Origin of the sequence: Arthrobacter sp. zg-Y20 (assembly GCF_030142075.1) — a bacterium.
Classification (GTDB): domain Bacteria; phylum Actinomycetota; class Actinomycetes; order Actinomycetales; family Micrococcaceae; genus Arthrobacter_B.
In genome coordinates this window covers 1,075,068-1,190,410 of the sequence record NZ_CP126241.1, presented here as the reverse complement: position 1 = coordinate 1,190,410, position 115,343 = coordinate 1,075,068, and the positions used below count along the sequence as shown (strand labels likewise).

Sequence of the window (115,343 nt, the reverse complement as noted above, 5' to 3'; positions counted from 1 at the left end):
CCACCGCGGCCTCACCCTGGGCACCGTCCTCACCGCCTTGTCCATTGCCCTGGGCCTGTGGGTCCTTGGAACCGATACGGCGCACCAGAAATGGACGCTGCCGCTGCTGCTGGCCCTGACACTGGCCGTGTTCCTGCGGGCCCGCTCCTTCCCGCTGGCCGCGGAACGAATCTCGCTCTACGCGGCCTCCGGCGTTGGCGTAGTTGCACTTGCCGCCGCGTCACTGCACTTCTTCGCGGACCGGCCCTGGCTGACCGGCCTGGCCGTGCTGATCCTGGCCGCAGGGATCGCCGTGAGCCTCACCCTGAACCTGCCGGACCACACCGAGGCCAGGCTGCGGCTGCTGGCGAAGCGCCTGGAGACCCTGGCCATCCTGGCCTCGGTGCCCCTGGTCATCGGCCTGTTCGGCATCTTCAGCCAGCTGCTGGGCAGTTTCTGATGCTGCCCGCACCGCAGGCACCCATTACCTTCCGCACCGCTGATCCGGCAGCTGCTGCCGGTGGAGGACACCTGTCATGACCCAACCGCCAAACGCCGCTCCCGCCGCCTACGGAGCCCCGGGCATCGCCACCGCTGACGGCTTCGAGTCCACGCCGCAGCGCCTGCGCCGCACTTTGAAGACCCGGCCTGCCGAAGGGCCGGTCCGCCGCGCCCTGGGCACCGCCGGAAACCTCTTCCGCGGGGACGACTATCCCCGCCGGCTGGCGGAGGCAGCCGCCGGCGCCCAGGTGCCGGTGTCCACGGGCCGCCGGATAGCCGTCATCGGTTCGCGCGGCGGCGCCGGGAAAACCACGGTGGCCGCCCTACTGGGCGCCGTGTACGCCTCCATGCGCACCGACGCCGTCACGGTCCTGGACAACGCTCCGGCCGGCGGAACGCTGGCGCTGCGCACCGGGGCGCCCGACGCGCCGTCGCTGGATGCCGCAGCGGAGCAGCTCGCCCGCCGCCAGCCCTCCTCACTGTCCGATCTGGCCGCCCTGCTGACCCAGGCCGGCCCCGGCAACCTCCTGGTGACCGGCCGGCGGGGCACCCTTCCCCGTCCTGCCGGCGACGGCGCCGCCAGCGCACTCCTGCTGGCCGTCTCCCGGTACTGCCCCATCACCGTGCTGGACTGCGGCACCGGGCCGGACCTGCCAGCCACGCGCTGGGCCCTCGGCCAGTCACACCTGGCCGTTTTCGCCACCCCCGCCTCGGTGGCCGGGCTCGAAGACGCTGCATCCTATGCCGCCGCTTGGCGCCGCGACCCGGCGCTGGCCGCCAAGCCGCTGCTGGTGGTGGTGGTGCAGACGCTGCCCGACGGGCCGTTCCGGGCAGACGTCGAAGCGCGCCGGCTCGCCCGGGCCGGGATCGACGCCGTCGGCCTGGGGTATGACCGGCACCTGGCGGCAGGAGTGGAGATCAGTCTGGGGCTGCTGGCCCGCCGCACCCGGCTGGAGGCCGCCGGCCTCGCCGCCGGAGTCCTGGCAAGGGCATCGGCATGAGCACCCGGGTAATCCACCGGCCGGCACGCACCACCGCGCCGGCCCGCGGGCTGGAACCGTTCACCATGGACGCCCCGCCGCAGATGGAACAGGGCAAGGGCGGCATGAACATGATGTCGCTGGTGCCGCTGCTCGGCGCCGGCGTGTCCATGACCGTGATGATGCTCTTCCGCGGCTCGCCCCTGGCCGCCGTCGGCGCCCTGATGATGATCGTGACCATTCTGGCGTCCGTGATCATGATGGTCAGCCAGCGGGGCAAGCAGGGCCGCCAGCGCAAGGACCAGCGGGAAAACTACCTCGAATACCTGGAGCGCTGCCGCGCCACCCTGCGGACCGAGGAACACGCCGCCGCGAAGGTGGCCCGGGTGGCCAGCCCGCCACCGGAAGCCCTGTTCGACATTGTCCGCAACACGAGGCGGCTGTGGGAACGGCGCCGCCACAACGAAGACTTCCTCGATGTACGCATCGGCACCGGACCCCGCCAGAACCGTGAAGTGCAGATCACGAACTCCGGTTCCGCGGTGGCCCAGGGTGACACCTTCATGACCACCGAGGTGGAAATCCTCAAGCGGCGGTATGAATCCAGCCCCGATCTTCCCCTGACCGTGCCGCTGGACTGCGCCGGGAACGTCAGCATTGTGGGCTCGCGGGAATTCGTGCTGCGCGTAGCCCGGCTGCTGCTGGTGCAGGGTGCGGCGTTCCACTCCCCGGAAGACCTGCACGTGGCGCTGGCCGTGCCCGACGCCGAACGGGACAACTGGGAATGGGCCACCTGGCTGCCGCACCTGGCGGACCAAAAAGCCGCGCACCGCACGGGTCCGGTGCGCCGCCTCGCGCCGTCCATGGACACGCTCTCCGACCTGCTCGCAGCGGACCTGCACGGACGGTCCACGCTGGCCGCCGAATCGCGGAAGAACTTCCTGCGCGGCGGCGTCGGCACCGCCCTGCCCCGCCTGCTGGTGGTGGCCGACTCCTACGGCGAGCTGCCGGTGGAACTGGCCGTCCCGGACAAGCAGGCCGCTCCCGGCGCGCTGGGCATCACCACGCTGTTCCTGGTCCGGGAACGCCGGGAAGAGCCCGGCGAGGTAGCCATCCGCATCAGCGAAGAGGGCGAGGGGTTCCGGGTGGAAAACTTCCGCGCCGATCCCGTGGAGCCCGTGATCGAGACCGGCACCCTGGACCTGCTTCCGGTCCCGCTGGCCGACGCACTGGCCCGCACCCTCGCCCCGCTGCGGCTCTCGCCCGACTCCCTGGAACACGATTCCTCCGAAAGCTCCGAAGGCTTCCTGGAAATGCTCGGCCTGTCCCCGCGGCTGGACGAAGCCGACATCCGCCGGCTGTGGAAGCCGCGCGGCGAGGTGGACTTCCTGCGGGTTCCGCTCGGTCCCGATGACCGCGGCCGCCCGGCCCTGCTGGACCTGAAGGAATCCGCACAGTTCGGCCACGGCCCGCACGGCCTGTGCGTGGGCGCCACCGGTTCCGGAAAATCGGAAATGCTGCGCAGCCTGGTGGTTGGCCTGCTGGCCACCCATTCCCCCGAAGTGCTGGCCATGGTGCTGGTGGACTACAAGGGCGGCGCCACCTTCGCCCCCTTCGCCAACGCCCCCCAGGTCACCGGTGTCATCACCAACCTCTCGGACGACGTCAGCCTGATCGAGCGGGTCTACGCCAGCCTGTCCGGTGAAATCCAGCGCCGCCAGGAAGTCCTCAAGGACGCCGGCAACCTGGCCAACATCACCGACTACCAGCTGCACCGGCAGGAACTGCTGGCCCAGGGCAAGGACCTCGCCCCGCTGCCCCACCTGGTGGTGATCATCGATGAGTTCGGTGAACTGCTCACCGCCCGCCCTGACTTCATCGAGCTGTTCCTGTCCATCGGCCGGATCGGCCGGTCCATCGGCGTCCACCTGCTGCTCTCCAGCCAGCGGATCGAAGGCGGCAAGCTGCGCGGCCTGGACACCTACCTGTCCTACCGCATCGGCCTGCGCACGCTGTCCGAGGCGGAATCCCGGACGGTCTTGGACACCCCCGACGCGTTCCACCTGCCGCCGGTGCCCGGTTTCGGCTACCTGAAGGTGGACACCACCACTTACACCCGGTTCAAGGCCGGTTACGTTTCCGGGCCCCTGGAAATGGAAGACGAAGAAGACGAGCCGCAGACCAACGACGCCGGGCAGCCGGCCGTTCTGCAGGTGCCGCGCTACGCGGCCACGCTCCAGGACGCGGCCGCCGCCCGGACCGACGCGGGCAAACCGGCGTCCACCTCCGGGTCCAAGCGGACCACCGGCCCCACCGTGCTCTCCACCCTGATGGACACGCTGGCCAAGTTCCCGCGCGCCGTCGCTCCCATCTGGCTTCCCCCGCTGCCCGGCGGCATTGCCCTGGATACAGCCGCCGGCGGCCTGGACGTCACGAGCCAGGGCATCCGGCTGGCCACCGGCGGCGGGCTGAAAATCCCCGTAGGCCTGCTGGATGACCCCGCCAAGCAGTGGCAGGGCATCTGGGAACTGGACCTCACGGCCAACGGCGGGAACGCCGCCATTGTCGGCGGGCCGCAGACCGGTAAAAGCACCGCGCTGCGCACCATCGTGGCGAGCCTGTCCCTGACCCACAGCCCCGCCGAGGTGGGCATCTACGCCGTGGACCTGCTCGGCAGCGGACTGGTTCCGCTGGAAGGCCTGCCCCACGTGGGCGGCGTGGCCGTGCGCACCAACCGGGAGGTGGTCCGCCGCACGGTCGATGAAATCCTGGCCATGCTCTCGCAGCGCGAACGGATTTTCGAGAAGTACCAAATCGATTCGCTGCCCACCCTGCGCCGGCTCTGCGCCCAGGGCAGCATCCCCGAACTGCCCAGCGCCGACATAGTGATGGTGCTGGACGGCTACGGGCAGCTCTCCGACGAGTTCGAGGAAATCGAGAAGTCCGTGCACGCCCTGATCGGCCGCGGCGGCGGATACGGCATCCACGTGGTGGTGACCTGCTCCCGGATGAATGAAATCCGGATTGCCCAGCAGAGCTTCTTCGGCAACCGGGTGGAACTTCGTCTGTCCGATCCCGGGGAATCCGCCCACGGCCGAAAGCTGGCGGAGTCGGTGAGCCCGGGCACCCCCGGGCGGTCCATGACCGACCGCAAGCTGCAGGGCCACTTCGCCCTGCCCCGTATCGATTCCAACCCTGACCAGGACACCGCCGTAGGCGGTATGCGCGATCTGGTGGAAGCGGTCTCCGCGTCCACCGACGAGCGCGCCATGCAGGTACGCGTGCTCCCAGCCGTGGTGGACGCCGACGTCGCGCCCACCCCCGCAGCGCCTGCCACGGTGCCGCTGGGGCAACGCGAAACCGACCTCGGCACCGAACTGCTGGACCTGCACAGCAAGGAACGTCACCTCGTGGTGATGGGCGACGACGGCGCCGGCAAGACCAACGTGATGCGCTCGGTGATCCGGCGCATGGTGGCCCAGCACGACGCCGACGACATTGTCTTTGCCGTCTTCGACCCGCGCCGCACCCTGGCCGACGAGGTCCCCGACGCCTACCTGGGCGGCTATGCGACCAGCGCCGCCCTGGCCGAGCAGTTGGCCTCTGCCGTGGCCGGCGAACTGCAGAAGCGCGTCAACGCCACCCCGGAGGAAGTGGCAGCCCTCCCCCGGGTGGTCCTGGTGATCGATGACTATGACGTGCTTACTGCCGGCGGCTCCTCCCCGCTTGCCAGGCTGACGCCCTTCCTCCCGCTGGCGCCGGAGATCGGACTGCACGGGATACTGTCCCGGCGCGTGCGCGGCGCCAGCCGGGGCATGTACGAGTCCTTCTTCACCGCACTGCGGGATTCCGGTGCCGCGGCCCTCATCCTGTCCGGTGACCGTGGTGAAGGGACGTTGATCAACGGTGTCCGTGCCCGGGCACTGCCGCCGGGACGGGCCCAGTTGGTCCAGCCCGGACGGCCGGTGCAAACCCTGCAGCTGTTCTGGAACGAAACCGCCGACGAGGCCCTGGCCGCGGGAGCACCGTCGGCAGGAGTGCCCCGGTGAGCCGGGACTGGACGGTTCTGGGGGTGGAGGAACCCACGCAGCAGCGGGTGGTGGATTCGCTCGTGGCGACCATGCCCCACCTCACCCTCCGGCAGGGGGCGGACAGCAATGTGCTTGCGGTACTCGACGACGACGGAACGGTCCTGCTTGCCCTGGAGCTGCCCCGCCTGGTCCGGGTACCTGAGGAAGCCCTGCGGCTGCTGACCGGTGCACCCGTCAGCGCCCCGGCCGGAGCGGCAGTGCCTGCCCTCTTCGCACCGGGGGGCAACGGGCACCCGGATGACCCCCTGTGGTGGCAGGAGATCCATGCCATGGGCGGGGAGCCCGCCACGGATGAACTCGCCGACCGGTTCAGCCATGTCCTGGCCGGCCTGTGCTGCGGCGTCGTCATAGCCCCCTTTACGGACGCCGACAATGTCTGAGGCCAGCTTCGACCTGGTGCTTGGTTCCAGCGCCGTCCTGTTCCAGGACAAGCCCGTGGCCGCCCTGACCCCCTGGGTGCTGCGCGCCCACACTGCCGCCGCTGCGGCAGGCCTGGACTTTGTGCTGCTTACCCCCGGCAGTACCCGGATCACCCTGCCGCTCGCCGAGCTGCTGGGCACCGGAGGCGGCCAGTGGCTGGTAACCGGCTCCGGGGGTTCCCTCTATAACGGGATGACCGGACGCGAATATGACTGGTCCGATGTTTCCCTCACTCCGAAGGATTCCCTGGCGGAGGAATTCCTGGCCGTGGAGCCGAACCAGACAGGCTACGTACACGTTCGTGCCGCCACCCTGCATCCGGCGTCCTACCGGACCCGGGCCGGCAGCTTCACCGAGCAGATTTTCGCCGCCGTAACCGGCCTGCCGCCGCGCGGCTGGGGCGTCTGCGAACCGGTCAGCGAGCCGTGGAACGTGGACGCGGCCTCGGCGTTCTGTTATGACCGCTCCCCCAACGCCACCCGGCTCGAGGTGGTGGGCTCCGCCGTGAGGCAGGAGGCCAACGGCCGTGCTTCGGCCGGCTCCATCGGCGTGATGACCGTGGAGCGGACTTCACGGGGGGTCCTGGAAAGCATTGAGCTCCTGGCCGCCAGCCCGGATCCGCTCAGCCCGGAGCAGGTGCAACGTTTCGCGGACGGCGCCCACCGGGCCCGCGCCCGCACCGCGGTCCTGGGCCAGGGCATCGGCTATCACAACCTGAACCGGCCGGCGCGCTTCACCGGCCTGGTGGTGCCGCGCTGCGCACTTTTCGGCCCGGAGGCGCTGGCCGGCGTCGGGCCCGAGCGGGCACTGGCTGCTGCCGGAGAGGGGTCGCGGCTCACCGGCGGAGCGCCCCTGCAGTCCCTGGTGGTGGAATACCCCGCCGAACCGCTTGCCGGGCGTGTCCATCCCGTGGAGGCCTACGCCGTGCTCGCCGCTGCACTGGGCGCCGGTGAGCCCGGCGCTGTGCCGGGCCGGTAACACCCCACCGGTAAAGCCCGTGCCGGTAACTAGACCGGAGCGACCGTGAAGCTGCGGTCGCCGAAAAAGACCGTGCTGCCGGGCGGGGCCAGGACCGGACGGCCCGGTTCGAGTTCCTCGCGCAGCCCCTGGACGGTTACGACGGCGCTTCCGTTAGTTGAGTTGCGGTCAGTCACCCAGATGCCGTTCGGGTCGGCCTGCAGATGCAGATGCGTCTTGGATACTGAACGGCCCATATCGGCAAAGTCAAGCAGTTGATCCGCTGTCTCCTGCGGCTTGGGGCCCGGATTGCGGCCCAGCAGGGCGGTGCCCGTGATGACCGAGGAGTTGCCGTCATCAAAGCGGATCCTGATGCCGGCGGAACGGCGGCGACGGGCCACCCGGGTCATTTCCAGTTCCTCGTCCGGGTGCACTCCCGGCGGGGCGGGTACCGGCGCGGGTGTCGGTGCTGACGCCGGCACGGGTACCGACTGGAACGGCATGCTCTGTGCGGCCGGGGGTGCCTGGACGGCCTGGGCCGCGGGCGCCTGGTACTGCGGCGCCGCGACAGGGGCAGCCTGGAACTGGGGTGCGGGACCCTGGTGCCGGCCTTGGGCCGGCTGTGCGGCGGCGGGGAAACCGGGAACGGACGTCAACGGGCCCAGCCCCGGGACAGCGGTGGGTGCAAGCGGACCGGCCGGCACAAGGGAACCGGCCGGACTGGTCCGCCCCGCCCCGGCGGCTGTATGGAGCCCGCCGGTCAGCAGCGGATCCCGGCCTGCCCGGACGTCCACCACCAGGGTCCGGGCCACTTTGTCGTGCCATCCCTGCCGCTGGCTGTTCCGGTCCCAGAGGTTGGAGAGGAGCAGCACCACGGGGCCGGCCACGGTGATACCTGACAGGGCCAGGAGCACGTTGCGCAAGAGGACGGGTATCAGGCCGGGGGCCCGCCCGTCTTCACTGGTGGTCCGGATGCCCATTGCCAGGTTTCCGGGGGTCTTCCCGGTTCCTGCTTCCCAGATCCACAGCCAGAGGGCAAAGCCGCCCGCGAGTGCTCCTCCGGCGGCGAAACCTACGGGCAGGGCGTCACGGCCGGGCATGGCCAGTGACAACAGCAGCGGAGCTGCCGCCAGCAAAGCGGCAACCGGCAGTGCGTCGAGGATTTTCGCTCCCAGCCGTTGTGCTGCTGTGGCGTTGACGAGATTCGGGCTTGGAGACATCTAGCTGTTCCTTGTCATTCCGCGGGCCGCTGTTCGGCTCACCGGGGAAACCGCCCCGGGGACTGGACCTGCTGCAGCGCGCACCGGGGACTGCCGCCCCGTCGCCGGTTCCGGCCGCTCGGCGAGCTGGTCCAGCAACGGCAGGTCTGCCGAGGTCACCAGCTGTGAAGTCACTGCGTGTTCCACGAGGCGGGCACGGCGGTTCGACGCCGGTTTGCCTTCCTCTCCGCGCAGTCCCGCCACGCCTACGCGGGCCAGTTTGTCGCACACATTGTCCAGTTTCCGGTTGAACCGGGTTTGCGACCAGCCAAGACGGCGGGCCGCTTCGGCAGAGGTGGGCAGGGCACTGTAGCCGGTGCCGTCGCGCCGCAGCAACGGCTCTGCCAGGGCGACCATCACCGCTTTCTGGGTCTCGGTGAACAGCACCGGGCCAATGGTGGTTTCCCCGCCGTCGCCGACGCTGAGCGGATCCTGCCGGAACGTGGGTGTCTTGAGGTGTACGTCAAACTCGTAGGTGGTGGAGCCGGCACTGAAAATGACCCGTGTCTGTTCGAAGACCACCGGCATCCTGGCGCCGGGAGCCAGCCACGCCTGCATGCCTCCGCCGGAATCAGCGATGGTGGCAGAAATCCGGCTTCCGATGTTGGTGAGCCACCAGATCCCATTGTCCTTGGCAACGCTGAGGAACTTGCGGTGCAGGTAGGGGTTGTCGTCAATGGCGAGGTCGCCCTCCCGGCCAATGCTGAACGTTCCGCCTTCGTCCGGCTCGTACCATTCGCCGCAGTACTCTATGCCAAGCTCCCCCATGCTTTTCCCCCTCATCCGGTTGCCCGGCTGCCCGGACGGTTCCCCCATGGTTCCGTTCCGCCCCTCATTGTCCATGCCTGCACACCCCATACTCACTGCGGCGCGCAGAAGGCCACCGGAGCGGAAGACTTCCCGTTGCTCCGTGCCACCTGCACCTCGATGCAGGTTTGCGGCCCCGCCGCTGGCACCTTGGCCTGCGCCTCGGAGGTGCGCACCAGGTCTCCCTTAGCCGTGGCGCTGACCGTCCGCCAGAGGTAAATATCGCCGTCCTGCGGTGCCGGGTTCTCCCATCCGAACACGACCGCGTCCCCGGTGACCGACGCCGTCAGCGATTCCGGCGGCAATACCGTGCCCTCGCTTCCGGCCAGCGCGTCCCGGGCCGACTCCGACGGTGTAGGCAGCGCGCTTTTCGGTTCCGCACCCGGCAGGAGCAGGGCAGCAGCCACAATGCCGACGGCTGCAGCCGCTGCTGCCACCGCTGTGATGCGCAGGACCTTGCTCCTGCGCCGCGGAGGAGCCTCGGGCCATTGCAGGGCAACCGGGTGTGCTGCCTCACCGTTGGCTCCAGCCAAGTCTGAACGCAGCACGGTTCCCTCAGTGACTGAAGGATGGTGGGCCGCCGGCTGCCGCGGTGCCGGCCCGCCCGAATTTGTCCCCGGGACCGGTACCGAAGGCGGCTGCGGTGCCTGCCGCTCGCGCACGGACGGGCGCTGCAGCGGGGCACGCCGGGGCGGGGCGGTAGTGCCGGGGTCAATCGAGACCACACGGCGGATGCGTGTGCGGTCCTCTTCTTCCCCGCTCTCTTCTGCCTGATCGGGCTCGGCCAGCACTTCGAACGGCGTGTTGGCGAGGTTCAGTTCGCTTTGGATCCGCTGCAGCGCCAACCCGAAGGCATAGGCCGAGGAAAACCGGGACTCCGGAGCCTTGGCCATGGCCGTGGCCAGGGCAAGTTCCAGCGATTCCGGGACGTCGGCCCTGCCGGTGGGGCGCAGCGGCTGGCTGTTGATCCGGTCGATCAACTCCCGCTGGGTATTGCCAAGGCCCGGCACCACAAACGGGGACCGGGCCGCCAGCAGGGTGTAGAGGGTTGCTCCCAGCGCCCACACGTCCACCCGGATGCCGTCCGCCCGCCCGCCGGCCAACGCTTCGGGCGGCGACCAGGGAATGGACAGGCCCAGGTCCTCGTCCTCTGCCCCTTCGGTGGTCCCGGAAATACCGAAATCCGTCAGCGCGGGGCGGTTGTAGTCCGTGGTGAGGATATTGGCCGGTTTAATGTCGCGGTGGGCAATGCCGGCGCGGTGGGCGGTTTCCACGGCGGAAGCCACCTGGATCCCCAGCGTCAGTACCTCCGCCACCGGCAGTCCGCCCTGGCGGTAGCGGATATCCAGGCTCGGCCGGGAGCAGTACTCCATGGCCAGGTAGGAATGGCCGTCGTCGGTGATGTCCGCTTCGTAGATGGTGACGATGTAGGGGTGGGAGGACAGCTGTGCCATGAGGTTCGCTTCGGCTTCGAAGCTGCGTCTGGCACTGTCCGTCCGCAGGTCCGAAAGCAGTACCTTCACGGCAACCCGGCGCCGGGGATGGTCCTGCTCATAAAGGTATACATCGGCAAAGCCGCCCGAACCGAGATGCCGGAGGTAGCGGTAGCCGGAAATTTCCGGAGGTGGTGCGGGAGCCCGCTTTTTGTTCACGCCAGGCCCTCGAACCGCACCCAGACGCCGTCGCCGAGCTCCGCCACGTCACCGTCGAGCACAATCACGGCCTCGCTCTGGCCTAGCCGGTGCGGCAGCTGGCCCTCACGGACCATGACGGTCCCGTTGGTGGAGTTCAGGTCACGCAGCATAACGTGCCAGCCTTCCAGGCGGATCTCGGCATGGGAGCGTGAAATGTCGCCGCCGCTGCTGGGCACCTGCACCATGCGCGGCATCACCGATCCCGGAGTACGGGCCACTGAAGGCTGCCGGCCAATCACCATGTTCTTGTCCAGCGGTTCCACCTGCCCGGTGGAAAACACTGCCGTGCCCAGGGACGGACGGGGCAGCGGCTGCGGGTCCTCGCCAAGCGGCTGGCCGCAAAGGACGCATACAGACCGGGTGGGAGGGTTGGCGTGCCCGGAGGGGCAGGTGCGGGCCAGCACCGTGGGAGCCGTGTTCGGGCGGCTGTCCGGCGCCGGCGGAGGCAAAACCTTGGCGAGGTCGCTGCTCATGATCGTGTCGCCGTCGTGGTCCAGGTCGGCGTCGTCCAGGTCCAGTACGTCCAGGCCGGTGGCGGCCGGGGGTGCAGGGACGGGGGCAGGGGCCGGCGGTGTAGGGACGGGGGCAGGGGCCGGCGGTGCAGGGACGGGGGCAGGGGCCGGCGGTGCAGGAGCGGGGGCCGGTTTGGGCGCTGCCGGCGCGGCTGCGGCAGCGCCGTTGCGGAGCCAGGGCACGGAATCGATGAGCTGCCCGGCCGGCGACGCCGAGGCGGCCGTCTGCAGGGAGGCGGTCGACTGCAGGGAGGCGGTCGGCTGCAGGGTGTCCCGGGGGTCCACCGTTTCCGCCGGCGCCTCGGTCTCCTCGGGCGGGCGGACGGTCAGTCCGAGGTCAGGGTTCTCCGCCTCTGCAGCTTCCGGGGTCCGCGGAGCTTCCCGGTGACGGCCGGGCTCACGGACGTCCGCGTCGGGGGCATGCCCCGCCGAAACCGCCGGGTCCGGCGGAACGGGCGCAGCCGCCACAGCGACAGGCTCAGTTGCAGCAGGCGGAGCCGCCACAACGACAGGCGCTGCCTCAACAGGCGCCGTTTCGCCGGGTTCCCCTGCTCCGGGCAGGCTCCGGGCGGGAGCACCGGCCCGGGGGCCGGCATCCTGCGTTGAATCGAACTCAAGCACCGAGACCAGTGCTATCCCGCTTTCCAAGGGCAGCAGCATACCTGCCCCCGGCGCTCCAGCGACGGCGGGAGCAGTGACGCGCATGGTGAATCGACCGGGCCCGCTGAGGACACGTTCACTCCACGTGGTGACGAATTCACCGGACGCTGCCGGTTCGCTGTGACCGGCCTGCTGCAGTTCCAGCGGACCGCGCAGCAACACGTGCCGGCGCTCCCCCAGGGAAAGGACACCGAAGGCAGGCATGTCCGCCAGGTTGGTGCCCAGTCCACCCGAGACCGCGGAAAACACACGGTCCAAAGCGGGCTTCGTGCCGAGCAGGGACCAGATCTCCTGCACACGGTCCTCGCCGGTATCCGGGGGCAGCAGGCACAGGAGGGAGTCCTGCACCAAGCAGATCCAGGTGCCGGATCGGTAGCGGAGCCCCTCCATCAGGTTGCGGCCCTTCCCTGTTCGGCGTCGCCTTCGGCTGCGCGGGCCGCGCCGTCGGGGCTGACGGCCGTTGCGCCGGCTGCGTGCCGCGGCGACGTGACCTGTTCTTCCATCGCCATTCCCGGCAGCGTGATGGCGGCTGATTCGTGGACGTCAGGACCGCCTTCGGCATCCACGACCAAAACGCTGATGTTGTCCCGTCCGCCTGAACGCAGGGCTGCCTGCACCAGGGCGGCGCAGGCGTCCTGCGGGCTGCTCACGGATGTCAGGATCTGCAGGATGTGCCCGTCGGCAACCTCGCCGGTCAGGCCGTCGGAGCAGACCATGAGCCGGTCTCCCGGTTCCACCGGAATCAACCAGAAATCGGCCTCTGAGTCGTTGCCCGTGCCCAGGGCGCGGGTCACCACATGCCGGCGGGGATGGACCAGTGCCTCGTCGGCGGTGATCTGGCCCAGGTCCACCAGTTCCTGGACTTCGCTGTGGTCCACGGTGATCTGTTCCAGCACGCCGTGGCTGAGCCGGTACGTACGGGAATCCCCCACGTTGAATACCAGCCAGTATGGATTGCCCGCCTCCCGGACGAGGACGGCGCCGGTCAGCGTAGTGCCGGCCCGTCCGCCGGTGGCTTCGCGGATGCGGCGGTCGGCCTCCTGCAACAGTGCCTCGAGTTGCTCGGCGGAAACCTCCGGCAGGTGCCTGCCCACTATCTCGGAGTCGCCCAGGGTGCGGACACAGATACTGCTCGCCACCTCCCCGGCCTCGTGCCCGCCCATGCCGTCGGCTATGGCGAAGATGGGATCTGCGGCAATCAGCGAGTCCTCATTGAGTTCCCGCCGGAGTCCGCGGTCGGAGGCGTAGCCGAACACGGCATGCAGATCGGTATCCGGGGATGTCGTTTCGTCGGAGTTCATTCACGCCCTATCCGGAAGTATCACTAAAGTGATCTGGCTTACTAGTTCTCCTCCATACCCTAACCGACGGCAGCGCCCATCGGCCCGGGCTCAAGCGGCGGGTCCGCATCCGGGCATCCAGCAGCAGGGACCGCGGGGAATATCTTGCCCGCTGCCGCCGCCAGAACCCTACCGAACCGGTCATGGCACCCAGCTGTTCCTCCACCTGCTTCCAGTACTCCTCGACCTCTTCCTCGGAAGGCTCTCCGGGGCCGAAAATGCCGGCGTCGGCACGGCGTGCCAACAGCACCGTGGAGTCGGCTGCCGCCGGGAACGAGTCCTGCAGCAGGGCAGCGTGTTCGCGCCGGGTGGCACGGCTGGGCGGCTTGGCACCGAGGTCCGTTGCCATGCTCACCACCTCGTTCCAGCCGCCTCCGACCCGCCGCGAAGGCGGGCCGGTACGGCGCCGCTTCCGGCGCCGTCGGAGCTTGACCAGCAGGATCAGCAGCAGCGGACCGAAAAGGATGACGAGCGGCAGCGAAGCCAGCCCAACCAAACGCAGCCAGTAGCGGAAGGTGGCCCAGAAGTCCTCCTGCTGCTCCTCGGGTTCCTGCGCGTCCGCGTTGGTGTCCGGCGGCAGCTCGGCAGGCTCCTGCGGCGGAGGCGGCGGCTGCAGGACCTGGGGCTTGGGCGTGGACTTGGGCTGCTGCTGCGGGGGGACGGGCTCGTTGTCCTCGTCGGGGGTCGGGAAGAACGGCACCCAGCCCACGTGCTCAAACTCCACTTCCACCCATGCGTGCACGTCATCGCCGGTAATCTCCAAGGGTGCGGACGGATCGTCCACCTCGTCCCAGTCCGGATAAAAGCCCATCACCACACGCGCCGGAATGCCCAGCTTGCGTGCCATCAGGGCCATGGTCACGGCGTACTGCTCGTCGTCACCCACCATCTGGTCCGCGTCCATCAGGGTCTGCAGACGGGCAGCTCCGTGCCCGGGCAGGGACGGTGTTTCCCCTTCCTTGCCGTTGCTGAAGTAACCCTCCGACGCCAGGATCTGCTGGAGCCGGCGCACCCGCTGGACCGGGCGGGCTTCGTCGCCCACATAATCGGCGGCTTTGGACCCCAGTATGGGCGGGTCGTTGAAGACCCGGGGAAGCTGTGTGCCGGAGAAGCGGTACTGCGCCAGCTGCGCGTCGTCGGGCTCGTCCGGCAGCAGCACGTTGGCTTCGTAGGAATCCCCGGGCTGCAGCTGGGCCACCGTCAACGCCGTGCCGGAGGTTTCGCTGTAGTACAGGCCGGAGGCCAACTCCGCCGCCCGCTCCCCGTTCACTTTGAAACCGGTTGCCAGGCCCGCGGCCGGCACCCAGACCCCGCGGTACTCGCCCACCGTAATCTTGAGGTGCGCTTCCGTGCCCTCGCCGCCGGCCTGGACCAGGTCGGATCGGGCGTCACCGACCCGGGTGAAGTTTCCGTCCGTGCCCGGATCAACGCTGTACACCACGCCGTCGTAGGCGTCCAGGGCGGCCAGGCGGATCCGCTGGCCTTCGGGCAGGCCTTCCACGGTAAAGAGGGTGGTATCCGGTTCATCCTTGACGTACCGCCGGAAGTCCGTGAGCGGGCTGGGATAGTCAAAGAGGTCAACGGGAGGCTCGACGACGTCGCGGAGCACCTTCCGGTCGGTCCCCTGGTCCAGCAGCGGGGCCACGCCTACGGAAGCACCCAGGGCCACCGCAAGCACCGCGGCACCGAAGCCCAGGCGCCGGGCCCGGGCAGCCCTTGCTGCTCCCGACACCTGCTCCGGCCCGTCGCGCAGGCTGCGCCGGGAGGCGTCCATGGGAGCTGCCGCACCGGTCCGCGCCGGGCTCTGCAGGGTAACGGTCTCCACGGTCCCGCGGCGCAGCTCTCGCCGGTAGGCCAGCCAGGGCATCAGCAGGCCGATCAGCAGCGCGCCGCGGATTCCCGGCAGCGGGGCCTGATCCGTCCCCAGGGCAATCGCAGCCGTGAACAGCAGCACCACAGGAAGCAGCACCCAGTACTGACGCTTGGCACGCCAGGCCAGCAGCCCGGAGACCAGGGCGCAGGCAAACGCCAGCAGGAAGGGAACCACCAGCATCCCGGCGGCTGAGCCAACCGGCGGAGCAATGGTCAGCAGGTCCTTCCAGGCGAACACCACGCCCAGCACGATCACCCGGACGGAGGCGAAGGAAGGGAGAATTCCGGCCAGTGCTTCCCGGGGAGCCGCAAAGGCACTCCCCAGCAGTACGTACGCTGCGGCGGCAGCGCCGGTGGTTGCCCAGAAGCCCCAGCGGAGCCGGGCAGAAGTTTCCGCGAGTCCAAGCCCGAGCAGGATGCCGCCCAAACCGGCAACCAGGAACCGGGGATCCCATCCGAAGGTTGGGCCGAAGCCGAGTACCCCGAGGGACAGCATGGCGGTGAGCAGCGCCCAGTCCGCCAGCCGCGGCATCAGGGCGTTCGGCCTGGGGCCGGTTAGCCCGGCACTCATGCCACAGCCTTCCGCAGTACGGCCGGAAGGCCGTCGAGGTTCCCTACGTCCAGCACGGCCAGGTCACCAATGGCAGCCAGGGCCGGTTCCAGGCCGGCGCCGCACCGCAGCGCAATGCAGCGGATGCCCGGTGGAACCTTGGTGGACGCGGACCGCAGTGCCGCACCGTTGGGTTCGGTGCCGGTCACCAGGAAAACCACGGAAGCGTTGGGAACTGCGTCCGCCGTCGTCCTGGCCAAATCAACAATCCCCGGGGTCCGTTCCTGCCCCTGCGCTTCGGTCAGACCGTCGAGCATGGTTCCCGGCGCTGTGCACCGGATCGGCCCGTCCTGGGAAAGCACCGATAGTGCCAGCTGTTCGCGGAATGCCTGCAGCCCCAGTGAACCGGCAACGGACACAGCCAGTTCCAGGTCATCTTCGGAGGAGTATTCGGCGGTGTTCAGGGACAGCGCCACCGCGACGTGGGAGCGCCGGGTCTCCTCGAACTGGCGCACCATCAGGGCGCCTGTCCTGGCCGTTGTTTTCCAGTGGATATGCCGGCGGTCGTCACCGGGGACGTAAGCCCGCAGGGCATGGAAGGCGACGTCGGAGCTGGACAGGTCCGTGGTCGGTTCCCCTTCGAGATCGCGGATGAACCCCGTTGTGGATCCGCTGAGGGACACGGTGCGGGGATGCACATACAGGTCCACGGGGTCCGCCCAGGTGACGCGGCGTCCGATCAGCCGCAGCGGGTCCTGGCGGACGGATTCCACCGGGCCCACCACAATGACCGCGCGGCGGCGGGTGGGGATGCTGAACAGTTCTTCATGGGTCTGGCCCGGGCGCATGCGCGGCAGTTCGAAGGCGGCCGTGGCGCTGCCCACCGGCAGTTCAAAGGTCACCGGCAGCAAGGTTCGAGCCGCAGTGCTGGTGATGCTCAGGCTGCCAACCGCAGCGTCGCCCACGGCAACCCGGGTGCGGGCCAGGTCCAGCTCGACGTTGTAGGACAGCCGTCCCACCACAAAGGCGGTTCCCAGTACCAGCAGGACGGCGGAACCGACGGCGGCAACCAGGGCCTCCTGCCAGTCAAAGACCGCTCCCAGCAGCCAGAACATGGCAGTGAGCCCCAGAGCCAGCCAGCCGAGCGGGCTGACGGCGGCGGCGCCTGCGCGCAATCCTGCCGAAGCGGTTGCTGCGAGGCTTCCGGTCCGGGCCAGGACCGGGCGGAGGCGGCGGGCTGCCGGGGCAAGCCTTGGCGCTGCGGCCCGCCAATAAGCCGAGCGCTGCATGGTCCGGCGCAGGCGCTGGAAACGACGGCGCAACTGGACTGCGGCGCGCCGGCCCCGGCGGGCGCCGCGCTTGGTGATGTTGGGCATGGATCAGGCCTGCGCCTCTGCACGCTGCTGGGGTGCGGGTACATCGGCCAGCACGGACAGCAGGACTGCCTCGGGGCTGGCTCCGGCAAATTCCGCTTCGGGATCCATGACCAGACGGTGCGTCCAGACCGCCGGCGCCAGTGCCTTTACGTCGTCGGGCAGGACATAGTTCCGCCCTTCGGATGCAGCCCGGATTTTCGCCACCCGGACCATGGCGAGGGCGCCGCGGACGCTGACGCCGAGCCGGGTTTCGGTAGCCGTACGGGTGGCCGAGACCAGGTGGGAAATGTATTCCAGCACTGCGGGTTCCACATGCACGGTGGTGCCCAGCTCCGCCATGTCGCGCACGGCCGTTGTGGTGATGACCGGGGTCAGGGCAAGTGACCGGTCCCGGGTGGAGGAGCCGGAAAGCAGTTCCAGCGTGGCCTCGTGGTCCGGGTAGCCAATGGAGGTCTTGATCAGGAAACGGTCCAGCTGGGCTTCGGGCAGCCGGTAGGTGCCGGCCTGTTCAATCGGGTTCTGGGTGGCGATGACCATGAACGGCCGATCCTGGGTGTAGGTTTCACCGTCCACCGTGACCCGCGATTCCTCCATGACTTCCAGCAGCGCGGACTGGGTCTTGGGCGAGGCGCGGTTGATCTCGTCGGCCAGCACGATGTTGGCGAAGATCGGCCCGCGGTGGAACTCGAACAGCTGGGTTTTCTGGTCGTAGATGGTGATGCCGGTGACGTCCGAAGGCAGCAGGTCCGGGGTGAACTGGATGCGGGAGTTCGAGCCCTGCACGGTCGCTGCCAGGGACCGGGCCAGCATGGTTTTGCCGGTACCCGGTGCGTCCTCGAGCAGCACATGCCCCTCGGCCAGCATGGCAGTAAGGACCAGCCGCACGACGTCGGTCTTGCCCAGCACCGCTTGCCCCACGTTGGCCGTGAGGCGTTCAAAGGTCTCGGCAAACCATGCTGCCTGTTCTTGGGTCATTGCCATGTTGTTCTTATCTCCAGTTGCTTGATTCGTAGTTAGTCGTGGTGCTACCAGGTGGCCGGACAGTTCCCAATCTGGCTGAGAGCGTTGCCCTCGGCAGGTGCCACGTCCCGGTTCAGTACGTATGCGGGGCGCCCTCCGCGTCCGGGCACACGCAACCACGTCTCGCCCTTCCACATGCCGGTGCACTCCGCCTGGACCTCTGAACCTGCGTCCACGCCTCCCCAACCGCTGCAATCGCCGCTGACGGAGTCGTCCGGGTTGCGCCAGCAGGTGTGGGCAGTCGCAGTGCCCGCGTAATAACGGCCGCTGTTCACCGTTACTTTGACCGGCGCGCCGGCCTCACCCCTGGAGTTCACGGCGCGTACCTCGAACGAGTGCGCCTCGTTCAGCTTGTCTTTGCCCAGGACCGTGTTGTCTGAGTAGACCGGGATAAACGGCTCATCGTCCTTTCGTGCCTCCAGATGATGGACGTCGAAACTTCCGGAATCCGGTGGGGTCCATGTGACCGTGCCTCCGAGTTTCAGCGGTTTCCCGTCGGTGCCTGTCACCGTGGGCAGGCCCGGCGCCCCGTAAGGCATGACGTCGCCCGATGGCGGTCCTGGCTGACCGTCATATGTAGAGCCCGGGACGGTCACCACTGCCATGATTTGGGCACTGACCGTACCTCCGTTGGTGAACCCGCGCACCACGTCTCCGCTTCGGACTTGCTGCCGGTTTCCGTTGGAAAAGACCGCCACGTAGGCGATTTCGTCCGCTTTGGCGCCGTTGCGCTGGGATGCGTTCAGCTCTTGGAAGGTGACCTTGACTGCCCGGCCGGCACCAGCGGTCTCCGCCGGCTCCAAGACGGGAGCGGGCGGCCCGTCAGGAATACCGCGGGCCCGCCGCGGCGCTGACTGCGGCCCGGTTTCGCCCCATCCTGAGCGGTTTTGTGCCTGTACGGCGTAGGAGTAGTCCTGCTCCGAGTTGGGGACGGTGATGGTCACCCGGGTTTCCCTGCCGGCCGGAATGGTGCGAATGAGGTTGCTGCCTTGGTATTCGTACACCTGATAGGCCAGGATTTCGGCCCCGTTTCCGGGAGCGGCACCCCATTCCACGGTCAGCTGGGATTCTTTCCCGACGCTTGGTGCCGAGGACGTGCTCGGTGCGCCGGGCGCGCCCGGCAGTCCATTGGGATGCTCGGGGGCTGAATAATCACTCCATTCGGAGGGATCCGGAGCGGAGTTCCGGGCCTGGATCCGCACCCGGTAGCTGGTGCCGTTATCCAACCCGGACCACACCAGGGTGCCGCCCGCTGCGGGTGCGGATTTCTGTACCGCTCCGTTCGGCGGGGCAGGGGAAATCTGCAGGTCGTAGCCGGTGATGGGCGAGCCGTCGTTCGGCGGCGCAGTCCAGGCAACCTTCAGCTCCCGGTCACCGTAAACCAAGGTGGGCGGTGCCGGGCGCCCCGGCTGGGTGTCCGGGCGCGCCACGGCGGAGGTGGGCGACGGCGCGGACGTGCCGTGGGCGTTGGACGCCGTGACCCTGAAAACGTACTCCACGTTGTTGGTCAGCCCGGTAAGCGTGCACGTGGTTGCCGGGCAGGCCTGGCTGAATCCGTTGGCTGCCGTGACTGTGTAACCGGTAATCGGCGAACCGTTGGCTGCTGGCGGATTCCAGGCGAGCACAACGGTGCGGCTGCGGGTTGATTCAACCATGGGCGTGGAGGGAGCATTCGGCTTGCCTTGTACGGTGAGCCGGATCTGGCCGGCGGCCCGGCGGCTCACCTCACCCGTCCGGTCCCGGACGATGTACTGGACGTTCATGCTGCCCACGAATTCCGATCCCGGTGTCACCACCACATTCGAGCCCTGCAGGACCGCGGTGCCGTTGGCGTCGGACCGCACTTCGACAATCTCAAGCGGGCGGTCCTGGAACGGGTTGAAGTCATTGTCCAGTACCGGCACCGTCACGGGACGTCCCTGGACTGCGTCCGGGACGACGTCGTCGGCCGCTACGGGCAGTGCACGCATGGAGGCGATAACCGTGAGGTCCACCCGTCCCCGCACCGGTTCGCCGCGGCCGTCCGATACGGAGACCCACAGTTCCCCGGTGGTTCCTACCGCCGCATCATCGGCCGCGCGGATCTTCAGGACACTGCCGTCGATTTCGCCGTCAAAACCGTTCGGCACGTCGGCGGCCAGCTTGAAGCGCAGCCGGCTGGCATCCTCAGGGTTCGGATCAGATGCCAGGCCGGCCAGGTCCAGGGTCACCTCCGGCTCGCCCTTGGCCGTTTCGAGTGATCCCGAACTGATCGTGGGCGGGTAGTTCTGCTCCGGCAGCGGAATCACGTTGACGAGGACCGTCAGGGTCGCCTTCAACCCCTCGGGATCCTCCGGGCCGGCGCCGTCGGTGACCTCGAAGGTCACCGATCCCAGACCGGAATAGTCAGGGTCCGGGGCGTATCGGAGCGAGGAGGCACCCATGATCCGGGCTCCCCCGTCCTTCGTGCCAATGGCGCGGACGTGCTCTGCGGTGGTGATCCTTGGAGTGCGGCCGTTGCGCACCACCACGAGCGACTTAAGGTTCAGGTCCAAGGTGCTTCCGGCCTGCACCTCCAAGGGTTCCCCTTCACGCAGCATGGGGTACTGCGTGCTCAGGCCCGGCACCCAGATGATGGCGCTTGAGGTGCCGCCGTCCTGGTCTTCCGCCGTATAGGGAATGATCTGCGCCTCGTTGGTCAGGTCCACCCGGACCTTCCCCCCGGAAACCGAAGCGGAGGGATAGTCGCCCATGATCCGTACGGACATATCGTCCGCCAGCCCGTCCGGATCCTCATCATTTTCAAGCACGGGAACTTCCACGAAACTCTTGTCCCGGGTCTCGGATGCGTCCACCAGGTCATCCCGGGACGTGGGCGGCAGCAGGGGTGCGTCCTCGTCGACAACCACCATCACGTTGCCTGTTGCCACCCCTCCCCTGTTGTCCTTAACGCCGTAGGTGACGCCGTACGCGCCAGGTGTCTTGGGCGACTTCAGCAGGACCCGGGACAGGTCGGTGCGCGTCTCCAGCGCCGGGTCGCTGCCGGTGACCGCTGCGGTGTTTAGGGAGATGGGGTCCCCGTCCGGATCGGAGTCGTTGCGCAGCACCGAGGCCGCGTGGGACCGCCCGGGACGGAGCGTCACGGTATCCTCCACTGCCACAGGCTTCTGGTTGGCCTGTGCAGCGGGTGCAATTCCCACTTGGACCGTTCCGGTGTTTTCCACGCCCAAGCGGTCCCGGACGGTGTAGGTGAAGGAATCGGTCCCTGCGGCCTGGGCCAGGGCGGTGTAGTCGATGTAATTCGGGCCGGCGAGGGCAGCACCGCGGGTCGGAGCGCTGCCGATTCCGTTGAGCACCACGGAATCACCGTCCGCATCCAGCCCGTCCAGCGGAATGGGGATACGCACGGTGGTTCCGGCAACAACGCGCCCCTCCACGTTCACCGGCACCGGGGGTGTGTTCTTCTCATCGTCGCGGGGCCGGATATTGATGCGTACCTGCGCAGAGTTCTTTTGGCCCGTCTCGTCGGAGACCTCGTAAATGGCATACACCGTCTTGGCACTTTGCCCGGCCACGAACCGCAGCTTGTTGTCGGAGACGAACATTTGCCCGTCCTGCGGGTCAACAGGCTGCGGCAGGACCGGATTCAGTGTCAGCTCACCGCCGGTGGGAGAGGAGTCGTTATCAAGCACGGGAATGGTGACGACGTCGCCCACCCGCACCACTGCTTCATCCGGGCCGGCGGTCGGGGGCAGGAGGGTGGCCGGCTGCTCCACCGGAATGATGTTCACCTCGCCCGTCTTGGCGGCAGTGCCGTTGGAGACGGAGTACTCAATGGTCATTTGCTGGCGCAGGCTGCGGGTGTCATGGATCTGCAGGAGATGCCGGTCCAGCACTGCCACGTTCACCGGCGCGTCATCGGGAGTGCGGACAGACTGCACCACCAGGATCCCGCCGGTGGGGTCCGTGTCATTGCCCAGGACGTCAACCAGGACACTTTCGCCGCGGGGCAGCAGGGCGACGTCGCGCACCGCCACCGGGACTCCTCCCCGGCCGGACGGGTTGGCATCAACGCGGATCAGCCCGCTGGCGCTCTGCGGCCCGTTGGTCACCAGATATTCGATGTAGTAGGTGCCCGCCTCGGTTGGCATGAACCCAATGGACCCGGTCTGGTAGTCCGGGGTGACCACCACGCCTTTTTCGCCCTCGGCCTTGGCCAGGGTCAACTGGCCTCCTGCCGGATCCAGGTCATTCTTCAGCGGGAACATCTGAACGGGCTGGTCCACGGTGGTAGTGACGTGGTCAAAGTTGGCCACCGGCGGAAGGACGCCTGAGGGCCGCACGTCGTAGGTGACGGTCCCCTTGACTTCGTCAGTACCGTCGGAAACCGTGATGGCCACTTCCTTGACACCCTGGGTTTTCCCGACGTCCCGGAAGTCCAGCAGGCCGTCGGAGGCAGGGCGGACCTGGTCTCCATCTTCCGTGGGCTCCGCGCTGATGAGGACCAGGTCATCCCCGTCGGCGTCTTTCCAGTCGTTGAGGACGTTTTGGCTAACCGATTTTCCCTGTTCCAACAGGATTTTCGTGTTCCGGCGGGGTTCAGGCGGGGTATTTTCCCCGGCTCCCACTACCCGTACGCTCACGCTGGCGGTGTCCGTGCCGCCGCGGCCGTCACTGACCTGGTACGTGAAGGTTCCTGTTCCCGCGGGGGTATTAAGCGGGACCACGATCTGCAGGGCTGCGCCGTTGTAAATGGGTTCCACGCCGCCCACCATGGGCATATCCCCCACCACGGAAGCAGTCAGGAGGTCGCCGTCGGGGTCGCTGTCATTTTCAAGGACCTGCAGGATGGTGGTCCGCCCGGCACGGGCTCCCACAGTATCGTCCGAGGCCACCGGCGCACGGTTGTCCGTGGTCCGGTCCGGCAGGGCATTGACCGGGTTCTCGCTGGCAGCCTCCTCTTCATCGTCGTCATTGCTCTGCTCGGGCGGAATGACGTCCCCCCAGTTGTCCACCAACTGCATGTTCTCCAGGACAAGCCATACGCCGCCGCCGTTGACGTCGTTGAGGACCACCACGTCGCGGTTCACGCGGAAAACCAGTTCGGAAGACGGGCTCAGGCCGGGGATGTCCTCGCGGGTGTCCTCGGCGTCGTTGCCGCAGTCCCGCACATGGGTCCCTGAGCCTGCCCATGCCGCGTACACGCAGTCGCCCAGCCGTACCGGAGCCGCTGCGCCGCCGCCGCCGGAGTCGAGCTCAGTGATTTCCGGTTTCCCGCCGTCCAGGGGCTGCAGGATCAGGGCATCCTCCGTGGCGACGGCGACAAACTCGCTCTCCGGTCCGCTCTGCTGCAGCTTCGCGTTCTTCCCCTCCGGAATGCTGACGGTTTCACCGTTGGGCAGCAGCAGTGTTTCGGTTTCCGTGTTCAGCACCACGGGACGGGCCCCGACTGCAGCAATCTGCGCGTCCTTGAAGTCCTTCAGGGCGGCGGCTTCCCGGGTTTCGGGCTCGCCGAACTCACCGTCCTCGTCCTTCTCGAACGTGTAAAGAATCCCGTCCGACGGCGCCGCGACCACAACGTGGTCCTCTGAAGAGACGGCAGCCAGCACGCCGGGTTTCCCGTCAAGCACCGGTTTCGCGTCGTCCTCGCTGAAAAATCCGACGTCGCTGGCAGGCGTGATCCATACCCTGCCCTGGGCCGGGTCGGTAATGGCAACCGTGTCCCCGCCGAAGGAAAACTCGGCGGCACCGGGAAGCTGCACTTCGGCCCCGCGAGCCACGTTGGCCACGTCCACCGGGCTGGCCTTGGACTGGTCCGTGTTGAGGTTGAAGACGGTGCCGGCGTTCTGCAGCACATCGAAGTTGTCACTGTTCGCGGTGTAACCGCCGTCGAGCAGCCGGGAAGGGTAGTTCAGGTGGCCCACCATGCCCTGGGTGCGGTTGGTGACCCAGACCCCGCCGTCGTTCAAGTCCACATCGGCGCTGGCGAACCCCGGATACAGCAGTGCTCCGGTCACCAGCCCTGCGGTGACCGCAACGGCCGAGCCAACCGACACTGCCCTGCGCCGCTTGCGGCTGAGCAGACGTGCATTTCCCCCATGCGCTGCCACGATGTTTCCCCCTGGTTTTGACCTGCAGCGGAAAGGGGTCCGGCAACCCCCGAGACAGGGAGCGGACACCACAGTTCCACCGCATAGTGTTACACAGATCTCATCTGGAGGTAACTTGCGTCACTGCCCAAGGGAACGGGCCGCGGGGCGGGCCGCGGAGGGACCCGGAATCAGTCCAGGACCAGTCCCGATCCGGTGCCGCGGGCCAAAGTCACCGGGTGGATTTCACCAAACCCGCGCACGTTGCGCGGCTGATGCGGGATGAGGACAAACTTCGGGTTGTCCTTCAGCGCGGCCGCGGTGGAGGCATCGGTCAGCACAGTGCCGGGCTCGGCCAGGGACGTCAGCCGGGAGGCAAGGTTCACGGTGGGGCCGTAGATGTCTCCCAGCCGGGACAGGACGCGTCCCCAGACCAGGGATACGCGGGCCGAGGGCAGCAGCTCATCTTCGGTGAAGGCCTTCGCCAGTGCCAGTGAAATTTCGGCACCGGCCTCAGGTGTCTCGGCATTGAAGAGCACTTCGTCGCCGATGGTCTTGACCAGCCGCCCGCCGCCCACCGAAATGATCTCGGCACACTTGTGCTCAAAACGCTGCACCATCTGCGCCAGGGTCTTCTCGTTCATCTGCCGGGAAAGGCTGGTGTAGGAGACAAGATCAGCGAAACCCACCGCCCGTGCCAGCGGCAGCGGGGCATCATCCGAGGCGCTGCCGTCGTGGCTGGCCAGGCCCGCTTCGGCGCGCAGGGCCAGCCGCTGGATAGCCGCATTAAGCTGCCGCTTCCAGGCGTAGACCAGCGTCTTTTCCAACGGTTCAATCAAATCGGGCAGGGCCGCCACCAGGTTCTTGCGGGCCTCGGCGTCGGTGATTCCGCGCCTAGCCACCATTTCTTCGACCAGTGCTTCAACCTGCCACACCACCATGCGGTCCGTCATCTGGCCGATGGAACGCATGATGGAAATGGCCGCTTCCTCGGTGAGCTGCTCGTCTCGCACCAGTTCAATCACGGTGCTGAGCGCCTCCCGGTCCTGCTCGGTGAAAAAGACCGCGTCGTCGTCGAGGTTCGGGAAACCCATGGCGCGCCAGAGCTTGCGGGCCGAGAGGAGCGAGACGCCCGCTTCGGCGGCAGCTTCACGGCGCCTCAAGGTCCGCGGACCGCCGATCAGCTGCGCCTCGAGCCTGCGCACGTCCTCCCGGTCAATTTCCGTACCCGTGTCCGCCGCCGAATAGTCCGGGCGGGGCGCCGTTGCGGCCTGCAGCGGGTCCGCCGGCACGGAATCGGCAGGCACTGACAGGGGTTCGGGGTGGCTGGCGGCGCCGGCCTCGCCGTGGCCTGCGTCAGTCATTGTCCCTCCGTTCGTAGTCGTATCCCCCGTCTGAATCAATATCTACACCATCAAACATGGCGGTCAGCGGCAGCTGGCCTATGGCCGAGACCACTAGCGACCGGAAGCGGTGCACTTCGGGCACCGCCGGGTACTGCATCACCCGCCCGTGTCCGAGGTCCAGCACCAGCGTGCCGCTTCCCTGCATCCGGTCCGGCACGGACTGCCGTATTTCCAGCTGGTAGATGGCAGCCAGGGCAATCTCATGCTCACGCCGCAGCAGCACCCCCTGGCGCTGGATCAGCCGGCGGTCGGTGAGGATGATGCGGCCGGCCAACCAGCGCAGCACGGGCGGGACGCAGTAGCGCAGCAGGAGCAGCACGGCCACGGCAGCGACGGCGGGCTGCAGATACGGACTCCACTCGCCGAGCTGCCCGGGCAGGCTGTCCCGGCCGAGCCAGCCGTATGCGTATCCGGCGGCGGCACCGGTGACTCCGGCCAGTACCAGCGGTTTCCACAGAGAACGGGCGTGCGGGCGTCCGGCGGTTATGAGGTGTTCGCCGGGATACAGTCTCAGGCGCACCGCCCACCGCCTGCCGAAAAGGGACAGTCCGGTCCTCATATGCTCAGGCCTGCCCGGCGCGCAGGTGCACCACATCGGCGGCGCTGACCGTGTGCGGGTGCCCCTGCTCATCGACAATAACGAGGGCTCCCGTGGGCGCCAGCGCCGCAGCACGGCCCAGGAGGGCTCCGCCCCCGGGCAGCTCGGCACGCACGTCCCGGCCCAGGGTGGTCAACCGTGCGGTAACCCGGCCCCGCAGCGAGTCCTGCCCGCCTGCGGGCACGGCGTTGGCGTCTCCGTCTACGGAGCAGAACAAGCGGTAGCCGTCCGCCAGGGCCAGCAGGTAGTCCTGGAGCAGGATGTTGCGGTCCGTGGTGGAGGCATACTCCATCAGCAGGCTGGTGGCCGTGGGAACCGGCAGGTCCTCATCGGTGAGGCTCACGTTCAGGCCGGCACCAACCACTACGGCCGGCGGTGCGCCGTCGCTGGAGGGAACCAGCTGCGCCAGCACCCCGGCGAGCTTGCGTCCGTCCACCATCACGTCATTCGGCCATTTCAGCCGGGCTTCCACGCCGGTGCGGGCGGCTATGCTCTCTGCCATCGCCAGCGCAGCCAGCAGCGACAGCCAGCCGTAGGAGTCCGTGGGCAGCGGGCGCCCGTCCCGGTTCACCGGCCGCATCAGGACGCTGACAAACAGGGAGGACCGTTCCGGTGCCACCCAGCTGCGGTCCATCCGGCCCCGGCCGGCGTTCTGCAGTTCGGCGGTCAGCACCGTAAGGTCCGGAACCTCCCAGGGGCGCAGGCGGGCGGCGTCGGCCAGGTCCGTGTTGGTGGAACCTGTTTCCTGTACTACTTCCAGCTCCGCATACGGGCCGGCGGGGGCCACCAGGGCCGCCCGCAGGCGGTCCGGATCCAGGGCCGGTCTTTCCATGCTGGAGTAGTGCAGTTGCATGCATCCGATCTTACGCGGGCGCCCTGACATTGACGGGCACCCGGTTCCGTGCAGGCCCGGCTAGAGGAAGAAGTCCAGCATCAGCGACTCTGCGGGCACGCCCGGCGCGTACCGGCTGAAATCGGTGATGCCTTCCTCCCGGAGGACGGCTTCATCGGTGTAGAAGTTGCCGGTCGACTGGCTGCTGGGCCGGGTCAGGATGGCATGTGCAGCATCGGCCATGATGTCGGCGCTGCGCGACGCCGCCGCCAGCTTGTCGCCGCCGGGCATGTTGCGGATTGCCGCGGTGTCGATGCCGGTGACCGGCCACAGCGAGTTCACCGCCACGCCGTCGTTCTTCAGTTCCTCCGCCAGGCCGAGCGTAGTGAGCGACATTCCGTACTTGGCCAGGGTGTAGGCGAGGTAGTTGCCGGCCCACTTGGGGTCCATGTTCAGGGGCGGGGAGAGCGTCAGGATGTGGGCGTTATCGGACCGGCGCAGGGCGTCCAGGGAGAACTTGGACAGCATAAAGGTGCCGCGGGTATTGATGTCCGCCATCAGGTCATAGCTCTTCATCGTCACGGCGTCCGTGCCGGACAGATCAATGGCCGAGGCGTTGTTCAGGACAATGTCGATCCCGCCGAACTGTTCCACGGTGGCTTGGACCGCGCGGGCAACGTCTTCGTCGCGGCGCACGTCGCCGATGATCGGGAGGGCCTTGCCGCCGGCAGCCTCCAACTGTTCGGCGGCGGTGTAGACCGTGCCTTCCAGCTTGGGGTGCGGCTGCGCCGTTTTGGCGAGCATTGCAATGTTGGCGCCGTCCGCTGCGGCACGCAGGGCAATGGCAAGTCCGATGCCGCGGCTGCCGCCGGACATCAGGATGGTGCGTCCGGCCAGGGACCGCGACGCCGTTTCCGGGGTGCTGTTGGGTGTGCTCATGCCTCGACAGTAATACACACCACAGCTAAGTTACCCGTCAGTAACATCGTGTCCGCATGTCGGCCCACATCTGCGCCGGACCAAGCACCGGGACGCGAAATTGTAGGATTTCTACACTCAGTCCCGGTGCAGGCGCTCACTAGACTGGGTAAACCACACCCCGTAAACCGCACGCATTTTGTGCGGAACCTACTTAACGCCCAGCACGGCCCTTCCCGCCGGAAGGTTCCCGCGCTACTCGACCGGCACCCGGAGGCCTTCTTGAGCATCGACCAGGACACGAACCTGCACACGACCGCAGGCAAGATCGCCGAGTTCCGGCGGCGCCAGGCCGAGGCTGAGCTGCCCTCCGGACAGGCCGCCGTCGAGAAGCAGCACGCCCGCGGCAAGCACACTGCCCGGGAGCGCATCGGTTTGCTGGTCGACGCCGGGTCCTTCGTGGAGTTCGATGCACTGGCTGTCCACCGCTCCACCGCGTTCGGGATGGAAAAGAAGAAGCCCCTGGGCGACGGCCTGGTTTCCGGCTACGCCACTGTGGACGGCCGTCCCGTGGCCGTCTACAGCCAGGACTTCACTGTGTACGGCGGTTCCCTGAGCCAGGTCAACGGCGAGAAGATCGTCAAGGTGCAGGAATTCGCGCTGCGCACCGGCTGTCCCGTGGTGGGCATCCTCGACGGCGGCGGCGCCCGCATCCAGGAAGGCGTCGCGTCGCTGGCCATGTTCGCTGACATCTTCCGCAACAACGTGCATGCGTCCGGGGTGGTGCCGCAGATTTCCCTGATCATGGGCCCCTCCGCCGGCGGTGCCGCGTACTCCCCCGCCCTGACCGACTACGTCGTTATGGTGGACAAGACCTCCCACATGTTCATCACCGGACCCGACGTCATCAAGACGGTCACGGGCGAAGACGTGGACATGGAAACCCTGGGCGGTGCCCGCCAGCACAACGCCACCACGGGCACGTCCACGTACCTCGCCTCGGACGAGGAGGACGCCATCGAGTTCGTCCGCGAACTGCTGGACTTCCTGCCGTCCAACAACCTTGCCGAAGCACCGCTGACCGCTTTCGACTCCGATCCGGAACCCACCGAGGCGGACCTGGCCCTGGACACCCTCATCCCGGACTCCGCCAACCAGCCCTATGACATCCGGGCCGTCATCGAGAACGTGCTGGATGACGGCCACTTTCTGGAAATGCAGGCCCTCTACGCACCGAATGTGATCATCGGGTACGGGCGGGTCGAAGGCCACACCGTGGGCATCGTGGCGAACCAGCCCATGCAGTTTGCCGGCACCCTGGACATCGCCGCTTCTGAGAAGGCCGCACGCTTCGTCCGGAACTGCGACGCCTTCAACATTCCCATCCTCACCTTCGTGGACGTGCCGGGCTTCCTGCCGGGCAAGGACCAGGAGTTCAACGGCATCATCCGCCGCGGCGCGAAGCTGCTCTACGCCTACGCCGAGGCCACCGTCCCCAAGCTCACCGTCATCACCCGCAAGGCCTACGGCGGGGCCTACATTGTGATGGGCTCCAAGAAGCTGGGCGCCGACCTCAACCTCGCCTGGCCCACCGCGCAGATCGGCGTGATGGGTGCCCAGGGCGCCGTCAACATCCTCTACCGGGCGCCGCTGAAGGCAGCCGCCGACGCCGGGGGCGACGTCGAAGACGTCCGCCGCCAGTACATCGAGCAGTATGAGGACGAGCTGCTCAACCCGTACCAGGCCGCCCAGCTCGGATACGTGGACGCCGTGATTGCCCCCTCCGAAACCCGGCTGCAGCTGATCCGCGGGCTGCGGGCCCTGCGCGAGAAGCGCGCCGCCCTGCCGGCCAAGAAGCACGGGAACATGCCGCTGTGAGCACCGCGGACCTATCCCCCGAGTCGCCGGCCCCCGATGCACCCCTGCTCTCCGTGGTGGCCGGCAACCCCACGGACGAGGAGCTCGCGGCGCTGGCCGCCGTCGTCGCCGGGCTGGCGGCTGAAGAAGCAGTGCTGCCGGCACCGCGCCCGGCACACCGGATTTGGGCCCGGCGCCGGATGCTCCGGCTCGAGCCGACCCCCGGGCCGGGCTCCTGGCGGCGCAGCTTCCGTTAGCCCCCTTGCGGAACGGCGATTAGGCCCGCCGGGCGCCTCTGCGGTTAGGCTACCTTTGTGAGCCAACAGACATCATCTTCCGAGCCCATGTCCACCGCGGCCAGCGCGCCGGCGCGCCAGCCCACTGCCATCGACGCCGTGGCCAATGCATACACCGCCACCCTCCTCGACCTGGATCCGTCCCTTGCCACCTCCCTGGGCATCCCGGGGCGGGAAACCGAATACGGCGACTATTCCCCCGCAGGCCTGGAGTCCTTCGCCGAAGCCATCCGGGAAACGCTCAGCCGCCTGGACGGCCTGGAACCCGCGGACGACGTCGACCGTGTGACCCTGGACGCCATGCACGAGCGCCTCGGCCTGGACCTGGAGATCCACGAATCCGGCTGGGACCTGTCGGACCTGAACAACATCGCTTCCCCCGCCCAAGGCATCCGCAGCATCTTCGATTTGATGCCCACGGATACCGAGGAGCAGTGGCACCACATTGCCGGCCGGCTGAACAACGTCGACGACGCCGTCGCGGGCTACATCACCAGCCTCCGCAGCGGACTGGAACAGTCGCTGGTGCCGGCCCGCCGGCAGGTCAAGATTGTCATCGAGCAGGCTTCCGCCTATGCCGAGGACGGCGGGTTCTTCGACGCCCTGTCCGCCAACGCATCCCTGCCCGGCGGCGAAAACCTCCCCGAGTCACTGCTGGCCGAGCTGCGCACCGGCGCCGAGTCCGCCCGCCGCGCGTACCTGTCCCTGGCCACTTTCCTGGAATCCGAGATGCTGCCCGCAGCGCCGGAGAAGGACGCCGTCGGCGCCGAACGCTACGCACTAATGTCCCGCCGGTTCCTGGGCTCCTCCGTCAATCTGGAGGAGACCTACCAATGGGGCGTGGAAGAGCTGGACCGCATCATCGCCGAACAGGAAGCCGTAGCGGAGCAGATCCGCCCCGGCGCCACTGTGCAGGAGGCAATGGACATCCTGAACGAGGATCCGGCCCGGCAGTTGCACGGCACCGATGAGCTGCAGTCCTGGATGCAGGACCTGGCGGACCGCGCCGTGGAAGACCTGGCCGGCTCGCACTTTGACATCACCGGACCCATGCGCCGGATCGAGTGCATGATCGCCCCCACCCAGGAGGGCGGCATCTACTACACCGGCCCCAGCGATGACTTCTCCCGGCCCGGGCGCATGTGGTGGTCCGTTCCTGCGGGCGAGGACACCTTCACCACATGGCAGGAGACCACCACGGTCTACCACGAGGGCGTACCCGGGCATCACCTCCAGATTGCCACGGCGACGGCGGCGCGCGGGCTGCTCAACGACTGGCGGCGGAACATCTGCTGGGTTTCCGGCCACGGCGAAGGTTGGGCGCTGTACGCCGAGCGGCTGATGGATCAGCTGGGCTACCTCAGCGATCCGGGCGACAAGATGGGCATGCTTGATGCCCAGCGGATGCGCGCGGCCCGCGTGGTCTTCGACATCGGCGTCCACTTGGAACTGGATATTCCCGAGCGCTGGGGTGAAGGCACCTGGACAGCCGAGAAGGGCTACGACTTCCTTAGGCAAAACCTGACCATCAGCGAAGGCCAGCTGAACTTCGAGTTCACCCGCTACCTCGGCTGGCCGGGCCAGGCGCCGTCCTACAAGCTGGGCCAGCGGCTCTGGGAGCAGATCCGCGACGAGGTCCGCAGCCGCGAAGGGGACGCCTTCGATGAGAAGGCCTTCCACACCCGGGCCCTGCAGCTGGGCTCGGTGGGCCTGGACACCCTGCGGCGGGCCCTGCTGGGGAACTAACCCGGTTCCGGCGCCTTCCTCCAGTGCGAGGTTCGTCACAGTGCCCCGGGGAATACCCCGGGGCACTGCCCTTTCTCCGCAGGACGCCGCGGGCCTGCAGCGCGCTACCTGCAAAGCACCCGTTTTGGCCGGCGTAATATTTCGCAACTTCAAGGCAGGTCTGGTAGTGGTCCGCCGTTAGAGTCTTCTCCGTGACCACACAGACCTCCTCCCCTGATTCCCCCGCCCGGCGTTTGCCCAAGTGGGCAACGTCCTTCGGGCCGCAGATCATCGCTGCGCTCATCGCCGGCCTGGCCCTTGGCCTGCTGGCCAAGTCGATGGGCTCCAACGGTGACGAGCCGAACTGGCTGACCACCACCCTGAGCACCATCGGCACCAGCTACGTTTCGTTGCTGAAGACCGCCGTTGTGCCGTTGATCTTCACGGCCGTCGTCAGCTCGATCGCGAATCTGCGTGCCGTCTCCAACGCGGCACGGCTGGCCTGGCAGACCCTGCTGTGGTTCGCCCTTACCGCACTGATCAGCGTGGTCATCGGCATGGTGCTGGGCACCGTGCTGCAGCCGGGTAACAATGCCGACGTCGCCCAGGAGGACTTCCACGGCAGCCAGGGCAGCTGGCTGGGCTTCCTCACCGGCCTGATCCCGGGCAACTTCCTTGGCCTGGGTGCCAGCTCCAAGGTCGCCGAGAGCGGCGACGTGAGCACCAGCGTCAGCTTCAACGTGCTGCAGATCCTCGTGATCGCCATCGCCGTCGGCATCGCCGCCCTCAAGGTCGGCAAGGCCGCCGAGCCGTTCCTGGCCTTGAACGCGTCGGCGCTGGCCGTGATCCAGAAGGTGCTGTGGTGGATCATCCGCCTGGCCCCGGTGGGCACCGTCGGCCTGATCGGCACCGCCGTGGCCACCTACGGCTGGGACACCATCGGTTCCCTGGGCATGTTCGCACTGACCATCTACATCGGCCTGTTCCTGGTCCTGTTCGGCGTCTACCCGGCACTGATCAAGAGCCACGGCCTGTCCGTACGCCAGTGGTTCTCCGGCGCCTGGCCGGCCATCCAGCTGGCCTTCGTGTCCCGCTCCTCCGTGGGAACACTGCCGCTGACCCAGCGCGTCACCGAACGCAACCTCGGTGTATCCCGGGCCTATGCGTCCTTCGCCGTACCCCTGGGCGCCACCACAAAGATGGACGGCTGCGCCTCGATCTACCCGGCCGTATCCGCGATCTTCGTGGCACAGTTCTTCGGCATTGACCTCGGCTTTACGGACTACCTGCTGATTGCCCTGGTCTCCGTGCTGGGTTCAGCCGCCACCGCCGGCACCACCGGCGCCGTCGTGATGCTGACCCTGACGCTGTCCACGCTGGGCCTGCCGCTGGCCGGCGTCGGGCTGCTGCTGGCCATCGATCCGATCCTGGACATGGGCCGCACGGCCGTCAATGTGGCCGGCCAGACCGTGGTTCCCACCCTGGTGGCCAAGCGCAACGGCCTGCTGGATGCCGAGCTTTACAACGCCAAGCGCGAGGGCGACCCGTTTGCGGACGACTCGGAGCAGATCGACCCGGTGCGGACCGCTGCGGAGCAAACCGCCATCCAGGTGCCCGGAGCGGGTGTCAGGAGCTAGGTTCACCGCTTTGGCAGGGCCGTCCCCTTGGGGGGCGGCCCTGCTGCGTTAACGGCCGGCCGGGCTGGCTGAACCGGCTCCGGCGGCGTTTTCCCGGCGGCTTCCGCCGGCACTAGGCTGGATGCCGTGACCAACCCGAACCTGAGCCTCATCCTGGCCTCCGCCTCCCCCGCCCGCACCAAACTGCTGACCGACGCCGGCATTGCCCACACGGTCCTTGTATCCGACGTGGATGAAGATGCCGTCACCGCCCGCTACGGGCTGACCGACCCGCACGACACCGCCCTGCTGCTGGCCCGCGCCAAGGCCGAAGCCGTGGCCGCACGGCCGGAGGCGGACGGCGCCCTGGTGATCGGCTGCGACTCGGTGTTCGAGTTCGACGGCGAGGCGCACGGCAAGCCGTGGGAGGCCGACGTCGCCCGTTCCAGGATCCGGCGCATGAGCGGTTCCTCCGGGGTGCTGCACACCGGGCACTGGCTGGTGGACTGCCGCGACAACGACGAGGACGGGTCCGGCGCAACCCTCGGCGCGGTCAGCTCCGCCGAGGTGCACTTCGCCAAGCTGTCCGATGAGGAAATCGAGGCGTACATCGCCACGGGCGAGCCGCTGCAGGTGGCCGGATCCTTCACCATCGATTCCCTGGGCGGCGCCTTCATCGAGCGGGTCGTCGGTGACCCGCACGCCGTCGTCGGGCTGTCCGTGTCCACGCTGCGCCAGCTGCTGTCCAGTGCAGGGGTGCGGATCATCGATCTCTGGAAGTAGGTCCTCGGCTCCCGACGGCGGTTTGCAGCACCCCACCCCGCGCACCTTTCGTACAGCTGATGCTGTCTGCACTCTTTTCAGGGTGCATTAGCTGCACACCAGGTGGCAGGCGCGGGCCGCATCAGCCCAATGGCCTCCATCCGCCCAGCACCAGTCCCCGCCGCACCTTGGCGCGACCCGGAACGATCCCTGGGCCAGATCGGTCCGGCTGATTTTCACCTGGTGCCATCCGAGTTCGGCAGTCCTCAGGTCGCGGTAGTGATCCCGTGCCTGCTGGTCCGGAGTGAGGTGGTGCGCACCGTCGTACTCAAGGCAGGTGCGGAATTCCCGGCAGCCCAAGTCCGTCCAGACCTGCGGCCGCCCGTAGTCATCGAGCAGGGCAACGTTTGGCAGGAACTCCGGCAGATCGGCATGTTTGGCCAGCATCAACCGAAGCCGGGTCTCGGGCGGGGAGTCCACCCCCACCCGGACAAGCCCCAACGCCTGCCGGCTGCGGCGCACGCCGGGTGTACCCGACCGCCGCTCGACCAGGTCCCGCAGCTCTGCCAGCGGAACCATGGGCCGGCGGGGTGGCCCGAAATTGCGGTGGTGTTCGCTCACTATCTGGTCCCCCACCATGACGAGCTCCTCGATGGACAGAACACCGGCCAAGTCCAGCCAGGTACGGCCAACCGATGTGACAGGAAGGCCCGCAATATACGTAACCTCGTTGGATGCCAGTACCAGCCGATGCCCGCGGATATGGCGCCGTCGCGGGGGCGCGGATTTCGGGCTCCGGCTGAGGTGGAGCAGGGGTTCCTCGGTAATCCTGCGCGGCACGGCCAGCCTGTGCAGCCTGGCAGCTGTTCCGTGGCTGATGACGGCGTCCGGAAGCATCTGCAGGTACGGGCGGCACCCGGCCGCCAGGTCAAACACCGCCGTCTGGGGAACCCGTACTGCCCTGCTGGGAGTACGCAGGTCCGATGCGCGGAGCCGGGCAACACTCAGCCCGGCGGCCCTGGCCTCTGAGTATGCAAAGGGGGCGGCAAATTGCTCCGGCAAGGGCTGCGGCTTCGGCATGGCTCTATTACAGATTGCCCTTAGCCCGCAAAGCCGTTTTCCACAGCCTCGCCGGGCTCGGACGCGGCCTGTGTGCAGCTGATGCTGGTTCGGGCCGGCGCAGACAGCATCATCTGCACGGAAGGTGCACCACGGCCGCGCGCAGACAGCATCAGCTGCGCAGAAGGTGGGCCGAAGCGGCGCAGGCGGCACCAGCTGCACGGAAGGAGCACCGCGGCCGAAGCGGCGGGCAAGCCGTCTGTCTTTGTAGAATCCCCACAACGAACAGCCGCGTCCCACGCAGAAACAGCACGCATTATGGCCCGAGACCACAAAACCGCGCTAGGCTCCGAACAGATCAAAAGGAGCCAGTGCACCAATGAGCCAGAACATCCCCGAGCCTGCCGCGACCTCCGCCAAGGCACTCACCAAGATCCTCATTGCCAACCGCGGCGAAATTGCCGTCCGGGTAATCCGCGCAGCGCGTGATGAAGGCCTTGCCGCCGTTGCCGTCTATGCCGACCCCGACAGGGACGCGCTGCACGTACGCCTCGCCGATGAGGCCTACGCGTTGGGCGGCAGCACCGCCGCGGAGTCCTACCTGGACATGGACAAAATCCTCGACGCCGCGGCGCGCTCCGGCGCAGATGCCATCCATCCCGGCTACGGCTTCCTTTCCGAAAACGCCGAGTTTGCCCAGCGCGTCATCGACGCCGGCCTGACTTGGATCGGCCCCTCCCCCAGCGCCATCTCCTCACTCGGCGATAAGGTCCAGGCCCGGCACATTGCCGCCAAGGTCGGCGCCCCGCTGGTACCCGGCACCCCGGATCCGGTCGAGTCCGCCCAGGACGTGCTGGACTTCGCTGACCGGCACGGCCTGCCCCTGGCCATCAAGGCTGCCTTCGGCGGCGGCGGACGCGGCATCAAGGTGGCCCGCACCCGCGCGGAAATCCCCGAGATGTTCGACTCCGCGGTCCGCGAGGCCACTGCGGCGTTCGGCCGCGGCGAGTGCTTCATCGAGCGCTTCCTGGACGCACCGCGGCACGTGGAAACCCAGTGCCTGGCCGATGCCTACGGCAACGTCGTTGTGGTTTCCACCCGCGACTGCTCCCTGCAGCGCCGCAACCAGAAGCTGGTCGAGGAAGCCCCCGCCCCGTTCCTCACCGAGGAACAGACGGCCAGCCTGTACACGGCGTCCAAGGCCATCCTGAAAGAGGCCGGCTACCAGGGTGCAGGCACGTGTGAGTTCCTGGTCGGCACGGACGGCACCATCTCCTTCCTGGAAGTAAACACCCGCCTGCAGGTGGAGCACCCGGTGTCCGAGGAAGTCACCGGCCTGGACCTGGTCCGCGAACAGTTCCGCATTGCCCGCGGCGAAGGCCTGGGCTACGGGGACCCGGAAATCCGCGGGCACGCCTTTGAATTCCGCATCAACGGCGAGGACCCGGGCCGCAACTTCATGCCGGCGCCGGGCACAGTCTCCGCGTTCAAGCTGCCCACCGGCCCCGGCGTCCGGGTCGATTCCGGTATTGAGGCCGGCGAAACGGTGGGCGGAAACTTCGATTCCATGCTCGCCAAGCTGATTGTTACCGGCGCCACCCGCAGCCAGGCGCTCCAGCGTGCCCGCCGCGCCCTGGCGGAGATCGACGTCGTTGGCATGCCGACCGTCCTGCCCTTCCACCGCGCCGTGGTGGCCGACCCGGCCTTCACCTCCGAAACCGGCTTCGGTGTCCACACCCGCTGGATCGAGACCGAGTTCGTCAACTCCCTGCCGGCTTGGAGCGGCGAGGCGGGCGAAGCGAACGACGACGACGAACGCCGCCGAGTGACCGTGGAAGTGGGCGGCAAACGGCTTGAGGTTGTGCTGCCCGCCGGGCTGGGCGGTGCCGGAAACGGCGCGTCCAACGGTGCCCGCAACGGCGGCAGCGGCAAGGGCCGCAAGCGTTCCCGCGGCGGTGCTTCCGCGGCAGCAGCCGGCAATGACCTGACCTCGCCCATGCAGGGCACCATCGTCAAGGTGGCGGTGGAGGACGGGACGGCCGTCCGCGAGGGCGACCTGGTGGTCGTCCTGGAGGCCATGAAGATGGAACAGCCGCTGACCGCGCACAAGTCCGGCACCGTCACCGGGCTCACGGCGGTGCCCGGTGCAACCGTGTCCGCCGGCGCCGTCATCGCCACCATCGCCGACTAGGCCCGGGCCCGCAGGCCCACAGGCCCGCGCCAGGGCAACACAGGCCCGCGCGCGAGACAACACAGCACAACGGAAAGGCCCGGCTCCCTGGGGGAACCGGGCCTTTGCCCTGCCGCTGAACAGCTGTCGGCCGGAGCCTGCCTAGCGGACCTTCACGGCCTCACTGGTGTTGTTCTCGTAGTCGACGTCGCGGGTTTCCTTCGTGACAAACAGTGCCACCAGGGTCAGCACCGCCATGGAACTGAGGTAGATACCCACCAGCCACGGGCTGCCGTCTGCGGCCTGCCACAGGGCGACGGCGATGAACGGTGCCACGGCCGCACCCAGGATCGAGGAGACGTTGTAGGCAATGGCGGAGCCGGTGTAGCGGACGTTGGTCGGGAACAGTTCCGGCAGCATGGCGCCCATCGGACCGAAGGTGAGTCCCATCAGGGTGAAGCCGATGATCAGCAGGGTCATGACCCCCACGGTGCCGCCGGAGAACAGCGGCGCGAAGGTGAAGCCGAAAAGGAAGATCCCCGCGGTCACGGTTAGCAGGGTCTTGCGGCGGCCGAACTTCTCCGCCAGCGGCCCGGCCACCAGGGTGAAGATTCCGAAGAACACGACGCCAACAATCAGCATGATCAGGAAGTCGTTGCGGGCATAGCCCAGGCCCGCCGAGAAGGTCTCGGGGTCGAAGGCTTTGTTGGCTTTCTCGGCGGCGGCACGTGCCGCCTCTTCCGTCTTCGCCGCAGTGCCGTAGGTGAGGGTGAAGGTAGTCATCAGGTAGAAGAGGACATAGGTGGCCAGCATGATGAAGGTGCCGGCAATCATCTGCCGCCAGCTGAAGCGGAACGCCCGTCCCAGCGGCAGCTTGCTCACTTCGCCGGAGTCCACGGCCTTCTGGAACGCCGGGGTTTCCACCAGCTTCAACCGCACGTACAGGCCGATGATGACCATGACGGCGCTGGCCAGGAACGGCACGCGCCAGCCCCACTGGTCAAACTGTTCGGGGGTGAGCTGGAAGCTCAGCAGCAGGAACAACCCGTTGGCGAGGATGAAGCCGATGGGAGCGCCCAGCTGCGGGAATGTTCCCCAGACGGCGCGCTTGTTGGCCGGTGCGTTCTCGGTCGCCAGCAGGGCAGCGCCGCTCCACTCCCCGCCAAGGGCCAGGCCCTGGGCGAAGCGCATCACTACCAGCAGCGCCGGCGCCAGGATGACCCACCCGTCCTTGGCCTCGGGCAGGCACCCGATCAGGAAGGTGGCAATGCCCATGGTCAGCAGCGAGACCACCAGGGTCCCCTTGCGGCCGACTTTGTCTCCGAAATGCCCGAAGATGATCGACCCCAGCGGGCGGGCAATAAAGGCCACCCCGAAGACGGCAAACGAGCTCAGCAGGGCTGTGGCACCTTCCGCGTTCGGGAAGAACAGCCGGGGAAAGACCAGGACGGCAGCCGTGGCGTAAACGTAAAAGTCGTAGAACTCAATGGACGTGCCGATCAGGCTGGCAACGATCACGCGGCTCTTCGAATTGGCCTTGGCCGGCACCGCTTCCGCAGAACGATTCGTAGTAGGCATTGGGAGTCTTTCGCAAGAGGAATTGAAGTATCCACATCGTAGGCAACGGCGTCCGTTATCTGAGATTCGATTCCAGATAGTGGACAATGTTTCGGCGTTTGTCATATTCCGGGCACAAAAAACCCGCGCCCGCGGTCGGAATACTCCGCCGCGGACGCGGGATGGGGAAGCGTAAAACGCTACATATGTACGTGCAGGCGCCGAGCCGCCTCGGAAATGGAGCCGGTGAGCGAGGGGTAAACCGTGAAGGTGTTCGCCAGGTCATCCACGTGGAGCTTCTGCGTCACGGCAAGCGCGATGGGGAAGATCAGCTCGGAAGCACGCGGACCCACAACCACACCGCCGATCACGGTGCCGGAGCCCTTGCGGGAAATGATCTTTACGAAGCCTTCCTTGACGTCCATCATCTTGGCCCGCGCATTGGTGTGCAGCGAGAGCTTGATGACGTCGCCCTGGTAGCGGCCTTCGGCAACGTCCGCTTCGGAAACGCCCACGGACGCGATTTCCGGTGACGTGAAGATATTTGAGGCAACCTGCTTGAGCTTCAGCGGCTTCACGCCGTCGCCCATCAGGTGCGCCACGGCGATGCGGCCCTGCATGGCGGCCACGGACGCCAGGTTGAAGACGCCGGTGCAGTCGCCCGCGGCATACACGTTCGGCGCCGTGGTGCGGGAGACGCCGTCGACCTTGATCTGGCCGCGGTCATCCAGCTGCACCCCGGCCTCTTCCAGGCCGATGCCGGCGGTGTTGGGAATGGCGCCCACGGCCACCAGGCAGTGGCTGCCTTCCACGGTGCGGCCGTCGGAAAGGGTGACCAGCACGCCGTCGCCGGTATTCTTCACCGAATCGGCGCGGGAACGGCTGAGCACCGTCATGCCGCGGGCCTGGAACACGTCTTCGAGTACGACGGCGGCATCCGCGTCCTCGCCCGGCAGCACCCGGTCGCGGCTGGAGATGAGCGTGACCTTGGTGCCCAGGCCGTTGTAGGCGCTGGCAAACTCGGCTCCGGTCACGCCGGAACCAATGACAATCAGGTGTTCGGGCACCTCGGTGAGGTTGTAGATCTGCTTCCAGGTAAAGATGCGCTCACCGTCGGGCAGGGAGGTGTCCAGCTCGCGGGGGTTGGCGCCGGTCGCGATCAGCAGGGCCTCGGCCTCGACGGTTTCGACCGTGCCGTCGTCGGCCGTGACCTCAATGGTGGTGTTGTTCAGCAGCCGGCCGGCACCGATCTTTACCTTTACGCCCACGCGTTCGAGCGTGCGGCGGATGTCATTGGACTGTTCCTTGGCCAGCGCCAGCAGGCGGTGGTTGACCACTTTCAGGTCAGCGAAGACCGGGCTGGCAATATCGCCGAATTCAACGCCCAGGTTCCGGGCGGCAGTCATGCGGGTCATCACATCGGCGGTGGCGATGAGGGTCTTGGAGGGAACGACGTCGGTGAGCACCGCAGAGCCACCCAGTCCCTGCCGCTCGACAATGGTTACGTCCGCCCCGAGGGATGCGGCCACCAGGGCGGCCTCGTAGCCGCCGGGGCCACCTCCGAGGATGGCAATTTTCCGGGCAGTGAAATCTAGTTGGCTCGTCACAAGGCTCTATTGTGTCCCATCCCGTGACGGCGCTCAAACGGCGCCGCCGGCCCCGCACCCGGCCAGCGTGTGAAGACGGTAGGTTGTAGGTGTGACTAACGACCCATTTGAACTTGCCCAGCAGGCCGCCGACTACATTGCCGAGCACACCGGTGTGCCCTCCCATGACATTGCCCTGGTTCTCGGCAGCGGCTGGGGGGAAGCAGCGGAGCTCATCGGCGAGACCACTGCCACCCTCTCCGCCTCCGACATCCCCGGCTTCTCCGCCCCTGCCGTTCAGGGCCACGTCGGCACCATCCGTTCGGTGCTCACTCCCGACGGCAAGCGTGCCCTGGTCCTGGGCGCACGCACCCATTACTACGAGGGCAAGGGAGTACGCGCCGTCGTGCACGGTGTGCGTACCGCAGCCGCCGCCGGCGCCAAGGTCATGGTCCTGACCAACGGCTGCGGCGGCCTGAACCCGGCCTGGCAACCCGGCACCCCGGTGCTCATCAGCGACCACATCAACCTCACGGCCACCTCCCCGCTGGAGGGGGCAACGTTCGTGGACCTCACCAATCTGTACTCCCCGCGCCTGCGGGAGGTGGCCCGCAGCGTGGATCCCACCCTGGACGAGGGCGTGTACGCGCAGTTCACCGGCCCGCACTACGAAACCCCGGCCGAGGTCCGATACGCCAAGACCATCGGCGCAGACCTGGTGGGCATGTCCACCGCACTGGAAGCCATTGCTGCCCGGCACGCCGGCATGGAGGTCTTCGGCATCTCCCTGGTCACCAACCTCGCCGCGGGCATCAGCCCGGTGGCCCTGAGCCACCAGGAGGTGCTGGAAGCCGGGCAGGCCGCCGGCCCCCGCATCTCCAAGCTGCTCGCCGAAATCATCAACCGGATCTAGCGGCGCTCCGCCGTTGCCCAGCAAGGTACACATCATGACTATGAATTCCGTTGAACTGGATGAACTCGTTGCCGCAGCAAAAGCATGGGCAGCGAGTGACCCCGACACCGATACCGCGGCGGAACTGCGCGCCGTGCTCCGCGCTTTGGAAACCAACGACGCCGAAGCGGCCGACGACCTGGCCGACCGGTTTGCCGGCACGCTGGAATTCGGCACCGCGGGGCTGCGGGCGGAACTGGGCGCCGGTCCCATGCGGATGAACCGGGTGGTGGTACGCCGCACGGCTGCGGGCATCGCGTCCTTCCTGCAGGACACCGCCGGGGACAACTGGACCCCCAGCGCCGTGATTGGCTACGATGCGCGGCACAAGTCCCGGGACTTCGCGCTGGAAACCGCTGCGGTGTTCGGCGCTGCCGGCATCGAGACGTTCCTGCTTCCCTGCACCCTGCCCACGCCGCTGCTGGCCTATGCCGTACGCGCCCTGGACACCGACGCCGGAGTGATGGTTACCGCCAGCCACAATCCGGCCCGGGACAATGGCTACAAGGTGTACCTGGGCGGCCGCACGGTCAAGGGGCCGGGACGCGGCGCCCAGATTGTCACGCCGTACGACGCCGAGATCGCGGCGCGGATCGATTACACGGCGCCGCTGGACTCAATCGAGCTGGCACCGGACGGCTACACCGAGGTCTCCGAATCCCTCGTGGCTGACTACATCGGCGCCGTGGACGGGCTGATGCACCCCGAAGGCTACCCCGAGCGGGACCTGGACATTGTGCTGACACCCATGCACGGCGTCGGCGGCGAAACCATGACGTCGGTGCTGCGCGGAGCCGGGTTCACCTCGGTGGCGCTGGTGGCCGCGCAGGCACTGCCGGACCCGGATTTCCCCACCGTAGCCTTCCCCAACCCCGAGGAACCCGGCGCGCTGGACCTGGCCCTGGAACTGGCCGTCGAACGGAATGCGGATCTGGTCCTGGCCAATGACCCCGACGCCGACCGCGCCGCCGTCGCCGCCAAGGACCCGGCCACGGATGAATGGCGGATGTTGCGCGGCGACGAAGTGGGGGCCCTGCTCGGCCGCCATATCTCCCGCCGGATCGCTGCGGGACGGTGGAAGGTCCGCGGCGAAAAGAGCCGTAAAGGCGTGGTCTTCGCCAACTCCATCGTGTCCTCCCGCCTGCTGGCCCGGGTCGCCGAAGCGGCCGGGTTTGAGCACCAGGAGACCCTCACCGGTTTCAAGTGGATCTCGCGGGTGCCGAAGCTGACCTACGGCTACGAAGAGGCCCTGGGTTACTGCGTGGCTCCCGGACTGGTGCGGGACAAGGACGGCATCTCCGCCGGTGTGCTGATTGCCGAGCTGGCCGCGACGCTGAAGGCCGCCGGCCGCACCCTCTTCGATGAGCTCGACGACCTGGCCCTGGCCCACGGCCTGCACCAGAGCGACCAGCTCTCCGTCCGGGTGGACAACCTCGGCCTCCTGACCGAGATGATGCAGCGCCTGCGCGAACACCCTCCCGTGTCTTTTGCCGGCTCCGAGGTGGAATCCGCCGTCGACCTTTCCCTGGGCGACGCGGGCCTGCCGCCCACCGACGGACTGCGGTACATTACCCGGGACAACACTAGGGTCATCATCCGCCCCAGTGGAACCGAGCCAAAGCTCAAGTGCTACCTCGAGGTAATTGAGCCGGTGGCTTCGGCCGAGGAGCTGCCGGCCGCCCGTGCCAAGGCACGCGCTGCGCTGGACGCCGTGCTGGCGGATGTACGGACGGCCCTGGGACTCTAACCTAAACGGGAGACCGGCATGGGACGGCTGATCTACACAGGCATTACCTCGTTGGATGGCTACATTGCGGACGAGTCCGGGTCCTTTGACTGGAGCATGCCCGACGAAGAGGTGCACCGCTTCGTCAACGGACTGGACCGCAACATGCGGACGTTTCTGCTGGGGCGTCAACTGTACGAGGTGATGGCGTACTGGGATTCCGTGCCGCCGGACGAGCCCGAAGCCATCCAGGAGTATGCCCGGATCTGGCAGGCAGCGGACAAAGTGGTGTATTCCCGCTCCCTCACGGAACTGGATGCACCGCGCACACGGCTGGAGCACAACTTCGACCCCGACGCCGTACGGACCCTCGTTGAGGCGTCCGACGGCGACGTCTCGGTGGGCGGAGCGGCCCTCGCCGCGCAGGCGCTGCAGGCCGGCTTGGTGGACGAGGTGCAGCAGCTGCTCTCCCCCGTGATCATCGGCGGCGGCAAGCGTTTCCTGCCGGCCGGGCTCCGCCTGGACCTGGAGCTGGTGGAGGAACAGCGCTTCGGCAATGGTGTGGTGTTCCTCCACTACCGGGTACAGAAGTAAGCTCGGGCGGCGGAGGGCGCTTGGCCGGCGGCGTGCAGTCAGGCGAGTAGTTCGGTGGCCAGGGGCAGACGACTGCCGCTGGCCAGCAGGGTTCCCACCTGCTCAGCCGACAGCGGGCGGCTGAAGAAGTAGCCCTGCGCACTGGAGCAGCCCATCTGGCGCAGGAGGCGGGCCTGGTCACGGGTTTCAATGCCCTCAAAGACGGCTTCCATCCCGGCCGCCTGAATGAGGCGGTGCACGGCGTCCACGAATTTCAGCTGGCCTTCGTCCCGGCTGATGGTGGCAATCAGGGCCCGGTCCACCTTGACGGTGGCCACGGGCAGTCGCCGCAGGTAGCTGATGGAGGAATACCCGGTTCCGAAGTCGTCGATTTCCAGCCGTACTCCCAGTGCCTTGAGTGACTTCATGGAGTACGTCTCCACGTCTCCGCTGCCTACAAACGCACTCTCGGTGATTTCCAGGACCAGATCCCGCGGAGCTGCTCCCGTTTCCCGCAGCTGGGCGCGGACGTAGTCCACCAGGTCCATGCTCTGCAACTCAGACGGGGAGACGTTGACCCGGATGTGGAACCCGTCCTGGTCGTTTCCGGCGGCCCGCCAAGCCGCCAACTGCTCGAGGGAAGACCGCAGCACCCAGCGGCCTATGCCCCCAATGGCGCCGCACTCCTCAGCCAGGGGGATAAAAGCGTCCGGCATGATCAGTCCCTGTGTGGGATGCTGCCAGCGCAGCAGGACCTCAACGCCTTGCATCCGCCCGCTGGCCAGGTCCACCACCGGCTGGTAGTCCAGCCGGAATTCGTTGCGTTCCACGGCGTTGCGCAGTTCGGACACCATGTCCCGGCGCAGCTGCCGGGCATACAGCATGACCGGTTCGAAGGCCCGGACCATCCCGGGGCCCTCATCCTTCGCGATATACATTGCGGTGTCGGCACGCAGGAGGAGATCGGTGGCGGACTGCCCTGCTTCGGCCAGGTGAACCCCGATGCTGGCCCGCGGCCACACATCCAGTTCTTCCACCTCGGTACGGATGCTCAGTGCCTCCTGAAGCCGCTCTGCCGCTGCACGGGCGGACAAACGATTCACGCGCGGCAGCAGGATTGCAAATTCGTCCCCGCCGAGCCGGGCCACGGTGCTCCTCGGCGGCACCGCGCGGAGCAGCCGCACGGCAACCTCCTGAAGGACGCGGTCCCCCGCGTTGTGGCCGAAGCTGTCGTTGATGTCTTTGAACCCATCGAGATCGATCATCAACATTGCAGGCGCAGGCTCCGCACCGTTCCACTCGCTCAACGCATCTTCGGTTACCTGCATCAGCGCCAGCCGGTTTGCGACGCCGGTGAGCGGATCCGAGAGTGCCATGTGCTGCATCTGGGCATGGGCCTCCCGCAATTCCTCGGTGCGGTTTTCCACGCGCTGCTCAAAGTCGCGGTAGATGTCATCCAGCTCTGCGGCCAGCAGGTTAATACCGGTGCTGACCGCGTCCACCTGGTCACGGGCAGCCGATATGGGAATCCGGGCAGACAGATCGCCGGCGGCAATGCTGACAATGCCCTCCACGATCTTGTTCAACCGGTCGTCGTTATATGCCGAGGGTGCTGCCTGATCTTGATCCGCCATCACGAGGCGAACCGTTCCAGCCAGATCAGGGCGTCCGCCTCGGAGGAGAAATAACGGGTGGGGCAGGGCTGGACTTCCCCGCCCAGAAGGAAGTTGGCGATAACGCGGTCAACCGGTGAAACACCGATGACGGCGACGGCGGAGAGGGAGCGCGCAGCACTGAATACCTCCCGGGCACCCCGGGTGATGGATTCGACACCGGACAGGGTCAGGAGCAACGGCAACTTACCGCTGCTGGCCATCCTGATGATGTTGTCGGCCGCAATCTCGGCCATGGTGCCCGTCACAACCTCGCCCGGCGGCAGCTCAAGCACCAGGTGCCCCTCCTCGGACAGATGAACGTCCATGGATCCGGGCGCGGGCGGGTACTGCACCGTTGTCGGGTGCCCCTCGTATCTAGCCATGTTTCCCCCAAGTCGCCGCGCGGGACCTCTATGCAGCGGTATGCCTCGCCGTATTGGAATAACTGATAGCGCCGCCGCCGGTAGTTCGGAGACCGTGCTTGTATTGTGCGCCTTCAATGCTTAAATATCGAGTTCCTGTGGTTGTGTTGCACCCTGATTTCGAAGGGGCCTATTGCTCGCGGGCTGCTTCCATGGTGTCAATGAATGTACGGACTTGGAACGCACGCTCGGCGGCGCCGGTTTCCAGGAAGATCTGCTCGCTTTCCAGCGCGACTTTGAGCGCCTCGCCCTTTCGGCCCGCCTGCAGCAGGCACCCGCTGAGCAGCTGAAGGGACTGGGCCCGAATATACGGGAACATCTCCTTGGTTTGGGCCACAACCTCACGGAGCTTGTTCTCTGCGACCTCCAAGTTCCCTGACGCGTATTCCCAATGGGCGCGTGCCAAGAGGATTTCCACCTTGTCCGCAACGTTGCCGCCCACAACCGAAATAGCAACCTCTGCCCGTTCAACACATTCAAGTGTCGCGCTGTTTATGAGACCTGCTTCAAGGCGCATATTGGCAGCAGCCTTGTTAAAGAGTGCCCACAGATTCACGTCGCCGATACGAACGAGGTCGATTGCCGCTCGGTCGTGATACTCCTGTCCCTCGGTGATACGTCCGGACATAAAGCCGGCATTTCCGATGGCCCAATAAGCCATGCCGCGATCCCTTACGCCCGATTCCGGGCCAACCAGGGTATCCATTACGAGTGCTTCCCGCCACGCTTCTTCTGATTCACCCTTCTCAGCGAGGGTGGAAACGATGGAATGCTGGAGTACCAAACGGAGCTGTCCCGACTCATCCGGAACCAGACTTGCGGCTTCTTCGGCAGCGATGAACGCTCGATCACTCGCACCGTTGTTCTGCAGTGCGTGGGCAAGCAGCGTCCGGGCCTGGGCTACCAACTCAGGGTATTCAGTTATGGCAGGATGCTTCACGAGTTCCTCAATGGTGCGAATGCAGTCGTCCATTCGTCCCAGTGCGTACTGAAAATGAGCGATATTGAAAGATGACCGGTGAAACGCCCACTTGTCGCCGTCACTTAGGGCTGCATCGCGGGCAATTGCGGAGTATTCAATAGCCTTTGCATAGTCATGCTCAGCCTTGGCCTGCTGTGCTCGATACTCGTTGACTATAACGACTGGATTCTGTTCCAACGCTGCAGGCCTCTTTCAGGGGTCAAGGTCCAACGGTTACATAAAATATTTGCTCAGCATTCACCAAAGAACGCGCGCCGCACATCAATTGGATCCTAATCATAGCTACACTCCAATTGTCCCACCCTGAATGAACTTTCCCCCAAGGAGCACTCCATGAAAAAACTTGGTGCAGCAGCACTATTGGCCGCTGTCCTCCTCGGAGCGGGCGCGGCCGCGCCGGCTTCGGCTGCCACTGTATCGGCCGCTCCGGGCAGCACTCATGTACAGCTGATGGGCAACTGGCCCGGCTACTACTAAAAACGAACCGCTCTAAACGGCCGGGCGCCCGATTTCGGGGCCCGGCCGTTTATTTTTTTCCTGGGCTCCGAGGGACTCCCGCCGCATTCCCGCCGCTTTCCACCACTGCCCCTGTGGCAAGATAGATCCATGCCTACCCCCATTGCCTCGTACATTGATCACACGCTCCTGAAGCCCGAGGCCGGCCGCGAGGACATCCTGCGGGTCTGCGCCGAAGCCGCCGAATACCAGTTCAAGTCGGTATGCGTGAACCCGCTCTGGGTAGGTACCGTCCGTAACGCCCTGAAGGGCAGCGGCGTACTGACCTGCTCGGTGATCGGGTTCCCCCTGGGCGCCACCACCACCGAGGTCAAGGTCTTCGAAGCCCAGGGTGCACTGCAGGACGGCGCCGACGAAATCGACATGGTCATCGACATTGCCGCAGCACGCCGCAATGACCGCGCCGCACTGGTCCGTGACATCGCCGCCGTCGCCGACGCCGTCCACGCCGCCGGCGGCATCCTGAAGGTCATCATCGAAACTTCGCTGCTCACCGACGAGCAGAAGGTCCTGGCCTGCGAAGCATCGGTTGACGCCGGCGCTGATTTCGTCAAGACCTCCACCGGCTTCAACGGCGGCGGAGCAACGGTGGAAGACATTGCGCTGATGCGCCGCACGGTCGGTCCCGACCTGGGCGTAAAGGCCTCCGGCGGCGTCCGTTCCGCCGAAGATGCGCAGGCTTTGATCGACGCCGGGGCCACGCGTATCGGAGCGAGCTCCGGAATCGCTATTGTTAATGGAAGCAAAGCCACGTCGGACTACTGACCCGCAACGCTACTGAACACTTTTTGAAACGGAGAACTCCATGGTTGGAACACGGTCAAAGCAGCCGACACACTCAGGCGAGGGTCACCTGGTCAGCAACATCCTTACCTTCGTAGTGATGTTTGCGGTCTTCCTCGGCGCCATCTTCTCGCTGAACTGGCTGAGCCTGGACAACGTCTGGCCCATGGCCATCCTGCTGGTTGCCGCCTGCGGCATGTACTTCGTGGCCTTCACCATCGGGCGTTCGGACACCACTACCGAACTGGCCAAGGGCTACTCCCACAACGAGTAGGTCCGGCACCACACAGCACCACACCAGCGATGCACCCGAGGCCACCGGCCCGGGTGCATCGCTCGCTTAACACCGCAGGCTGCCCGCAGCAGCGGGACCGCGGCCGGGGAAACTGAGTAGCGGCCCGGGGCAAGCAGGTAGCCCTTACTCTTAGCGCACGCATGAAGCGCTCCCTAGATTCGCTGCATGACTACCATGATGACCCGCAGGGAATGGCGCCGGGACCGGGCCCGGCAGCAGCGCATCACCTTCATTGGCTACGCGGTCCTGGTCTCCTGCCTGGTGGCCGCCGCCGCACTCTTCCTGGTCGCCGTGACCGGCTGACCGCCCCGGGAGCCCCGGGGAGCCCCTACTCCTTGAAAACGGCGTCCAGCACCTGCTTGGCCCACGCCAGTATTTCGGCATCCATCAGGTCCCGTCCGCCAATCCGCGCTGTCTTCGGCTTCGGCACGAGCACCGCGTTCAGGGCCGGCTTGACCTGCGCCCCCGGGTACATCCGCTGCAGCCGCATCACGCGTGATTCCGGCAGGTCGGCAGGGGCGAACTTGATGAAGTTGCCCTGCAGCGCAACGTCGGTAAGCCCGGCTTCCCGCGCGTCCACCCGGAACCGGGCCACATCGATGAGGTTCTTCACTTCCTGCGGCGGCTCGCCGTAGCGGTCCACCAGTTCGGCCAGGACCTCATCGATCCCCTCGTTGGTCAGTGCGGAAGCCAGCTTGCGGTAGGCCTCCAGCCGCAGCCGCTCCCCCGGCACATACTCGTGGGGCAGATGGGCGTTGACCGGCAGCTCGATCTTCATCTCGGCGGCCTTCTGCTCAGCCTCGCCGCGGTAATCGGCCACAGCTTCGCCCACCAGCCGGATGTACAGATCGAAACCAACACCGGCTATGTGCCCGGACTGTTCCCCGCCCAGCAGGTTGCCGGCGCCGCGGATTTCCAGGTCCTTCATTGCCAGCTGCATGCCGGCGCCCAGTTCGTTGTGAGTGGCCACTGCCTTGAGGCGTTCAAGCGCCACCTCGCCCAGCGGCTTCTCGGACGGGTAGAGGAAGTAGGCGTAGGCCCGCTCCCGGCCGCGGCCCACCCGCCCGCGCAGCTGATGCAGCTGGGACAAGCCGAAGTGGTCTGCCCGGTCCACAATCAGCGTGTTGGCGTTGGAGATGTCCAGGCCGGTCTCGATGATGGTGGTGCACACCAGCACGTCAAAGCGCTTCTCCCAGAAGTCCACAATGATCTGTTCAAGCTTCGACTCGCTCATCTGGCCGTGCGCGACGGCGATCCTCGCCTCCGGCACCAGCTCCTGGAGGTGCGCGGCGGTCCGGTCGATGGAGGACACCCGGTTGTGCACAAAGAAGACCTGCCCTTCACGCATCAGCTCCCGGCGGATGGCGGCGGACGCCTGCTTGTCCGTGTACGGACCCACGTAGGTCAGCACCGGGTGCCGTTCCTCCGGCGGGGTCGCCAGGGTGGAGGTCTCCCGGATCCCGGTCAGGGACATTTCCAGGGTGCGGGGAATCGGGGTGGCGCTCATGGCCAGCACATCCACGTTGGTGCGCATCTTCTTCAGCGCTTCCTTGTGCTCCACGCCGAAACGCTGCTCCTCATCCACGATCACCAGGCCCAGGTCCTTGAACTGGACCTCCTGGGAAAGCAGGCGGTGGGTGCCGATCACTACGTCCACCGAACCGTTTTTGACGCCCTCAATGGTGGCCTTGGCCTGCTTGGCGGTCTGGAACCGGGAGAGCGAATCGACCCGGACCGGGAAACCGGAGAAGCGTTCGGCGAACGTTTCCATGTGCTGCTGGGCCAGCAGCGTGGTGGGCACCAGCACCGCCACCTGCTTGCCGTCCTGCACCGCCTTGAACGCCGCCCGAACCGCGATTTCCGTTTTGCCGTAGCCCACGTCGCCGGACACGAGGCGGTCCATGGGCACTTCGCGCTCCATGTCCGCCTTGACCTCGTTGATGGTGGTCAGCTGGTCCGGCGTTTCCACGTAGGGGAAGGCTTCCTCCAGCTCCCGCTGCCAGGGGGTGTCCGGGCCGAAGGCGTGGCCCCTGGAGGCCATCCGGGCCGAGTACAGCCGGATCAGTTCCCCGGCGATCTCCTTGACGGCCTTCCGGGCCCGGCTCTTGGTCTTGGCCCAGTCGGAGCCGCCCATCTTGGACAGCACCGGGGTTTCGCCGCCAACATAGCGGGTGATCTGGTCCAGCTGGTCTGTGGGGACAAACAGCCGGTCCCCCGGAGCGCCGCGCTTGGAGGAGGCGTATTCCAGCACCATGTACTCGCGTACGGTCTTGTTGGCGCCGGCTCCGGTGGCGCGCTGGATCAGTTCAATGAACTTGCCGACGCCGTGCTGTTCGTGGACCACAAAGTCGCCCTCGTGCAACTGCAGCGGGTCCACGGCGTTGCGCCGCTTGGAGGGCATCTTGCGCATGTCGCGCGTGGAATATGCGCTGGCCCGGCCCAGCAGATCGGCTTCCGTGAGGAGCCCGGTCTTGAGCGTGTCGAAGACGTATCCGCGGCCGGCGCTGGCCGTGGTGATGGCGATGACGCCGGGGCGCGGTTCGGTGTCCACGGACTCCACCAGGGCGGCGGGGATGTCATTCTCGCGGAACAGTTCGGCCAGCCGCGCTGCCGGCCCGGGGCCTTCGGTGACCACGACGACGCGCCACATGTCCCGCACGCGGCCGCCGATGAAGTCCATCATCTCGGCCACATCACCCTGGTAGCCGCGCGGTTCGCGGGCGTTGATGGTCAGCGTGTCGATATCCAGCACGGTTTCGTCGTCCGGGTTAAAGGACGTGATGGACCACCAAGCCACACTGTTGGCGTGCGCAGCGGTGCGCGTTTCGGCCAGGGAACGGAAGCTGGCGGCGTTCAGGTCCGCCGTGAGTCCTGCGGACAGGTCCAGCGGCGCCGAGCCGCCGTCGGAGGCCGTGGCCCACGCCGCGGCAAGGAATTCCTCGTTGGTGGCGGCCAGGTCATGGGCGCGGGCACGGACCTTTTCGGGTTCGATCACCACGGCAATCGAGCCGGCGGGCAGCTCGCCCATCAGTGGAACCATCCGGTCCACCAGGACCGGTGCGAGGGATTCCATACCCTCCACGGCAATACCGCCGGCGATCTTCTCCAGCATGTCCGCCGCTGCGGGCATCTGGTCCTTGAGTTTCGCGGCCCGGCTCATCACTGAGGGAGTGATCAGGATTTCGCGGCAGGGAGGAGCGTAAAGCTCGCTGGGGTGGGTGATGTGCTCACCTGACAGGGTGCGCTGGTCGGCGACGGCGAACCAGCGCATCGAATCCACTTCGTCGCCGAAGAAATCAATGCGGATGGGGTGGTCCTCGGTGGGCGGGAAAACATCCAGGATGCCGCCGCGCACCGCGAACTCGCCGCGGTGGGAGACCATGTCCACCCGGGCGTAGGCCGCCTCGGACAGTGCGGTGACCACGGAGTCGAAGGGCTGCTCCTGCCCCACCTTCAGGGCGACCGGCTTCAGCTCCCCCAAGCCTGCCACCAGCGGCTGGACAACGGCACGCACCGGCGCCACCACAACCTGCACGGGAGCGGTTTCCGGATGGGCCAGCCTGCGGAGGACGGACAGCCTGCGTCCCACCGTGTCCGAGCGGGGCGAAAGCCGTTCGTGCGGGAGCGTCTCCCAGCTCGGGAACTCCTCGATGCCCGCCAGCGGAAGGTAGCTGCGCAGCGCAGCGGCCAGGTCCTCGGCTTCACGCCCCGTGGCGGTCACGGCCAGCACCACCGGGGGCACGCCGTCGCCGGCCCCCGAGGCAGCCAGGCCGTCCACAACTTCGGCCAGCAGCGCCGCGCGCATGCCCTGCGGCGCACCGATCTGCAGGTCCTCACTGCGGTTTGCGGGCGGCCGGGAGGAAAGGGTGCGCACCCGGGCGTAGGACGGGTCCTCGGTGAGGGCGGCACGCAGTCCGTTCAGGCTCATGGGGGTGTTTTCTCCTTCACGACGCAACGCAAATACCCGAAGTTCACAGACGGAACCCCGGGGTTTTCTTCCACCCTACCCGCTGCCTGGGGGCTCCGGCGCACCTGTCGCTGAGAGCGGAAAGACGGTTTTCCGGCCCGGCGCTTCCCATCGAATCCGTTGCTGGATTTTCCCTGTGCGCCCTGCGACGCTTGAAAGGCACTGGCGTCACTGCAGTTCCCCACAGCTTCCTTTCCGGCAGCTGGCCTTGCGGCTGCCTTCACCAACGGAGGATTGCCCCATGACACGCAAAGCACCGGCACGCAAAGCGCCCTTCCGGGCTATCGGGTTGGCGGTACTCACCCTCGCACTTGGCGCCTGCGCCGGCACCAACGGCGACGGCGGGGGCACCGCCACCGGCAGCTCGAGCTCCTCGGCATCGGATGCGTCGTCCTGCTCCACCATCTCCCCCAACAGCCCCGGCGAAGAGAACTGCCAGGCGGCAGGGATCCCGGGAAGCACAGCTGCCAATGAACGCTGCACCGGAACCCCGGCCGCATCCCCCACCGACGGACTGAACGAAGGAACCTTCGGCCCGTACTGCGAAAACGCGGTCGCCATCAGCTACAACGCGGGCCTGATCCCGGACGACGCTGAGGGCATCGTGACCGTTACCGAGACCAATGCGGACACCACCGTGGAACTGACCGCCCAGGGCTTCTCCCCGGACATGACCTTCACCGCGCAACTGCACGAGCGCACCTGCGGAGCGGACCCTGCCGATGCCGGCGGGTTGGTCCAGAATCCGCAGGACAGTACCGGCGGCAACGGACTGGCCGTGGACTTCACCACGGACTCCTCCGGCAATGCCACGGCCACCGGTACGGTGCCGTGGGTCCTGCCGGGCAGCGGCGGCGGCCACTCCCTGCTGATCTTCGAGGCGGGCGGCAGCGAAAACGGCGAAGCAGCCGGCTGCATGACCCTCGCTCAGTAGGGGGGCGTTTACAGGCCGGCTGCGGGTCCGGTTTAGGATGAGGGTTGGCCGGTAGGCGGGCGTGCCCGCAGTTATTCAGCCGGCGTTCGCACCCACCTCTGGAGGACCCATGGCCCTGAACGCAACAACCATCCTGCCCTACGACGTCGCCACCGTGACGGACGCCTTCGCCAACGAGGACTTCCTGCGCAGCATCAGCGAACACGTGGGCGGCTCCCTGGTCTCGGCCACCGTGGAGGGCGACACGGCAGGTGCCTTTGTCCTGACAGCAGTGCGCACCATGCCGACCGACCGCCTCCCGGATATCGCCAAGAAGTTCGTTGGCGCTACCCTGACCGTCACCCAGAAGGAACAGTGGGCCGCACCGGGCGCGGACGGCACCCGCGAAGCCGCTGTTGAACTGTCCGTGGGCGGCGTTCCGCTTAAGGTGACGGCCGTACAGCGCCTGGTCACAGTGGCCGAAGGCACCCGGGTGGACGTCGACGGCAACGTCGGTTCCTCCATTCCGTTCCTCGGCGACAAAATCGCCAAGGCCGCCGAACCCATGATCGGCAAGGCGCTGACCATCCAGGCAGGCCAGGCCGGCAAGTGGATCGAAAGCCGGAAGGGCTAAGCATCTCCATGAGCCTTCCCACGCCCCTGGCCCTCGTCCTGATCGTCGCCGGCCTGTGGTCCATCCTGGTCTGGCCCTCCTTCCTCAAGGACGTACTGAAATCTCCGCAGGCCCGAGATGAAAACGGCGCCGCCACCCGGTACATGACGGTGAACCTCATGAAGATCAGCTCCGCCATGGTCTTCGGCCTGGCCACCATAGTGATCGGCATCCGGGCACTGGCCGGTTGATCTTCCGGCTGCTTCTCCGCAACGCCCCGGCAGGGATTCCTTCCGGGGCGTTGCGCTGTTCCCGGACCGTTGAAGACCCCCGGAGTCCGCTGCAGGGGCTTCCGGGACACCCGCCAACGTAGAACCGGGTAGACTGGTTCACGGTGCGCCGGGAAGTCTGGTCGGCAATTGTTTGCCGTACCCGAATCCGTTAGGAACCTTTTGATGGCCTCTGAGTCACCCAAGCCCCGCAGCCCCCGTACCGTCCTGAGCCGGGGCAGCTACGGCGAAGCACAGCGCATCGGCGAAATCCTTAGAAAAGAAACCGTAGGCGGCATCCTGCTGCTCGTCGCCACGGTTGCCGCCCTGATCTGGGCAAACTCCCCCGTTGCCGACAGCTATTTTGCCGTCCGAGACTTTGAAATCGGATATGAGCCCTGGCACCTCAAGCTCAGCATCGGCGCCTGGGCCGCGGACGGACTGCTGGCTATCTTCTTCTTCCTCGTGGGACTTGAACTCAAGAAAGAATTCGTCGCCGGCGACCTGCGGGACATCCGGCAGGCCATTGTGCCTATTGCCGCGGCGGTGGGCGGCGTGGTGGTCCCCGCCTTGATCTACGTTGCGGTAAACGTGCTCGCCGGCTCGGACGGGCTGCGCGGCTGGGCCATTCCGACGGCCACGGACATTGCCTTTGCGCTAGCCGTGCTTGCCGTGATCAGCTCCCACCTGCCCAGTGCCCTGCGGATTTTCCTCCTCACACTGGCCGTGGTGGATGACCTGATTGCCATCACCATCATTGCCTTCTTCTACTCCGATGACGTGCATCTGGGCTACCTGCTCTGGATGTTCCTGCCGCTGGCGGCCTTCACGCTGCTGGTCCAGCGCCTCCCCAGGTTCTTCGGCACGCGGACCTGGCCCGCTTGGGTGATCCTGCTGCCGCTGGCCGTGGTTACGTGGGCTCTGATGCATGCCTCCGGCGTACACGCCACCGTTGCCGGTGTCCTGCTCGGTTTCGCCGTCCCGGTGCTGCGCCGCGGACCGGACCGCAGGAAGCTGCCGGCCAACCCCGAGCTGCCGGGGCTTTCAGAGATCTTCGAACACCGCTTCCGCCCCATTTCCACCGGTTTCGCCGTGCCGTTGTTCGCTTTCTTCTCCGCCGGCGTCGCGCTGGGCGGATTCGACGGCCTGGGCCGCGCACTGACAGACCCGGTGGCCATCGGCATTATCGTGGCGCTCGTCCTGGGTAAACCGCTGGGCATCCTGGCCACCACCTGGGGCATCACCGCCGGCACCAAGGCGAAACTGGACCCGGACCTGCGCTGGGTCGACCTGCTGGGCATCGGAGTTCTCGGCGGGATCGGCTTCACTGTGTCACTGCTGGTCAACGACCTCAGTTTCGCGGTGGGCAGTTCACACAACGACGACGCGAAGGTGGGCATCCTTGCCGCATCCCTGCTCGCCGCGCTGCTGGCATCAATCCTTCTGACCGCACGCAACCGGCGCTACCGCGCGATCGAGGAACAAGAGCGGCTGGACGCGGACAATGACGGTGTCCCGGATGTGTACGAAGGACGCGAGGATTAGCGGCAGCCGAACTCCGCGTACGGACCCAGCCAGCTGTTCTTGGTGGTGTAAGACATCGTTGTGGGCCACATCTGTACCCGCTCGGACGGAAAGGAAATGTCCGGCTCCTGAACCTGGATGACGCCCGAGACCGGACTCTTAGGAAGGGCCGTTCGAAGGCTCACCGCCATCGGCTGAGTCCTGCCGTTGGTCGTGCCGAGCGCCGAACGCAGCCCTTGCAGCTCTGAGGGGTTCACGGTCAGCTGCTGCCGCGGCACAGCGTAGGACTTACTGGCTGCACCCACCGTGAAGGTCAGGACGTATGCGGCATCCGTTTCCAGACCGGCCGCCGGTGACCATGAGATTTTGCCCGATTCGGTGCACCATGGCGCCGGCGGTTTTACGACATTGGGCATCGGTGTCACGGTAATGGTGGCCGCAGTGGATGCACTCCAGTAGGCATATGCTGCGGTTCCGCCGAGTCCAAGCACCACCGTCAGGAGAAACGCGACGGCGGCGGTACGGAACCCCGGCAGCCGCCGCAGCCGGCCGAACCGGCCGGTGCCGACACGGGGGGCCATCACTTGGTCCCGCTCCCGGCTCTCCGCAGCCCCCTGCTGCGCCTTGGTACTCATTGGCTCCTGCTTCGTAGACGGACACCTGCCGCGGCGAAGAACGCCACCGACAGTACTATCAGGAGCGTACCCGAGAGTGACCGGATGATGGGTTCAACGGTGCTCTGGAAACCCGCCGGCGCCGCGTCCGTAAGCCTGCCCGCTTCTGCCGGCGCCACGTTGGCGTTGAAATTCGGTGTGCTGCCCGGTACCTGTCCCGGCTCACCTGCGGCCGCGGGAAAACCGGCCATTGCAGCAGCGCCCGGGGTGTTCTGTCCGGCCTGGAACAGGGCAGCGATCCGCCCGGTGCGGTTTGGTGTCGGTGCGACCCCATCGGTGCCGGTGATGCCGTTGCCGCCGGTTCCCGTTCCGGGTGTTCCGTTGTCCGTCCCGCCGCCGCTGGCGGGGATTTCCGGGTTCCCCGCCGAACCATCCAAGGCCTCGCAGGCATCCGGGCCGGTCCCCGGGATGTCCGTGGACTGCAGATAGAACACCAGGTCGAACGCTGCGCTGCGGTTACGGGCGGCATTGGGCGCCTCGATGGAAAGGTCCGCCGTGAGCTGCACGCGTACGTCCTCTCCGGGGGCAAGTTCCCACCCCTGATAAAGGGAGGTGCACGCTCCGGCATCGCCAAGCAGCACCGGATTACCGCCAATACCGTCTGCTGATGCGCTGACCGAAAGCAGGCCCGCCAATTCGGGGTCCAGGATCGGCCTGACGGCGCCCGCCGAGAGATGGGCCGGTCCGTCCCCGTTGTTGCGGATCCAAATGGACCCCGCGGTTGAGCTGCCCGGAACCAGCCGGATGCCCTGGTCAAAAACAGGGGTGGCCAGTGTCGGTGCAAAGGAGGTGCCGTCTGTACTGAAGGCCAGGTAATCACCGGCCGCAGCCGCAGCCGGCATGCCCGTAAGGGCGACGGCTGCGGCGGCGCTGGCGACCACACCCATAGTGAGCCAGCGCTTCGCCGGCCAGGAAACAGGCATTAGACGGCTACGGGCTTCCGGTGGCTGCGCAGGTGCTGGCGTGAGCTGCCGTGGGTGCAGTGCTCGCACTCTTCCAGTACCGGATCGTCCTCCATGTCGTCCCTGTCCAGGGACAGCGTGCCAAAAATCGGATTCGATTCCGAAGCCGGCCCGGCTCCGTCGGAGTCATTGCCCGGCTCGCCGCTGCCGGCGTCACCCGTCTCCCCGTCCTCACGCCTCTTGGCCAGCGCACCGCGGACCATGGTAACCACGCCGTAGCCGAGTAGTGCGACGGCGCCCCACTGCAGGGCGGCCCCCCGGTCCGAGTTGCCGAGGGCGTTGGCAGCGAAGCCAACGAACGGGACCGCGTAAAAGAGCTTGCCGCGCACCTGGATTTCGCGCACCGGGTTCTCGTCCGCAACGTCATTGTTGTCGCCCTGGGTGATCAGGGTCCGCGCGCCGTCCTGGGCCGTGCCCACGGAAACGATGCGGTGTGTGATGACGGCCGGATCGTTGGATTCGATCTGGTAGGTGATCACGTCGCCCACGCGCAGTTCCTCGAACGGAACGGGCTTGACCACCAGAAAGGTGCCGGGTGCGTAATGCGGGGCCATGGAACTGGTCAGGACGCTGTAAGTCTGCGATCCGGTCACCAGTGGGACAACTACCAGGACCAACGCGATCAGCGCGGTGGCGCACAGGGCAAGGTAGCTCAGGCCGGTTCCGATGAAACTCAACGGACTGGCAGGCTTTTCTGCTGTTCTGCGGCCACTTGACATGGTTTTCCTATCCATCACTTAGCTGCCGGCGCAAGCTGCGCCACGCTGAGGTTTACGGGGATGCTGACCGGAGTGCCCAGAAGACGTGCCGGTGTGCTGGTGCTAAGGGTGATCTTGAAACAAAGAGTCTGGGTCGCTCCGGTACCTAGTGTCTGGAGCTGCGGGGTGCCGGGCGGAACATCCAGAGGTGCGGAACATGTCTGACCTGCCTTCAGGACGCGGGCGGTCACCGTGAGGTTGCCCTCGAGCAGGGTGCCCGGGGCGGGCAGCCCAACGGCCGGCTGAAGCACCAGCGGCGACCCCGGCTGCACGTTGACCGCGTTGGTTACCCGCACGGACTGGTAAGCGGATGTTCCGCGCTTCAACTCCCCGGGATTCAGCGCCAGCGCGGGTGTGTCGGCCATGTTGGCGTCGTTGATCAGGACGTTGAAATCTGCGGCCTGAATAGTTCCGGCGTTCACTTCCACCGATGCATTCCACAGGGCGTAGCTGCCCTGGACCGTCATAAGACCGAGCACCACAGCGGCCAGGACCAGGCCGGCGCCTTTCAATGCTCGAAGACTCTTCACGGTTTATTTCCTCCAGGGATTGGGCTGTGTGCGGCACTCCGCGCACAGCCCGGACTTGAACAAGGGGTGGAGAAGCGGTGCTAGCTGACAACCTGGGTCAGGGTGAAGCCGACCTTGTTCAGGGCGAGCGTCATGTTTGCGTCGGCGCGTCCCTCGGTCTTCGGGTTGAAGATGAAGGTGCCCTTGGCGGTAATAACGCCTGAGTTGTCCTTGGTGAGCAGCGCCGGGTCTACGGCCTTGCCGTTCTGCGTGTAGGTCACGGTGGGCATCGCGCTGCCGGTGAACCTGTTGACTGCTGCGACGTTGCTCATTTCAAGCTTGGCCTTGAGCTGGTCACCGGTGAGCGTGACGTTGATGTCCTGCGTGAAGACCAGAACATCGCCGGGCACTGCGCGGTAGGTGGCGATGTCGATGGGCGCACCCGCCGCGGTGCTCCAGGTGCCCGTCTTCGTGGTACCGAGGTTCAGGTCGCCGGCAGTGATGGTTCCGGGAGCAACGTCCGCTGCCGCGTTCCAGGTAGCCAGCGTTCCGCCGCCGCCGAGCAGCATGGCCGCTCCGATGCCGATTGCCAGTGCACCCTTGGTCATGCTCTTCATCGTTATCCCTTTGTTCGAAAGTCTTTGGCCCCGGAATGTTTTCCTGCCGCTGGGATAAGTCTGCTGCCCGGCCCTCAAGAATCGACGGGCGCTTGGCGCAGGGTTGCGGCAACATTGGGGCAATGCTCAAGCGCCGCACAAGGTAGTCTCAACATCGACTCAAACCGGTGCCGCGACCACCGGAAACCGTAGCGTTCTTCCGGCCGGAGGACCCATGCCCCGTCATGACAAACCCATGAGCCGCCCGCCGGGCGCTTCCATACGCGCACGCGGGGCCGCCGCCGTCGTGCTGGTGGTCTACTTGGTGTTGCTGGGTGCGGCAGTGTTCTGGCCTTCGCCTATCGACCGGCCAGCCGCCGCCTTCCTGCAGGACACCGCACTGCGCCTGTATGAGCTCGGACTTCCGCCATGGTTCGACTACGCCCGTCTTGAATGGTCCGCCAACGTGGCCCTGTTCATCCCGTTCGGCCTGCTTGCCGGGCTTATCCTTCCGCGCAGATATGTGTGGCTGGCAGGAGTGTGCGGTATTGCGGCGTCCATTGGCATCGAGACAGCTCAGTCGGTGTTTCTTCCCCTGCGCTATGCGACGGTCAATGACGTGGCGGCGAATTCGATAGGCGCCGTATTCGGCGCGGGCCTGGCCTATTTGCTGCATGCCCGGCCCCGGGCGCGGCGGCGGGCACCGTTTTCCTAAGGGCAATTAAAGATGCCCTTACCGGCGAAATTCAGCGGGAACAATTGCAACTGAAATATTGCCACGATCTTGAGCGTTGCGGGCACCCGTTCCTGAGCTTGGAATGCCACTGTTGGTGTTGGCCCGGGAAGTGTCCGAGCCGGCACCGATCCAGGATCCATAACCTCGACGAGCCCCCACTCGAAGGATATTTTTTGTACTTCACTGCCCCGCAGCGGAGCCAGCCCGCAGAAGCGGGTATGCCTCCGACCGCACCAGCATTCCCGGCCATGAGCCGGCATCCCGGCCTGCCGGCCGCAGCGCGGTCGGTGATGCCTGAACTCCCCCACCGGATGATCGCGCTGGCCACCCTGCTGGATTTGAGCGAGCAAATGGGAGCACGCACCTGCCGGCAGTACATCGGCAACTACATTTCCATGTGGGACGGACGTTTCGCCCGTCTGGTGGGGGCCGCAGAAACGAAGGATCTCGAGGCCGCCATGGATGTGGTCCTGAGCATCAAGATCTCCAGCCACATGGCCGGCGCGGAACGGCTCTCAGCCTTGGCCGCGGAGGCCCAAGCGGCCGTGGCGGCCTACGATTTTCCGGCACTGGACAGCATGGTCGAAGCCATCGGCCGGTGCGGCGCAGACACCATGGCGTTCCTCACCGATTCCCTGGGCCCGGCACGGCAGGACCGGTTCTAGGGCTGAAGAAGTGAAACCCCCGGCACGCCATGCGTGCCGGGGGTTTCGTCATTCCTGGGGGGACGGGCTAGGAAGCCGGGGTAAGCCGGTAACCTACACCGCGCACCGTCTCGAGCCACCGCGGTGACTTGGAGTCGTCGCCAAGCTTGCGGCGCAGGTTCCCCACGTGGACCTCGATGGTGCGCTCGTCGGCGTCGCTGATGAACGACCCGGTGTCATATTCCTCGCCGCGCAGGCGCCGGACCAGATCAGTCTTCGTCCGCACGAGGCGGCCGCCTTCCAGCAGTGCATGCAGCAGGTCGAATTCGGTCCGGGTCAGTTCCACGGCCTGCCCGTTGATCTCCGTGGTGCGCGTGCCCGGGTCGAGTGTGAGGCCGTTGTGCCCGAATGCGCCCGGGGCAGCAGCCGCCTGCGGGGCCTGGACCGCTGCAGAAGCCGCGGCCGGCATTGGATGCGCGGCGCCGTCGTCGCCGGCCGGCACGCCGGACCCGGCGCCCTCTCCTTCCGAAGCGGATTCGCCGCGGGGACGGCGGAGCATTGCCGAGATGCGCGCGCGCAGCTCACGGGGGCGGAACGGCTTGGTGATGTAGTCATCGGCACCGGCTTCAAGGCCCATCAGGGTGTCGAGCTCTTCGGCGCGGGCCGTGAGCATCACAATGTAGGCGTCGCTGAACAGGCGCAGTTGGCGGATCACTTCGAATCCGTCGATATCCGGCAGGCCCAGGTCCAGGGTCACCACAGTGGGATTGTGCAGGCGGACCATCTCCACGCCCTCGGAGCCGTTAGGGGCCGTATAGACCTTAAACCCCGACTGCTGCAGAACTGCGTTGAGAAGATCGCGGATATCTGCGTCATCTTCGACGATGACCGCTACGCGCTGTATTTCCATGCCTGTTTATTTTCCTGTCCAGCGAGACTTCGGATTGTCCGCTCCCCTTGCACGGTATCTTACAGGAGCACCCCTATAATCTGAGCTACCACTATCGGAATCCGGGGGTTCCACTTTTATATGTCCAGTCTCGAAGGCCGCCTAGCAGCCCTTTTGGGTTTCAAAACGCAGTTGTACGAACTCAATCTCCGGAGGCGGCTGCTAATCAGCCAACTGCCCCTGGTTATTTCGGTTGCCGTGGCGCTTCCCATCGCGGCACTGGTGGACCCGGGTCTTTTTGGCAATACGGCCTTTCAATTCGGTCTGGTTCTGCTGGTTTTCCTTACGGCCGCATGTGTGGCGATACCTTGGGAACGCCACCGGCCCCTGGCTTACTGGATCATTCCCGTGCTCGATTTCGCAGTAGTGGGCGGCCTGTACTACGACGGCCGCACCTCGGTCATCGGACTGAGTTTCCTGTCGATTTTCCCGGTTTTCTGGATGGCATGGTCCGGTTTGGCTCCACGCACGGCGGGGCTGCTGAGCTACGCCTGCACCACTTTGGTGCTGTGGGCGCCGCTGGTGACCACAGGAGCCTCGTCGCCCCGGGAACTGGCGGCACCCATGCTCATTCCGATCATCATGATGGGCACTTCAATGGTGGTTTCCACCGTTGAGCGCGATGGAAAAGTCCATCGCGCACGCCTGATGGAGGCGGAAGCACAGCTGCAGGGAAGCCTGCAGGAGACCCGTGTCCGTTCACAACTCCTGGACGGAGTGCTGGAGACCGTGGACGTGGGCGTGATGGCACTCGATGCCAAGGGCCGCACCATCCTGATGAACAGCCGGCAGCGAAGCAACCATGCCCTGGCCAACCTGGATGCCGGCTCGCCCGACGGCGAGAACGACCTCATCTTCGGCCTGGACCAGGTAACCCGACTGCCCCATGCGCAGCGCCCCACGCAGCGGGCACTGCGCGAAGAATCCTTCTCCGACGTTATTGTGTGGGTGGGCGCCGGTGAACGCCAACGCGCCTTGGCGGTATGTTCACGGTCCCTGCGCGACAACGGTGAATTCTCCGGATCGGTCCTGGCCTACAGCGATGTCACCGACATGGTCAACGCCCTCAATGCCAAGGAAGACTTCGTGTCCAGCGTGTCGCACGAACTGCGCACGCCCCTGACATCGATCATCGGCTACCTCGACCTGGTCCTCGAGGACCTGGAGCCCGCGGCGGTCCCGGACCATATCCAAAGTGCACTGCAGGTGGCCCAGCGCAACGCCGAACGCCTGCTGCTTTTGGTGGCCGACCTGCTGACCACCGCTTCCGGAACCATGCACCTGCACCGCAGGGACACCGACGTCGCCGAACTGGTCCGGGCGAGCCTGGACAGCGCCAGACGCCGGGCCGAAGCAGTAGATGTGGCCCTGAAGTGTGATTGCGAGCCGGGCCTGGAAGCCACGGTGGACCCGGACCGGATTTCCCAGGTGCTGGACAACCTCCTCTCCAACGCCATCAAGTACTCCCCCGACGGCGGCACAGTCACGGTCCGCTCCCGCCGGGCGGAGGGGAACCTTCTCCTGGAGGTCCAGGACAACGGCATTGGCATGAGCGAGTCGGACCAGCGGGACGTGTTCACGAAGTTCTTCCGGACCGGGCAGGTCAAAAAGGCCGCGATCCCCGGGGTGGGCCTCGGACTGGTCATTACCAAATCCATTGTGGAAGCCCACGGGGGACGGATTTCCTTCGTTTCAGAACTGGGCAGGGGCACTACGTTTCGGGTCGAGATTCCCGTGCACACGGCCGCGGATATCCCATTGCCTGTTTACTAACCGGGCCACACCCTCACCGGCGCCAGACCGGGCCGGTACTCAGCTTCCGCACGCCCGCTACTTGGATTCTGCCGTGTGGATAGGGCCTGAACCCAGACGATAGGCTGGTGGGGACTTCATCCGCCGGATCCATAGGGGAAATGTGCGTCTTTCAGTCATCGGCTGCGGCTACCTCGGCGCCGTTCATGCCGCATCAATGGCCAAACTGGGGCACGAGGTCATCGGGATCGACGTCGACCAGTCCAGGGTGGACGAGTTGTCCGCCGCGAGGGCACCCTTCTTCGAGCCGGGGCTTCCCGAACTGCTGGCCGAAGCCGAGGCCACCGGCCGGCTGAAGTTCAGCACGGACATGGCGGACGCCGCCGGGGCGGATGTCCACTTCATTTGTGTGGGTACCCCGCAGCGGAAAGGCGAATACGCCGCGGACCTGCGCTACGTTGATGCCGCCGTTGCCGGCCTCGCGCCATACCTCAAGCCCGGCAACGCGGTGGTCGGCAAGTCCACCGTTCCCGTTGGCACGGCGGCGAGGCTGGCCGAGCAGCTGGAGGAAGACGCACCCGGGGCCGTACTGGTGTGGAACCCCGAGTTCCTGCGGGAAGGCCATGCCGTCCAGGACACCCTCTCCCCCGACCGGTTTGTGTACGGCGTGCCCGCTGGCCCCGCCGGTGAAGCCGCAGCCGCTGCCCTGGACGAGGTCTATGCCGTTCCCCTGGCCACCGGCACGGCCCGGTTGGTGGTGGACTATGCCACCGCTGAACTGGTGAAGACGGCCGCCAACTCTTTCCTGGCCACCAAGATCAGCTTCATCAACGCGATGGCCGAGGTATGCGAGGCTTCCGGAGCGGACGTAACTGCGCTGGCTGACGCGATCGGCATGGACGAGCGGATCGGGCGGAAGTTCCTCAATGCCGGAGTCGGGTTCGGGGGCGGCTGCCTGCCCAAGGACATCCGTGCGTTTATGGCACGTGCCGGTGAGCTGGGTGCCGATCAGGCCCTGACTTTCCTCCGCGAGGTGGATGCCATCAACATGCGCCGCAGGTCCAAGGTCGTGGAAATGACGCGGGATATCTGCGGCGGTTCGCTGCTCGGCAAACGCGTCACCATTCTCGGTGCCGCCTTCAAACCGGACAGCGACGATGTCCGGGACTCGCCTGCCCTCAGCGCAGCCGCGCAGCTGCAGCTGCAGGGGGCAACCGTCACGGTCACCGATCCCCAGGCTCTGCAGAACGCCAAAGGACGCTTCCCGGAACTCAACTATGAACCGGTTACGGAAAACGCCATGCAGAACGCCCACGCCCTGGTCCTCCTGACCGAGTGGAAGGAGTACCGGAGCCTGGATCCGGTAGCCACCGCAGCCATGGTGGCGGAGAAGAACATCATTGACGGGCGCAACGTCCTGGACTCCGGCCGTTGGCGGGCGGCCGGCTGGAATTACCGGGGCATGGGCCGTCCCTAGTCCTCCTCCAGCACCTGTTTCCACCAGGCACGGAGGTTCTCCCGGAAGATAGCGGCGGTGTACTGCTCCTCGTAGGCGCGCCGCGCCAGCCGGCCCATCGCCAGGGCCCGGGGACGGTCCACCTGCCGCAGGACGGTAGCCAGGCCGGCCGTGTCGCCGGGCTCGTACAGCCAGCCGGTAACGCCGTGGGTCACCACATCGGCCAGCCCGCCGGCGTTGCTTCCCAGGACGGGTTTGCCCCGGGCGAACGCTTCAATGGCCACCAAACCAAACGGCTCCGGGCTGGTGGACGGGACCACCATCACATCTGCCGCGTCCACGTAGGGAGTAATGTCCGGAACTTCTCCCACCACCCGCACTGATTCGGGTTGCCGCAGCCCGGCAGCCATGGCCGCGACGTCCACGGCGTTCCCGGTGGCCGGCGGGCCGCCCAGGATGCTGAGCGTTCCCGGCGGATCCCCCGCGTCCCACGCGGACAGCAGGCACTCATGGCCTTTCCATGTATTCCACCGCCCTGCCATCACAAAACGAAGCGGTGTCCCGGCAGGGCCGTCCGGCTGTGTCTCCGGCCCGCCTTCCTCCGGCCCGCCGTGTCTTTGCGGGGCGGGCAGGTCCTCCACCCCGTTGGCAATAACGTGCACTTTATGCCGCAGGGCCGGCGGCACGGAATCCGCACAGGCGCGGGAAATAGCTATCCAGTCCGTGGCAAACCGGGACAGGATCCGCAGTACCACTGCTTCGGGTCCGGACCATATTTCCTGGATATGCAGTACCACCCGGGGAATGCGCAGCATCCGGGCAATGGGAGCCAGCAACAGGAGCGCACTGGTGGAGCAGTAGAGTACCTGCGGGCGCAGCCGAATCAATGCCGGCAGCACTGAAGCCAGCTGACCGGCAAGCAGGAGCAGGCCGCGTACCGAAATCAACCGCCGTCGAAGCACCGGCATATTCCGCCGGACGTGGCGGAATCCGAGGCGTCCCAATTCGTCACTGAGCTGTGCACCCTGTGCCGGGCCGGCGTCGGCCCCCGGGGTGCGCGGCAGCCACACCACGAGGTCCTCCCTGCGATTGGGCGGCACCGACTGCACCACTTGGAGCAGTACCCGGTCTGCGCCGTACATCTCGTTGGAAGAGTGCACACACAGAATGCCCGAGCGGGCTCGTAACGGTCTGCCCAGGCGCATGCGTGTCTCCCCGTGTCGTGTGCGTACAAACAGGCTAGGAAGCCGCCCGCCGCCCGCGGAACACTCGTTTGCTACCTACGGGAGTACTTTCAGCCGTTTACCCGTACCTACCTAGTCAGGCCCTGGTCCGAGGACCGGTTGCTGCGGTGCCCCAGCCGCCGGCGGCCTGTTAGCATCCTGCGTTCGGCGGTCCGCTTCGCCTGCCCGCGCTTCGGCCCGACCTCTGCCCCGACCGCTTGCCTAGCCCGAGGTGCACGTATGTCCGACACCACCGCACAGGCCTCCTCCAACCCGCGTCCGGCCCGGTTGACGCCGTCGGGCACCCTGCGTCCCACCCACCGAACCGCGGTAGGTGCCGCGCCGGTCCTAGTGGGTCTCATCGCGGTGGCGGTGTCCCTGTTCCTGGCCTGGCAGCCCGCATTGTGGACGGATGAAGCGGTGACCATTTCCGCTGCGTCCCGAAGCTGGTCCTCGCTGTGGTCCATGCTCGGCGAGGTGGACGCGGTGCACGGCGCCTATTACGCGCTGATGCACCTGTGGGGCTCGGTCTTCGGCTATTCCGAAGCGGCACTGCGCCTGCCCAGCGCCATCGCCGTCGGCTTCGCAACCGCAGGACTGTACCTGGCGGCCCGGGCGCTGGACGGGCCCCGCACCGCGTTTGCCGCAGCAGCCGTTTTTGCGGTCCTGCCCAGGACCACCTGGATGGGGATGGAGGGACGCTCCTTCGCTCTCAGCACCGCCGTCACGGTTGCCCTGAGCTGTGCTCTGCTGGCCGGTGTCAGCAGGCGGCGCCGGCGCTGGTTTGTGCTCTATGGCCTGCTCGCGGCAATAGGTGTCATCCTCAACATCTACGTCCTTTTGGCCGTGGTTTCCCACGGCCTGTACATATTGCTGCTTCCACGGGCCCGCCGGGCATTGCGGGCATGGTCTGCCGCTGCGGCGGGCGGCGTGCTGGCAGGGGCTCCGGTGGTGGTTGCAGCGGTCTGCCAAGCGGGGCAGCTGGGAACCCCTGACCTCACCCTGCAGCAGTTGGCACGAAAGGTACTGGTGGACCAGTGGTTCCTGGGTGAAACACCAACAAACGCTGCAGTCTCCGGGTCCGGGAACGGGCTGTGGCAGCCCGCCGCGGTGATCCTGGCCGGTGCCGCATGGCTGCTGGCCGCACATGCCCTGCGGGCGCCGTCCCGGCCGCTGCTGGCCTTCGCGCTGCCGCTGCTCTTGGTGCCTACCGCAGCTCTTGTGTTTTACTCGCTGGCCGCCTCACCCATCTACAATCCCCGCTACCTGTCCCTGACGGTCCCGGCCATGGCCCTGCTCATCGGAGCGGGCCTTGCGCGCCTGCGGAGCCCCCGGGCAGTGGCCGCCCTTGGCCTGCTGTGCGCGCTGATCCTGCCGGTCTACCTCTCACAACGGAGCGAGGGAGCGAAGGACTCGTCCGACTGGGCCCGGGCGGCCGGCTATGTGCAGGCCCACGCCAACCCGGGGAACGGCATCTACTTTGGGCCGCGGCGGGCCCCGGAAGGGCCGCTGGTGGATCAGACCCAGCGCCGCATCAGCACCGCGTATCCGGAGGCCTTCGAGGGCCTGCGGGACGTGACGGTCCTGGCAACGGGCGAAGCGGACGGCAGCTTGGACGGGACGTCGCTGCGGCTTCAGGACAGTACCTCCCGGATCAAAGACATTAACCGGGTCCTTGCCGTCCGCCGCGCCGACTACCCGCCGGAGCTGACAGCTGCGGAAGACCGCTGGTTCGTCGAGCAGGGGTTCACGGCCGTGGACGCCTGGTCCGGAACCACCAACCGCATCACCGTGTTTGAGCGGAAGAGCGGCGGCAGCAGTTAGGCGGCACAACGGTGGCACAACGACGGCGCGGCTCAGGCCGCGCTGAGCACCGCATCTTCCAGGGCCACCCAGGCCAGCATGGCGCACTTGACCCGGGCCGGGTAGCGGGAAACACCGGCGAAAGCTGCCGCGTCCCCCAGTACCTCTTCGTCCGGTTCGATGGTTCCACGGGACCGCATCAGCTCACGGAAGTCCTGCACCAGTGCGAGGACTTCCTGCCGGTCCAACCCTGCGGCCATGTCCGTCAGCACTGATGCCGAAGCCATCGAGATAGAACAGCCCTGTCCTTCCCAGCTCACCGCATCCAGCCGGGATCCGTCCATCACCGCGCGGAGGGTGATTTCATCGCCGCAGGTCGGGTTCAGCTGGTGGGACTCTCCGGACCCGGCACCGGCAGGAACGTCCAGCAGCCCGTCGCCGTGCCGGTCCTTGGCATGCTGCAGGATGATCTGCTGGTAGAGCTGCTGCAGGTCGGAACTCATTTACTTCACCCCAAAAAATGGCCGGACGCCGGCTACCGCGGCAAGGAAGGCATCGACGTCGTCCGTTGTGTTGTACAGGTAGGTGCTGGCCCGGGTGGTGGATACCAGTCCCAGCCGGCGGTGCAGGGGCTGGGCGCAGTGGTGGCCCACCCTGACGGCAATGCCCTGGTCATCCAGGAACTGCCCGACGTCATGGGAATGGACGCCATCGACGTCGAAGGCCGCCAGCCCGATCCGTTCGACGCCCGCCTTCGGACCCAGTACGCGGATGCCCTCGATCTGCTCCAGTCCGCTGACCAGGCGTCGTCCGAGTTCAGTTTCCCAGGCATGGATGCGCTCCATACCGGTTTCCTGCAGGTAGTTCACCGCCGCGGCCAGGGCCATGGCCTGGGAAATGCGCTGGGTGCCCGCTTCGAACCGCTGGGGTGCAGGAAGGTACTCCGCCTTGTCCATGGTCACGGTAGTGATCATGGAACCGCCCGTGAGGAACGTGGGCATGGCGTTCAACAGGTCCGCCTTGCCGTACAGCACGCCGATCCCGGTGGGGCCGAGCATCTTGTGGCCGGAGAACGCGGCGAAGTCCACGTCGAGCGCTTTGACGTCCACCGGCAGGTGCGGCACGGACTGGCAGGCATCCAGCACCACCAGGGCTCCGTGCCCGTGCGCCATCTTTACCAGGGTTTGCACCGGGTTGATGGTGCCCAGGACGTTGGAGGCGTGAGAGAACGCCAGGATGGCGGTGCGGGGACCAATAATGTTCTCCGCTTCCTCCAACAGGAGTGCCCCAGTGTCATCCACCGGAATGTACCGGAGGGTGGCACCCGTGCGGAAAGCCAGTTCCTGCCAGGGAATCAGGTTGGCGTGGTGCTCCATTTCCGTCACCACAATCTCGTCCCCCGGGCCCAGGGCGAAGCGCCTGGCGGCGGCACCTCCGCGGCCCAGCGAGGCGTTGGAGAACGCGTAGGTCAGCAAGTTCAGCGCCTCTGTGGCGTTGGAGGTCCACACAATTTCGTCCGGCCGCGCGTTAATGAAACCGGCTACGGTTTGCCGGGCGTCTTCGTAAACGTCGGTGGCGGCAACTGCCAGCGTGTGGGCGCCGCGGTGGACGGCGGAGTTGCGCTGCTCGTAGAACTCCTGCTCCGCTTCAATCACGCTCAGCGGGTTCTGGGACGTGGCCCCGGAGTCCAGGTACACCAGCGGATGGCCGTTGACCTCTTGGTGCAGGATGGGGAAGTCGTTGCGGATGCGTTCAACTTCGGCGTTGTCCATCGGGCCTTCGGCATGGCGGAGGCTGACTGGAGTGGAAACCACGGGCACGGAAGACTCCTAGAAGGGAAAGGTGTGCACCATTACGCAACACGACTATGCCCTAATCATTCCACGCTGCACCCCGGTGTGCACCTGAGCACTGCCTTAGTTCGCCGCCGGCTTGCTCCGAATGGACCGGAACTCCACGGCCGGCGGCCCGTCGTAGTTCCGGCATAGGAAAAAGTAACCGCCCCGATACGTGTTGTTGCGGGCGGACACCGTCCGTTCTCCGTCCCCGTCCAGCCGTGCCACGGATACTTCGTCCGGGGTTACGCGCACCTCGTAACGCATCCAGTCCCCCGGCACCGGCCGCGTTGCCGCGCTACTGCCCAGCACGTAGCCGGAAGTCTCGCCGGCCTGGCGTCCGAAGAGTTCCATGGTGCCGTCCGTCCGCTGCACGAAGTGGTACCCGCCGGAGGACGCAGCCTCCCGGATGCGGTAGGGCGCGTCATTTGCCTGGCCGAAGGCGAGCCCGGCGTGCCCGGCCTCGTCGGGAAGCTTGTCCGGCCAGCGCATTTCAAAGGAGATCCTGTACCCCGCTTCGCCGTTGAGCGGACACATGGATCCCATGCAGTAACTCGCCTTGACCGGATGGTCCAGCCGGATCGAGGCTGTGGCCGGTTGGATTACCGGCTGATGGGTCCAAGCCAGTGCATAGGGCAGGTCGCCGGCTGCACGCAATCCGCCGGCAAAAGAGTCGGCGTCCGCCCGGGGCGCATCGGTGGTGACATAAGGGAGGTTCGCGCAAATGATGCCGCGGGCACCGAGGCGCACCATGCGGTCCCGTTCGAATCTGGTGTGGATGTCCCAGGTCAGCACGGGCTTGCCATATTCCACGGCCCGTTCCACCTCGCCGTCCGGGGCGCTCCAATGCAGTCCCACCAGGTCGAACCGCTCGGCCAGCTGCGCCGTGAGCTTGACGGATTCGTCTTCTGCGAAGTAGCCCCATGTCAGGTAGCCGCGTTCTTTCACTGCTGGGGTTTGCCGGGCGGTACCGGACTGCTTCCACACAAAGTGCCGTGTGGGTTCCGGATACTTGTCCATGATGTCGAGCAGGTCTGCGGGGTCGCCGGATGCCTTGTCCTCCAGAAAGATCACGCACGACGCCGCGTACTGGTCCAGCACATCCGTCAGCTTGGGCAGCGGCACCCCGGGACTGTTCGGGCCCAGCCAGGCTTTGGCGTTGTTGGACAGCTCCAGCAGTTCCTCGTAGGTGCTCCGGGCGATTTCCTTGTCGACGCCGGTCATGCGGAGTGTATTGGGGTCATGGTGGCAGACGAACACATTGTCCGATGTCCGGTGCACGGAAATTTCCAGCGCCTCGGCCCCTGCCTCGACCGACCGCCGATAGGCTTCCGCCGTGTGTTCAGGCCAGTTGTCCTGCGACCCCCGGTGGGCGGCGTAAAAGGGCTCGCGGGTCAGCAGGTCCTCCACCGTTGCGATGCTGTTCGCAGCGGGCGGGGCCACCCGGGCCCCTGCATGGCACCCGGTGGCCGCCATACCGAGGCCTGCCCCGGCCAACAGGAACACGCTGCGGCGGGAAATTCCAGCACCGGTGGCGCCGCCGGATGCGGCAGCTGCCAGCTGCATGCGCCCATGCCCGTGCCCGTTCATTCCGTTCCGGCTGCCCGGACCGGCACGGCTGCCAGCGGCGCCGATCCCGCGTGAGGATGGACCCCGCCGGCGGGCTTCCCTGTCCCGAGGTGCCCCGCTGTGCCGCGCGGCCTGTCGGTTTCCACCCGGCGGTCACCTTCGGCTACCACCAGGGCAATGACGGTCCACAGCAGGATGGCTGCAGCTGAACGCGTGGCCAGTCCGCTGTAGGTCTGCGGAATGGCAATCGCCAGCAGGCCGGCGACGGCCAGCCCGCTGCGCAGCGTGCGGCGGAAATTCATCAGCACGAGCACAGCAAGCAGGCCGAAGTACAGCACGCTGAAGAACAGGCCGAGGTCCACGCCGTACATCAGGAAGGAGTTTTCCAGGCTGGTGCCCAGCCCTCCTTGCTCTGCCACCCGGTAGCTGCCGCTGATGCCCTGCCCTTCAAAGAGAAACTCGGGCCACCTGTTCAGCACGGTAAGGACCGCAGACGTTCGGGCGGCAGCCGAACCGTTGTCATCCTCCAACCGGTGAAGCAGGCCTTCGGCGAGGGGCCCGGAGAGAGCCCAGACCACCAGCGCACCCAGGACACCCACCAGGCCGATGCGGGCCGCAACGGGTTTCCGCGTGGCTGCCGCCACGAAAAGGACCGCTGCTGCAATAACAACCAGTCCAACCCTGGACTGGCTGACCAGGACGCCCGCTCCGAACAGGGCAAGCAAGGCAACCTGCTGCCATACACGCCGCAGGGTAACGACCAGCGGTGCCGCCACGCAGGCCGCCAGGGATAAGGTGAGCGGCTGGTCCAGCAGACCCATCCATCTAGGGCCCTCGGGGTTGAACCAGTATCTGGTCTGGAAGCCCTCCTCATAAAACAGGACGTTCCCGGTTACGCGCTGGGCCAGTGCGACCAGGCAAACGAACGCGGCAAGCGCCAGCAGCCCGTTGCGCAGCCACGGCACCACCCGCGCGTCGCGGGCGGCGTTGCCCACCACGAACAGGAAGAACAGCACCGGGGCCACGATCTGGTCTACAAGCAGGATGCCGCCCTCGCCCTCCCCGTTGACGGCAGTACTGAGAATGGCAGCCCCCAGCACGGTGGCCAGCACCACTACTGCGTAGATGTGGCGCGCTGCAGCGTCGGCCAGCACATGCGGTTCAAAGGCCAGCTGGACAACCATTATTGCGAAGATCAGCCAGGTGGCGGCATGGATTGAAAGCCAGCCGTCCGCCTGGCCCGTCAATAGATAGCTGCCGGCAGCCGGAACCGTGAACCAGAGGCCCACGACGGCGAGCGCCGCTGCCGCAGGATGCCTGCGCAGCACCACGGCTGCCACAACGCAGATGAGGATCCAGGGAAGAAGCTGCATCTAGGCCGCCTTCCGCCACAGCATGCCCAGCGTGAAACAGCTAGTGTGCAACATCTGCCGGTTGTTCCCGCGTCGTCTGCCGAGCCGCGGGCATGTGCTCCCTGCCGCGTGAGCGGGCCACCACCAGGAGTACGCCTGCCGAAAGTCCCAAAAGCCCGCCGATGGCCAGATTCACCAGCGGCCGCGGCCGGACCGGTTCCTCGGAGGTGGAAGGGCCGGACACCACGTTCAGGACCGTTTCGGCGGATGTTCCGCTTTCCAGGTCACTGACCATGTTGCCGAACGTGCCGGCAATCTGGGTGGCGATCTCGTCTGTTGTCTCCCGCTCCGGGTCCCGGACGTTCACAGTCAACGTCAGTGTGTCCGGGTCTCCGACCCCCGTGATGCTTTTCTTGACGACCTCAGCGTCCAGGTCAACGCTGCTCGCACTGACTATCCGGTCAATGAACTGCTCACTGGTCAGCAACGCGGCGTAGGCGGTGATCCTGCCGCGGACCAGTTCATCCGATTGGAGTGCACTCTGCCTTTCGGTGCTGGGTGCCACCACATAAAAAGTGACGGTGCTCTGATACAACGGCTGCACCAGAGCCGTGACGATCATTCCCCCGCCCAATCCAAGGGCCAGGCACAGCAGTACCACCCACCAGCCCCGAACCAACGCACGTGCATAATCCACAAGTTTCATAGCGAGACCCAATCCCTCGACGAGTGAAATCCCGCAATTTGTACCACGCCGTCCGTACGTGTTTGGGGGTCCTGAATACTGCTCTTTTCCGAACAATTACTTACCGTTTCCGGCAGCGCAAAACACTCTGGACGGCACCCGCTCCAGCACATACTGTTCCGTTCCGATGCAGGTCTCCCCCCGCCCGGATCCTCTTCCCGGCAGGGGATTCACCGCCGGTGTGCCTCCGGGCTCCGGCCAAGGGGGTAACGCAGTGGCGGACTCAAACGCCGTACGTGACGGCAGCGCAGGTCCCGGCGGGGAAAGCCGCATGGGGGCGCGCTCAGCCAGCGGTGTTCGCTGGAGCCTGCTGGCGGTCATGTCCAAGCAGGGCTTCCAAATGCTCTCCGCAGTCGTCCTCGCACGCCTGCTGGGACCTGAAAGCTACGGGGTTATCAGCGTCGCCAGCCTCTACATCGTATTCACCACGCTCCTGATGGACCAGGGGTTGTCCTCCGCCCTGATCCAACGCCCCCGCCTCAGCCGCCGCGCGGCCGGCGCCACCTTCACGCTGAACATCGCTCTCGCCGTCGCCGTCGCCGCGCTGACCTGGTTCTGTGCCCCTGCCATTGCCGGATTCTTCCACGTGGACGGACTGGCCGGGCTGTTGCGGCTTATCACCCTTGCCCTCCCGCTAAAGGCCCTGAGCATCACTCCCCGGGCACTGCTCTCCCGCGACCTGCGCTTCCGGGGCATCGCTGCCGCCGACGTCGGTGCCGCGGTCATGGGCTGCGCCGCCGGTATTGCCGCAGCTGTTGCCGGTGCCGGCTACTTCGCCGTGCTTTACCAAACGGTGCTCACCGACCTGGTCACGGCCGGAGTGCTCCTTGCCTGCACCCGCGGCCCGGCACCCAACCTGCACCTCGGCGAGGTCCGGCCCCTGCTGGGTTTCAGCATCGGCGTGTTCGCCACCAACGGGCTGGCCTACTTCTCCCGCAACGCAGACAACATCCTCGTGGGACGGGTACTGGGCGTCGCTTCCCTGTCGCTGTATGCCATGGCTTACCGTGTGCTGGTGGTACCGGTCCAGTTGATCGGACAAACCGTCAACAGGGTGATGTTTCCGGCCTTTTCCCGGCTTGCCGCGGACCGTGCGCAGGTTGCCGCGCAGCTGCAGGCTGCCATGTCGCTGCTGGCGGCCTGCGTTATACCGCTGATGGCCTTCGTGGCCTGTGCCGCTCCCGCCCTGGTGCACCTGCTGCTTGGGGATGAATGGCTCGCCGCCGCACCGCTGATGAGCGTCCTGGCCATTGGGGGCGCCCGGGAAACGGTGTTCTACATTGCCCCGTCGCTGATGAAAGGGCTGGGCAAGGCCGGGCTGAACCTCCGCTACGAGCTGCTGGCCACGGCTGCGCAGCTTGGCGGTATTGCTGCCGGGCTCCAGTTCGGCCTCATGGGAGTGGCCGCGGGTTACACAGCAGCCGGTTTTGCCCTGACGCCGGTACTGATGTTCCTGCAGTCCCGGCTCTCAGGTGTGGGTATCGGGGCGCAGGTGCGGATCCTCTGGCCCCCGGTGCACGCCAGCCTCTGGGGCAGCGCCGCGTACCTGACGCTGGGGCGGGTGCTGCCCGGACCCGGCATCGAGTTGTCGATGGGATTGGCGGTCTTTGTGTGCACCGCCGCCGGAGTGCTGTTCCTGGCCCACCGCCGCACCGTGCGTTTCCTTTTGCCGCTGTTCCGCCGGCTGTTGCGGCCACGCAATCCAGTACCTGTCCGAGGAGGCCAAGCATGACCACACCTGCTCCCGGTGCCGAACCCCGGGTTCCTGATCCCCCGGCGGCGGCAGGCCCGGTTCCCGCTCCGCTGGGTACGCTGCAGGCGCAGCTCATCATCGCGGTCCTTACCTACAAGCGGCCGGAGGACCTCGCCGTCGCCCTGCCGCGGCTTCTTGCCCAGGCCCGCAGCGCGCCGGTTCCAGCCCAGGTACTGGTGGTGGACAACGATCCCGACGGCGGTGCCCGCGCCACCGTAGCTGCCGCCGGCGACTCACACCTGGTCTACGTCCACGAACCCCGGCCGGGCATCGCCGCTGCCCGCAACCGTGCGCTCCGGGAGGCCTACGCCGTCGCGGATCTGCTGGCCTTTATCGATGATGATGAAGTGCCCTCGGAACAATGGCTGGACCGGCTGGCCGCCCTGCAAAAAGAGTCCGGGGCAACCGCCGTGGTCGGTCCGGTCCTCTCCGAGTACGAGGTGCAACCCGATGAATGGATCACGGCCGGAGACTTCTTCCGGCGGCGCCGGCTGGCTACCGGTTCCGTCCTCAGCGTGGCCGCAACCAACAACCTGCTCCTGGACCTGAACCGGATCCGGCCCCTTGGCCTGGAATTCGACGAACGCTTCGGACTCAGCGGCGGATCGGACACCCTGTTCTCCCGGCAGCTGGTCCGCGCGGGCGGAAAAATGCTGTGGTGCGACGAGGCTGCGGTTGTGGACCGTGTGCCCGCATCCCGGCTGACGCGCCGGTGGGTGTTGCTTCGGGCGTTCCGAAGCGGCAATTGCCATTCGCGGGTAGCGCTGGCCACCAGCCCTACCGCAGGTGCCCGGGCCGCTACTCGGATCCGTCTGCTGGGTCCGGGGACGGTGCGTTGCGCGGGAGGAGGAGCCCGGTGGCTGCTCGGAGCGCTTCTGCGGTCCCCGGCGCACAATGCCAAGGGTTTGCGGACTGCGGCGCGGGGAGCGGGTATGGTCACGGGTGCCTTCGGCTATGTCTTCAGCGAGTACAAACGCAAGTGAGTCCCGTGCCAATTGAGTCCCGTGCAGGGGACCAGAGGCGCAGCCATAAGCGGACAGCCATAAGCGGACAGCGAAAAGCGGGACCGGCTCCAGGGCCGGTCCCGCTTCCGGTTTCACTTATCCATCCGTGTTTTGATCCGCGGCTGGACCCCTACTGGGCCGTGACCCGCAGGTTGTCAAAGGCTGCCGTCACAGGGACGTTGGTGGTGCTCCCTGAGATGTAGCCCGTCAGGGCAACTGTTCCGGGCTGCTGCAGCCCGGCAGTGGTGTCCGTTGCCGTGACTGTCCATGCTGACGGCTCGGAGCCGCCGGCCGGCCAGACCTTAATACCGAGCGCGGTGGACCCCGACCCTACTGCCGAGAAACGAACAGCCAACTGGCTTCCCGCCGCGTACGTCAGCCCGGGTACGGTCTTGGTGGCCACCTTCGTGGAGGTTCCGCCGGCCACCCGGACCAGGTCCACGGTTACGGCCCCTGCCGCCGAAACCTTGACCACACCCTGGTATTCACCGGCGGCAGCCTTGCGGGCCGCAATGGTCAGAAACGCTCCGCCGCCGTTGGGTACCTTGTCCAGCGCAGTGTCCACCCTGACCACGGAATCCTGCTGCGCCAGGTTGAGCCGAGCGGTCAGGCCGAGTCCGGCCTTGTTCAGGGACATCTTTCCTGCCCCGTCGACCGACCACAGGCCGGCGGAGCCGGTATGCGTCCAGGCCCCGCCGGTGGCGGCTGTGCCCCACCCGCCGCTGCCGGTCCGTCCGAAGTCATCCGAGGCCCCTGCACCAGGCTGCGGCTGGGGCTCCGGTTCGGGCGCTGGCCCGCCGGGCGCCCCTACGGGCACGTTGACCCGAAGGATGTCACTCTTGACGGTGTTGCCCAACGGATCCGTGGCCACAATGCGGTAGCTGTGCTCCCCCGCTGCAAGCCCGGTGTTAGTGAAACTCAGGTTGGGCCGGTTGTAGAACCGCGAGGTTTGCGTAGTGGTGTACACGGGTGTGGGGTTGCTGTCCCGGATCACCTGATAGGTCAGGGACTCATTGTCCCGGTCCCAGTTGGACTTCCAGTCCACCTGGACTGTTCCTGCGGATTTATACGTCAGCGTGGGGTTGAACTTGGCTCCGCTGACCCGCGGGCCGTCGGCATTGGGGGCAACTTGCCGGACGGCGAACCGCACCAGCCCCTGCTGCGGTTTGTTGTTGACGTTGCGGAACTCGCCCGCCATGGTCACATACTGCTCGTTTCCGGCCACTGCCCACGGTCCCTGGCTCTGGCCGCTGGCTGTGCCGGTATCCAGGTCGGGGAACCAGTTGAGCATGCTCGGAGAGGCAATCCCGGTGAAGGACGGCCAGCCCTGCGTGTCCTTCGCCATAACCCCCGTGGCGGCTTTGCTGAACGCCACGGCCCGGTGCTCAACCCGCGGGTTTACTTCCGGGAATCCGCCGAAGTTCCGGCAGTCATGATTATGTCCGGCAACGTAGACGGCGGTGGAGGAGGCCCATACGCCGTAAGTGTCGCCGTGGCAGTCCTCCACCCACTGCAGGTTGCCGTCCCCCCACTTGCCGGAGAAGGATCCCTCGAGGTTACCGGTCCCGTTGGATGCCCGGTAGATGTAACCGGTGCCGTAGAAGTTCGTTCCGTCGGAGGAAAGCGAGAGGATGGCCGCATTGGTTCCGGAGTTGCGGACGGTGTTGTTCACGCCCAGGGACATGCTGGCGCCCGAAACCGCGTCCACCCGTCCCAAGCCGAAACCGGGGCGGGAGCTGCCGTTGAGCGTACTGAAGGCACCGCCGATGACCACTTGGCGGCCGTCGGGAGACACCACCAGCGCGTTAACCCGGTTGTCCGTCTTGGGATTCCAAGGCAGGAGTGCGCCGTCACCGGCGCGGAAGGCTGCCAGCCTGGAGCGGGAAACGGAGCCGACGTTACTGAAGATTCCACCCGCGTAAACCGTATCCCCGGCAGTGGCAATGGCACGGACCGTGCCTCCGACCTTCGGATTGAAGCTGGAGATCACGGAACCGTCGGCCGCGTTCAGCGCGACGATCCGTGAGCGGGCCGTGCCGTTCACCTGGGTGAATTCGCCGCCCACGTAGATCCGTGATCCGTCCGGGGACGCAGCAATGCTCAGCGCCTGCCCGTTCAGGTTCGCGGTAAACGGCAGGAGTTCTCCCGTCGAGAGCCGATACGCCAGGACATTGTTCCGGCTGACGGTCTGGCTTCCGGCGGCGGCACCTGCCGGGCGTGCCTTGCTGAACTTGCCGGCCACATACACGGTGTCGCCCACCACTACCTGTTGCCAGGCGACGCCGTCGAGCTGCGCGGTGGGCAGCGGATCTGAGGATACCGTTACCGGTGTTTTCGGGTCGGCGGGGTTGACCGGTGCAGTGTCCGCGCTGGCACCGCCGGCCAGTGCAGTGAGCGCCGTAACCGTCAGGGCGCAGGTTGCTGCGAGCGCCGCAAGCTGGCGCAGGCCGCGGCCGGCCTGCCTGGTTCGGGAGCCCGGAACGGTGCGTTCCGGGCCTGTGGTTTCCGTGCTTCTATGCACGGCTGCTTTCTTTCTGTTCATTACGGTGTCCATCCGTTGATGGGTGCCATGCACCCGGGAGCAGTTGAAGCTGGACCGGTCTCCGGCCCAAGACAGCGGCCGGCCCCGGCCGCGCAACGTCTTCTTCTCGCGTTCGTGGAACCACGGTCATGGTTGATAGGCGCCCTCGATCATCCGTATGTCTTCCTCCGTGTACAGACCCCGGATCCATTCGTCATTGCGCCCCTGGGACACGTTGACGGACAGTAAACGGGTGTCCTGGCTGCCCGGGATAACCGGGAAGTGTCGCGGCACCGGGGAAACCTGCCGCACGGGAACGCCGCCGCGCAGGGCCACCCAGTGCAGCCATATGTCGTCCGCGGTAGGGCTCAGATCGCGGAAGGACGCTCCGGCCGAAGCCAACCGGTCCAGCATGTGCGGCGGGTAGAGGACACCGGACACCCCAAGTGCCAGGCTGTCGCGCCGTTTGTCAGCCGTGCGGCTGGGCACCCAGGAACGGTACTGCCCGATTGCCCCGCCGGTGACCGTCATTCGGTTGGCCCAATGGCAGCTGACGACGTCGGGCGACGCCGCGTAGGAGCGGAGCAGGGCATGCAGCCAGTGCCTCGGATAAATGATGTCGTCATCGGCGGTGACCAGAGGCAGCGTGTGCTTGGGGGTGGAGGCAACGTATGGGTAGTACTTGGTGTGTGGTCCGTAGCCTTCGCTCAGCCGAAGTTCCAGTCCCCGTGCCTGCAGCCGGGCAAGTTCCGCCGGCGGTGATGCAGCAACCCGCGGGTCCTCGACCCAGAGCAGCAACCGGCGGGGGCGGACCGATCCCCGCCCGATGGACTCGATGGCCAGGTGCACGGTCTCCAGGCGGCGGCCGTAAGAGGTCAGCGATACGACTACGGGGGCGGTTCCGGTCACCGGGGCGCCGGAGCGTGCATTCCGCATAGCCAGCAGCGGAGTTTCAGTCCGGGCCCGAAGATGGCGTCCGGCGCGGCGGGTGCTGCGGACGATCCGGCGCAGAGCCGCGGCACGGGGTTCCCGTCCCGGGAACGGCTTCGAGGTCTGGTTCATGGCGCAGGGACCGCTCCGTGGAAGGCCGCCACCGAGGCATCCACCGAGTAGTTCAGGTAGACCGTGACGTCGTTCCGGCTCTCCTCCGGAATCAGGAAGACAAAAATCCCGGTAACCGTCTCACCCGGTTTGGCTTGGACCGGGAAGGCGGCCGTCGCGGGGCCGCTGAGCTCGGTGCAGGGCAGCCGGTCCGGTCCGGCTTCGACAGTGAGCACGGCGTTGCTGAGGTCAACCGGTTCGTTGCTGCCGTTGGCAACGCTGACAGTGAACCGGACCGACGGGCCGCCGATCTCGCCGATCCCGATGGCTTCACCCTCCACGGCTTCCATTGACGCCACCCGTATGTCCAGGCCCCCGGCCTCGCTGGATCCGCCGTCAATGGCCACGGGTTCGGCCACGGGCAGGTCTTGGGCAGCCAGCGATGGGTCTTCCGGTGCAACCGGTTCGGCACCGGGTGCCGGCTGGGTTGCTGCGGTGCCCGGGTCTGCCGTTCCTGCCGGGGCGGGCTCGGCGGCCGGCCCCGACTCGGCAGCCGTCGCGCGCGGTGTCTGGGTGGTTGCCTCGCGGGATGCGGCCACGGCGGGAACGCCGCCGTCATTGCGCACGGCGTTAGCCGCGAAGAAAACGCCCAGGACCACTGCGGCGGCAACTGCCACCGCGAGCACCACACGCCGTCGTCGGTGCCCGGACCCCTCCGGCCGGGAGGAACCGTGCGGGCCGCTGCCCGAATCCGAGCCGTTCATGAGCGTGCCTCCAGCCGGATCATGTCCAGGAACCATTTCGGTGCGGCGAGCGCCAGGTGCAGGAAGTTGAGGATAAAGACAGCGGTGTAGACGGGCACAAAAACCTCCGGCAGTGCGGTGAGCAGGAACAACAGGCAAAGGAAGCCGTAATCGGTGGGGATCAGTACAAGCGAACGGCGCAGGTTTCCCGTGCGCACAGCGGCGGCTTGCCCGGCCCTAAGCGCGTGGCCGGTTTTCAACTGGTCGTTCAGGATCATGGCGAAAAAGGACACATTGGCCACCACCGTGAATCCCAGGGGAACCAGCAGCCAGGCCTGCTCCGGGCCGCCGTCGAGCCTGAACGCCCAGAGTGCCACGGCCAGGTGCAGGCAGGAGAGCTTGATGCTGTCCAGGACGTGGTCCAGCCACTCCCCTGCCAGTGAGCTTCCGCCGCGCAGCCGTGCAACCTGCCCGTCCGCTGAATCGAAGGCGTAGCCCAGGACCAGGCAGAAGCAGATGCCGGCCGCGCTGAGCCAGGACGGTGCAGCCAGGGCCAGGATCAAGATGCCGCTGAAGGTGAACGCCGCGCTGACCGCACTCACGGCATTGGGCGTCATCCCCAGCAGGTGGCACGCGGCGGCCAGGTAGCGTCCGGCCCGGCGGTTGATAAAGAGCGAATACGCCGGGGCTCCCGGCGCGGCCCGTTTCTGGGCAGCCGCCAGGGAGTGCACGGTGGCTGCATATCCCGGGGTCCGGGGTGATGCCCGGTGCGCGGGAGCGGCGGGCGCGTGCGTTCTCTGCGTCACGATGCCGCCACCCCCCTCCGGCGGCGCCGGGAGGGCCGCGGGGGCCCTCCTTCCCCGGCAGCAAGTTCCTGCACCAGGCGTTCATATCCGCGGGATACTTCCGTCCAGTCGTAGCGTGCTGCTTCACGGGTGGACGCCAGGCCGCGTTCGGCTATGGCTGCGGGCGATTCCTCAGCGTCAAGCGCCAGTTTGGCTACGTCTTCGGCCGTCCGGAAGAACCGTCCGGCATCGCCCAGGACCTCGCGGTTGAAGCCGACGTCGAATGCATTGACCGCTGTGCCGGCACCCATGGCCCGCAGCAGGGACGGGTTGGTTCCGCCTACGGAATGCCCGTGCCAATAGACCCGGGCATTGGCGTACAGCTGGTCCAGCAGTTCCTGGTCCCATACACCGCCCAGGAAACGCACCCGGGAGTCGGCAGCGCGCCGGATGGCGGCGGTGTAGCGCTCGGAATAGGGTGCGCTGCCCACTACAACGAGCGGCAGCTCGGACCCGCTGTGCACATACCCCTCCACAATCAGGTGGACATGGTTTTCCGGTTCCATCCGGGCCACCACCAGCTGGTATTGGCCCGGCACAAGGTCCACCTCCGCCAGGCGCCGGCTGCCGGCGCCGCTGATCGCCGGAGCCCCGTACGTCAGCAGGGTGCTGTCAGCGCCGAACTTGTCCCTGTAGTAGTCCTGGATGCCTTGGGCGTCGGCGATCAGGGCATCGGAAAAGCGCACCGCCAGTGCCTCTGCGCCCCGGTAGTACCGCTGGCCCGCCGGCCCCCATTTGGCGCGCTTCCACTCCAACCCGTCCACATGCGTGGCCACCGGGATGCGTGCCGTGCGCAGCAGCGGCAGCCACGGTGAGTTGGCCGCGTTGAAGACTATGGCAGCATCGGGCCGGTGCCGCAGCAGGTGCAGCACGCTGAGGCCGGTGTGCGTCAGGGTCTCCAAGGTGCGCCGGTGGAGTGCCGGCAGATACACCAGCTCCATCCCCAGGTACTCGGTTTCGGACGTGTCGGTCTGGCTGTCGGTACGGCAGTAGACCGTAACCTCGTGCCCGCGTGCCGCAAGGCGTTGTCCCACCTGCTCCACGCAGGTCTCGAATCCGCCGTAGCGGGCCGGCACCCCGCGGGTCCCCACCATTGCGATGCGCAGGCCGGGCTGCACCTGCCGGGCCGGCCCCCTCACAGCCGCCCCCCGGCTGCGGCATCCAGGATTTCCAGGCTCCGGCGCAGCCGGGTACTGGACGTTTGGACTGTGTAGGGGAAGTACACGACTTCCACGCCGACGGCGGCAAAGGACTCCTCCAGTGCCGTTCCGGCCGGGGTACCCCGCCAGTCATCGCCCTTGAAAAAAACATTGAAGCGCAGTTGCTGCCAGGTATCCATTTTGTCCGGCAGGACCTCCGCGACAGCCCGGTCCACACACTGCAGTCCCCGGACAATCTCGAGGCGCTCCGTCAGCGGAATGACCGGAGGCCGGCCCTTGCGGGCCTCGCAGAGTTCATCGGAAACCACTCCGGCTATGAGGTAGTCGCACTGGCTCCTGGCATGGCGGAGGATGTTGAGGTGGCCTATGTGGAACAGGTCGAAAGCGCCTGCGGCGTAGCCTATGCGGATGGCCATGGTTGCCGCCTTCCCAGAGTGGATGAAGTGGATGGAGGGGACTGAGCTCCCGGGGGCCATCAGTAGGACCCCAGAGGTTTGAACATCTGGACAACCGTGCGCCAGAGGATGATCAGGTCGCCGGTGAGTGACCAGTTCTCCACGTAGTACAGGTCCAGCCGGACACTGTCCCGCCAGCTGAGGTTGGACCGGCCGTTGGTTTGCCACATGCCCGTGATCCCCGGCTTGATGTAGAGGCGGCGGTGGACACGGTTGCGGTAGCCATCCACTTCCCGCTGCAGCGGCGGACGCGGTCCCACCAGGGACATATCCCCGATCAGGACGTTCCAGAACTGCGGCAGTTCATCGAGGGAGTAGCGGCGCATCCACGCCCCCACCCGGGTGATCCGCGGATCGTTGCGGATCTTGAACATCAGCCCAGCGCCCTCGTTGCGGTCCAGCAGGCCGACCAAGTCGTCTTCAGCCGTTTCAACCATGGAACGGAACTTCAGCATGAGGAATTTTTTGCCGCCCCGTCCTACCCGTTCCTGGCGGAACAGCGCCGGTCCGGGGCTGTCCCGCTTGACGAGCAGCCCGAGCACGACCATCAACGGAAGCAGGATGATCAGTGCCGCCGCGGAGAGGACAATGTCGAAAACCCGTTTGAGTGCGTGCCTGGCACCGGAGTACTGGGGCAGTTCCACATGCATCAGCGGCAGGCCCTCCACCGGCCGGGAATGGATCCGGGGCCCGGCAACGCTGGTCAGCCCGGTTGTCAGGATCAGCTCCGTTGCCGATTCCTCCAGTTCCCAGCCCAATTCCTGGACATACTGTCCGCCGCCCTTGGTTGGTCCGGCAACTATGACGGCGTCTGCCCCCACCCTTGCCACCGCCCCAACTACGGAGTCCTCGTCCGAAACCACGGGCAGCACCGCACCGTCCACCTGGAAAAAGCTGCGGGGTTTCCCGCTCAGGGCCACGCCCACCACCTTGTAGGCGGACTTCCCGCTGATCTGGTGCACTACGTACCGCACGTCCCGCGGCCGTCCCAGCACCACGACCTTCGACAGATAGTATCCCTGGCGCCTCCTGCGGCTGAGCCACCTTCTCAGGAGCCACCGGGTGCAGATCAGTCCCACGGCACCGACCGGGAAGACCAGGCCGAAGTATCCCCGGGCCACGTCCACCTGGAACACCACAGCGGCGAAGGCAAGGCTGCCGACCAGCATGACGGTGGCGTTCACTACCCGTTTGTACTCGTCCGTGCCGATACCCGTGATTCGGGCATCGCGGCTGCGGTACACGTGCAGGGCCAGCATCCAGGCCAAGCCGATAAGGAGCGAGACCATGAGGTCCCCGGCATAAAAGGGTCCGATCCGGACCGCCGGGGTTTGCCCGCCGAATTGCCAGAGGTGTCCTGCCAGGACCGAGGCCGCCACCACGAGGGCGTCGGAGGCTGCAAGGATACGGCAGTACCGCCGGCTCCAGGCCACTGCTGCGCTTCGCCTGTGGCCGTCCCGGCCGAACACACCCTGGGTGGTAAAGCTGGGGAAAGTGAAGGTGGGTGCGTGGAGAACTTCAGTCCCGGATTCCTGTACTGCCGTCATCTTCCGTCCCCCAAGAACAACCCGCAATTAAGACCTTTGAAATACTGGATTGGCCTCAGCCTAGGAGCGCCAAATGCGGCAGACACGAGTACCTCATACCCGGCCCGGCACGTCTGACGCCGTTGTTTTGGGTCTCACTACTCAGCTTGGGGAGACGAAACTCTTAGACGATGGAAGTATGTATTAACAGCCGAAACAGCAGCCCCACCGGGCACGGTTCCGTCAGGACGGAAAAGGCTGGTGGCGGAGGCACTTCCTACAGCAGCGAACTGCTGCGGTGCCCGGGCTCAAGCGCCCGGTAGGCGGACTCCAGATCCGCCCGGCGGCTAATCCCGAGCTTCACGTAGATGCGGTAGACGTGCCCCTCCACGGTGCGCTGGGAGAGGGTGAAGTGGGCGGCAATGTCCTTGCTGGTTGCCCCGGAGAGCAGCAGTTCCACAATCTCGTGTTCCCGCCGTGTCAGGCGGACCAGGTGCAGGGACGGGCTCAGATATGAGACGGTGACGCCCGCCAGTTCTTCCCTGCGCCGGCGCAGCTGCTGGATCAGGGCACGCTGGCGCCGGAGATTGCCGTGGTTTCCGTAGAAACGGATGGCATGGCCAATGCTCTCCACTGCCACGAGGTATTTCTGCGCGCGGATGGCATCTTCGGCCGCAGCCACCATGCGGTCCGGGTTGCCCGAGGCGACGGCTACGGCGTACGCATGCAGGGCTTCCGCCTCGCCGCCTTCAAAGTCGGCGGTCAGCTCGGCAAGGCGTCCCGCCTGGGCAAGATCGCCCACCGCCAGGCACAGCTCCAGGATGTCCTTTTCGGTGCTGCGCAAGCCTGCTTCCCGTGCCTGCGCAGCGAGCACCGCAAGGTGCCCGGAAGTAGGACCCTCCGTGGATTGGGACGCTTCGGCTGCCGCCGCGTAAGCCTGCGCGGTCAGCCAAAGGTGCACCGGCCCCCGGTAGCGGGACCCTTCGACCTGGGCGGCGAAGCCCGCTGCCGGAGTGCCGTCGGCAACTACGGTGGATGCGTAGCCGGCCAGGCCCAGGGCATAGGGAAGCAGCAGCTCCGGGTCCCTGTCCCGCAGCGCTTCCACGGCAGGCCGCAACCGGCGCAGCCCTTCGTGCAGCCGACCCCGGTGGATTTCAAGGGCCGCTTCAAAAACTCCCAGGGTCCCGCCCAAGCTGATCAGCAGGTGCTGCGGACCAGCGTGCATCCTGGCCAGGAGCTGGTCCAACTGGGCATAACGCCCGGAATGAAGCAGGGACTGTGCCTGCCGCACAAAAACGAAACCGGAATAGCTCTGCAGTTTACCGTCGGCGGAGTTGAGCAGATTCGCTGCGGACAGGGCGTGTTTCAGGGCGGCACCCACTTCGCCGCACGCGGCCAGAACTTCAGCGTAAAGACCGTGGGCTACCAGCAGCCGTTCTCCGTCCGCGTGGCTGCGGGCTGGAGACTCCTCCTTGACCAGTTCCGCAAGCTGCGTCCGGGCCCGGCTGAAGTCTCCTTCCATCACCAGCGCCGCGACACGCAGGACTTCCGTAGCCGCACGCACCTGTGCGGGCACTGAGCCACCTGCGCTTTGCCGCGAAGCTACTTCCGCGGCAGCTGCCAACCACCGGTCGGCCATCAGGGGAAGTTCCGTGCTCCGGCCGCTGGTCTGGCGCAGCAGCAGCGCACCGGTGAAGGAAGCCCGGTGCAGGCTGTCCTGGTCCCATCCCGTGCCGCTGCCTTCCCGGATTCCTTCTGCCAGGTCCTCCAGCCTGGCACGTGCCCAGGAGTAGCTGCCTTGCTGGGCACAGGCGACAGCAAGTTCCACCTCGGCTGCGGTTCGGAACGGCAAAGCGTGAACCGCTGCGGCGAAGCGCTGCCCGCGGACGGGGTCGCCGGCACCGTTGGCCATCCGCGCGGCTGACAGCAGTTCTTCCGCCCCCAGGCGTTCACCGCAGTCCAACGCCCACTCGGTGCGGCGGAGGACGGCGCCGGTCTCGTGGTCCGGTTCGGGTCCTGACACCGGGGTGTAGCGGGCGAGCACCCGTGCACGGATCTCCGCGCTGCGTGCCACCGGCACCAAGCTGCGGATGATCTCTGCGTGCAGGGGCTGCACCAGATGCGCCGACTCGTCACGGTCGGGAAGAATCTCCAGGAGTCCGTCGATCACCAGCGAGCGCACCGCCTCGTCGTCGGCCACCGCCGAGACCACCGCACGCGGCAACCGGCCTGCCAGAGCCACCGTCTCAAGCACATTCCGTTCTGCCGGGGTCCGTGCCGCAAGCATTCCTTTGACCAGGTCCACCAGCGAGGTGTCGACGCAGTCCGGTTCCTGGGTGAGGAACCAGGCCCCGTTGGCCTCCACCAGCCGGCGCTGCCGCTGTGCGCGGCCAAGCAGTTCCTTGACATAGAGCGGGTTGCCCCCGGACATGCGGCTGAGCAGCGTGGAGGAGGCTTGCAGGAGGGGGCCGCCGAGGACGCTGACGCAGAACTCATGGACCGCCTGCCGGGACAACGGTCCCAGGTCGATCCGGGCCAGCAGGCCGTCACGGGCGAGCGACAGCAGCTCATGGATGCGGGGAGCCCGCGCCCGGGAAATCACCATCAAACGCAGTTCACCGGACATGGCCAGCTGGGTCAGCAGGTGGGCACTGGCCTCGTCAATATGCTGGGCGTTGTCCACGACCAGCAGGCTCTGCATGCCGCTGGTCTCAGTCAGCCGCTGGAAATGCGCCCGTACGGTCCTCAGCACTGACAGCGGGGATTCCATCTCCGCCGCCGTGGCCGATCCCAGATAGGTGGACAGGATGCCGTACTGCATGGTGGACAGCACGGGGCTGCCGCAGACGTAGTAGGGCGCCATGATTGAGGCGAGCCGGTCCGCTGCCTGTTCGGCCAGGGAAGACTTTCCGATGCCCTCGGCACCGAGAATGAGAACCCCGCGCAGGCCCGGGTCCAGCAGCCGGCTGGTTACTTCGGCTAGTTCGCGTTCGCGGCCAAACAGCTGCCGGTCGTGCCCCCATAGTGTCATTTCTTTGCCCCTGACTGTTCCGCGATGGTCCGTGCCAGTTCCCGCCTGCTGCCCACATGGAGTTTCGAGTACACCTGATACAGGTGCCCTTCCACCGTCCGGACGGATATGCCCAGTTCCTCGGCGATTTTCTTGTTGCTGGTGCCGGCCGCGGCCTTCCGCGCAATCGAGCGTTCCCGGGCGGTGAGCGCGCCGAGGAATTCGTCGGCCGCCTCGGCGGCCGGATCCGGGGCTGCCACCCGGCGGCTGCGGTGGATGAAACGGACGGTCGCCCGGTCCCCGGCGCCGGAGGCGATACCCAGCGCATGTTCGGAAATTTCCCGAGCCAGCATCACGTGCCCGGAACCGGATGCTATTTCCGAGGCCCGCAGGAGCAGTTGCGCGTCGGCGTTGCCCAAACCCTTGGCGTAGCTTTCACAAAGGGAGGCAAAGTCCCCTTGCTGGTTGGCGGCAACGGCCAGAACGTCGTCCAGGCTTTCAGCATCCCCCAGCCGCATGGCGGTGATTCGGGCCAGCAGCTCGTAGGCGTAGGCACCACGGCGGTGGTCCTGGGCCGCGAGGGAGGAAAACCGGGTGCTGCCCGTTTCCGCTCCCAGCGCAGCCTCGGCCAGGGCGGCGAAGTGGCGGGCTCCCCGGCGTACGGCCCAGGGGCCGCCGTCGGCTGCAGCACGCTGCATCTGCAGGTACTGGCGCGCGGTTTCCGTATGGCCTTCCACCGCGTGGCAATACGCTGCGGCTGCTGCGGCGAGCGGCAGGAATGCTGCCGGTCCGGTGACGGCAAGCTGGTTGACCGTGGCCGTTAGCGCCGGGAGCGCGGCGTCCGGCCGTCCGGCGAAGGCATGCAGCAAACCTTCTGCCAATTCCGTGTAGCTGCCTTCCATACCGGCTGCAGCCGATCTGGCCAGCAGCCGCCCGCATGCCGGGAGGGCGCCCGTCAGCAGATACGTGTGCAGCAGCCGGCCCACCACCCTGGCCCGCGTCCCCGGGCTGATCTGCGCACTTTCCAGCAGCTTTTCCACCTTCCCGGCCAGTTCGACGGCGTCGTCCTGCCGGTTGGTCATCCCCCACGCTTCGCAGCGGAATGCTGCCCGTTGGATACCGAATTCCGGATCCGCGCCCGTGTCCTGCCGGTCGAGCTCGGCCAGGTAGGCGATGTTTTCCTGGAACCGTCCGTGGGCGGAGTGGCATTCCGCCCGGGCTGCGGCGAGTTCACGCCTCAACTCGGCAGTACCGGCAAGGTGCTGGTCGAGTCCCGCCGCTTCCTGCTCTGCCTGGGCGAACAGGTCGGTGTGGCGCATCCTGGCGGGTTCGGCGGGGGCATCCGTTGAGCGCGGGTCCCGCAGGCCGGTGGCCTCAATGCACAGCACCCTGCTTTCGGCCAGCAGGAGGCGGACGCGTTCTTCCCGGGAGGGCACCTGCTCACCGCCCCTGAACCGGGCGAGGACCCCCAAAGCTGCACCGTATTCGCCCTGCGCCGTCCTCGCACGGGCCAATTCGACGACGGCGCCGGCGCTGTCACCGGATCCGGCCGCCGCGGTGAGCAGCCGGATTGCCGTTGCGGGGTCCTGTGCCGCAGTGGCCCTGCGTGCTGCGCGTACCGCCAGCTCCGTTGCGGGGATTTCGCCGATGTCCTCAAGCCAGCGTGCAAGCACTACGGGATCAAGGACAAAACCTTCCAGGGAGTTCAGCGAGGGGCCGAGCTCCTCAAAAAGCAACCGCTTCCGCGAAGTGCTCAGCCCGGCCCGGATGGAGCGCTCCAGCACAGGGTTGCTCACCAGCACATCGGGAACAGGGCGGGCATCAAGGCTGACCAGCCGGCGTTCCTGGAGCTCGTCAAGTTCAGTACTGTCCAGCTGTCCCAGCGCCACCGGCAGCGGCAGCGACCCCGCCATGGCCAGCAGCTGCAGCAGCTGTGTCTGTGCAGCGCTCAGTCCGGTGAGGACACCCAGGACCGCGGCGGCAACCCGGCCGCCCCGGATTTCCTCCCCATCGGCGAGTATCCAGGTGCCGTTGTGATGCCTAAGTGCTCCGGCGTCCTCGAAATCGTGCCGGGCCAGTGCCAGCAGGTGGGGATTGCCGCCGGCGTAACCGCACAGCGCTGCCGCGGCCGCCCGGGAAACGGCCCCGCCCAGTAATGAGGCCAGGTAGGCGGCGGCTTCCTGCACGTCCAGAGGTTCCAGGTCAACGCGGGCCAGAATGCCGTCGCGCCACAGCCCCGTGAACTCGCCCGGAGCGGAACTGAAGTCGCGGAAGGCCACAAGCATTCCGGCGCTGCGGTTCAGCACCATCTGGGTCAGGACCATGGCGGAGAATTCATCCAGGTCCTCGGCGTTGTCCACGGCGAGCAGCACGGGCCGGCCACCGGAACGTTCCCGGACCAGCTGGGTCAGGCCGCGCAGGATCATGACAGGGTGGGTGGACAGTTCCGGTTCCAGGTCCGAGAGCAGGAACGTCAGGGCACCGAACGGGGTCCGGCCGGCGAATTCGGAACCGCGGACCTGGACAACGTACATTTCATCCTGCAGGTGCCGGAGCACGTGCTGCATCACGGCTGTCTTCCCGATGCCGGTGTCTCCCACCAGAACGCAGCCCGTGCCCTGGGCGGTCCCGGAGAGTGCTTTCAGGATTTCCTCCAGCACCGCGGTCCTGCCGACGACGGCGGGCGGGGGCTGGAGGCCGGAACCCGGGTCGGGAGGCGGGCCCTGGACAGGTCCGGTGTGAAGGCGGGTGGAGGTCGGCTGATCATCATGAGGCTGCACTTTGAGACCCGTTCCTGTCGATTCAGGTTCTGCTGTCCAGTAGTTGAAGCCCGGCGTCCGCCGTAGGGGCCGAACACCTGCGCCACTGTTGCGCACCAGAGTAGGAACACGCCTGCAGCGGTACACGAGTAGCGTCCCCTAGTTGCCTTACGTGGTTACTTGGAAATGCGGCCGCATAAAGGTGTCGGCCTACGTGTTCGCGCTCTTCGCACCACCTGTATGGGCAGAAACGGGAGGATAGCGGCCCGGCGTTAGGCTTCCGCGCGTTCCGTCTCCAGGCATTCACGCAGTTCAGCCCGTCCCGAAACGCGGAGTTTCGAGAAGATGCGGCCCAAGTGCCAGTCCACGGTGCGGGGTGAGAGATGCAGCCGTGCGGCCAGGTCCGAGCTGCTCTCCCCCGCTGCGGCTCCCACCGCGAGGGCGCGCTCAAAATCCGACAGCTCCGGCAGCCGATCTGAAACGGAGTTGGCTGCCAGCAGCATCCTGAAGCTCGCGTTTTCGATCCGCCGCGCAGTGCGAAGCACCGTGCGGTCGGCGTGCGCCCGGGCCAGGCGCACCGCCCGGCCCGCCGCTTCATGGGCCAGGAGGTAGTGGCCAAGGCTGTAGGCAGTCCGGGCCGCACGGAGCATACCGAGGCGGTCTGAATCGGCGAGCCCGGCGGACAGGTCCGAATACATGGCAGCAGCAGCGCCGTTGCACGCGGATGCCGCTGCCCTCAACTCCTCAACCGCGCCGGGGGTTCCTTGAAACGCTGAAACGGCCAGTACCAGCAACTGCAACGCGGATTGGCCGGCAGCCGCCGTGCTGCCGGTATTCACCGTTTCACCGCTGCCTTCTTGAACGCTGCCTTCTTGAACGCTGCCTTCTTCAACACTGCCGGTATCAACGCTCTCCGGCCCGAAGAACCCGTCCGGAACGCCTCGTACGGTGCACAGCCGGCCCAAGGCACCGGCGAGGCCCTCGGCTGAGTCCCTTTGCCAGGTGTCCCGGAGGTCGGGTTCCCGTGCACCTGCTGCCTGTTGTTCCGCCGGTGGCTGGGACGCCGCCAGGTAGGCCCGTGCAGCTTCGGCGTCGTCAAGCAGGACACAGGCGTAGGCCGCGGCCGCGCTCGCCAGCGGGATTATGTCCTGCGTCCTGTTTTCCTCGAGCTGGGCAAGGGAACGCTGCAGATAATCGAGGGCCCTGTCCGCCCTTCCCCCGAGCACCTGCACGATCCCCGCACACAAATCATTGCCGCCGGGCAGCTCAACGCCCTCCGTACCCGCCTCGGTCCGGGCCAGCACGTCCGCTGCCAGCCGCAGCTCGCCGCACCGCAGGAACACGCAAAACAATTCCGAAAGCAGGTCCCTGCGCCGGACGCTGTCCTCAAGGAGCAGGTCCAGGCCTGCCCGGGCCGCTTCGGTAGCCTCAGCCCAGCGGCCGCTGCGGGACAGTTCCACGGCTTCCCGGACCGCGTTCCGGGCCGCTGCCTCTTCGGGAAAAGCGTTTGGACCGCCGCGAATCCGGCAGGTTGCCTCGGCGACGGCCACCCGGGACCGTATCTCTTTGGCCCGCCCGTGCGGCACCAGCGCTGCTGCAGCTCCAGCGAGCAGCGGGTCCTTCAGACGCAGCGTCCGGACCGGGCCCGAGTCCGCAGCAGCCAGAAGCATGTCTTCCAACCGCTCCACGGCAGCCGGATCGGCAACCTCCAGGATCACGGGCGCGGGCAGCCCGCCGGAAACCGCCAGTACATCCACGGCATACCTTTCGGCCGGGGAAAGGCCGCGGATTTCCGTTTCCACCCGTTCGGCCAGGGCACCCGCGTAGGACACGGCTCCGGTCCAGACCCAGGTACCCCTGCGGCGGCGCACCGTCGCGGCCTGCACTTGTTCCTGGAAGAACAACGTGGCCAGCAGCGGATTCCCCCGGGTCCGTTGCTGGACTTCCGCCACCAAGCGGCTGGATACCGGGCCGGCGGACAAGTCTTCCAGCAAGGTCCGCGTCCCGGCCGTTGGCAGCGGGCACAGGTCTTCCTTGTGGACGGAGCCGTCTGCCGACCAGCGTACAAACTCCTCCGGGCACGCGGAGAAGTCCCTGACTGTTGCCAGCATGAGGGTGTATCCGGCACGGCAGAGCTGGAGGAGGACGGCAGTGGTGGACACGTCCAGGTCCTCTGCGTTCTCGATTGCCAGTACCAGGCGCCGTCCCCCGGCTTTTTCCGCCAACACTCCGCGGACGAACTGCAGGACAAACACCGGATTGGACAACGCTTCGGGCGGAAGCTCGCTGAGCAGCCAGAACAGACCGCCGAACGGTTTCCCTGACCAGGCAGCGGCCCCCCGCAGGCGCAGCACGGAAAATTCCCCGCCCAGTGCGCCAAGGATGTGGGCCATCACAGTGGATTTACCGGTTCCGTCAGCGCCGGAAATGACCACGCTCATGCCTTGATTGAGCGCATCCAGTGCGGAGGCTGCACTGCTTTGCACCTGTGCCAGGGGCGGCGGCTGGAGGTGATGTGCCGGTGCGGACAGGGGGTTTTGGTCGCTCGGGCGGGCCAGGCCTGGGCCGGCAACATCCATCGAATGGCTCCATCTGTCCACCGGGTTGCATGCACCAGTGCGCTCAGAATATCGGGTGCTGTCTACCAGCTAGGGGGAAGGAGCCGGCGGCGGCTGGGGGGACGCCCCGGTCTCAGAGGGCATCGACGCCGCCGGCTCCGTTTGTGGGACCCGAAGTCCGGGTACGGCTGCACGGGGCCCTGCGGTTATCCTCCACAACCCCCGTCGGAGAAAACCTTCAGAGCCTCGAATTGCACCGCTGCACCCTCGAACCTCAAGTAACGCTCATAACGCTACGAACCCCGGAAACGCTTTGCCCGAGTAAAACCTACTGGTGTTTGGTTGGCAAACTACTCGCCGCGCGGCGGCGGCTTCCAGCCCGCGGCGGGGTTGCGCAAGGACGGGAACCTGGCTTTGAGCTCATCGCGCCGGCTGATCCCCAGTTTTTCATACGTGCGGTATATGTGCCCTTCCACGGTCCGCACGGAGAGATCCAGCTGGCCGGCTATCTCTGCGTTGCGGTAGCCAGCTGCAACCAGTTCGGCAACATCGTGTTCCCTGCGGGTCAACCCGGGCAGGGAGGAATGTCCGTTCCCACCCTGTTTTCCGACCAGCCGCTGGATGCGGTTCAGAACCGCACGGTCAGAACCTTTCCGTGCCAGCCGCAGCGCTTCGAGCGTGCACTGCCGGGCCAGCAGCAGGTCCATTTCAGGTTCCCGGCTGGTCGCCAGCGCCGCCAGTGCGTTAACGTCCTGGTCCAGAACGGCACGGGCGACTCGGTTAACCACCGGCGCCTGCGGTCCCTCGAAACCTTCGGTAATCTTCAGCAGCCGGCCTGCGTCGGAAAAGTCGCCCAGCCGCATGGCGAGGTGGCGCAGGGTGAATTCAATGGCGGTGAAGGAGGACTCCCGAGCGGCGGCGGCCTGCGCCCGCAGGCTCCGGGCGGCAGCGTCGTCCGAGTCCTTGGCCAGTTTTGCTGCGCTGAGGATGCCGGCGGCGAGTACCTGGTACTGCCGGGGACCGTGCGACTGCACCTGTTCAGCCGCTTGCTGCAACCTGCCCGCCTGTTCGCGCTGGCCCAGGCTGGCTGCGGCAAAGGAGCCAAGTCCAAGCGCGAGGGCAAGCACGCCTTCGGGATCGTTAGCTGCCTCTGCTTCCTCGACCGCCGCCGCAAAATGCCGTGCGGCGTCTTCCATGGCGCTGGAGCGCAGGCTGCACAGTCCCAGCGCGAAATCAGCCATCCCGCCGGAATGCAGCAGCGACCGCTGCGCCGCGGAGCCGGCGGTCCCCACGCACCGATGCACCTCTTCCCACTGCCCAAGCCAGACCAGGATGGTGAGGTGCCGGTGCAGTACAAACGGGTAATAAGGAAGCAAGCCGGAGCCTTTCCGCTGCAGCAGCGCCATGGCCGCACTGCTGTGGGTCAAGGCTGTTGCAGCGCGGCCAGTAGCCACCAGCACCTCCGCCAGGAGGGCTTCGACGAAAAGTACGGCCTCGGCATCCTCCGCGGCCCGAGCCCGCAAGTCCACGAGTTCGGACTCGGCCCGGACATATTCCCCCTCCCGGACCGCTTCCAACACCAGGAGCATTTCCGGACCGCCGCGGGCCCGCGCCACAGCCCCTGGCGGCTCCACCGCCGATAAACGTTCGATCGCCTGGCGCCACGCAACGGAAAGCGGCCGCACCCATGCGTTATCCCCGCCTGCCCGCATGGCCAGCTGGGCATGCACCACTACCGCTTGCTTGGCTGTGCGCAGGTCCGGCGCTTCCTCGAGGGTGCCCTTAGCTGCGGCTGCGGCAGCTTCATATTCACCCAGCTGCAGAAGTGCCCGCGCTTCCTGCAACCGGGCCGGGACCAGGGTGCCGCCGTCGGGCACGGCAGATGCTGCCCGAAGGGCGAGCCGCGGGTCGGACCGGTTATTCGCTGCTTCGGCCGCACGCAGCAACCCGGCCGCAGGGACTTCGGTTCCCAGGGACAGGGACCAAGCCACCCAGCGCAGCAGGCTTTCCTCCCCGGTTCCCGGCACCTGGCCGTCGAGCTTCCCCAGCAGGCGCGCACTGCGTGCTGCCGGGACCAGTTTCCGTATTGCTTCCCCGTAGATCGGGTGCAGGGGACGCAGCGACTGCGCGTTCCCCGCATCCCCGCATACCTGGATCAACAGAGCTGCGGCCAACCGGTCTATGGAGCGGTGCATGCCCAACCGGAAGGCTGCCGCCAGGTCGAACGGTTCCGCAAGGCAGATCGTTTCCAGCGCCGAGCGGTCCTCCGGGTCGAGTGCCCTCAGCCGGCCCTTGACCAAGTCCGCCACACGGCCACCCACCGGCACTTCGGCCTCGGACACCACCCAGATACCGTGCCGCTGGACCAGGAAACCACTCCGGATCGCCTCCTCGATCAAGGCGAGGAGGTACACGGGGTTACCGCCGGTGAGCCGGGACAGCTCAACGGATGCAGTGGTGGCAACCTGCCCTGGAAGTTCCTGCTCGCACAGCGTGTGGACCTCATCCTCGGTGAGGGGAAGCAACCGGTGGCGGGTGAGCTGGCCGTCCCACATGTGCGGCAGGGTCCCGGCAACGTCTGCGAAAGTGCGGGTAAGGACCAGCAGCCTGATCTGTGCGGCGTCGAGCAGTTGGGACAGCAGGTCAAGGGTCGGCTGGTCCATCTCGTGGGCGTCGTCCACTATGAGCAGGGGGGCGGCCGGGCTGCCGGCCGGTTCTGCGGCGTGCTCGCCAATGCCCAGTTTGCCCATGATTGCGCGCATCACGGCCAGTGCCGATCCTGTTTGCTCCGGAGTAATGTCGGGTAAAAGCGCCGCCAGGGCTCCGTAGGGCACCGCGGTCAACGCGGGGCTGGCGTACACCCAGTGCACGGGCATAGCGGTTTCCAGTTCTTGGGCGGCGGCCGCCGCCACAGCGGTCTTGCCCAGGCCCGCTTCGGCTGCAATGACCGCCCCGTGGCCGCCGGGACGGCGAAGGCTTTCGAGCACGCCGGAAAGGACATCGTCCCTGCCCGCCAGTGCCCGCGGGTTCAACCCGATCATGCGATATCCCCCGTTCCTAGGCCAGTACCTCGGCCAGCTCCGCGCGTCCGGAGACGTGGAGCTTCGCAAAAATCTTTCCCAGGTGCCACTCGATGGTGCGAGGCGACAGGTTCAGTTCCCGGGCTATTTGCGAGGTGGTGGCCATCGTAACGGCACGATGCGCAAGATCTGCTTCAAATTCACTTAATTCGGCCAGCGTTTCTGCCCGCCCGCCGATGTGCTTCATCCGCCGCAGGCTCAGGTTCACCAAGCCCCGGGCCGTCCTGGCCAGTCCGCGTTCATCTCCTCCCGGGGCGGCAGCCAGCAGCTCCGAGGCGGCGCTGGCCGCGTCCCGGCACAGCAGGTGCTGGCCCAGGGCGGTAAAGCCCCTTGCCGCGTCAACCAGCAATGCCGGGTCATCCTTGAGCAGGCCGGCTGCGTACAGCGACAACGATTCCGCGAACCTGCCCTGCGAGCTGTCGGCCGTTTCCAGCATTTGCCCGGCTGCGGCCTTGTCTTTTGCCCGGACTGCTGCTGACAGGAACAGCAGCGCGGGCGCGGCGCACCCTGTGTCCAGGGCCGAAACCGCCGCTTCGCGCAGCAACCGGCAGCGGCTATCCGGGTCCGGTTCTTCCGCCAGGATCGCGAAGTACTTCCTCTGGAACCCCCGGAAATACGGTTCCCGGAACCGGGTTGTCCCGGCATTGAGCGGTGTGCCTGCCGCCGCCCGGCCCTGCTGGACACGGACGTAGCCCGCGAGGGTGCGGGCCAGTGGGAGCATCTCCTGCGGATCGTGGACTTCCAATTGTCCGATACCGCCGGTGAGCGCCTCCCGCGCAGCGCCGTCCTGCCCCTGCCATACCGCGAGCACCGATACAGCCAGCTCGCCTGCGCTGCCCTGATAGGACGGCCGGACGCCGGTGTCGTCGAAGAGCTTTACGAACTCCGCGCCGCGCTCGAGTTCTCCGGCGAGGATGTACGTGTCGAATACCCTGGTACATATTTCCTCCGCATTTCCGGCGCCCCCGCTGCCTGCACCCGGCGCGTAGTCAGCAGGCCTGCCCATAGCGGCCAGGGCGGCCATCGCGTCGCTGCCCCGGCCTGCCAGGGCAAGCGCGTTGGCGTGCAGGGCACGGGCATGGGTGCGGATGCCGTGGCTCAACCGCAGGTCACGGGTCAGCGATGCCAAGCCGTCCGGCACGGCCGATACGTTTCCGCTGTCAAGTTCCAGTGCGCTGCGGGCAATAACCAGCGCCGCAGCAGCTTCAGGCCCGTCGCCCTGAGGCGGTCCGGAGATTTGGACGCCGGCCAGTACGGCATCCGGGTCTGGCGCGTTAAACCGCGCCAGTGCATAGGCGTACTCCGTCATCAGCGGCACGTAGCTGTCCCTGTCCCCGGGGTCCGGCCGGTGCTCCCCGACTGCACGGACCACCCCCTCAAAGTCCCCCGTGGCCCGGAGCGCTCGGACTTCTTCGAGGACCAGCCCCTGTGTCCGTTCACCGGCCGCCGTTCGGGACAGCAGCAGTGCCGTGGCCGGGTCGCTCCGCCCGTTTGCTGCTGCAGCCGCCGCCTGCAGGACGGCGGCCCGGCCGGGAGATCCCCCACAGGAGATGGCCCAACCCACAAAGGCAACCAGTTCCGGCGGAGCCAAGCTGCCCTGGTCCACCAAAACGGACACGTCATCCCACAGCTCCCGCCGCCGCCCGGGAAGCATGGTCGCTGCGATGACTGTGCCCACACTTCCGCCGGCAAACCGCACAGCGGCCCCGGCGTCTTCGACCCGGATCAGCTGGCGCTCCTCGAGGGAATCGACAACGCCGGCGGGCACCAGTTCGAGGACGGTGGGCAGGGGAAGGCTGCGTGCAAGGGCCAGGACCTCCACGAGCCGGCGTTCCTGCGGGGCCAGCCGGTCCAGCATCGCGTCCACCACTTCTCCCACGTCCCCGGTGCGGACAAAGGAACCCGTCCTGACCCATACGGGACCCCGGCGCACCAAGGTGCCGGAGCGGACCTGTGCTTCGGTCATGAGCCGGATGAAACGGGGGCTGCCCTCTGTTTCGTGCCACATGGTACCGGCGGCAAGGGAGGAGACGGCGCCACCGAGGATCTGCTGCATCAGCTGACGGGTCTGCCGCTCGGACAATGGCTCCAGGGCTATCCTTGCCAACAGTCCTTCGCTCCACAGCTCCATCAATTCGAACCCTGACTCCCAATGTGCGGATGCCGCTGCGACCACCGCTACGCTGCCGCGGCGGAGCAGTTGCGCAAGCACCATGCTTGAGAAGCGGTCCAGCCGGTCTGCATTGTCCACGGCAAGGAGTATCCGCCGGCCGCCCGAGCCCGCTGCCAGGGATGAGTCCAGCTCGCGGAGCAGCTGCAACGGGCTGCTGACCGCTGCTTCGGGAAGCCCGCCGATCAGAAACGCCAATGCGCCGTAGGGGGTATGCGAGGAAATCGGAGTTCCCCTGACGTACAGGGTGTGGAAGTCTTCCCTCAGCCGCTCAGAAACCGCTTTGAGGACAGCAGTCTTACCGAAACCCGCCCCGCCCAGGACCAGTGCTCCGCGGCCTTCGACCACCGCCGTGCATATTGCGTCGAGGGCGTCGGCACGGCCAACCAGATCGTCAACAGCCGACGCATTCTTCATCGCTCAAGCCACGCCCCCCAAAAACGCACGCAGTACCCGGACCATGGTCCCCAATACTGCAGCTGTCGGTAGCTACTGGTCAGTAGAGGCGAGCATACGCGCGGCCCTCCACCCCGTCCAGTACATACAAAGACATGAACCAGGGAAGGTCCGCGAGGCGCTTATTCCATGGCGACAGGGCGGCGCGAGGTGTACCCTGCCCAGGCCCATACCGGCAGGGCCGTGGCCGTGAGGAAAAGCCACATGTAAAAGGGACCGACGCCGGGATGGGGGTGGCCCAGTCTCGGAGGCCTCCCGACGTCGGCCCCGTATTGGGAGCCCTTAAGGCTGCTTCCATTTTAGGCCCGGCACCGGAAGCGAAACAATGGTTCGGGCCGGTCCGGGGCGCTGGAAAACTACCCCAATCCCAGGACGCTGCTACCTAGGGCCGCCATGGGAAGGAACCCTTAGGAAACAGCGCCGTGGAACTTCTGCTGGGCTGCGAGAAGCCCGTCAGCCAGGAGCATTTCCACCGCATCAGCGGCGTCTCCCACCAGGAACGGCAGTTCCTTGGCTTCGGCGCCGGAGAAGTCCTTCAGCACGTAGTCCGCGGTATCCATCCGGCCCGGCGGTCGCCCGACGCCTACGCGTACCCGCAGGTAGTCCTTGGTGCCCAGGGCCCGGCTAATGTCCCGCAGGCCGTTGTGTCCGCCCTCGCCTCCGCCGAGCTTGAGCTTGACCGTATTGAAGGGGATGTCGATTTCGTCATGGACGGCGACTACATGTCCGGGATCAATGTCGTAGAACCGGGCCAGGGCGGACACCGGTCCGCCGGACAGATTCATATAGGTCAGTGGCTTGGCCAGGACCACCCGGGGGCCGCCCAGGCTGATCCTGCCCTCCAGGACGGCGGCTCGGGTTTTATGGGACTTGAACTTCCCGCCCATGCGCGACGCGAGTTCATCCACGACCATGTTGCCGATATTGTGCCGGTTACGGCTGTAGCCGGGCCCGGGGTTCCCGAGCCCGGCTACAAGCCAGGTGTTGCTGTTCACTGCGGGTACTGCTCCTTCACTGAGAACCGGACGGCTCCGTTACGGGGAGCAGGCCCCGGAAGTGGGTTACGCTTCGGCGCCGACTTCAGCGGCTGCAATGGCAACCTCTTCGTCAGACGGGGTGCCCAGGTCCTGGACGGTGGACTCGGAAACGTTGATGACCATGGTTTCGGGATCCAGCAGCAGCTCGACGCCGGCCGGCAGCTCCAGGTCCTTGGCGTAGATGTGCTCGCCGGCGGTGCGGCCTTCAATGTTGACCACGATGGTCTCCGGCAGCGAGGTGGCATCTGCGGCAACCAGGACCGTGTTGGCTTCCTGGTTGTATACAGCGGTGCCGGGAGCCAGTTCGCCTTCAACGTGGACGTTGACCTCTACCTCGACCTTTTCGCCCTTGCGGACGGTCAGCAGGTCGATGTGCTCGATGATCTGCTTGATCGGGTCGCGCTGGATATCCTTGGCCAGGGCCAGGTGGGACTCGCCGTCGACGTCGATCTCCAGCAGGGCGTTGGAGGTGCGGACAGCCAGCGTGGTGGCCTTGGCCGGCAGCAGGATGTGCATGACATCGGCACCGTGTCCGTAAATGACTGCGGGGATCTGGCCGGCGGCGCGGGCCTTGCGGGCTGCACCCTTGCCGAAATCGGTGCGGGTGGTTCCTGCGAGCTTCTGCTCAGACATTGCTAACTCCTGTAAGTGGTGTTCCGTGGGTGCCGTGTCGGCTTTCCATGGGCGTAGGCGCCGGTTTCGGAACAGTGCACCGTACGGACCGGATCGGTCCCGTGTACGGCCAGAAGTTGCCAGCCACCGTCGATAACGGAGTCCGCCCGGATCATTCCGGGCCGCTCCCTCGCCTAGGCATCGGGGTTAATGCTACCAGCACAAGGACGCCCGCCCGAACCGAAGTCCGGGCGGGCGCCCTTGTGTGCGGAAAGGGATCCGCTTAGACCTTGCCGTCGAACAGGCTGGTGACCGAGCCGTCTTCGAAGACTTCCCGGATGGCCCGGGCGATCATCGGGGCAATCGAGAGTACCGTCAGCTGCTCGAACCGCTTGGCTGCCGGAATGGGCAGCGTGTTGGTGACCACCACTTCGCGGGCACCGGATTCGGCCAGGGTCCGGGAAGCGGGATCGGACAGCACCGCGTGCGTGGCTGCGATGATGACGTCCTTGGCGCCGGCTTCCTTCAGGACGCGCACGGCGCCGGCGATGGTTCCGCCGGTGTCGATCATGTCATCGATCAGCACGCAGGTGCGGCCTTCAATCTGGCCCACAACCTGCTTGGACACAGCTTGGTTGGGCACCGTGAGGTCGCGGCTCTTATGCACGAAGGCCAGCGGCGCGCCGCCAAGGCGTTCGGCCCACTGCTCTGCCACGCGGACGCGGCCGGTATCCGGGGATACGACCGTGACGTTGGAGGCATCCACCCGGGTGCGGATGTAATCGGCCAGCAGCGGGATGGCCATCAGGTGGTCCACCGGGCCGTCGAAGAAGCCCTGGATCTGCGCGGTGTGCAGGTCAACGCTCATGATCCGGTCCGCGCCGGCGGTCTTGTACAGATCGGCAATCAGGCGTGCGGAGATGGGCTCGCGGCCGCGGCCCTTCTTGTCCTGCCGGGCGTACGGGTAGAACGGGGAAACCACGGTGATGCGCTGGGCGGAAGCCCGCTTGAGCGCATCGATCATGATCAGCTGTTCCATCAGCCAGTTGTTCAGCGGGGCCGGATGCGCCTGGATGACGAAGGCATCGGTGCCGCGGACGCTTTCATTGGGACGGACGTAGATCTCACCGTTCGCGAAGTCGTATGCGGCCAGCGGCAGCAGCTCCGTATCCAGGCAGCGTGCTATCTCCTCTGCCAGCTCTGGATGGGCACGTCCTGTGGCAAGGACGAGCTTCTTTTCACCCTTGGAGGTGATTTCGCTGCTCATTCGTGGTCGCTTTCTCGCGTGGGGTTACCTGTGGGGGAAGAAGCTGAAAGGGCCGCTGCGGCGGCGTCGGCGGCGGCAGTGCCGGCCCGGTGTTCCGCGACCCAGCCGTCCAAGTTGCGCTGCGGGGCGACGTTGATGGCCAGGGCACCTGCCGGGACGTCCTTGCGGACCACCGTTCCGGCTCCACTGTACGCCCCGTCGCCGACCGTGACGGGAGCCACATACATGTTGTCGCTGCCCATCCGGACGTGCGAACCGATGGTCGTGTGGTGCTTGTTTACGCCGTCGTAGTTGACGAAAACGGAAGCTGCGCCGATGTTGGACTGCTCGCCGATAGTGGCATCACCCACATAGGAAAGGTGCGGAACCTTCGAACCTGCACCGATATTGGCGTTCTTGGTTTCCACGAACGTCCCGATTTTGCCCTTGGCGCCCAGCACCGTTCCCGGACGCAGATAAGCGAAGGGCCCGACGGCGGCTCCGGCACCGAGGACGGCATCACTGCCGTGCGTGCGGACCACCGAGGCACCCTCCCCCACCTGGACGTTCGTCAGGGTGGAGTCCGGACCGACGACGGCGTCCCGGGCAACGCTGGTGGTTCCGTGCAGCTGCGTGCCGGGCAGGATGGTGACGTCTTCGGCCAGGGTGACGGTGGAATCTATCCAAGTGGTGGCCGGGTCGGCAATGCTGACGCCGGCCCGCATCCACCGCTCCAGGACGCGCCGGTTATGTTCGGCATTGAGGGCGGCGAGCTGGACCCGGTCGTTGGCGCCTTCGACCTGCCACTGGTCCTCCGTCACCATGGCCGCGATCCGGCCGCCGGCGTCCCGGGCAATGGCCAGCACATCGGTCAGGTACATCTCACCCTGGGAGTTCTGCGTGGTGACCGATTCCAGCGCGCGGCGCAGCGCGGCGGCGTCGAAAGCGTAGATGCCGGAGTTGATCTCATTCACTGCACGCTGTGCGTCGGTGGCATCCTTGTGTTCCACGATGCCGGTGACTGTGCCGTCTTCGGCGCGCAGCACCCGTCCGTAGCCGGAGGGGTCGGCCAGCTTGGCGGTCAGCACGGTCACGGCGTTGCCGTCCGTTTCGTGCACGGCTACGAGGCGGCGGAGGGTGTCCGCTTCCAGCAGGGGTGCGTCACCGTAGGTGACCACCACCGTGCCGTCCAGCTCACTGACCGCATCCAGCGCGGAGACGGCCACCTGGACCGCACGGCCGGTGCCGGGAACATCGTCCTGGTCCACAATCACGGCGTCCGGTACATGCTCGGCGGCATGGGCCGAAACCAGGTCGCGTTCGTGGCGCACAACCACGGCCAGGAACCGCGGGTGCAGCGCTTCGGCGGCTGACAGTGCGTGGCCGAGCATCGAGATTCCGCCGACGGTGTGGAGGATCTTCGGGGTCCGGGACTTCATCCGCGTCCCGGAACCGGCAGCAAGGACAATAACCGCAGCCAAACCCTCCGCAGAATTCCCGTTGGTCCGGACATCGTTGGTGGTCACGAGATGGCGCTCCTTGGTGGTACGGCCGGTATGTATCAACAGCGCGGCAACCCCGGGAACATCCCGGAGGCACGCCGCACAGTGTTCCGCCCATAGGATTCGAACCTATACTCCACGGCTCCAAAGGCCGGGGTGCTGCCATTACACCAGGGCGGATCTTGTGCCTGGCTAGCCACGCACACAAGAGTTTAGTCTGCCACGGGAGCCGATGCGTTCGCGAGTTGGCCGCAGGACGCCGCCGGCGGATGGGTAGACTGGAGCGGTGGTAAAGACTTCCGCCGGCGTTACACGCCTGCGTATGACCGGTGTCCAGCGCCGTGCCCAGCTGATCGAAGTGGCACGCAGCCTCTTTGCGCTGCGCGGACTCGACGGCGCAACCATCGAGGAGATCGCGGCCGCGGCCGGTGTGTCCAAACCGGTGGTTTATGAACATTTTGGGTCAAAGGAGGGTCTCTACACCGAAGTGGTGGAGGCCGAGTTCAACCGCCTGCTCGTTGCCGTTACCGAGTCCTTGAATGCGTCCGCGGGCCCCCGTGTCCTGCTGGAGCGGGCCGCCTACGCACTGCTGGACTACATCGAGAACCACACCGACGGCTTCCGGATCCTCACCCGGGACGCCCCGCCGTCGCAGCCGGACGGCACCTTCTCCACCCTGCTCTCCCGTATTGCCCGGGACGTGGAGCACATTTTGTCCAAGGAGTTCGGCAGCCGCGGCCTCAGCGCCGAAGTGGGCGGCATGTATGCGCAGATGCTGGTGGGAATGGTCGCCATGACCGGCCAGTGGTGGCTGGATTCCCGCACCCCCGACAAAGCCACGGTGGCGGCGCACCTGGTCAATCTGGCCTGGAACGGGCTGACAGGCCTGCAGAAGGAACCGCAGCTCACGGGCATGGCGGGCGGGGCACCGTCCGTCGCTTCCACCGGCAGCGCGGACAGCTCCCCCGCCGTCCTCCGCCTTTCCGCCGTACTGGTCTCCGACGACGACGGCCGCATCCTCCTGGTCCGCAAGCGCGGCACCTCGCGCTTTATGCAGCCCGGCGGCAAGCTGGAGCCCGGGGAGTCTTTCGTGCAGGCCGCTGCCCGCGAAATGGGCGAGGAACTCGGGGTGCAGGCCGCCCCGGCAGACCTGACGGACCTTGGCCGCTGGTACGGCCCGGCCGCCAACGAGGAAAACACCTTCATTGACGCCGGGCTGTTCGCGTGGACCGTCCCGGCCGGCGTCGAACCGGCCGCCGCGGCGGAGATCGAGGAAATCCTCTGGCTGGCCCCGGCCGCCGCGGCGCAGCGCACTGACCTGTCGCCGCTGCTGGCCGAACACATCCTGCCACGCCTGCTGGGCTGAGCGCCCTCGTGAGCGTGCTCCAGAGCCGCTGGGGCTGAGCCGCTTGCGCCTGAGTTGCCCGGGTTCCCTACTCGAGGAGCTCCGAGGCCTCCAGCCACTGCATTTCCAGTTCTTCCTGCTCGGCGGCAACGGCCTGCAGCTTGGCATTGAGCCCGCCGATCAGTTCAAAGTCCGCGCCGCCGGACTGCTGCGTGGCCTCATTCATCTGCGCGTTGATCTTTTCCGCCTGCGCGGTCAGCTTGCTGAGCTGGCGCTCGATCCGGGCCAGGTCCTTCTTCGCCGCCCGCTTCTCGGCTTCGCTGGCGCCCGAGCCGGCCAGCGCCGTCGTCGTTCCGCTTCCGCCCGTTGATCCTCCGGGGCGGGATGCTCCGGCGGCAGCGGCACGGGCCGCCTGCGAGGACCCGCGGGCAGCCGTGGACGCCGAGGAGTTCGCGGCCAGTGTTTCGTTGCGCAGTTCCAGGTACTGGTCGACGCCGCCGGGCAGGCCGCGCAGCTTCCCGTCGCCCAGCAGTGCCATCTGGTGGTCGGTGACCCGTTCCAGCAGGTACCGGTCGTGGGAGACCACCACGAGGGTGCCGGGCCAGCCGTCCAGTACGTCCTCGACAGCGGCCAAGGTGTCGGTGTCCAGGTCATTGGTGGGCTCATCCAGCATCAGGACGTTCGGTTCACCCACCAGCAGGCGCAGCAGCTGCAGCCGCCGCCGTTCACCGCCGGAAAGTTCCCGGACAGGTGTCCACTGCCGTTGGGCACTGAAGCCCAGCTGCTCTACAAGCTGGCCGGCGGACAGTTCGCGGCCGCCCACGTTGAAGACCCGCTTCTCGTTTTCGATGACCTCGATGACCCGCTGGTCCGCCACCTCGTCCAGTTCCTTCACTTCCTGGGTCAGGACGGCGGTCTGCACGGTCTTTCCGCGCTTGAGCCGCCCGGCTGTGGGTTCGATCTCCCCGTTGAGCAGGCGCAGCAGGGTGGTCTTCCCGGCGCCGTTCACACCCACCAGGCCCAGCCGCTCACCCGGCGCCAGGCGCAGTGTGATGTTCCGGAACAGGTCAGTGTTTCCCAGCGTCAGGGACACGTTTTCCAGGTCCAGGACATCCTTGCCCAGCCGGGCGGTGGCCATCTTGTTCAGGGACAGCGTGTCGCGGGGTTCGGGCACGTCCTCGATCAGGTTGTTTGCGGCCTCGATGCGGAACTTCGGTTTGGCCGTGCGGGCGGGCGCGCCGCGCCGCAGCCAGGCCAGTTCCTTCTTGACCAGCTGCTGGCGCTTGTTCTCCACGACGGACGCCATCCGGTCACGCTCTGCCCGGGCCAGCACGTACGCTGCGTAGCCGCCGTCGAACGGATCCACCACGGCGTCGTGGACCTCCCAGGTGCGCGTACAGATTTCGTCCAGGAACCAGCGGTCGTGGGTGACGACCAGCAGGCCGCCGTCGGTGGGACGCCAGCGCTGCTTCAGGTGCCTGGCCAGCCAGGCCACGCCCTCGACGTCGAGGTGGTTGGTGGGCTCGTCGAGCATAATCACGTCGTCGTCGCCGGTCAGCAGCTTCGCCAGCGCTACCCGGCGCTTCTGCCCGCCGGAAAGCGAGGAGACCTGCGCGTTCCAGTCCACTTCCTGCACGAGGCCGCTCATCACGTCGCGGATCCGCGCGTTGGATGCCCATTCGTAGTCTGCGGCATCGCCGACAATGGCCTGCCCTACCGTGAGGTCCCCGTCCAGTACGTCGGTCTGGTCCAGGTAGCCCACGGTGACGTCGCGGCGGCGGGTGACGCGGCCGTCGTCGGGGGTCTGCCGTTCGGCCAGCAGGCTCATCAGGGTGGACTTGCCGTCGCCGTTGCGGCCGACCATCCCGATCCGGTCGCCTTCCTCGAGGCCGAGCGATACCCCGTCGAGGATGGTGCGCGTGCCAAAGGAGATGCTGAGGTTTTCAGCGCCAAGCAGGTGTGCCAATCGGTACTACTTTCTGTGCGTGGGTGTTGCGGCGGAATCCGGGTCCGGTTCCGGCAGGACAACGGCGCCCGGTGCCGGTCCGTAGACGGCTATGGCTGCGTGGCCCCCGCCGCGCAGCGCCTCGGCCAGTGCGGCCGCATGGGCCTCTGAGGATGCGAGGAAGGCTAGGGTGGGGCCGGAACCGGAGACCATGCCGGCCAGGGCGCCGTTGCCGGCACCGGCCGCAAGGACGGATTCCAGCCCGGGTGCCAGTTCCAGTGCGGCGGGTTGCAGGTCATTGACTAGAACGCCGGCCAGGCCGGCAGTGTTCCCGGCAGCCAGGGCGCCCAGGATCCGCGGGTCCACCTCCGCGGGTTCGGCAACCTTGGCATCGGCCCGGAGCGCGTCCAAGGCCGCAAAGACCTGCGGGGTGGAAAGACCGTAGGCAGCCGGCACCAGGACCCAGTGCAGCGGCTGCGGTGCGGGCACCGGGGTCAGCCGGTCCCCCACGCCCAGGCCGGCAGCAGCACCGCCCATCAAGGCGAACGGCACATCCGCGCCGAGGCCCGCGGCCAGCTCCGTAAGCTCACCGGTTCCCAGCCCGGCCTGCCACAGTTCGTTGCAGGCCACCAGGGCCGCAGCGGCATCGGCCGACCCTCCGCCCATGCCGCCGGCCACGGGGACCCGCTTGGCAATGTGCAGGTGTACCCCGGCCGAGGCCCGGCCGGCCCGGGCTGCTACTGCGCGGGCGGCCCGGGCGGCGAGGTTGCTGCCGTCCAGCGGAATGCCGGCCACGGGCACGCGGTTGTCGGGATCACTGACGGTCAGCCGGATTTCATCGCCTGCCAGCTCCGTAGCGGTGACTTCCTCGAAGAGGGACACGGCCAGGTACAAGCTGGCTACGCCGTGGTAGCCGTCCGCCCGCGGCGGGCCGACCTTCAGGGAGACGTTGATCTTGCCGGGGGTCCGGACACGGACGGAAGCCGGTGCGCTCATGTTTTCTGCGTCTCTTCCCTCAGGCAACCAGCGGTTTCGCGGCCTCGGCAATACGCGCGAACGCCGCGATGTCCAGGACTTCGCCCCGGGCACTCGGATCCACGCCCGCGGCGCGCAACGCCTTCTCTGCTTCGGCCGGGCTGCCTGCCCAGCCGGCAAGGGCGGCACGCAGCGTCTTGCGGCGCTGCGCGAAGGCTGCGTCGATCACGGCAAAGACCTCTTCGCGGCTCGCGCGGGTCTGCGGCGGTTCGTGCCGGGTGAACCCAACCAGGCCCGAGGCGATCTTCGGCGCCGGCCAGAAGACATTCATGCCGATGACGCCGGCCTTGCGCATGGTGGCGTACCACGCGGCCTTGACCGAGGGCACACCGTAGGTCTTGGAGCCGGGGGCGGCCGCCATCCGGTCTGCCACTTCGTCCTGGACCATCACCAGCCCGTGCTGGAGGGAGGGGAAGTGTTCGAGCAGGTGCAGCACAACGGGCACGGCAACGTTGTAGGGCAGGTTCGCCACGAGTGCCGTGGGTTCAGCCGGCAACTCGGTGATCCGCATGCCGTCTCCCAGCACCACGTGCAGGTTCGAGGCGGATTCAGGCCTCCGCCGTGCCACGGTATCGGGCAGCTTGCCGGCAAGGACCGGATCAATCTCCACGGCCACCACCGTCCCGGCGGCGTCGAGCAGTCCCAAGGTCAGCGACCCCAGTCCCGGTCCGACCTCCAGCACCGTTTCACCGGGCCGGATATCCGCGGCAGCCACGATCCGGCGGATGGTGTTCCCGTCAATGACAAAGTTCTGGCCCAGCGTTTTGGTGGGGCGGACACCCAGTTCCTCCGCCAGCGCCCGGATATCCGTGGCGCCAAGCAGCGCAGGGACCGATGAACGGGGGGCGGGTTCGGATTCACTCACCCAGTAATACTAGCCGAGCGGGGCGTACGCGCCGGAGCCGGCATCCGGGTGCCGCAGGGGGCTCTTTCCGGTGAACGACGGCCCGGTTTCCGCACCCGGGGCACCCCGGAAGGCACTTGGCCGCTTTGCCTTCGAGAAGCGACGGATGCTCTGCCGCGGCCCGGCTCCGGGGGCTAGCATCGATCGCACTGGCGGGGCCCTACAGGCTGTCGCACCCGGTGATTGGCGGAACAACGATGGGCAAATCATTCGGCGAAAAGCTGCGCACGGCGCGGTTGGAACGGCATCTGACGCAGGCACAGCTCGGCAACGGCACTTTCAGGGCACGGGACATTTCCCTGCTTGAAACCGGACGCCGCGAACCGGCACCCGGAGCGCCGGCCCTGTTGAGCCGGCGGTTGGAAAGCGGCCGCGGCGGAGCCGCTTCCGGTACGTGCGAAGACGGAGCTTTGTTCCTGGAACTCTCGGCGTGGCAGGCCCTGGATGAACGCGACTACGGCGGGGCATGTGTGCTGGCCGGCCGGGCCGCCGACGCCGCAGCAGCCGCCGGGGACCAGCAGTCCTGGTGGGCAATGACCCATTTGGCTGCCCGGTGCCTGCAGGCCATGTACCGGGTCCGGGAAGCAGCCGGGAAAGCGTCCGGACTGCTCCGCCATCCGTTGGCTGCCGAGCATCCCGGCCTGCGTGCCCAGGCGGAAATCCTCCTCGCCCGCGCGTATCAGGGCATGGGTGAACTCGGCGAAGCGGTGGCCCATGCCCGTGCCGCCCTCCGGTCGGTACAGGGCTCCGCGCCCGGAGCCTTGCTGTTCCTTGAGGCCTGCGAAGCACTTTCGTCCGCACTGGCCGAATTCGGGCAGATCGACGAGGCATGGGAATACTGCCGCACGCTGGTGCTGCCTCTTTTGGAAACGGGACTTCCACGGGAGGCCAGGGGCCGGGCGTTGTGGGCCGTGGGCAATGTCGCCTTCCGCCGGGGGGATTACGGCACCGCACTCCGTTACCACCGGAACGCCGCCGTCCTGCTGCTCCCGGGATCCGACGTCGAGCTGTGGGCACGCTTCAACAGTTCCACTGCCGCCATGCGGCTGGCGGCAGGCATTCACGATGCCGAGACGCTGGCCTGCATAGAGCACGCCGAGGTGGGGATGGCAGTGGTGGGGCTGCCGGCGGCGGAGCAGTTGGAGCTGATCCACAGCCGCGGGCTATGGCTGGATCTCAACGGGGAACACATACAGGCGGTGGACATCCTCTCCGAGGTGTACGCACACCGGGAGGAGCTTCCGCCCCAGGCAGCAGGGGAAGTTGCCCTCCATCTGGGCCTGGCACTGGCCCGGACCGGGGCGACCGACGCCGGGTCCCTTTACCTGGCCGACAGCGAGCAGTCTTTCCGTGCGGTGGGGGCCGGCGACCGTGCCGCACACGCGGCCGCCCTGGCCCACGAAATCACCACACGCTAAGCCCCCGGGACCTAGAGCAGGCCCAGCTTTGAGGCGCAGGACGGCCAGTGACCCCATCCGCCGCTTGCGCGGAGCTTCTCCGCCACCGCAATCTGCTGTTCAGGCGTGGCCTCGCCGGCCGTCGGAGCGTAGGCGCCTCCGCCGGCGCCCAACCAACTGGCGGAGCTGAACTGAAGGCCGCCGGAATAGCCGTTGCCGGTGTTGATGTGCCAGTTGCCGCCGGATTCGCACTGTGCCAAGGCAGCCCAGGTGCCCGAAGACGGTGCCTCCCCGGATCCGGCGGCCGCCCCTGCGGCAGGCGCGCCGGTTTCCGCCGCAGCGCGCTTCTTGGTACCCACTGCCACCGCTTCCGCCACCGGCTCACGCGTGACGTTTTCGCTGACCAGCGTCCGGCTGACTTCCCGGCCGTCCACGACCGTTACGGAAAAGACCTTGGTGCGTTCGCCGTCGACGCCGGGCGTGGTGACCTTTTTCTCGCCCTCGACTATGTCCGCGTTCGGCACCTCGCTGCTGGTAAAGGGCACCGGCTCGGTTACGGTTTCCTGTTTCCCGGCAGCGACACGGGTCACTTTCAGGCCCATGCCATCCACAAGCGCTGCACTGCGGGGCGCCGACACCCGGTCGGCCGTCCCCAGGCTGACGCCTATTTCCTTCAGCACATCGCGCACCGTCCCGGCAGTTGTGCTGACCGGGTGGGTGGCGCCGTCCACGATCAAGAAGACGGTCTTGGGGGTCGAGATGGAAATACGCCCGTCCAGGCCCTCCAGGGAAGTGTCCAAGGAAGCGGAAACCGCCGAATTCGTGGAGACCCGCAGCTCTGACACAAGGTCGGCGACGGTTTCCCCCGTGGTGTGCACAGTGGTTCCGTTGCCGTCCACCGTGACCTCCACTGCGCGTGCGCGGGTGATTTCAATGGCAGTGTCCTCTGTAAGGGCACTGGCAGGTGCCGGAGTGATCCGGTCTGCGGGATTCACCTCCACGTGGGCGGCGGCCAGCGCGTCAGCCACAGTGCCGCCGAAGGTCTGTACCTCCTGGCGGTCGCCGTCGACGGTGAGCACCACCGTCTTGGTGGCACCCACAAAGGCAACCAGCCCCAGGACCAGGCACACCATCACGGCCGCTTGGCCAACGATCTTTACCCCACGCTTTGCGAGTGAATTTGCCACGAATTCCCAAACTGTCACAGCATCCGGGCACGGGGACTTGAAGCACCGGGCGTGCGTTCCCGCCCACCGGCTGACGGCGGAGCAGGAGCGCGCGCGGCGCAGGCATGGCGGGCAGGGCCCACTGGAGCTGCGGAAGCAGCACTAGCACGGCCTTGCGAATTTATACAGATCTAGTCCGGATGCCTTCCCCGACCCCGGCTAATAGCTCCCTACCGTAACCGAACCGTGATCTGAGGGCAACCGAAGGTTCCGGCGCATTGCCGCGCCTGGAGTCCCCGCGGACCTCCCCCGGCAGCTAACGGACGTCCCACGAACCGTAGGCACGCTCGGTGTTGGCGGCCAGCCGCGCCCCAAGTTCGGCCAGATCAGCATCCAGCCGTTCGGCCATAAACCGCACGGTGTACGGCACCATATAGCTGGCGTTGGGCCGGCCCCGGTGCGGGTGCGGGGTGAGGTAGGGGGCATCCGTCTCCACGAGCAGCAGGTCCCGGTCCGCGACGGCGAGCGCTTCATGCAGGTTGGCGGAATTGCGGAAGGTCAGTGTGCCGGAAAAGGACATATACCAGCCGTTCTCACTGCAGGTCCGTGCCAGCTCCGCGTCTCCGGAGAAGCAATGGAACACCACCGTTTCCGGAGCTCCTTCTTCGGCCAGCACCCGCAGCACGTCGGCGTGGGCATCGCGGTCGTGGATCTGCAGGGCCAGTCCGAGGCGCTTGGCGATGTCGATGTGCCGGCGGAAGGAGTACTGCTGGCGTTCCAGGCCCTCCTCTCCCGTGCGAAAGTAGTCCAGCCCGGTTTCGCCTATGGCCCGGATGCGGGGGTGCGCGGCGAGCAATTCAATCTCCTCGAGCGCCGGTTCCAGTGCACCTTCGGCGGCCAGCAGCGGGGCATCGTTCGGGTGGATTGCCACCGCGCCCAGCAGCCGCGGATCGACGTCGACGGCGGCTGCGGTAAAACGGGAGGAGGCCAGGTCCGTGCCCACCTGGATGGCGCCTTTGACCCCTGCCCCCTCCGCCGCGTCCAGGGCCGCGGCAAGCGCAGCGGCAAGGCCGGCGTCCGGCCCGCCTGCAAAGTCGAAATGCGTATGGTTGTCCATCACCGGCACGGGCAGGGGCTCGGGTGCCGGCGGATAGCCCTTGCCGCTGCGTCCCGGCGCCCCTGCCCCGGCACCGCCGGGCAGGTAGGCCTCCGGTGTGGTGCCGGGAAAATATCCGCTTCGATTACTCATGTTCTTAAGCCTAAGTGAGCTAGTACGCTGTACAGACAAGTGCCGCTGGTCGGGTCACTGGTCTGTCATGGGTCTGTCATTGGCGCAGGTTCCAGCTGAGGGAGCTTTCGCAGTTCCGCCGCTGCAGCGCCAGGGCGCCACCCGACGGGGTTGCTGATCGGACTCCCGGCCGTTCGCCGCCGGGCGGACCAATCGGGCTGCAGCTGCAACCGCCGACTATGGAAGGTGTCCATGGACGCTCCAATCCCGTCTGCCGCTGCGTCCCTTAACGCCTTCCCCTCCGGCCCGCCGGCATCCGGGCAGGGAACGGCTACTGCCCTTCATTCCGAGCCCTACACCCCCGATTCCTTCCGCTCAGCGGCGGACGGGATCCTGGCTGCCATCGGAACGGTGATCGATGGCAAGGAGGAAGCGGCCCGGCTTGTCCTGACCGTCATGCTGGCCCAAGGGCATGTGTTGCTGGAAGACGTTCCCGGCGTCGGGAAGACAATGCTCGCCAAGACGCTCGCCCGCACCATCGACTGCACCGTCAGCCGTATCCAGTTCACACCGGACCTGCTGCCCTCGGACGTTACCGGGGTGTCTATCTACAACCAGGACAGCCACCGGTTCGAGTTCCGGCAGGGACCGGTGTTCGCCAATGTCGTGATTGCGGACGAGATCAACCGGGCTTCCGCCAAAACCCAGTCCGCCCTCCTCGAATGCATGGAGGAGCGTCAGGTCAGCGTGGACGGCGGCACGCACCGGCTCTCGGCTCCCTTTATGGTGGTGGCCACCCAGAACCCCATTGAGATGGAGGGGACCTATCCCCTGCCCGAAGCGCAGCGGGACCGGTTCATGGCACGGATTTCACTGGGTTATCCGGATGCCCGGTCCGAAGCGGACATGCTGGAGAACCACCAGTCCGGCTCACCGCTGGAGAGCATTACCCCAGTGGTCGGCATGCGGGAAGCCTCTGCCATGATCGCCCGGGTGCAGGACATCTATGTTTCAACGGCGGTCAAGGACTACACGGTGGCGCTGGGCCGGGCCACCCGCGGACATCCGGACCTCCGGCTGGGTGCCAGCCCGCGGTCGCTGCTCCAGCTCCTGCGCGCAGCCAAGGCCTTCGCCGCATTGGAGGGCAGGGATTTTGTGCTCCCGGACGACGTCGCCTCGCTGGCCGATCCCGTCCTGGCCCACCGGCTCCTGCTCAACCGCAAGGCCTCCGGCGCCGGGGAGAGTGCTTCCAGCGTCATAGCTTCGGTAGTTGCCTCGGTCCCGGTGCCCCGCACGGCCGCCGGCGCGGAGCGTTCCCGCCGCTGATCTTCCGTACCGGCACCCGCCGGACCCCGAGCGAAAGGCCGCCATGGCACCCTCCTCCCTTACGGGGTTTTTCACGCCGCGCGGCTGGGGCCTGCTCGCGGCCGGAGCCGTGGCGCTGTTGGGGGCTGCTGCCCTGGGGCGCGAGGACTTGCTGGCCCTCGCTGTTCTCCTGATCTGCCTGCCTCTCCTCGCTGCTGCCACGCTCCGCCTGGTCAAACCGGGCTTCCAGGTTGACCGGTCCTTTGCCCCGCCGCTGGTGGAAACCGGTACGGCAGCCACCGTGACCCTGTCCATTCGGGGCCGGCCGGCATCGGTGTCACTGATACGGGAGGGACTCCCGCTGCGTTTCGGTGCCAGTCCGGTGTTCCGCTTTCCCCCCGAGGGCGGGGCCGAAACCGGAACCGGAAGTTACCGGTACCGTCTGCGCTCGGGCCGGCGGGGCTTGTACTCGATCGGCCCGGTGACCGCTGAATTCCTCGACCCCTTCGGCCTGGCCAAGACGGTCCACACCCTGGGCGGAACGAATCAGCTCGCTGTTGCCCCCGCACCCCGGGACCTTCCCCCTGCGCCGATCGTAGGGCCCGCGGGAACGGACGGGTCTTCCCCCAGCAGGCGCCGCGGCACCCCCAGCGAGGATGACGTGACCACCCGGGAATACCGGTACGGAGACCCTATGCGCCGCGTGCATTGGGCGGCAACGGCACGGCACGGCGAACTGATGGTCCGTCAGGAAGAACCCGTCACTGCACCCACTGCTTCCATCCTCCTTGACCAGCGCCGTCCCGCCTACGGGTCCCCTGGTGCCTTTGGCGTGGACGACGGCGGGCTGCTGACCTCCGAAGCCTTTGAGTGGGCCGTCTCTGCCGTGATCTCCAGCGCCGTATTTTTAGCCGAGTCCGGATACGCCGTGCGCTTCACCGACGAGCTGTTCCGGCCCGGGCTGTCCCGCTCGCCGTCGGCCGTTGACGCCGACGAGCGCCTGTTCCACGGCGCCGACGGTCTGCAGGACCTCGCCGAAGGCCTGGCCGCGCTGGGCCTGGCCGATCCGGCCCAGGTTGCCGGCGGCCCCGCACCGGCCGCCCCGTTCGGGGACCTGCTGCTCGACGGCCTGTCTGCTGGCCGTTCTCCGGGCCCGCTGCTGGTGGTGGCCGGGAGGATCAGCGCCACCGAGGCAGCAGCCCTCGCGCCTGCAGCCCGGTATTCGGCGCAGCCCATGGTGCTGATGGTCAGTGACCGGCCGGCAGAACAGCGTCAGGCGCAACGGATCCTGCACGAGGCCGGCTGGAGCACGGTTGCCGTGGGCCCGGGTACCCCGGTCCCGGCCGCCTGGTCGCTCCTGCACGCCGGCAACACTCCGGAGCCTTCTCCGGCTGCGGCTCGGAGCGCTGCCCGTCCCGTTCGTTCCGCCCCGTCCACCGGTGTCGGAAGGGGTTCCGAATGACCACGCTCCTCTCCCGCCCGCAGCAGGCCCGCCCGGCCCCGTCCGCCCATGGAGGCCGCCCGGTACGCCGCGGGTCCGCCAACCTGCCCGTGGGCGCGGCAACGGCGGCGGCAGTGCTGCTGTCCTCGCTCAGCATCCACGGGGTCATCGAAGGCTGGTCCTGGCTCCCTCCCCTGTTCCTGGCTGTAGTCCTTCCGCTCGCCGCTACTGCCGGCATCAGGCGGCTGGGATGGCCGTTGCCCCTGGTACCGCTGGCCGGTATTGCCGCACTGGTTTTGACGCTGACCTGGCTGTTCGCCGCCTCCTCCGCAGTGCTGGGATTCCTTCCGGGCCCGGCCGCTTTCGCCCGGGCGGACGCTCTGCTGGTGGAAGCGCGTACGGTAATCATCACCGAGGTCACCCCCGTACAGCCCCTGGCGGGCATCGTATTTCTATGCTGCGCCGGCGTCGGGCTGGTGGCAGTCCTGGCGGATACACTGGCGGCCACCCTGCGGATGCCGGCCACCGCCGGCCTGGGCTTGTTTGCCGTGGTGATGATCCCGGCAGTGCTGAAACCGGAGAGCATCGGGCCCTGGTACTTCCTGTTGGCGGCCGCCGGATACCTTCTGCTGCTCGCCGCCGGATCGCGCCGGGAACAGCAGGCACCCGGAGTTCCGATGCCGCGCGCCTGGGCGGGCCGGAGCGCCGCGGTCTCGGCATCGGCGCTTCTCCTGTCACTGCTGCTTCCGGCAGTGCTGCCCGGCTTTACGGGCGGCGCGTTTCCGGAAGGCTCAAAATTCAACTTCTGGTCCAACACCACCGGCCTGAACCCGATAGTTACACTCGGCAACGACCTGCGCCAGCCGCAGTCCGCAGGA

At 66.8% G+C, this 115,343-nt stretch carries 87 protein-coding genes, 1 tRNA gene and 1 pseudogene (2 of these 89 cut by a window edge); 35 read left to right on the top strand and 54 right to left on the bottom strand.

What is annotated here, in order from left to right; genetic code table 11:
- The 5 genes from eccD to QNO06_RS05730 form a co-directional block, all read left to right on the top strand.
- Nucleotides 1–439, top strand: partial view of a type VII secretion integral membrane protein EccD gene (gene eccD, locus QNO06_RS05750; RefSeq protein ID WP_227914205.1) — the 3' end only. The gene continues 887 nt to the left of window position 1, outside the view; 439 of the gene's 1,326 nt are visible here — the last part of the coding sequence; its start codon lies off the left edge, out of view; the stop codon is at nucleotides 437–439.
- Between the two features lie 76 nt (nucleotides 440–515).
- Entirely contained in the window at nucleotides 516–1,481 is a 966-nt protein-coding gene (locus tag QNO06_RS05745) for a CpaE/TadZ family protein (protein WP_227914204.1), read from the top strand.
- A complete protein-coding gene (gene eccCa / locus QNO06_RS05740) occupies nucleotides 1,478–5,509 on the top strand; it encodes a type VII secretion protein EccCa (protein WP_227914203.1) in 4,032 nt (1,343 codons plus the stop codon). Before QNO06_RS05745 ends, eccCa begins: the two co-directional genes overlap by 4 nt.
- Nucleotides 5,506–5,931 (top strand): hypothetical protein, encoded by a 426-nt coding sequence (locus tag QNO06_RS05735; protein WP_227914202.1) that lies wholly within the window; start codon nucleotides 5,506–5,508, stop codon nucleotides 5,929–5,931. Before eccCa ends, QNO06_RS05735 begins: the two co-directional genes overlap by 4 nt.
- The gene (locus QNO06_RS05730) at nucleotides 5,924–6,949 is read left to right on the top strand and encodes a DUF6177 family protein (RefSeq protein WP_227914201.1); all 1,026 of its coding nucleotides are present in this window, start codon (nucleotides 5,924–5,926) and stop codon (nucleotides 6,947–6,949) included. The genes QNO06_RS05735 and QNO06_RS05730 overlap by 8 nt, the downstream gene beginning before the upstream one ends.
- A gap of 29 nt (nucleotides 6,950–6,978) precedes the next feature.
- On the opposite strand, the gene QNO06_RS05725 is transcribed toward QNO06_RS05730, so the two are convergent.
- The 13 genes from QNO06_RS05725 to QNO06_RS05665 form a co-directional block, all read right to left on the bottom strand.
- Nucleotides 6,979–8,148 carry an RDD family protein gene (locus tag QNO06_RS05725; RefSeq protein WP_227914200.1) on the bottom strand — a complete coding sequence of 390 codons (1,170 nt, stop codon included), beginning with the start codon at nucleotides 8,146–8,148 and terminating at the stop codon, nucleotides 6,979–6,981.
- Nucleotides 8,149–8,955, bottom strand: coding sequence for an FHA domain-containing protein (locus QNO06_RS05720; RefSeq protein WP_227914199.1), 807 nt, complete (start codon nucleotides 8,953–8,955; stop codon nucleotides 8,149–8,151).
- A gap of 92 nt (nucleotides 8,956–9,047) precedes the next feature.
- Complete coding sequence (locus QNO06_RS05715; protein WP_227914198.1) at nucleotides 9,048–10,646, bottom strand: serine/threonine-protein kinase; 1,599 nt, start codon at nucleotides 10,644–10,646, stop codon at nucleotides 9,048–9,050.
- Nucleotides 10,643–12,208: an FHA domain-containing protein gene (locus tag QNO06_RS05710; RefSeq protein WP_284162838.1), complete on the bottom strand. Its 1,566-nt coding sequence runs from the start codon at nucleotides 12,206–12,208 to the stop codon at nucleotides 10,643–10,645. Before QNO06_RS05710 ends, QNO06_RS05715 begins: the two co-directional genes overlap by 4 nt.
- Before the next feature lie 41 nt (nucleotides 12,209–12,249).
- Entirely contained in the window at nucleotides 12,250–13,161 is a 912-nt protein-coding gene (locus QNO06_RS05705) for a PP2C family protein-serine/threonine phosphatase (protein WP_227914196.1), read from the bottom strand.
- A gap of 7 nt (nucleotides 13,162–13,168) precedes the next feature.
- A complete protein-coding gene (locus QNO06_RS05700; protein WP_227914195.1) occupies nucleotides 13,169–15,643 on the bottom strand; it encodes a transglutaminase TgpA family protein in 2,475 nt (824 codons plus the stop codon).
- Entirely contained in the window at nucleotides 15,640–16,998 is a 1,359-nt protein-coding gene (locus QNO06_RS05695; RefSeq protein ID WP_227914194.1) for a DUF58 domain-containing protein, read from the bottom strand. Before QNO06_RS05695 ends, QNO06_RS05700 begins: the two co-directional genes overlap by 4 nt.
- A 3-nt stretch (nucleotides 16,999–17,001) precedes the next feature.
- Nucleotides 17,002–17,979 (bottom strand): AAA family ATPase, encoded by a 978-nt coding sequence (locus QNO06_RS05690; protein ID WP_227914193.1) that lies wholly within the window; start codon nucleotides 17,977–17,979, stop codon nucleotides 17,002–17,004.
- A 44-nt stretch (nucleotides 17,980–18,023) separates the two neighbouring features.
- Nucleotides 18,024–24,107, bottom strand: coding sequence for an Ig-like domain-containing protein (locus QNO06_RS05685; protein ID WP_227914192.1), 6,084 nt, complete (start codon nucleotides 24,105–24,107; stop codon nucleotides 18,024–18,026).
- 170 nt (nucleotides 24,108–24,277) lie between these two features.
- A complete protein-coding gene (locus QNO06_RS05680; RefSeq protein WP_227914191.1) occupies nucleotides 24,278–25,450 on the bottom strand; it encodes an adenylate/guanylate cyclase domain-containing protein in 1,173 nt (390 codons plus the stop codon).
- Nucleotides 25,443–26,012: a PH domain-containing protein gene (locus QNO06_RS05675; protein WP_227914190.1), complete on the bottom strand. Its 570-nt coding sequence runs from the start codon at nucleotides 26,010–26,012 to the stop codon at nucleotides 25,443–25,445. Before QNO06_RS05675 ends, QNO06_RS05680 begins: the two co-directional genes overlap by 8 nt.
- Before the next feature lie 43 nt (nucleotides 26,013–26,055).
- On the bottom strand, nucleotides 26,056–26,943 hold the full coding sequence (locus QNO06_RS05670; RefSeq protein ID WP_227914189.1) for a biotin--[acetyl-CoA-carboxylase] ligase: 888 nt from the start codon (nucleotides 26,941–26,943) through the stop codon (nucleotides 26,056–26,058).
- 60 nt (nucleotides 26,944–27,003) lie between these two features.
- The gene (locus QNO06_RS05665) at nucleotides 27,004–27,861 is read right to left on the bottom strand and encodes an SDR family oxidoreductase (RefSeq protein WP_227914188.1); all 858 of its coding nucleotides are present in this window, start codon (nucleotides 27,859–27,861) and stop codon (nucleotides 27,004–27,006) included.
- Nucleotides 27,862–28,122: 261 nt separating this feature from the next.
- On the opposite strand from QNO06_RS05665, the gene QNO06_RS05660 reads away from it, so the two are divergent.
- From QNO06_RS05660 to QNO06_RS05640, 5 genes are all read left to right on the top strand, one after another.
- Nucleotides 28,123–29,718, top strand: a complete 1,596-nt coding sequence (locus tag QNO06_RS05660) for an acyl-CoA carboxylase subunit beta (RefSeq protein WP_227914187.1) — start codon at nucleotides 28,123–28,125, stop codon at nucleotides 29,716–29,718.
- The gene (locus QNO06_RS05655; protein ID WP_227914186.1) at nucleotides 29,715–29,954 is read left to right on the top strand and encodes an acyl-CoA carboxylase epsilon subunit; all 240 of its coding nucleotides are present in this window, start codon (nucleotides 29,715–29,717) and stop codon (nucleotides 29,952–29,954) included. Before QNO06_RS05660 ends, QNO06_RS05655 begins: the two co-directional genes overlap by 4 nt.
- Before the next feature lie 87 nt (nucleotides 29,955–30,041).
- On the top strand, nucleotides 30,042–31,739 hold the full coding sequence (locus QNO06_RS05650) for a DUF885 domain-containing protein (RefSeq protein WP_227914211.1): 1,698 nt from the start codon (nucleotides 30,042–30,044) through the stop codon (nucleotides 31,737–31,739).
- Nucleotides 31,740–31,930: 191 nt separating this feature from the next.
- The gene (locus tag QNO06_RS05645; RefSeq protein ID WP_227914185.1) at nucleotides 31,931–33,355 is read left to right on the top strand and encodes a dicarboxylate/amino acid:cation symporter; all 1,425 of its coding nucleotides are present in this window, start codon (nucleotides 31,931–31,933) and stop codon (nucleotides 33,353–33,355) included.
- A gap of 126 nt (nucleotides 33,356–33,481) precedes the next feature.
- Nucleotides 33,482–34,117, top strand: a complete 636-nt coding sequence (locus QNO06_RS05640) for a Maf family protein (RefSeq protein WP_227914184.1) — start codon at nucleotides 33,482–33,484, stop codon at nucleotides 34,115–34,117.
- Between the two features lie 87 nt (nucleotides 34,118–34,204).
- Here the strand turns inward: QNO06_RS05640 and QNO06_RS05635 are convergent, their stop codons facing one another.
- A complete protein-coding gene (locus tag QNO06_RS05635) occupies nucleotides 34,205–35,176 on the bottom strand; it encodes a putative endonuclease domain-containing protein (RefSeq protein WP_227914183.1) in 972 nt (323 codons plus the stop codon).
- Between the two features lie 358 nt (nucleotides 35,177–35,534).
- Here QNO06_RS05635 and QNO06_RS05630 point away from each other — a divergent pair, with 358 nt between their 5' ends.
- On the top strand, nucleotides 35,535–37,346 hold the full coding sequence (locus QNO06_RS05630) for an acetyl/propionyl/methylcrotonyl-CoA carboxylase subunit alpha (protein WP_227914182.1): 1,812 nt from the start codon (nucleotides 35,535–35,537) through the stop codon (nucleotides 37,344–37,346).
- 141 nt (nucleotides 37,347–37,487) lie between these two features.
- On the opposite strand, the gene QNO06_RS05625 is transcribed toward QNO06_RS05630, so the two are convergent.
- Nucleotides 37,488–38,903: an MFS transporter gene (locus QNO06_RS05625; protein ID WP_227914181.1), complete on the bottom strand. Its 1,416-nt coding sequence runs from the start codon at nucleotides 38,901–38,903 to the stop codon at nucleotides 37,488–37,490.
- Nucleotides 38,904–39,082: 179 nt separating this feature from the next.
- Entirely contained in the window at nucleotides 39,083–40,489 is a 1,407-nt protein-coding gene (locus tag QNO06_RS05620) for an NAD(P)H-quinone dehydrogenase (RefSeq protein WP_227914180.1), read from the bottom strand.
- Between the two features lie 91 nt (nucleotides 40,490–40,580).
- Between QNO06_RS05620 and QNO06_RS05615 the strand changes: the two genes are divergently transcribed.
- Genes QNO06_RS05615 through QNO06_RS05605 form a run of 3 tightly spaced genes read left to right on the top strand, consistent with a single transcriptional unit; the run spans nucleotide 40,581 to nucleotide 43,740 of the window.
- Nucleotides 40,581–41,381, top strand: a complete 801-nt coding sequence (locus QNO06_RS05615) for a purine-nucleoside phosphorylase (protein WP_227914179.1) — start codon at nucleotides 40,581–40,583, stop codon at nucleotides 41,379–41,381.
- Nucleotides 41,382–41,415: 34 nt separating this feature from the next.
- The gene (locus QNO06_RS05610; RefSeq protein ID WP_227914178.1) at nucleotides 41,416–43,167 is read left to right on the top strand and encodes a phospho-sugar mutase; all 1,752 of its coding nucleotides are present in this window, start codon (nucleotides 41,416–41,418) and stop codon (nucleotides 43,165–43,167) included.
- A gap of 18 nt (nucleotides 43,168–43,185) precedes the next feature.
- Entirely contained in the window at nucleotides 43,186–43,740 is a 555-nt protein-coding gene (locus QNO06_RS05605) for a dihydrofolate reductase family protein (protein WP_227914177.1), read from the top strand.
- 38 nt (nucleotides 43,741–43,778) lie between these two features.
- On the opposite strand, the gene QNO06_RS05600 is transcribed toward QNO06_RS05605, so the two are convergent.
- The 3 genes from QNO06_RS05600 to QNO06_RS05590 form a co-directional block, all read right to left on the bottom strand.
- A complete protein-coding gene (locus QNO06_RS05600) occupies nucleotides 43,779–45,353 on the bottom strand; it encodes a putative bifunctional diguanylate cyclase/phosphodiesterase (RefSeq protein WP_227914176.1) in 1,575 nt (524 codons plus the stop codon).
- Complete coding sequence (locus QNO06_RS05595) at nucleotides 45,353–45,757, bottom strand: DUF7793 family protein (RefSeq protein ID WP_227914175.1); 405 nt, start codon at nucleotides 45,755–45,757, stop codon at nucleotides 45,353–45,355. Before QNO06_RS05595 ends, QNO06_RS05600 begins: the two co-directional genes overlap by 1 nt.
- A 169-nt stretch (nucleotides 45,758–45,926) precedes the next feature.
- Complete coding sequence (locus QNO06_RS05590; RefSeq protein ID WP_227914174.1) at nucleotides 45,927–46,955, bottom strand: hypothetical protein; 1,029 nt, start codon at nucleotides 46,953–46,955, stop codon at nucleotides 45,927–45,929.
- 156 nt (nucleotides 46,956–47,111) lie between these two features.
- On the opposite strand from QNO06_RS05590, the gene QNO06_RS05585 reads away from it, so the two are divergent.
- The 4 genes from QNO06_RS05585 (at nucleotide 47,112) to QNO06_RS05570 (ending at nucleotide 48,675) form a co-directional block, all read left to right on the top strand.
- Nucleotides 47,112–47,255, top strand: coding sequence for a hypothetical protein (locus QNO06_RS05585; protein ID WP_227914173.1), 144 nt, complete (start codon nucleotides 47,112–47,114; stop codon nucleotides 47,253–47,255).
- 129 nt (nucleotides 47,256–47,384) lie between these two features.
- Entirely contained in the window at nucleotides 47,385–48,059 is a 675-nt protein-coding gene (gene deoC / locus QNO06_RS05580; protein WP_227914172.1) for a deoxyribose-phosphate aldolase, read from the top strand.
- Nucleotides 48,060–48,099: 40 nt separating this feature from the next.
- Nucleotides 48,100–48,351, top strand: a complete 252-nt coding sequence (locus tag QNO06_RS05575) for a hypothetical protein (RefSeq protein ID WP_227914171.1) — start codon at nucleotides 48,100–48,102, stop codon at nucleotides 48,349–48,351.
- 186 nt (nucleotides 48,352–48,537) lie between these two features.
- Nucleotides 48,538–48,675, top strand: coding sequence for a hypothetical protein (locus tag QNO06_RS05570; RefSeq protein WP_227914170.1), 138 nt, complete (start codon nucleotides 48,538–48,540; stop codon nucleotides 48,673–48,675).
- Between the two features lie 25 nt (nucleotides 48,676–48,700).
- Here QNO06_RS05570 and mfd read toward each other — a convergent pair whose 3' ends face one another.
- Entirely contained in the window at nucleotides 48,701–52,300 is a 3,600-nt protein-coding gene (gene mfd, locus QNO06_RS05565) for a transcription-repair coupling factor (RefSeq protein WP_227914169.1), read from the bottom strand.
- 280 nt (nucleotides 52,301–52,580) lie between these two features.
- Here mfd and QNO06_RS05560 point away from each other — a divergent pair, with 280 nt between their 5' ends.
- The 4 genes from QNO06_RS05560 to nhaA all read left to right on the top strand — a co-directional run bounded on the left by QNO06_RS05560 (nucleotide 52,581) and on the right by nhaA (nucleotide 55,679).
- Nucleotides 52,581–53,273 (top strand): hypothetical protein, encoded by a 693-nt coding sequence (locus tag QNO06_RS05560; protein WP_227914168.1) that lies wholly within the window; start codon nucleotides 52,581–52,583, stop codon nucleotides 53,271–53,273.
- Between the two features lie 109 nt (nucleotides 53,274–53,382).
- Entirely contained in the window at nucleotides 53,383–53,886 is a 504-nt protein-coding gene (locus tag QNO06_RS05555; protein WP_227914167.1) for a DUF2505 domain-containing protein, read from the top strand.
- An 8-nt stretch (nucleotides 53,887–53,894) separates the two neighbouring features.
- Nucleotides 53,895–54,116 (top strand): SCO4848 family membrane protein, encoded by a 222-nt coding sequence (locus QNO06_RS05550; RefSeq protein WP_227914166.1) that lies wholly within the window; start codon nucleotides 53,895–53,897, stop codon nucleotides 54,114–54,116.
- A gap of 204 nt (nucleotides 54,117–54,320) precedes the next feature.
- The gene (nhaA, locus tag QNO06_RS05545; protein WP_227914165.1) at nucleotides 54,321–55,679 is read left to right on the top strand and encodes a Na+/H+ antiporter NhaA; all 1,359 of its coding nucleotides are present in this window, start codon (nucleotides 54,321–54,323) and stop codon (nucleotides 55,677–55,679) included.
- Here nhaA and QNO06_RS05540 read toward each other — a convergent pair.
- The 5 genes from QNO06_RS05540 to QNO06_RS05520 form a co-directional block, all read right to left on the bottom strand.
- Nucleotides 55,676–56,293, bottom strand: coding sequence for a hypothetical protein (locus QNO06_RS05540; RefSeq protein WP_227914164.1), 618 nt, complete (start codon nucleotides 56,291–56,293; stop codon nucleotides 55,676–55,678). The two genes, nhaA and QNO06_RS05540, sit on opposite strands and share 4 nt — an antisense overlap.
- A complete protein-coding gene (locus tag QNO06_RS05535) occupies nucleotides 56,290–57,255 on the bottom strand; it encodes a hypothetical protein (protein WP_227914163.1) in 966 nt (321 codons plus the stop codon). The genes QNO06_RS05540 and QNO06_RS05535 overlap by 4 nt, the downstream gene beginning before the upstream one ends.
- Complete coding sequence (locus QNO06_RS05530; RefSeq protein ID WP_227914162.1) at nucleotides 57,255–57,971, bottom strand: signal peptidase I; 717 nt, start codon at nucleotides 57,969–57,971, stop codon at nucleotides 57,255–57,257. The genes QNO06_RS05535 and QNO06_RS05530 overlap by 1 nt, the downstream gene beginning before the upstream one ends.
- Nucleotides 57,972–58,027: 56 nt before the next feature.
- Nucleotides 58,028–58,582 (bottom strand): SipW-dependent-type signal peptide-containing protein, encoded by a 555-nt coding sequence (locus tag QNO06_RS05525; protein WP_227914161.1) that lies wholly within the window; start codon nucleotides 58,580–58,582, stop codon nucleotides 58,028–58,030.
- Between the two features lie 80 nt (nucleotides 58,583–58,662).
- Nucleotides 58,663–59,178, bottom strand: coding sequence for an alternate-type signal peptide domain-containing protein (locus QNO06_RS05520; RefSeq protein WP_227914160.1), 516 nt, complete (start codon nucleotides 59,176–59,178; stop codon nucleotides 58,663–58,665).
- Nucleotides 59,179–59,392: 214 nt separating this feature from the next.
- Here QNO06_RS05520 and QNO06_RS05515 point away from each other — a divergent pair, with 214 nt between their 5' ends.
- Both QNO06_RS05515 and QNO06_RS05510 read left to right on the top strand, forming a co-directional pair.
- Nucleotides 59,393–59,872 carry a VanZ family protein gene (locus QNO06_RS05515; protein ID WP_227914159.1) on the top strand — a complete coding sequence of 160 codons (480 nt, stop codon included), beginning with the start codon at nucleotides 59,393–59,395 and terminating at the stop codon, nucleotides 59,870–59,872.
- A gap of 269 nt (nucleotides 59,873–60,141) precedes the next feature.
- Complete coding sequence (locus QNO06_RS05510) at nucleotides 60,142–60,558, top strand: hypothetical protein (protein ID WP_227914158.1); 417 nt, start codon at nucleotides 60,142–60,144, stop codon at nucleotides 60,556–60,558.
- Nucleotides 60,559–60,625: 67 nt separating this feature from the next.
- Here the strand turns inward: QNO06_RS05510 and QNO06_RS05505 are convergent, their stop codons facing one another.
- A complete protein-coding gene (locus tag QNO06_RS05505; protein WP_227914157.1) occupies nucleotides 60,626–61,447 on the bottom strand; it encodes a response regulator transcription factor in 822 nt (273 codons plus the stop codon).
- A 387-nt stretch (nucleotides 61,448–61,834) separates the two neighbouring features.
- Between QNO06_RS05505 and QNO06_RS05500 the strand changes: the two genes are divergently transcribed.
- Together QNO06_RS05500 and QNO06_RS05495 are read left to right on the top strand one after the other, a co-directional pair.
- Nucleotides 61,835–63,259, top strand: a complete 1,425-nt coding sequence (locus QNO06_RS05500) for a sensor histidine kinase (protein WP_227914156.1) — start codon at nucleotides 61,835–61,837, stop codon at nucleotides 63,257–63,259.
- 142 nt (nucleotides 63,260–63,401) lie between these two features.
- On the top strand, nucleotides 63,402–64,715 hold the full coding sequence (locus QNO06_RS05495) for a UDP-glucose dehydrogenase family protein (protein WP_227914155.1): 1,314 nt from the start codon (nucleotides 63,402–63,404) through the stop codon (nucleotides 64,713–64,715).
- Here QNO06_RS05495 and QNO06_RS05490 read toward each other — a convergent pair.
- Complete coding sequence (locus QNO06_RS05490) at nucleotides 64,712–65,854, bottom strand: glycosyltransferase family 4 protein (RefSeq protein ID WP_227914154.1); 1,143 nt, start codon at nucleotides 65,852–65,854, stop codon at nucleotides 64,712–64,714. The two genes, QNO06_RS05495 and QNO06_RS05490, sit on opposite strands and share 4 nt — an antisense overlap.
- Nucleotides 65,855–66,157: 303 nt before the next feature.
- Here QNO06_RS05490 and QNO06_RS05485 point away from each other — a divergent pair, with 303 nt between their 5' ends.
- Nucleotides 66,158–67,741, top strand: a complete 1,584-nt coding sequence (locus tag QNO06_RS05485) for a glycosyltransferase family 39 protein (protein WP_227914153.1) — start codon at nucleotides 66,158–66,160, stop codon at nucleotides 67,739–67,741.
- Nucleotides 67,742–67,773: 32 nt separating this feature from the next.
- On the opposite strand, the gene sufU is transcribed toward QNO06_RS05485, so the two are convergent.
- The 5 genes from sufU to QNO06_RS05460 all read right to left on the bottom strand — a co-directional run bounded on the left by sufU (nucleotide 67,774) and on the right by QNO06_RS05460 (nucleotide 73,182).
- Nucleotides 67,774–68,223, bottom strand: coding sequence for a Fe-S cluster assembly sulfur transfer protein SufU (gene sufU / locus QNO06_RS05480; protein WP_227914152.1), 450 nt, complete (start codon nucleotides 68,221–68,223; stop codon nucleotides 67,774–67,776).
- Nucleotides 68,224–69,540: an aminotransferase class V-fold PLP-dependent enzyme gene (locus QNO06_RS05475; RefSeq protein WP_284015206.1), complete on the bottom strand. Its 1,317-nt coding sequence runs from the start codon at nucleotides 69,538–69,540 to the stop codon at nucleotides 68,224–68,226.
- A 96-nt stretch (nucleotides 69,541–69,636) separates the two neighbouring features.
- Nucleotides 69,637–71,121, bottom strand: coding sequence for a glycerophosphodiester phosphodiesterase (locus QNO06_RS05470; RefSeq protein WP_227914151.1), 1,485 nt, complete (start codon nucleotides 71,119–71,121; stop codon nucleotides 69,637–69,639).
- Between the two features lie 20 nt (nucleotides 71,122–71,141).
- Nucleotides 71,142–72,497 carry a hypothetical protein gene (locus QNO06_RS05465; protein ID WP_227914150.1) on the bottom strand — a complete coding sequence of 452 codons (1,356 nt, stop codon included), beginning with the start codon at nucleotides 72,495–72,497 and terminating at the stop codon, nucleotides 71,142–71,144.
- Nucleotides 72,498–72,537: 40 nt separating this feature from the next.
- Complete coding sequence (locus QNO06_RS05460) at nucleotides 72,538–73,182, bottom strand: YveK family protein (RefSeq protein WP_227914149.1); 645 nt, start codon at nucleotides 73,180–73,182, stop codon at nucleotides 72,538–72,540.
- A gap of 253 nt (nucleotides 73,183–73,435) precedes the next feature.
- Between QNO06_RS05460 and QNO06_RS05455 the strand changes: the two genes are divergently transcribed.
- Both QNO06_RS05455 and QNO06_RS05450 read left to right on the top strand, forming a co-directional pair.
- Nucleotides 73,436–74,953, top strand: a complete 1,518-nt coding sequence (locus tag QNO06_RS05455) for a lipopolysaccharide biosynthesis protein (RefSeq protein ID WP_284162814.1) — start codon at nucleotides 73,436–73,438, stop codon at nucleotides 74,951–74,953.
- Nucleotides 74,950–75,957, top strand: coding sequence for a glycosyltransferase family 2 protein (locus QNO06_RS05450; protein WP_227914147.1), 1,008 nt, complete (start codon nucleotides 74,950–74,952; stop codon nucleotides 75,955–75,957). Before QNO06_RS05455 ends, QNO06_RS05450 begins: the two co-directional genes overlap by 4 nt.
- A 151-nt stretch (nucleotides 75,958–76,108) precedes the next feature.
- Here QNO06_RS05450 and QNO06_RS05445 read toward each other — a convergent pair whose 3' ends face one another.
- The 17 genes from QNO06_RS05445 to QNO06_RS05365 all read right to left on the bottom strand — a co-directional run bounded on the left by QNO06_RS05445 (nucleotide 76,109) and on the right by QNO06_RS05365 (nucleotide 102,879).
- On the bottom strand, nucleotides 76,109–78,520 hold the full coding sequence (locus tag QNO06_RS05445) for a WD40 repeat domain-containing protein (RefSeq protein ID WP_227914138.1): 2,412 nt from the start codon (nucleotides 78,518–78,520) through the stop codon (nucleotides 76,109–76,111).
- Between the two features lie 126 nt (nucleotides 78,521–78,646).
- The gene (locus tag QNO06_RS05440) at nucleotides 78,647–79,561 is read right to left on the bottom strand and encodes a hypothetical protein (RefSeq protein ID WP_227914137.1); all 915 of its coding nucleotides are present in this window, start codon (nucleotides 79,559–79,561) and stop codon (nucleotides 78,647–78,649) included.
- On the bottom strand, nucleotides 79,558–80,304 hold the full coding sequence (locus QNO06_RS05435; protein ID WP_227914136.1) for a hypothetical protein: 747 nt from the start codon (nucleotides 80,302–80,304) through the stop codon (nucleotides 79,558–79,560). Before QNO06_RS05435 ends, QNO06_RS05440 begins: the two co-directional genes overlap by 4 nt.
- Nucleotides 80,301–81,089 (bottom strand): CDP-alcohol phosphatidyltransferase family protein, encoded by a 789-nt coding sequence (locus tag QNO06_RS05430; protein WP_227914135.1) that lies wholly within the window; start codon nucleotides 81,087–81,089, stop codon nucleotides 80,301–80,303. The genes QNO06_RS05435 and QNO06_RS05430 overlap by 4 nt, the downstream gene beginning before the upstream one ends.
- The gene (locus tag QNO06_RS05425; protein ID WP_442860195.1) at nucleotides 81,086–82,267 is read right to left on the bottom strand and encodes a DUF1972 domain-containing protein; all 1,182 of its coding nucleotides are present in this window, start codon (nucleotides 82,265–82,267) and stop codon (nucleotides 81,086–81,088) included. Before QNO06_RS05425 ends, QNO06_RS05430 begins: the two co-directional genes overlap by 4 nt.
- The gene (locus QNO06_RS05420; protein WP_227914134.1) at nucleotides 82,264–82,704 is read right to left on the bottom strand and encodes an FAD synthase family protein; all 441 of its coding nucleotides are present in this window, start codon (nucleotides 82,702–82,704) and stop codon (nucleotides 82,264–82,266) included. Before QNO06_RS05420 ends, QNO06_RS05425 begins: the two co-directional genes overlap by 4 nt.
- Before the next feature lie 59 nt (nucleotides 82,705–82,763).
- Nucleotides 82,764–84,290 carry a sugar transferase gene (locus QNO06_RS05415; protein WP_227914133.1) on the bottom strand — a complete coding sequence of 509 codons (1,527 nt, stop codon included), beginning with the start codon at nucleotides 84,288–84,290 and terminating at the stop codon, nucleotides 82,764–82,766.
- Between the two features lie 256 nt (nucleotides 84,291–84,546).
- The gene (locus QNO06_RS05410; protein ID WP_227914132.1) at nucleotides 84,547–87,300 is read right to left on the bottom strand and encodes a helix-turn-helix transcriptional regulator; all 2,754 of its coding nucleotides are present in this window, start codon (nucleotides 87,298–87,300) and stop codon (nucleotides 84,547–84,549) included.
- Nucleotides 87,297–90,059 carry a LuxR family transcriptional regulator gene (locus QNO06_RS05405; protein ID WP_227914131.1) on the bottom strand — a complete coding sequence of 921 codons (2,763 nt, stop codon included), beginning with the start codon at nucleotides 90,057–90,059 and terminating at the stop codon, nucleotides 87,297–87,299. The genes QNO06_RS05410 and QNO06_RS05405 overlap by 4 nt, the downstream gene beginning before the upstream one ends.
- Nucleotides 90,060–90,310: 251 nt before the next feature.
- Nucleotides 90,311–92,617: a helix-turn-helix transcriptional regulator gene (locus QNO06_RS05400; protein WP_227914130.1), complete on the bottom strand. Its 2,307-nt coding sequence runs from the start codon at nucleotides 92,615–92,617 to the stop codon at nucleotides 90,311–90,313.
- Between the two features lie 329 nt (nucleotides 92,618–92,946).
- Nucleotides 92,947–95,637, bottom strand: a complete 2,691-nt coding sequence (locus QNO06_RS05395) for a helix-turn-helix domain-containing protein (RefSeq protein WP_227914129.1) — start codon at nucleotides 95,635–95,637, stop codon at nucleotides 92,947–92,949.
- A gap of 16 nt (nucleotides 95,638–95,653) precedes the next feature.
- A complete protein-coding gene (locus QNO06_RS05390; RefSeq protein WP_227914128.1) occupies nucleotides 95,654–98,263 on the bottom strand; it encodes a helix-turn-helix transcriptional regulator in 2,610 nt (869 codons plus the stop codon).
- A gap of 446 nt (nucleotides 98,264–98,709) precedes the next feature.
- Complete coding sequence (pth, locus tag QNO06_RS05385; RefSeq protein ID WP_227914127.1) at nucleotides 98,710–99,297, bottom strand: aminoacyl-tRNA hydrolase; 588 nt, start codon at nucleotides 99,295–99,297, stop codon at nucleotides 98,710–98,712.
- Between the two features lie 66 nt (nucleotides 99,298–99,363).
- Entirely contained in the window at nucleotides 99,364–99,972 is a 609-nt protein-coding gene (locus tag QNO06_RS05380) for a 50S ribosomal protein L25/general stress protein Ctc (RefSeq protein ID WP_227914126.1), read from the bottom strand.
- Between the two features lie 262 nt (nucleotides 99,973–100,234).
- Entirely contained in the window at nucleotides 100,235–101,218 is a 984-nt protein-coding gene (locus QNO06_RS05375; RefSeq protein ID WP_227914125.1) for a ribose-phosphate diphosphokinase, read from the bottom strand.
- The gene (gene glmU / locus QNO06_RS05370) at nucleotides 101,215–102,723 is read right to left on the bottom strand and encodes a bifunctional UDP-N-acetylglucosamine diphosphorylase/glucosamine-1-phosphate N-acetyltransferase GlmU (protein ID WP_227914124.1); all 1,509 of its coding nucleotides are present in this window, start codon (nucleotides 102,721–102,723) and stop codon (nucleotides 101,215–101,217) included. The genes QNO06_RS05375 and glmU overlap by 4 nt, the downstream gene beginning before the upstream one ends.
- Nucleotides 102,724–102,807: 84 nt before the next feature.
- A tRNA-Gln gene (locus tag QNO06_RS05365) sits at nucleotides 102,808–102,879 on the bottom strand.
- A 142-nt stretch (nucleotides 102,880–103,021) separates the two neighbouring features.
- Here QNO06_RS05365 and QNO06_RS05360 point away from each other — a divergent pair.
- A pseudogene (locus QNO06_RS05360) lies at nucleotides 103,022–103,606 on the top strand (TetR/AcrR family transcriptional regulator); the annotation flags it as partial.
- A gap of 6 nt (nucleotides 103,607–103,612) precedes the next feature.
- Complete coding sequence (locus QNO06_RS05355; protein WP_227914144.1) at nucleotides 103,613–104,065, top strand: NUDIX hydrolase; 453 nt, start codon at nucleotides 103,613–103,615, stop codon at nucleotides 104,063–104,065.
- Between the two features lie 67 nt (nucleotides 104,066–104,132).
- Here the strand turns inward: QNO06_RS05355 and QNO06_RS05350 are convergent, their stop codons facing one another.
- From QNO06_RS05350 to rsmA, 3 genes are read right to left on the bottom strand one after another with little or no spacing between them, the layout of a single operon-like run.
- The gene (locus tag QNO06_RS05350; RefSeq protein WP_227914123.1) at nucleotides 104,133–106,010 is read right to left on the bottom strand and encodes an ABC-F family ATP-binding cassette domain-containing protein; all 1,878 of its coding nucleotides are present in this window, start codon (nucleotides 106,008–106,010) and stop codon (nucleotides 104,133–104,135) included.
- Between the two features lie 6 nt (nucleotides 106,011–106,016).
- On the bottom strand, nucleotides 106,017–106,985 hold the full coding sequence (locus QNO06_RS05345; RefSeq protein WP_227914122.1) for a 4-(cytidine 5'-diphospho)-2-C-methyl-D-erythritol kinase: 969 nt from the start codon (nucleotides 106,983–106,985) through the stop codon (nucleotides 106,017–106,019).
- Between the two features lie 19 nt (nucleotides 106,986–107,004).
- Nucleotides 107,005–107,889, bottom strand: a complete 885-nt coding sequence (gene rsmA, locus QNO06_RS05340; RefSeq protein WP_227914121.1) for a 16S rRNA (adenine(1518)-N(6)/adenine(1519)-N(6))-dimethyltransferase RsmA — start codon at nucleotides 107,887–107,889, stop codon at nucleotides 107,005–107,007.
- A gap of 236 nt (nucleotides 107,890–108,125) precedes the next feature.
- Here rsmA and QNO06_RS05335 point away from each other — a divergent pair, with 236 nt between their 5' ends.
- The gene (locus QNO06_RS05335) at nucleotides 108,126–109,346 is read left to right on the top strand and encodes an XRE family transcriptional regulator (protein ID WP_227914120.1); all 1,221 of its coding nucleotides are present in this window, start codon (nucleotides 108,126–108,128) and stop codon (nucleotides 109,344–109,346) included.
- Nucleotides 109,347–109,357: 11 nt separating this feature from the next.
- Here QNO06_RS05335 and QNO06_RS05330 read toward each other — a convergent pair whose 3' ends face one another.
- The gene (locus QNO06_RS05330; protein WP_284015197.1) at nucleotides 109,358–110,512 is read right to left on the bottom strand and encodes a resuscitation-promoting factor; all 1,155 of its coding nucleotides are present in this window, start codon (nucleotides 110,510–110,512) and stop codon (nucleotides 109,358–109,360) included.
- A gap of 295 nt (nucleotides 110,513–110,807) precedes the next feature.
- A complete protein-coding gene (locus QNO06_RS05325) occupies nucleotides 110,808–111,740 on the bottom strand; it encodes a TatD family hydrolase (protein ID WP_227914119.1) in 933 nt (310 codons plus the stop codon).
- A gap of 231 nt (nucleotides 111,741–111,971) precedes the next feature.
- Here QNO06_RS05325 and QNO06_RS05320 point away from each other — a divergent pair, with 231 nt between their 5' ends.
- The 3 genes in view from QNO06_RS05320 to QNO06_RS05310 are tightly spaced (at most 43 nt apart) and all read left to right on the top strand, a layout consistent with a single transcriptional unit that may run on beyond the window.
- Nucleotides 111,972–113,045, top strand: a complete 1,074-nt coding sequence (locus QNO06_RS05320) for an AAA family ATPase (protein ID WP_227914118.1) — start codon at nucleotides 111,972–111,974, stop codon at nucleotides 113,043–113,045.
- A 43-nt stretch (nucleotides 113,046–113,088) separates the two neighbouring features.
- On the top strand, nucleotides 113,089–114,486 hold the full coding sequence (locus QNO06_RS05315) for a DUF58 domain-containing protein (protein WP_227914117.1): 1,398 nt from the start codon (nucleotides 113,089–113,091) through the stop codon (nucleotides 114,484–114,486).
- Nucleotides 114,483–115,343: the beginning of a transglutaminase TgpA family protein gene (locus QNO06_RS05310; RefSeq protein WP_227914116.1), read on the top strand. The gene runs 1,497 nt beyond the window's last position; the window shows 861 of its 2,358 coding nt (coding positions 1–861); its start codon is at nucleotides 114,483–114,485; the stop codon falls past the right edge of the window. The genes QNO06_RS05315 and QNO06_RS05310 overlap by 4 nt, the downstream gene beginning before the upstream one ends.

Bases quoted from the DNA above. Each gene is read 5' to 3' on its own strand.
- QNO06_RS05390 (WP_227914128.1), bottom strand. From the start codon at position 98,263: ATGAAGAATGCGTCGGCTGTTGACGATCTGGTTGGCCGTGCCGACGCC.
- QNO06_RS05700 (WP_227914195.1), bottom strand. From the start codon at position 15,643: ATGAGTGCCGGGCTAACCGGCCCCAGGCCGAACGCCCTGATGCCGCGG.
- QNO06_RS05520 (WP_227914160.1), bottom strand. From the start codon at position 59,178: ATGAAGAGCATGACCAAGGGTGCACTGGCAATCGGCATCGGAGCGGCC.
- QNO06_RS05725 (WP_227914200.1), bottom strand. From the start codon at position 8,148: ATGTCTCCAAGCCCGAATCTCGTCAACGCCACAGCAGCACAACGGCTG.
- QNO06_RS05670 (WP_227914189.1), bottom strand. From the start codon at position 26,943: ATGCAACTGCACTACTCCAGCATGGAAAGACCGGCCCTGGATCCGGAC.
- QNO06_RS05410 (WP_227914132.1), bottom strand. From the start codon at position 87,300: ATGACACTATGGGGGCACGACCGGCAGCTGTTTGGCCGCGAACGCGAA.
- QNO06_RS05465 (WP_227914150.1), bottom strand. From the start codon at position 72,497: ATGCAGCTTCTTCCCTGGATCCTCATCTGCGTTGTGGCAGCCGTGGTG.
- QNO06_RS05560 (WP_227914168.1), top strand. From the start codon at position 52,581: ATGACACGCAAAGCACCGGCACGCAAAGCGCCCTTCCGGGCTATCGGG.
- QNO06_RS05315 (WP_227914117.1), top strand. From the start codon at position 113,089: ATGGCACCCTCCTCCCTTACGGGGTTTTTCACGCCGCGCGGCTGGGGC.
- QNO06_RS05325 (WP_227914119.1), bottom strand. From the start codon at position 111,740: ATGAGTAATCGAAGCGGATATTTTCCCGGCACCACACCGGAGGCCTAC.
- QNO06_RS05380 (WP_227914126.1), bottom strand. From the start codon at position 99,972: ATGTCTGAGCAGAAGCTCGCAGGAACCACCCGCACCGATTTCGGCAAG.
- QNO06_RS05695 (WP_227914194.1), bottom strand. From the start codon at position 16,998: ATGCCCAACATCACCAAGCGCGGCGCCCGCCGGGGCCGGCGCGCCGCA.
- QNO06_RS05635 (WP_227914183.1), bottom strand. From the start codon at position 35,176: ATGCCGAAGCCGCAGCCCTTGCCGGAGCAATTTGCCGCCCCCTTTGCA.
- QNO06_RS05680 (WP_227914191.1), bottom strand. From the start codon at position 25,450: ATGACTGACGCAGGCCACGGCGAGGCCGGCGCCGCCAGCCACCCCGAA.
- QNO06_RS05515 (WP_227914159.1), top strand. From the start codon at position 59,393: ATGCCCCGTCATGACAAACCCATGAGCCGCCCGCCGGGCGCTTCCATA.
- sufU (WP_227914152.1), bottom strand. From the start codon at position 68,223: ATGAGTTCCGACCTGCAGCAGCTCTACCAGCAGATCATCCTGCAGCAT.
- QNO06_RS05720 (WP_227914199.1), bottom strand. From the start codon at position 8,955: ATGGGGGAGCTTGGCATAGAGTACTGCGGCGAATGGTACGAGCCGGAC.
- QNO06_RS05550 (WP_227914166.1), top strand. From the start codon at position 53,895: ATGAGCCTTCCCACGCCCCTGGCCCTCGTCCTGATCGTCGCCGGCCTG.
- QNO06_RS05440 (WP_227914137.1), bottom strand. From the start codon at position 79,561: ATGAACCAGACCTCGAAGCCGTTCCCGGGACGGGAACCCCGTGCCGCG.
- QNO06_RS05460 (WP_227914149.1), bottom strand. From the start codon at position 73,182: ATGAAACTTGTGGATTATGCACGTGCGTTGGTTCGGGGCTGGTGGGTG.
- QNO06_RS05610 (WP_227914178.1), top strand. From the start codon at position 41,416: ATGACTATGAATTCCGTTGAACTGGATGAACTCGTTGCCGCAGCAAAA.
- QNO06_RS05665 (WP_227914188.1), bottom strand. From the start codon at position 27,861: ATGAGCACACCCAACAGCACCCCGGAAACGGCGTCGCGGTCCCTGGCC.
- QNO06_RS05625 (WP_227914181.1), bottom strand. From the start codon at position 38,903: ATGCCTACTACGAATCGTTCTGCGGAAGCGGTGCCGGCCAAGGCCAAT.
- QNO06_RS05705 (WP_227914196.1), bottom strand. From the start codon at position 13,161: ATGAACTCCGACGAAACGACATCCCCGGATACCGATCTGCATGCCGTG.
- QNO06_RS05730 (WP_227914201.1), top strand. From the start codon at position 5,924: ATGTCTGAGGCCAGCTTCGACCTGGTGCTTGGTTCCAGCGCCGTCCTG.
- QNO06_RS05575 (WP_227914171.1), top strand. From the start codon at position 48,100: ATGGTTGGAACACGGTCAAAGCAGCCGACACACTCAGGCGAGGGTCAC.
- QNO06_RS05585 (WP_227914173.1), top strand. From the start codon at position 47,112: ATGAAAAAACTTGGTGCAGCAGCACTATTGGCCGCTGTCCTCCTCGGA.
- QNO06_RS05485 (WP_227914153.1), top strand. From the start codon at position 66,158: ATGTCCGACACCACCGCACAGGCCTCCTCCAACCCGCGTCCGGCCCGG.
- QNO06_RS05690 (WP_227914193.1), bottom strand. From the start codon at position 17,979: ATGGCAATGACCCAAGAACAGGCAGCATGGTTTGCCGAGACCTTTGAA.
- QNO06_RS05420 (WP_227914134.1), bottom strand. From the start codon at position 82,704: ATGGCCATCCGCATAGGCTACGCCGCAGGCGCTTTCGACCTGTTCCAC.
- eccCa (WP_227914203.1), top strand. From the start codon at position 1,478: ATGAGCACCCGGGTAATCCACCGGCCGGCACGCACCACCGCGCCGGCC.
- QNO06_RS05540 (WP_227914164.1), bottom strand. From the start codon at position 56,293: ATGAGTACCAAGGCGCAGCAGGGGGCTGCGGAGAGCCGGGAGCGGGAC.
- QNO06_RS05555 (WP_227914167.1), top strand. From the start codon at position 53,383: ATGGCCCTGAACGCAACAACCATCCTGCCCTACGACGTCGCCACCGTG.
- QNO06_RS05355 (WP_227914144.1), top strand. From the start codon at position 103,613: ATGGCGGGCGGGGCACCGTCCGTCGCTTCCACCGGCAGCGCGGACAGC.
- QNO06_RS05570 (WP_227914170.1), top strand. From the start codon at position 48,538: ATGACTACCATGATGACCCGCAGGGAATGGCGCCGGGACCGGGCCCGG.
- QNO06_RS05600 (WP_227914176.1), bottom strand. From the start codon at position 45,353: ATGGCGGATCAAGATCAGGCAGCACCCTCGGCATATAACGACGACCGG.
- QNO06_RS05535 (WP_227914163.1), bottom strand. From the start codon at position 57,255: ATGCCTGTTTCCTGGCCGGCGAAGCGCTGGCTCACTATGGGTGTGGTC.
- QNO06_RS05470 (WP_227914151.1), bottom strand. From the start codon at position 71,121: ATGCAGCTGGCAGCTGCCGCATCCGGCGGCGCCACCGGTGCTGGAATT.
- nhaA (WP_227914165.1), top strand. From the start codon at position 54,321: ATGGCCTCTGAGTCACCCAAGCCCCGCAGCCCCCGTACCGTCCTGAGC.
- QNO06_RS05335 (WP_227914120.1), top strand. From the start codon at position 108,126: ATGGGCAAATCATTCGGCGAAAAGCTGCGCACGGCGCGGTTGGAACGG.
- QNO06_RS05320 (WP_227914118.1), top strand. From the start codon at position 111,972: ATGGACGCTCCAATCCCGTCTGCCGCTGCGTCCCTTAACGCCTTCCCC.
- QNO06_RS05375 (WP_227914125.1), bottom strand. From the start codon at position 101,218: ATGAGCAGCGAAATCACCTCCAAGGGTGAAAAGAAGCTCGTCCTTGCC.
- QNO06_RS05415 (WP_227914133.1), bottom strand. From the start codon at position 84,290: ATGACGGCAGTACAGGAATCCGGGACTGAAGTTCTCCACGCACCCACC.
- QNO06_RS05595 (WP_227914175.1), bottom strand. From the start codon at position 45,757: ATGGCTAGATACGAGGGGCACCCGACAACGGTGCAGTACCCGCCCGCG.
- QNO06_RS05510 (WP_227914158.1), top strand. From the start codon at position 60,142: ATGAGCCGGCATCCCGGCCTGCCGGCCGCAGCGCGGTCGGTGATGCCT.
- QNO06_RS05400 (WP_227914130.1), bottom strand. From the start codon at position 92,617: ATGGATGTTGCCGGCCCAGGCCTGGCCCGCCCGAGCGACCAAAACCCC.
- QNO06_RS05745 (WP_227914204.1), top strand. From the start codon at position 516: ATGACCCAACCGCCAAACGCCGCTCCCGCCGCCTACGGAGCCCCGGGC.
- QNO06_RS05445 (WP_227914138.1), bottom strand. From the start codon at position 78,520: ATGAACAGAAAGAAAGCAGCCGTGCATAGAAGCACGGAAACCACAGGC.
- QNO06_RS05345 (WP_227914122.1), bottom strand. From the start codon at position 106,985: ATGAGCGCACCGGCTTCCGTCCGTGTCCGGACCCCCGGCAAGATCAAC.
- deoC (WP_227914172.1), top strand. From the start codon at position 47,385: ATGCCTACCCCCATTGCCTCGTACATTGATCACACGCTCCTGAAGCCC.
- QNO06_RS05450 (WP_227914147.1), top strand. From the start codon at position 74,950: ATGACCACACCTGCTCCCGGTGCCGAACCCCGGGTTCCTGATCCCCCG.
- mfd (WP_227914169.1), bottom strand. From the start codon at position 52,300: ATGAGCCTGAACGGACTGCGTGCCGCCCTCACCGAGGACCCGTCCTAC.
- QNO06_RS05435 (WP_227914136.1), bottom strand. From the start codon at position 80,304: ATGAACGGCTCGGATTCGGGCAGCGGCCCGCACGGTTCCTCCCGGCCG.
- QNO06_RS05630 (WP_227914182.1), top strand. From the start codon at position 35,535: ATGAGCCAGAACATCCCCGAGCCTGCCGCGACCTCCGCCAAGGCACTC.
- QNO06_RS05505 (WP_227914157.1), bottom strand. From the start codon at position 61,447: ATGGAAATACAGCGCGTAGCGGTCATCGTCGAAGATGACGCAGATATC.
- QNO06_RS05395 (WP_227914129.1), bottom strand. From the start codon at position 95,637: ATGATCGGGTTGAACCCGCGGGCACTGGCGGGCAGGGACGATGTCCTT.
- QNO06_RS05650 (WP_227914211.1), top strand. From the start codon at position 30,042: ATGTCCACCGCGGCCAGCGCGCCGGCGCGCCAGCCCACTGCCATCGAC.
- QNO06_RS05605 (WP_227914177.1), top strand. From the start codon at position 43,186: ATGGGACGGCTGATCTACACAGGCATTACCTCGTTGGATGGCTACATT.